Raw genomic sequence first — 115030 nt, forward strand, 5'->3', positions numbered from 1 at the left:
CTGTGCCCCTGAGGGTAGTACCGCGAACTGCGTTCCGATCGGCACATAGCCTTGGGCGACGTAGACCGGTTGCGGGGCCACGTAAGTCGGCTGCTGGACAACAACGGTAGCCGGTCGCGAAGCGTCAGCGATGGCGGCGCCGACCGCCAACCCGGCAACCGCACCGGCCGCTGCCCCGCATCCGTAGCAGCCCCCCCCATGGTAATAGCCGCCACCGTGATAGTAGGCGCCACCATGGAAGCCCCCAACCGCAACGGCCCCGCGTCCACCCCAGCCCCGGGCAGCGGCAACCCACGCGTTGGCATCGGCAAGGGGAACGAGGATCGCGGCGGTCGCGGCGATGCCGAGGATGAGTGTCTTGATCTGGTTCATCGCATTGTTCCTTTCGCTGCTTACTTCGATTGCTGAAGGACAGGCAGCTTGAACTCGATCTTCACTGCGCCCTTCGGGATGACGGCATTGAACGTCGCTGCCGGGATCGGTGCGCCGAGTTTCCAGTCCGAGAACGTCGCCATGAAGGTCGGCTGACGTTCGCCGCCACGGTAGTGCACGATCATCAGGCGCGGCAATTTGTCCTTGCTACCGATCCAGATCTCCCAATCGACGCCACTGCCGGAAAATGCCAGGTGATCCGTGACGACCGCCTCGATTGTCGATTGGCCAACCAAGAGGGCGCCCGAAAGACCCTCGGTGAGACGGGCGTAGGGATCGGCGACGAGCAAGTCGACAAAGGGCGCCAAGGCGTCGGAGCCCGGATGCTCCTTCTGGATCAGGGCTTCGATGGTGCTCGCCGCTGCCGGCTGCTGCGCATAGAACCGCTTATCGACCCCGATCGCCGTGACCGTCTTGCCGTTGAAGTAGAGGTTGTGCGGAAAGAGTTCGCCACGGGTCTCGACGAACAGCTGGTCGGGCCGCCGCATCGCTACGCGCGAGGTGCCGAAAAGGCTGATCTGCTGCCCGAAAGGTGTGGCAAAAGGAACCAGGCTACGCACCTGGAAGCCCAGCGTTTGCGCCTTCGCGAGCGTGTCGCTCATGCCTTTCAGCAGATCGAGCGCCCGCTCGTCCTTGATCTGCCCGGCAGGTGCTGCCTCAGCCACGGGTCTTTCCTGGGCCACGGCAGCGCTGCCGAAAAGCACGCTGGCAGCCAACAAAGCACTGCCGAACCAGTGCGCAACTGGATTTTGATTTCGCTTCATCATGTCTTCTCCTGTCGTCTTGAGGCAGCGATCACCTCTGTCAAGCATTCTCGCATAGTCCTTCACCTTTGCCTTTGTCCAAACGCTTCACGATGCGCAGAAGACCGGTTCAACCGTATCGCCGCCTCCTGCAAGGCCGTTGCCAACGCCTTGCTCTCCCAAAGTACGAAGACCTGCGGTAAGGGGCGAGACTCGCGAACCGGCAGTCCGAGCAGATCAGCCGGCGGTGGCTCTCCGCCGGGTCGATCGTAGCTGACCCGGCACCCACCATCAGGCCGGTGGGCCGCCACCGGTCTCGCCTGTGGTCGCCCCAGCGGACGCAGCCGACTGGTGCTCGTAGGCAGCGACAACCGCATGCACCGAGCCATAGATCGCATCCACGCCAAGGGCCTCGGTGATGCCGTAGCGATCGAACTGGTCGCGCACCAGCGGAGAAACGTTCGCCAACACCAGCCGGATTCCCTGTTGCTTGAGCAGCGTGCAGGTATCGCGCAGCATCGCCGCGGCCGAGAAGTCGACGTCGCCGATCGCTGCCGCCTCGACGCACAACCATGCCAGCGGCGGCTGCGCCTTGCCCTTTGCCAGGCGGAGAACCTCCTCGGCAAACTGCGCAGCGTTGGCGTAGTACAGGCTGTGACCAAAAAGGTAAATGAGCAGGCCCGGTGCGATGTGCTGTGGCTCGCCGAGCGGAACGGTCTGCCAGCCCTTCTTTCGCTTGTCCGCTGCGATGATGGCATTGGTTCCCCGGTAGCCACGCCGAACGTGGTCGAGTAGCGACAGCACCATGGCGAGAATGATTCCCTGCTCGACGCCGATCACAACCACCGTGGCGGCGGTCAGCAAGGCCACCCAGAACTCGGCGCGCGCCTCGCCGAAGATCCGGCGCATACCCTTGACATCGATCATTTTCACCGCCACGAGGAAAACGATGGCGGAAAGAACGGCGGTCGGCAAATGCGCCAGCGGCCCCGTCAGAAACAGCAGGACCACCAGCACAATGCCGCTGGCAGTGAGCTGCGACACCTGGCTGCGGCCACCGCCACTGTCCACCATTGCCGTGTTGGTCGGACTGCCATTGACGATGAAGGTACCGGACAAACCCGCACCCAGGTTGGCCATGCCAAGCCCGACCATGTCCACGTTCTCGTCAAAGCGGTCGTTGTACTTCGCCGCGTAGGCGCGCGACGTCGCGGCGCTCTGCGCGAGAATCACCACAAAGCAGGCAAAGGCGATCGGTAGCAGCTTCTGGATCAGCACCCAGCTCCACTCGACGTGCGGCAGGGCAAGCGTTGGCAGACCACTCGGTACCTCACCCAGCGTCTCGAGGTGAGCCCCGAGATCCATCGCCCAGCTGACGCCAATGGCGGCGACGACGGCGATCAATCCGCCCGGGATCTTGTCTGAAATCCGTTTGCCACCGAGGATCACCGCCAGCACGGCGAGCGAGACGCACACCGCATAGGGATTGGCTTCGCCGATCAGCCGCAGGTCGTGCACGATTTCAATGAGCGGCTCGTTACTGGTGCGCTGCAGGCCCAACAGGCCGGAAACCTCAAGCAGCGCCACCTGCACCCCGACCCCGGTGAGAAAGCCGGTAAGTACCGTGCGCGACAGAAAATCAGCGAGGAAGCCGAGGCGCAGCACGCGTGCGGCGAACATGAATACCGCCGCCAGGAGCGCCAGCAGGCTGCACAGCGCCAGCCACTCGTTCGACCCGCGCACCGCCATGCCGGCGAGACCGGCGGCAACCACCGCCGCTGTCGCCGAATCAGCGCCCACGGACAGATGCCGCGACGATCCGAAAATGGCAAACAGACTCATCGGAATCAGAATGGTATACAGACCGGTGATCACCGGCGTGCCGATGATCTTCGTGTAGCCCATCGTCCCCGGAATGGCGAGCGCTGCGAGGGTGAAGCCGGCCAGGACGTCCCGTCCGAGCCCTGACCGGTCGACCGGCAGGATGCCCTGGAAAACCGGCAGCCTGAAGGCCTGCCCTTGAGTGTCTTGTGCCATCGTGCCCCCTCAGTACCCTTGACAGCGACGGCTTACCGCCGCGCGTGATGTTCTGCCCACTGCTTCCTCATTGCAGAACACCCCCTGGTTTCTTTGGCCGTTGGTTGTTCTGGCCGCGTCACGTTCGCATTCGCACGAGCAAGCATACCGCCACGAAAACTCCCCGGCAAGAAGCTCGACCGCCGCGCGGCCCTTGCAGCGAGGCGCTTCAGTGCGCAACCGGCTTCGCATGCGTTGGACCCAGGCGCATCGAACGACTCATTGCCGATCCAGGCATCGTGGGCACCGAAAAGCGAGCGGGTGGCGCGTTGACCCTGCTCAGCGTCAGAGGAATACTCTGGCGCGACTCGGACTCGCCCTTCCTACCTGAGATCAGCAAAGGACGATCAAACGATGACCATCGCTGTACCACGACCTACTGGGGTTACCCCTGCTGTGGCTCGGCCAGCGCCAACGTCTATGGCCACAGAGGTAATGCCGTCTACGCCGGCACGCGGAGTTGGTACGCCAGCGCTGACGGCAATGCCTACCGCAATGCCGATGGCGGTTGGCAACAGCACAGCGCAAGCGGATGGCAGTCAGCCAGCGGCGACACCTCCTGGGCCGATCGCGAGCAGCAGCCCGCAGCAGCTTCCAGAACAGTGGCAGGGACGGCGGCGGCGGGGGCGGCGCAGGCGATGACGAGCCACCTGCGGTCAGGGCGAGAGTCTTCTGCCGGCAACCGTGCGTTGCCTTGCCGGTGTGCCAATCGAGTCGCCCCCCTCCGGACCTGACCTAGCCGCCGCTCCGTCAACCGTTTACAATCCTTGCGGCACACGGTCAGTCTGCAGTTCGGCGATCACCACGTTTCCCCACCCAACCCGCCTTTCCAGGAGGTCAGCATGTTCAAGCAAGTCTCATCGTACCTGTCAGCATTAGCGCTCGCCCTGTTCCTGACCGCGTGTGCTGTCCCTGGACAGCAGCCCGGAGAACTCGAAATCCGTAGCGGCACGATCGAACAGATCACGCTGGTGCAATTGCCAAGCAATCACCATGCGGGGGTTGGCGCTGTCGTCGGCGGTCTTGCCGGCCTCGGCATCGGCAGCCTGATCGGCGGTGGCACCGGACGTGATGTGGCAATGGTGCTGGGAACCGTCGGCGGCGCCATCGCCGGCAACGAAGTCCAGAAGAAGTACGACCAACCTGTTCCGGGCCAGCAGATCATCGTGCGGACGACCAACGGGGTGCTGGTATCGATCACCCAGCCGGTGAGTCAGAGCCTGTTCCAGGGTCAGCGGGTATTCATCGAGGGCAGCGGGGAAAACGCACGCGTCGTTCCGCGCTAGGCCACACTGTTTCAGGACTGCTCGTCAGGTATCGGGCAACCGGATGCGAGCCCGATACCTTTCACCCGAAGGGACAAAAATGCGAAACATTCCCCCCAACGCCAGCCTGAGCCATCCTCAAGCGCAGCTCCAGCAACTCCGATCATCTCGCCAGGCGCTTGTCGTCGCCCTGTTTCCCGTCGTGCTCGCCGCCTGCGCGCCCGATGCTTGGCGACCTGACGATCCGTTTGAAGCGTTTCTTGACCAGATTCAGAACAAATGCGGGGAAATGCGGATCGGCAGCCGAAGCATCGGTAGCGACCTGCTGCAGAATCCCGACCCCTATTTCCTCGACGTCACCTCGCGCTACTATCACCGGAAAATCTCAGGGCAGAATTACGCCGAGGCCTTGGCAGGATCATTCGGCACGACACCCGACTCGCCCGGCATTCTCTGCGTACTGAATCTGAAACGCGACAAGGACCCGCTGACGCCACAGGGGCTAGGGGGATAGCGGGCATTCCGGCGAGTTGGCAGTACCACGACCTGGGTTGGAGCGGGCGAAGGGAATCGAGGGCCGTCTCCACAACGCCGCTGCCGCGACTCCACGCGATGCCGCCATCTCGCACTGGCGCCACCGGCTGCACAAGACCAGGTCCTGGTTTCACTCCAGATCGATGACGGTACGAAACAGGCGATGATTCGACGCGAGATACTTGCGCTCAAAGGGTGTCAACGGCTGCTCCGGAAGATAGGGCTCGCACAGAGCGGCTCGCTGCGTCATTCGCTGCAGCGCGAAAGGACAGCTCCATCAGGTAGATCGGCCAGTTGCTGCGGCATTCGAAGACGCCGCCCAAGCTCGAAGCAGGGTGGGGAAAGACCGGGTGCCCATGCCAGCGCCGGCTCGAGGTGGCCGATCTTCGGCCACGGGTTGGGATAGAGCAGGTAATGGCGATCGAGCCTGACACCCGCGTCGTGCAGCAGGCGCCAGTAATCGACCAGGTCGGCGCGTACCAGATCGAGATTGGCTGGCCAGTCGGCAGCAGCGGCCTCTGCCGCGCGCCAGACGCGACGCCGACTGGTCCACCCCGATCACGTAGTGGTTCGGAAACGCCCTGGCCAGCAGGCGAGGCTGCTCTCCCCTACCCCGCAGCAGGCGTCGAGGATCAATGGCGCGCCTGCGGCGATGCGCTGAAAGCGCTCGAAACTGGTGGCGAAAGCGGCTGCGGTTGTAGTCGGCATAGGGTTTGCGAAAGGGCGCCTGCACGATGCCGATCGACCAGCATCGCGAGATGCGGGTGGACGATCGGTCTGCGCGCTGGCCGGCAGACGGGAGTTGCCGTACATCGACCGCCTACGCCGGCACTGGCGAGAGCATGCACGCCATGCCGTGCGAGCGCTGGCTGACCTCGTCGACGGCGCGCAACTCCCGGACGGCGAGAACAGGGCGTCGGCTTCGACGAAGGTTCCGCCGCAGCGCACCGAGCCAGAGCTTGAGCCGACCCGGTGCCTGGCGCGCCGAGACCCTGGCACACACCTGCAGCCAGTAAGACGGCGAGCATTGGCTGCAGCCGACGCCAGTCGGGCGAGCGATCGCCGGCGAGTTTCGCCGGCGGCCAGCGCGCGAATCCGCTCGGCAAGAAAAGGATCGGCCACCGCTCCGCGCCCGATCATCACGTCGGCACAGCCACTCAGGGCGCAGCAGCGGGAATGGTCGGTGGCCGTCCAGACCTCGCCGTTGGCAATCACCGGCTGCTGCACGACTTCGTCGATGCGGGCGACCCATTCCCAGTGCGCCGGCGGTCGATAGCCCTCGGCCCGGGTCCGTGCATGCACCACCAGTGCGTCGATGCCGCCGGCTTCGAGCGCCCGCGCACAGTCGAGCGTGCGCGAGGTATCGTGCACGCCCGAGCCGCATCTTGGCGGTGAACGGGATGGCCTCCGGGAACCGCGCGTCTGACCGCAGCGACGATGATGCGAACAGTCGCTCGGGATCGGCGAGCAGCGTCGCGCCGCCGCCGTGGCGATTGACCGTTGGCGCAGGACAGCCGAAGTTGAGATCGATCCCCGCCGGCGAGAGCGAAGCGAGGCGCGCCGCGTTGTCGGCGAGACAGGCCGGGTCGCTGCCGAGGAGTTGAACGACCACCGGCGTCCCGGCAGCGGTGCGACCCTCTCGGGCGAGTTCGGGACAGACTGCGAAGAAAAGCACGCGCCGGCAGCAGGCTGCCCGAGACGCGAATGAACTCGCTGACTGCCAGGTCATAGCCGCCGACGCGCGTCAGCACGTCGCGCAGCAGGTCGTCGACCAGGCCCTCCATCGGTGCCAGCAGCAGTTTTCCCATTGTTTCCCCGGAGCAATCGGCCTATTCTACCGGACTGGCTGCGCCCTTCGCCGCCGGAATGAGGACAGCTCCCGCGACTCGGCGAGCGACATTTGTCAACCTCAATACCACCAACACCAATGATCAATAAAGGTACAATCCGGCACCGCCAGCGCCATGGTCTTGCCAGCGCTTTCCCTGGCACTGACTGCTCTCTGATGATCGACACCAAAAATCCTCTCGAAATCGCCCGCGAAGCGCTCAGACAGCTCAACGCCCGCAAGCTGCTGCCGACGCCCGCCAACTACCAGGCGTGCTACAACGAGGTCGCCAACCTTCCCAACGTCGCCGGTTTTCCCGAGGCGCCGCTGCGCCAGATCGCCAAGGCGCTGCCGAGCAGCGACCCCAAGCCAGTTGCAGAGCCTCGAACTGCTCGGAGCCGCGATCGGCAACGCAGCTGGCAGGGCGTCCAGGCGGCGCTGCTCGCGCTGATCAATGGCGATCCGGCCGCTGTCGCCGCGCTGCCAGCGAGGCCTGAACCACCAGACGGCTACCAGAGCTGACCAGCGAACTCCTGGGCAAACTCACGCGCCTGATCGAGGATCTGCTGCCGGCCCTCGGCGAGGAAGACGAATGGTTGTCGAGGCAGGCCGTCCAGCTGCTGGAGACGCTCAGAAGCCCGGCGGTGGACCTGCCCGCGCTGCTTCCTCTGCTCTCCGGTTTCAGCCAGCGGGCCTCGCTGGCCGCCGAGGAGCAGGGCGAGATCAAGCAGACCCTGCTCAAGCTCCTGCAACTGATCATCGAGAACATCGGCGAACTGAGCCTCGATGAGCAATGCCTGCAGGGCCAGATCGACTCGCTCGTGCAGGCGGTCGCGCCACCGCTCACCCTGCGCCGTCTCGACGACGTCGAGCGCCGACTGCAGGATGTCCTCGGCCGGCAGCGCGAGGCAAAGATCCGCACCCTGGAAGCGCAGGATGCGATGCGCCAGATGCTGACGGCCTTCATCGGACACCTGTCGATGATGAATCAGTCGAGCACCGACTTCCAGTTCCACCTCGAACAAAGCGAGCGGCAGATGGCCGAGGTGAGGACGATCGAAGACCTGACGCCCTTGCTCAAGCGGGTGATCGATGCCACGCGCAGCATGGTTGAAGACACCGCCGGCTGCGCGTGATGAACTCGACGACCTGCAGGCGCGGGCCCTGCAGACCGACGCCGAACTGAGCCGGCTGTACAACGAACTCCAGCACGCGAGCGCTTCGGCTCGCCACGATCCCCTGACCGACGCGCTCAATCGCCGCGGGCTCGACGAGGCGCTGGCGCGCGAGATCGCCAGCGTTCGCCGCAAGGAAGTGCCGCTGTGTCTGTCGCTGCTCGACGTCGACAACTTCAAGCGGATCAATGACCGGCTGGGCCATGCGGGGGGTGACAAGGCCCTGATCCACCTGGTGCAGGTCGTGCGCGGCTACATGCGGCCGATCGACACGCTGGCGCGCTACGGCGGCGAGGAGTTCGTGATCCTGATGCCGGACACCCGGCTCGAAGAAGGGATTGCTGCGATGAAACGCCTGCAGCGGGAACTCACCCGGAACTTCTTCCTCGCCGGCAACGAAAAGATCCTGATCACCTTCAGCGCCGGCGTCGCACAACTGGCTGCCGACGAGTCGGGCGAAGACGCCGTCCGGCGTGCCGACCAGGCGATGTACCTCGCCAAACGAACCGGCAAGAACCGCGTCATCGGCGCTTAGCGCGCCGCCGAAAGTTTCATCAGCGACCGCCGCCGCGACCCTCCCCGCCGTTCAGCGGTCGAGGATGATCTGGCGCGGGCCGCGGCCGGCGTCCCAGGCGAGGACTTTGCCGTCGGCGGTCAGGGCGATGGTCGAGGTGCTGCCGGCGGCGACGGTGACCACCTGCTCGGCGATCTTTTTCGCTTCGCTCCCGAAACCACTGCCCCAGGCCCAGAGCGATCCATCCGGGCGAATCGCGGCCGAATGCGCGGCGCCGGTGGCAACGCCGCTGGCGCCGGTGAAGATGCTGCCCGCAGCGGTCGCCTTGATCGCCGGGCCCCTGCTTCGAGCGGGCCAGCGACGTTGCCGCCGATGGCGAACACTTCACCGCTCTTCGTGAGGTACAGCGAGCGGCCGCTGTGCGCCCTGACGGCGGCAACCCGGGCTGCGGTCCTGACAAATTCGCCGCTGGCGACGGGACGTCCGTTACCGGACTGGGACCACGATTGGCCTGGCTGCGGACGTAGAGGTCGCCCGCCTGGTCGATGTAATAATCGCTGCCGTCGCCGACGGCGGCGGCGATCACCCGTTCGGCAATCTTGCGTGGTGGCTCCCTGCCGCTCCCCTGCCACAGGCTGCGGGTGCGGTTGATCGCCAGCCAGCCGGAAGAACCGGCGGCAAAGCCCACCACCTCGCGCATCAGCAAGGCCGCGTTGGCCGGTGACGACGACCAGGTCAGCAGGGTGCCGTCCTTGCGCAGCGCATAGTAGCTGTCTTTTCCCACCCCGACCTGGATGACGTCGGAGATCATCGGCTGCGGCCGCTCGCTGCCGCTCCAGCCATAGGCAATGCCGTCGCGGATCACCATCTGCCGGTCGTAGTAGGCGGCGAGCTGAGCGCCCGAGCTGTCCGCGCGGGCTGGCGATCCGGACAGGAGAACCCCGGCCAGCGCGAGCAGCCAGCAACACATGTGTCTGACCGTGCGCGCCATCACCCAATGACCGCTGACCGGTTTCTTCCTCACGGCAAAACCTCCTTTTCTAGACGCTCGCGCACAGATCGAGAGCCACCCGTTCATGGCGTGGGAAAGGCAGTCGTTCCATCAGGTAGCACAGGCAATCCTGCCGCACCACGCGCGCATCCAGAGTCAACATAGCCGGCATGGTTGCGCGGCGCAAACGGATCTTGCCATCGCCGCAGGCGAAATACGCCGCCGCCACGTCACGCCCGCTCTCGTCCTGCACGTCGAGCGGCAAGGGCAGGCGCGTGCGTCCGAAGAGCGTGCCCGCAGCGAGTGGCCGGAAGTTCATGTGATCGAGCTCGGGATCGAAGTCGATATCCGCCCGCGCGTCGCCGAAGCCAAACGATGCGGCAGCCGGCACGCGCACCGTCGCCACCGTGTGATAGAGATCGATATCCTGCTCGCGGACGGCGTGCGAAGGAAACTGCGCGAGGTGCAGACAGGCGTCGATGAAGCGCGCCACGTGCTCCTCGTTGGCCGCCTTGCCGGGCTTGCCGCACTCGATGGTCAGCGACGGGCAGAGCGACGAGAAGGCGACCGTCTGCGTACCGAGCAGACCGCGGAAGCAGACGACGGTGCGCGCAAACAGCAAGGCGAGCTGGAGAACCGCCTGGTTCAGTCGACTGACCACGCAGTAGTGCGGATTGAGGCCGGTGTTGTTGTGAATGTCGATGCTGGCGAAAGACGCCGCGCGCCTCCATCAGGCTGGAACACCTCACGCATCGCGGCGTATTCGGGCGACGCCGTGTGCACCGTGCTCCCTGGCCAGACGCGGTTGTAGTCGGGTTGATCGTCGAGGCGACGCAAACCTTCGCGCGCGGCGGCGACGTTGCCGACCAGAATCGACAGGGCGCGCGGCAGCGGCCGCTTGCCGTAGGCCCGCAGGACGCTCTGCAGCGCGACGACGCCGGTGTCTTCGTTGCCGTGCAGGAGAACGGAGATGAAGAGCGGTGGCGTTCGTCGTCCCGGCAGGTGGATCAGCGTCGGGCCGGAGAGCAGACGGTGAAGTTCGCGTGCGGGGGTGTCGAGAAAGCGTTCGGGCAGGTGGTCGAGCACGGTCAGCATGGCAGAATGAGGCAACTCAGAGAGGCCACTCATGGACGGGCATGAGGTGGCGCTGATAATCGAGATAATCGGCGGTCAGGCGGAAAAAGTTCTGGTGCCGGGCGTAATGGGCGAGCTGCCAGGCGGCCCCGTTCTGACAGGTAGCGCAGGCGTTCGCTGATCACTTCCAGGTAACGCGCGATGTCGCTCGGCGGCAAGCTTCATTTCGATTCAGCCCTTCGCGCGCCAGCGGCAGCAGTTCGCGCTGCAGCAACTCGCTGGCCGGCGCGCACCGGCCATCGAGCCAGTGCAGGGGCGCCGCCAGACCGTAACGCGCGGCACGGTAGAAATTGTCACGCGCGGTGGCGAAAGGGATCTGTGTTTCAGGCGCCACGCGGCCGGCTCGCCAGCATGCGCACGGCGCCGTAGTAGAAAGCCGCGTTGGCGATCATGTCGATGATGCTGGGACCGGCGGGCATCACCCGCTGCTCGATGCGCAGGTGCGGCTCGCTGCCTTGGCGTCGAAACCGATCAGCATCGATTCCAGCGCCAGATGGTGCCGTTGTGCAGGCGCAGATGAGCATACGACGCACCGCTTCCTGCATCCGGAACGGCAGCAGAACGGCGTAGTTCGAGAGGTTCTCGGCAAACAGGGTGGTCGGATCGGCGCCCAGATAGCCCGACCCGAAAGTCACCCGCGGGTGCTCGGGATGCCTGGGGATCGCAGCAATCGACCGCCTGCTCGAACAAGCGGCACGCGCGTCTCGTGCCAGAGCGCGCGCCCGAAGAGGAAAGGCGAATTGGCGGCCAGGGCAATCAGCGGTGCGGCGAGGATCAGCGACGCGTTGTAGGTCCGCGCAGCCTCGCCGGCAGGCGTCTGCAGATGCACCTGAAACGATGTCGTTGCCGCCTCCAGCATGACGTCGGTGTGGGTCGTGCGCAACTGGTCGATGCCCGCGATGTCGAGCGCCAGCGGCCGGCCGCCACGCAGTTGCAGGATCTGTTCGTTGAGCAGCGCGTAACGCCGGCAAGGCGACATGCTGGCGAGCGACAGATCGCCTTCGCGGACGGTCGGCAGGGTGCCGATGGCGATCAAGCGCCGTCCCTTCGGCACCGGCGACCTTGAGGCATTGCTGCCAGGTTGCGGTGAGTTCGTCTTCCAGCCGAGACAGCGCGTTGCCGTGCAGGGGCTGTGGCGTGCCGTTGAGTTCGACGTTGAACTGCGACAACTCGGGCACCACCAGCGGGCTCGCCATGCGCGCCAGAAACGACACGTTGCCGGGCACCGGCAGCAGCTTCTCGTCGATCAGCCAGGCCTCGAGTTCGAAACCTGCCAACCAGCCCGTGGCTCGGCAAATTCGCCGTGCCTGAAGGCATCGTGTGCGTGCCGGGTCTCGAGAGCAAGGCTGTCCCTGAAACGGACGAAGTCGTCCGCAGTGAAGCCGTCGCCGCCAATCTCCTTCCCCATCGGGCCCTCTCCCCCGAGTCTGCTAGCCAAGCCCAGTGCGCGGGTAGAACCCGCGCACAATCTCACCGTGATCAGACCTTCGCGCCTCGGCGGATGCCCGACAGCCTGAAACGGCGACAGGCGGCGAGAGCCGGCAAGTCAATGCCTGGTCGCCCCGATGAACATAAAAGCGTACGGGTGCCGAACTGATTAGCGCCTTACCGGAGCCGTCCACCACGATGACCTCGAGTTGATGCTCGATGTTATCTGCTGCCGCCTGCTGCCACTCCGACGGGCTGATATCGAACCGCAGCGTTGTCCGCGTGGTCGGCAGCCATGCCTTGTCCAGCTTGACCGCGATGGCATCGCCCCGTTCGGTCTGCAAGGCCGGTTCAATGGCCACTGCCAGAGAGATCTGCCCGGTATTCGAATGTACGGTGCCACCGTTTTCGGGTTGAATGATCTGCAAGTCCGTGTAGGGTGATGCTGCCCCCGGTTCGGGACGGGGAATGACGACCGGCGCCACTTGAGGTGAATCCATCAGATTGGCCGGTGGCAGCTTCACCTCGCTGGCTCCCTGGCTCGGCAAATCAGAGAACACGGGACCAGCGCGGTCACGGGATTCGTACACCGGCTGTGCGCCCGCTAGCGATGCAAAAAGCATTGCGGCAAGAAAAAGATGATGGCTGGTCAAGTTCATGGTCTCTCGGCTGGTGAGGTCAGCTCGCTGACACAGGGTACTTCTCCGGTCTGCTTGAGCAAACGCTCAGTGACCGCCATGGCTCCCATGCCCGTGGTGACTGTTGTCGTCATGACGCCGGTGGTGCCCTTGCTCGCCACGACCTTCGCTGTTGTGGTTCAGTGCCAGCATGTGCGCCACGTCGGGTTCGTTCTCCTGCGAGATCAGCTGAGCAGTCCCGCATCCGAGAGGTCGAGCGGAGACGAATTCGCCCAGTCGTGGTGAACGATTTCCCGCACGCGCCGGATCGACCGCCTCGTCCTGCACCTCGATGGCCAGTTCGCGCCGGCTGTCGAAGCTTGCCGGGAGCGAGGTTGATCGAGCCGATGATGACTCCGCGTGCTGTCGGCCAGCATCAGCTTGGCGTGCAGCTTCAGCCCCTTCAGGCGGTGCACCTTGGCGCCCAAGATCCTGCGAGGATGCGCAGCCCCTCGACGCCTTCGACGAGCTTGCCCTTCTTGAGAAAGTGCGCCGGCCGGGCGAGCACGTGCAGCTTCACGCCGCGGCGCGTGGCGCGCACCAGACGCTCGATGATCACCTCGTCCTGGTAGCGCTCGTTCTGCAGGAAAAGGGACTCCTGGGCGGCGTCGATGAAGCGCGCGACGCGGTTGCGGCCGTTGATGTTGCACCAGATGAGATGCGCTTCCTGGCCCGGATCGAAGGGCTGGCGCTGCCAGTCGGCGTCGAAACACTGGACGACCTCGTCCACTTCGTGCCGGTGCGAGGTGACGACGGCGTAAGTCCCGGGTTTCGGTGAGATTTTTCGTCTCCCAGTTGAGCGACTGGATGAACGCCGTCTGGCCATCGATCACCAGCGACTTCTCGTGCGTGATGTCGAAGGCCGGGTTGCTGTCCTGTACCTCGACGCCGGCGGCCTCGAGCGCCATGCGCGTCGCCTCGTTTTCTCGGCCTCGCCGCTGCGCCGGGCCGGGTTCAACATGACCCGCACTTTGCACGCCGCGCCGCTGCGCATCGATGACCGCGGCGAGCAGACCCGGGTCGGAGAAAAGGAAAATCTTGATCCGCAGCGACTGCTTCGCCGCGGCGATGGCATCGACGAAGCGGCTGGCCGCCGTATCGTCAGGCAGGACAATCAGGGAACGGTGCATGCGAGTTGGAAGCTCCTGGTGGTCGGTTGGCGAGAGTTCAGCCCGGCGCGCCGATCGGCGACGCAGGCTGGACCTGGGCATCGGTAGAGCTCGGCATAGACGCCGCCGAGGCGCGAGCAATTCGTCGTGGGTGCCCTGTTCGGCGACGACGCCGCCTTTGAGGACGATGATCTTGTCGGCGTGGCGGATGGTCGACAGGCGATGAGCGATGGTGATCACCGTGCGCCCCTTCATCAGCTTTTCGAGCGCGTCGATGACGAGCTTCTCGGACTCGGTATCGAGCGCCGCGGTGGGTTCGTCGAGGATCAGGATCGGCGCGTTGCGGACGATCGGCCCGGGCAATGCCGATACGTTGACGCTGGCCGCCCGAGAGCGTCATGCCGCGCTCGCCGACCATCGTGTCGTAGCCATGCGCCATCCGGGCGATGAACTCGTCGGCGTTGGCCAGCCGCGCCGCTTCGCTGACCTCATCAAGGGTCGCCCCGGGTCGGCCATAGGCGATGTTGTCGCGGATCGTGCCGTGAAAGAGCGAGGTGTCCTGGAGCACGAAGCCGACCTGCCGGCGCAGCGCCTGCAGGTCGAAGTCGCGGACGTCGACGCCGTCGATGCGTACCGTGCCGGCACTCGGGTCGTAGAAGCGCGGGATCATGCTCACCACGGTCGACTTGCCGCCGCCGGTGGGGCCGACGACGCCGACGAGTCTGTCCCGGCGCGATGCTGGCAGACGACGTTGGTCAGGACCTTCGCCTCGGGGGTGTAGGCGAAGGCGACGTTCTCGAACGAGATCTCGCCGCGCAGCGTCCCCGGGATCGCGCGCGTCCGGCTTGACCGGCAGAATGTCGTCGGTGTCGAGAATGGTCTGGATGCGCTCGATCGCCACTGCCGTCTGGGCGATGGTGTTGCTCATCTTCGCCAGATCCTGCACGGGCTTGAAGAACTTGCTCAGGTAGGTGAGGAAGACGGTCAGTGCACCGAGCGTCATCACGTCCCTGAGCACCAGCCCGGTACCGCGCCAGAGGACATAGCCGGTACACAGGGCAACGGTGATCGATACCGCCGGCGAGAGCAGCGACTTCACCCGGCGCGCGGCCAGTGCCGCGTCGACTGTGGCGTGGCTGACCGTAGCGAGCTGATTCTCCTCGAGCTCCTGGCGGCCAAAGGCCTTGACGATGCGGATCGACTCCAGACCCTGCTGCACGACGGCGACGATATCGCTCTGATAGCGGCGCACCTCGTGCGTCGCGTCCTTCACCTCGCGGTTGAAGCGCGCGACGAACAGCAGCAGAAACGGTGTCACGCCGACAGCGACCAGCGCGAAATCCCAATCGAGCCAGAACATGATTCCCAGCATCCCGACGATGGTCAGCAGGTCGACCAGGATACCGAGCGTTCCCGACGAAGCGAAACCCTGGATGGTCTTGATGTCAGAGGTCAGCGTGGACAGGATTGGTCCAGTCTGGTGGGTGTCGTAGTAGCCCAGCGACAGGCGCTGCAGGTGGTCGTATACACGCATGCGCAGGTCGTGCGCGACCCACTGGCTGACACTCTCGGTATAGTAGTTGTCGATGTAGCTCGCCAGAGCCCCCACCAGTGCGATCACCAGCACGGCCGCCCCGGCGACGGCGGCGAGTTCCATCTTGTCACCGCCAAGGTCGATGAAGCGCAGCGCGTCTAGCCAACCGGGGGGCTTGTGGCTCCCGACCACGTTGTCAAGGATGATCTTGAGCGGCCACGGCCCGGCCAGCGACATCGCTGTCTCAACCAACATGGCCGCCAAGATGACCATTACCCAGCGGTGGTAGGGCCCCAGAAGATCCTTCACCAAGCGGAGCTTGTTGCTGGCGGCAGTTTGCCTGCCGGAAACCTGTCCGGTCATTGTCTCGGTTCTCGTTATGGGCAGGGCAGACTCTAGCGCCGCACTGGTGTATGGTCAAGGGAGCCCCATCGCTGGTACCTGCGGTGCCGAAAAAGACACCCGCGGCAGGCACTGCAGAGCCCGGGAACCGGCCGCTCCTGCCCGATTGACCGCCACAGGTCACGGACGGGGATCGCGGGTCACCTGCCGCCAGTGAAGTGTGAGCCTGCCAAGCAGCCAGTACGACAACAGGAACGCACCGATGTGATAGGCGGTGTTGAGCAGCACGCCAGAGCTCGTGTAGATCACGATGGTCAGCGCGAGGTAAGCCAACACAACGGCGAACACCAGCAAGCGGCGCGCGAGTACTGACGTGGCCGGCCTGAATACACGCAGCCAGCCACCTGCCGCGGCCAGGACCAACATCAGGAGGAACTGCGGTGTCGCCCCCAGACGGCGGACATGGACTCCCTGAAGCAGGTTGTTGACCACGTCGGCATGCAGCTCGACACCGTGGCGCAGTTCCGGGCGCAACCCCTGCAGGACCCGGAACTCGTCCTTTCCCGGTCGTGCATCCCCGACCAGGACGATCTTGCCATCCAGCTGGCCCGGCTTGACGCCGGCGCCCGGCCCAACGACTTGTTCGAAGTCATGGCGGCGCGACGGGTCGCGCCAGGCCGCCACCGGCGCCAGCCGAATCATCGCCTCGGCCACCTGGTCACCAGCCGTCAACAGCGGGCAATCACTGCTCGACTCGCCGGAAGCTTCGACCTGTGGTCTGACGGACTGCAGCGGCCCCTGCCACAATATCTGGCCACGGTCGCTGACGATCGTCAGCTGTCGCCGCCTTTCGTCAATGGCAAGCGTTGCCGCACCTGCCGCAAGCAGGCCCAGGGCGGGAAACCTGCCATTGTCACCCAGGGCACCCGAACCACTGCTCCCGGCGGTGGCAGCGATTTTCACCACGGCCAGGGGAGCGATCGAGGCATAGGCGATCCTGCCACCGATGCACAGCAGACCGGCACCGCTGGCCGTTTCGCTCAGCCCACCAGTGAGAGCCGGGCGGCCAGCCAGAAGTTGTCTGACGCCGACGAAAACCTGGCTGCCACGTTCCCTGGCGCGACGAATCGCTGCGAGCAGTTCGGCGTCAGCCGAACCGGGCTTCTCGAAGAACAGGTCGAAGGCAATGACCTTGGCGCCGCCATCGACGAGCCGATCGATCAGTCGCGCGTGTTCGTGGCGCCAGCCAGGCCCGGGACTTCCGAGCCGGGCCTCGGACCGCTGACCAAAACTGACGATCACGATCCGCTCGCTAAGCGGGACACTCGAGACCAGATCACCGAGCGCCATGGTGTAGCTCTCGATCCGGGCATCGATTCCGAATACGTCAAACAACTGCACCCAGCCGCCGAACAGCATCAGCAGAGCGATGCTCGCCGCGATTCCCTGCCGCCATCTGCGCAGCCGCTCGGTACTGGCGAGCTGCATGAACTGCCGCAGCAGCGATGGCCGCCGCTCGATCGATCGAATGAGTGCGTCGAGGTCATACTCGAAACGCGTGTCGTCGACCGGGTGTGCCTGACAGCGCGCCAAGGCGCCGATGGCCGCCGGCAGTTCCTTGGCATTAGGCATCCTCGCGCCACCCACCAGCACCGGAATCAGGCGCTTGCCCTGCGCTAGCGCGGCAGCAAGTTCGTAACGTACAAAATCGTCCGCCTGGTCGAGCCGGCGGCCCTGCTCGTTGCTGACGCTCAACCACGCCGGTCCGATCAGTGCAATGACCACCTCGCTGCTTCGGATCCTCGCCTCGAGAACCTCGACAAAATCCTCGCCAGGCGCAATCTGGCCAATATCCATGAAGACTTTGTCGGCACCAAAGTGATTGCCGAGGTGATCGTAGAGGCGCCCCGCGTAGGCGACGGTATCTTCGCGGCGATAACTGATGAAGAGACTGGGCATCCTCTTTCCTTAGTCGGGGAGCACTTGCCTGTAGTCTGGCATGTTCGACCATTCGAACCCGGGAGCACGGCGGTCGTTGACAACGCCCTTAGCGCAGTCTGTCGCTGTCCTGCGGTGTTGATGGAAGCTTTGGTCTCAAGCCTGGCGTCAACGTCTGGTCCTGCTCCACAGGAGCACGGCCGCGGCGGCGCAAGGAATCAGTAAGGCTGCGATCAGCGTCCTCCCTGTGCGGATCCCTGACCGGCGGCGACGTCTCGTCTTGCGGTACAGGAACGCGGCCACGGCCGCGTGGAGGATCGGTCGGGCTGCGCTCAGCGTCATCTCTGTGCTTGTCCTTCAACAACCACCCCAAGCCAATCCCTGCACCAACGGCCGCACCGCCACCCAATAGCGGCCCGAGTTCTGCAGGTTGCGGAACGAGCGCATCCAGCGCCTGAATGCGCCGGCGGATGTCTTCGATCTCGGAAGGAGTCGCCGGAGGAAAGCCGACGGGGGCGTCCAAGCCGACCAGCCAGGCACCTTGCCCGACGCCGAGGATGGCCTTGTTCCAACCCCGGGACCGGGAAACAAGTCCGACCCTGCCCTCGGCCACGACAACCCTGACCTGATCTCCGGGATCAACCCGAACCAGGTATTGGGTTCCCTCCGATCCGGCTGTTGCGTATCTGGTCTCTACCTGGAAGTAGCCCCTGACCTTCACCAGGACTTCACCGAAATAGACGAAGACCGAGCCGATCCGGATATGCGTCCCCGGCTGTACGAAGACCCTGGCACCGTCAATGAAACTGAGCACAGCTATCGTCTGCGGACCCGTGCGGATTTCGTCGCCTGGCTGCAAGCCCATGTTGTCCTGCACTGGCGAGCGAACGCCCTGACGAATGACCTCGACCCCCGGGATCGGCCCGCCAGCGACCAACCGACCCTCCACGACAGCGTTCAGGGTGATTGAAGAGCAACCGCTCAGGGCGAGACAAGACACGACCAGCCAGCCCACTCTGAGCCAGAGCGAAAGTGCCCCCCCGTGTTGGGTGAGGCTTCGATGTCCGGGCAATGTCATGCGCGCCTCCCTTGCGTTATGCGTCGCTGGCATCGGCTGTCGCGCCGGGACGATCAACGTTCGGATCGAGCGTGACCAGGCCAGCACAAACCACTGCGACATCCCCGCGAGCGGGTCACAAACTGGACGAAACGACGCTTGAATTATCTTCCTTCGCCATACGAAAGACAAACGGCCTGTTCTCCATACCGCCAAGCATGGCAAACCGTCTTCAGCCCGAAAGCGCCAACCAGCGGGATTCCTCGCCGATTCGCTGGACGTCGGAATCCCTTGCTTGCCATACTACGGCAACCATCTTCAAGAAAGCCTTCTCGTGCCCTCGCCCACCTGCCCCTTGACACGTTTCACCAGCGTCCGTCGCCGCCGCAGGGCCCCCATCCGGAAGCATTCTCCCGCCCGCATCTCCGGCTTTTCGGCGGCCGCGGCGCGCGCGCCTGTCCTGCCCGGGAGCCAGCATCGATGATCATCCGACTGCAGGCACTTGTCATCCTCTGGGTGGCGCTGTTCGCGCCGCTGGGCCACGCCCAGTTTGCGCTTCTCAAGCCAAAGGCCGAGGCGCCGAAGGCCGCCGCGGCAGCCGATAAGGTCGACCCGCGCGCCAAGGCCGAAGCCCAGTTGGCCGAAGCACGCCGGCAGCAGGAAGCGGGGCAAACCAGGCCGGATCCAGGCAGCGATGCGCCGGGTCTGCTGGTGAGCGACCGCCAGCGGATTCTGGATCGTCTGGTCATCGCCTTCATCGAGCAGCTCAGCCTCGCTCGATGAACTCGATGAGTTGGGGCGGTCGCCACCCGAAGACCCGAGAAAGCAAGCCTTGATCGCTGATTTCGCTGGTCCGCCGCCCTATTCGGCGTTGCGCGTTGATGCCGTGCGCGATGAACACGAGGCGGTAAAGCAGCGCTTGCAGCGGCTGATGGCGACCGAACGGGCGCTGGAAACGCTCAAGGCCGGCCAGGTCGAGGAGCAGCGGCGAGCCAGCGAAGCGATCCGCCTGGCAGAGGACAAGCTGACCCGAACCAAGGGCCAGGAAGAGGTCGAGAAAGGACGACAGACTCTGGAGATGGCTACTCTGCGCCGCCAATTGGCCGAGGCCAATCTGGCCAACATCGGCCTCGGCCAGGAACGGAGTGCTCTGGAGATGCAGGGCTTGAAGACCTTCCGCACGGAGATCGAGCATCTGCTGGCCAGGGTACTGCCAGAGCAACGCCTGAGCAAGGACGAACTCGAGCAGCAGCAGGCGATGCTGCGCAAGGAACTGAGCCGGCTGAACTCCGAGATCGATACGCTTGTCGCTGCCAATACCCGCCGTGCTGCCGAACGCGAAAGGCTGCGCAAAGTCGTGGCGCGGGCTGACGGCGCCGCTCCACAGGAAGCGCGCCAGCTACAACTTCTGGACGCGAAACTGGAAACCGAACGGATCCAGTTGATGACCCTGACCTGGCTTCAGATCCTGGTACAGGGAAGCAGCGACGCCTGGGCGCAACGCTACGTCGGCCTGCAGTCCGAGGACGCCGCCACCAGACAGGCGGTGATCACCGGGCTGAGCCAGGCCTGGTCTGAACTCGCAAGCCGGAAACAGGTCTTTGAGGAACTGCAGCAGGCAGCGCGCGTCGAGGTCAGGGACCAGGAGTTGCGTGTTGACGCCGGCACCTCCGACGCCGCATCCGCTGCCCAGCAGGCCGAGCTGCTCGCCACCATGAAGGAACGGCTGCTGGCCTACCAGCGCGTCGAGCGGATCAGCAGCCGGCTGCAGCAGCAGATCCAGCGCTGGCTGGACGACTTCGGCTTTCAGGGCAAGAGCGCCAGCTCTGAAGACTGGAAACTCGTCGCCCTGCAATTGGCGCAGACGATGAAGGGAATCTGGAACTTCGAAATGTTCGCCGTCGAGGACTCGACACTCATCGACGGCAAGACGGTCACCGTCAGCTACGGGGTGACCATCGGCAAGAGCATAGGCGCGCTGCTCCTGTTCCTGGTCGGCTACTGGCTGTTCGCACTGCTCGCGAGGCGGCTGCAGCGGCTGATGGTCACCCGCTTCAAAGTCAACGAACAGGTGGCGATTGTGGTGCGCCGTTGGGCGATGATTGCACTTGGTTTGGTGCTGCTGGTCTTCATCCTCAACCTGGCACGCATCCCGCTGACTGCCTTTGCCTTCATGGGTGGTGCGCTGGCTATCGGCATCGGCTTTGGTACGCAGACAATCATCAAGAACGTGATCAGCGGCATCATCATTCTCTTCGAACGCAAGATTCGGGTGGGCGACATCATCGCACTGGGCGGCATGACCGGCCGTGTCGTCGCCGTTGACCTGCGTGCCTCGACGGTACGCGGCTTCGATGGCGTCGAGGCGGTGGTCCCGAACTCCAGTTTTCTCGAGAATCAGGTGGTCAACTGGACCTACTCGGATACGCGCAGACGGCGGGAAATCCGCATCGGCATTGCCTACGGCTCACCGGTTCGGGAAGCTGCCGAAATAATCGCCGGATGTGCCGAGGATCACGGACAGGTACTGAAGAAACCGCCGCCAGAGGTCTATTTCGAGGACTTTGCTGACAGCGCGCTGCTGATGGTCCTGGTTTACTGGGGCGAGCTGGCGAACGACTCGCGCCGGATTGATAGCGACCTGCGCTTTGCCATCGAGAAACGCCTGGGCGCGGCGGGCATTGCCATTCCTTTTCCGCAGCGCGACATCCGTTTCGATGCCTCGCAACCGCTGGCGGTGCGCATCGCGCCGGCGGGCAAGGAGGTGGGTTCAGCGGCCTGACCGGCGACTGGCACAGCCGGAATGCGACCACCAGCCGGCTAACGACCGGCCATTGCCAGAAACCAGCGGCATCAGACGGCAACCTCAACCAGCTCGGGCTTGAGCAGTTCGACCAGCACCTATGGAACGATAGCCACCAGGTAGCCGCGCTTGTCCGAAGAGCGCTAGCTGAGCCGTTCAGCGTTATCCGTCACCTGACGCAGGATCGGCCGGAGGCCCTGCTCGGCAACCTCGGCGGCGCGACCGAAGACCTGATACCAGCTTAATGCGGCACCGATCATCGCCTCACCAAGCGCCAGCTGCCGGGCGCCAAACTCCTCGGTGCTGCGACTGGTGGCCAGGGCCATCATGCTGCCGGCGACCGTCAAGGTTGCCTGACCGATCTCGCTGACGAACTGCTGCGTCTCGCTCTGAAGCGCCGAGGTCATGGCGACCGCGGCCTCAATCGGCACCGCGATCTTCTCCTTCGCCATCAGGCCCATTTCTGGCCAGTCATGCTGCTCGCGAAGCGTAGCGCCGCGAAAGAGACGGCTGCTGCGGTAACTGATGACCTCCATCGACCCGACCATCAGCTTGTTGGCCTGCCGTCCCAGGCGGGTCCATTGCAGGACCGGGGCTAGCAACTGATCACGAACTTGCTCTCGTTTCATGTCTGATTCTCCTAGCGCCATGGCAAACGTGCGAAAACACGTTCCTGGCTTGTTGAGGGGAAGTCCCCTGGTGATCGCCGTGCCGGAAAGCTGCATTGACGATGGATCCCTCGCGCGCCGACGAGGCAAACCACGGTGAACCCATCAAAGATAACGTGCGGCATCGTCAAAATTGATCTTTTGCGGCAAAGGCAATTCGGCGCGCGCGACGCGCGCCAGCACGAATGCTCGCCGCACAGTCGGAGCGCCGGTCAGGTCGGCGATGTGGAAATCCACTTCGGCAGCCTCTTCGGCACTCCCTTGCTCGCTTACCACGTTCAGCGCGTTGACTCGCACCTGCCTGGGCTCCATGCGCAGATACCGCTCCGGATTCTCCAGCACCTCCTTCAGACAGCCAAGCTCCATTTCCAGCGAAGACTCACTGCTGCCGACCGCGGCCAACTGGCGCTCGTTTTCAAGCAACTCCTGCTCGAGTCTGGCCTGCTCACTGCGCGCCGACGGCGCCTGGCCGAACATCGAGCCAAGACCGGGCCCCTGTTGCCGCAGCAGGCGCAGGCGTGCCCTGATCAATGCTCGGTTGGCCTCCAGTTCCTGCCTTTCCGCGCGATCCTCGCCAATCTCGGCCAACGCCTGGGCAAGCAGGTACTCGTAAGCCTGGGTCCCGATGACACGCTGCAGCCTGCCCTCGTCCCGCCCGCAAAGATGCGTTCGATGGTCCGAGAAACTGACGCTGGTCTGAACCACATCACGCTGAACCATGTCGCCATGCAACGCCATCCCGAAGGTCTGCTGCTCGTTGAAGGCCATGCCGAGAACCAGACAGGCCTCATCGAGTTCGGGAAACTTGTCAAACAAGGTGCGCAGATTGTCTGATCGTCCAAGCACCGCCGGAATGTCGGTGGGGGCCACGAAGAATGCCCGCAACGCTGGATCAGTAGCCCAGATGGTCGACGAAAGCGGGCGTGCCTCCGGCAGCGCCTTGACCATTCCCCGCAGGAACTCGATCGTGGTAGCAACCGCCGGCGCCAGGCGCTGGTGGCATGACGAAAGCACGATCAGGCGCGGGTTGGTGACGGTGATGGCCTTATCGGTGGCACCGCGGATCAGTTCCTCGGAAACCCTGTCCGGATCGAATTGAGCCGGTCGGTTCTTGAACCAGTCGAGAATGCCCATGCCAACCTCCCGTACCAGCGAGCGATCGCTGCATCATTCCACCGCGGCCTGCACACGGGGACAAAACCAGCGCTGCCCACCGCCGCTTCCGTCCAACACTTCCCGACGGCGGCGGCAAGTCCACTCCGACCCGCAGGGTTTCAAGCAGCGCCCCGGCCCGCAATCTCGGTGATCACTTCAGAGGGTGCCGCCGGACGATGGTTTCCCGGCGCTCGGGACCGGTTGACACGATGTCCACCGGAATCCCGCACAGCTCCTCGATGCGCGCGAGGTAGGCACGCGCCGCGACCGGAAGGGCCTCCATCGCGTTGGCGCCGACGGTGGACTCGGACCAGCCCGGCAGGGTTTCTAGCACTGGCTGACAATCGGCCACCTCATCCGCCCCCATCGGCAGCAGATCGACGGTCCCCCCGTCGAGCCGGTAGGCGGTACAGATCTTTAGTTCCGGCAGGCCGTCGAGCACGTCGAGCTTGGTAATACACAGACCGGTCACGCCGTTGATCTGGATCGAACGTTTGAGCGCTGCCGCATCGAGCCAGCCACAGCGGCGCTTGCGTCCGGTGACGGTCCCGAACTCGCAGCCCTTTTGCGACATCTGATGGCCCGGCAGGCCCTCGTGTTCGATATCGAGCTCACTCGGGAAGGGGCCACCACCGACGCGCGTGCAATAGGCCTTGGTGATTCCCAGCACATAATGCAGCATCCCCGGACCAACTCCAGAACCAGCTGCCGCCTGGCCAGCAACGCAGTTCGATGATGTGACGAAAGGATAGGTTCCGTGATCGATGTCGAGCAGAGCGCCCTGTGCGCCTTCGAACAACAGGTTATGGCCCGCCTCGTTGAGCGCGTGCAACGCCGCCGAAACGTCGGTGACCAGCGGCTTGATCTCCTCCGCATCAGCCATCGCCTGCGCCAGAACGGTATCGAAATCGACCGCTTTCGATCCCAAATAGCGGGTCAGGACAAAGTTGTGATAGTCGAGGTTTTCCTTCAGCTTTTCGGCAAAACGGCCAGGATGGAACAGGTCATATACCCGCAGCGCCCGCCTCGCCACCTTGTCCTCGTAGGCCGGACCAATACCCTTGCCAGTGGTGCCGATCCGGACATCCGCGCACTTGAACGCTTCCCGCGCGTGATCGAGAGCCGAATGGTAGGCGAGGATGATCGGACAACCCGGGCTGATCCTGAGACGGGAGCGAACGTCGATGCCGCCGGACTCGAGTACCCGGACTTCGCTGATCAGGTGATGGATATCCAGTACGACGCCGTTGCCGATGAAGCAACCGACACCGTCACGCACAATCCCCGAGGGAACCAGATTGAGCTTGTAGACCTTGTCGCCGACAACCAGCGTGTGACCGGCGTTGTGACCACCCTGAAAACGTACCACACCTCTGGCATGATCGGTCAGCCAGTCAACAATCTTGCCCTTGCCCTCGTCGCCCCATTGGGTGCCCACGACCACGACATTTCTTGCCATTATGGTGATCCGTTCCTGTTGATTGGCTCAATCAGCCACTGCCCGTCGCGTTCGCGCAGTTGGCGGTCGCATAGCGGCCCTTCGCTGCTGGTCTCGCCCGGTAACATTTCGACGACGATCTGACCCTTCTGGCGCAGCACCGCAAGCAACGTCGCGAGTGCCTCATCGGCCGCGGAGCAGGGCGCCAGGATTGCCCCCGTCTCCGGTCCAGCCGCAGCCAGCCGCGCCAGTTCTCGCAGATCCAAAGAGAAACCGGTCGCTGGTCGCTCGCGGCCAAAGGCCTTGCCAACGCCGTCATAGCGGCCACCACGGGCAATGGCACTCGAAAACCCCGGACAATAGGCAGCAAACACGACACCGTTGTGATAATGGTAGCCGCGCAAGTCGGCCAGATCAAACGACAGCGGCAAATCGGGCAACGCCCTCTGCAACTGCCGCAAGGTCTCCAGAGCAGTCGAGATTTCAGGTAAGGCGGGCAGCACCCTGGTGGCCGCCGCGAGGATCTCGACGCCTCCATAAAGCTCGGGCAGGCCCAGCAGCGCCGAGCGTACTGGCTCGTCGAGTTTTCGGCAGCATTCGCGAAGGCTCGGCACGTCTTTCGCTTGCAGCAATGCCAGCAGCGTTCCTTCGACATCGGCATCGAGACCGGCCGCCGCCGCCAGCGCTCGAAAGACGCCGACATGGCCTACATCAACCCGCGCTGCGGGTAAGCCGGCTGCGGTCAGGACAGCCGCCATCAGCCGGATGACCTCGCGGTCTGCCGCCACCCCGGCATGGCCATACAGTTCGGCACCGATCTGGATGGGTTCGCGACTCGCCGCCAGCGACGCCGGCAGCGTGTGCAGCACGCTGCCGCAATAACACAGTCGCGCCACTCCCCAGCGATTAAGCAAATGGGCGTCGATGCGGGCGACCTGTGGCGTCATGTCGGCACGCACGCCGAGGGTGCGTCCGGACAGCTGATCGACGAGTTTGAACGTACGCAGTTTCAGATCCTGCCCGGATCCGGTGAGAAGGGAATCTAGGTGTTCGAGCAGGGGTGGCATGACCAACTCGTAACCATGCACCCGGAACAGATCCAGCAGCGTCCGCCGCAACCCTTCAATCCGGGCAGCTTCCGACGGCAGCGCGTCAGCAATGTGTTCGGGCAACAGCCAGTTCATCTGAAGATCATCAACAGCACGAGCCCGACCAGCATCGACGTCAGACCAACAAAACGTATCTGCCCGTCGGTAAAGCGTATCAGACGACGGAACGTTTCGCGCCAGGCGTTCGGCGCCACAAACGGCAGCAGGCCTTCCAGCACCAGCATCAGGGCCAGGGCAAGCAACAGGTTGTCAGTCATTTGACAGCTTTGTCGCCACCCCGGCCCATGCTCTTCATGTACTTGAAGAAGTCCGAATTCGGCTCGACCACGATCAGGTCGTTCTTGCCCTTGAAGCTGCCGCGATAGGCTTCAAGGCTGCGATAGAAGGCGTAGAACTCAGGGTTCTTTTCAAACGCTTCGGCGTAGGTGCTGGCGGCCTTGGCGTCGCCCTCACCCTTCATCTTCTGCGCGTCACGATAAGCCTCGGCAACAATCACCTCACGCTGCTTGTCGGCTTCCGCCCGGATTTTCTCAGCCTCTGCAGAACCCTGCGAACGGAGCTCGTTGGCCACACGCTTGCGCTCCGCATCCATGCGACGATAGACCGAATCGCTGACGTCAGTCGGCAGCTCCACCCGCTTGACGCGCACGTCGACGATCTGGACGCCGATCTTGCGTGCATCGAGATCAGCCTTCTCGCGCATCTGCTCCATGATCTTGTCGCGTTCGCCCGAGACGACATCATGCACGGTGCGCTTGCCGAACTCTTCGCGTAGACCGGCATTCACGGTTTGCGTCAAACGCGTCTTGGCCCGCGATTCATCACCGGCAACCGAAATGTAATACAGCTTTGGATCGATGATTCGCCACTTGGTGAAGGAATCGACCAGAACGTTCTTCTTCTCCGAGGTGATGAAACGTTCCGGCTCGGCACTGTCGAGGGTCAGAATGCGCTTGTCGAAATAGCGCACGTTCTGGATCAGGGGCCACTTCCAGTACAGACCCGGTTCCTCGATCACCTCACGCACCTCACCCAACTGGAAGACGATGGCGTGTTGACGCTGGTCAACAGTAAAGATGGTCGCACCCAGAACCACCAGCACGGCGACGAAGATGGCCGCAACGACATTCATTCCGGCTCTCATCAGCGGGCCTCCCGATCACGCTGCCGCAGGGTCTCACGCGAACGCGCTTCGGTCTTCTCGACGACCTGTGGCGGCACCTCGTTGGAAATCGCCGGCGACGTTCGGGCAGCGACCGGCAACTCCGGGCTACCACCGGCTGGTGACGCGGCAACCGCTCCGGCAGCCTGCATCAGCTTGTCGAGCGGCAGATAGAGCAGATTGCCCTGACCCTTGCTGTCGATAAACACCTTGCTGGTATTCGAATAGACCTGCTGCATCGTTTCGAGGTACATACGGCTGCGCGTCACCTCCGGCGCCTTGGCGTATTCGACATTGATCTGCCGGAAACGGCTCGCATCACCCTCGGCAGTGGCGATCACCCGCTGTTTGTAGCCCTCTGCCTCCTCGATCAGCCGCGCAGCGGTACCGCGGGCCTTCGGGATCACGTCGTTGGCGTAGGCCTGACCCTCGTTCTTCTGCCGCTCGCGATCCTGCGACGCCTTGACAGCATCATCAAACGCCGCCTGCACCTGCTCCGGTGGTTGTGCGTTCTGCATCGTGACCTTGGAAATCAGGATGCCGGTCTTGTAGCGATCAAGGATCTCCTGCATCAACTTCGAGGCATTGACCGCAATCTGCTCGCGACCTTCATAGAGGACAAAATCCATCCTGTTCTTGCCGACGATTTCTCGGATGGACGTTTCCGCCACCTGCATCACGGCATCGTCGGGATGCCGGTTGTTGAAGATGTACTCCACGGGATCCTTGAGAATGTACTGCACCGCAAACTGGATGTTGATGATGTTCTCATCATCCGTAAGCATCAGGGCTTCCTTGAGGACCTTGTTTTTTTCACTGCCGCGATAGCCAATTTCCAGCGTCCTGACGCCCGAGACGTTCACCAGTTCATGCGCCTGGATCGGGTACGGCAGTCGCCAGCGCAGGCCGGACTCGGTGCTCTCCTTATAGCGGCCGAACTGGAGAACGAGTCCCCGCTGCGAGGCGTCAACAATGTAGAAACCGCTCGCGAGCCAGACGACCACGACCAGAACCAGGAGCAATCCGATGCCTCCGCCAAGAAACTTCGGATTGAACTGGACCGGTGGCCGGCTCCCACCACCACCCTCACCGCGATCGCCCCCGCCGCCGGCACGCTTCCTGTCGAAGATGCCAGAGAGCCGGCGATTGAGGTCACGCCACAACTGCTCAAGGTCGGGTGGTCCCTGATTGGGGCGTCTGCCACCACCATCATCGCCGCCACGATTGCCCCACTGTGGGTCATTGAGCGACATAAACACTCCAAGGCTAGAAATCATGGGGAATCATCTGAGTCAAGAATCCTATCGGTATCATGCGAAGCAACGGCGCCAGACAACCGCTCACGCTGGTCCATTGTCTTCGCCAGAGCAATTTCGGCCAGAGCCCCGCGCAGCAGTGGCAGACCTTCACCGCATCTAGCGCTAATGCGAACACGCAGGATTCTACCATATTCGTCCCGCTCGACTGCCGGCGGCAAGCCCGTAAGATCGAGCTTGTTGAGCACCTTCAGCTGCGGCACATTGGCAGCACCAATCTCGGCCAGCACCTTGTTGACGTCAGCGATCTGGTCGTCGCGCGCCGGGCTCGCCGAATCGACCACGTGCAGCAGCAGGTCGGCCTCGGCCGTCGCTTCCAGCGTGGCATGGAAGGCGGCCACCAGCGAGTGCGGCAGATCGCGAATGAAGCCGACAGTATCGGAAAGCACGATGTGGCCTGCCTCCGGCAGCCACAGCTTGCGCGTCGTCGTGTCGAGCGTTGCGAATAACTGGTCGGCGGCGAAAACGCCGGCATGCGTCAGCGCATTGAACAGCGTCGACTTGCCGGCATTGGTATAGCCGACCAGCGAGACGTTCAACAGGTCACCGCGGCCGCGTGCCTTGCGCTGAACGCCCCGCTGGCGCTCCAACCTGGCCAGACGTCCCTTGAGCAGTCTGACTCGGATACCGAGGAGACGACGATCGGTTTCGAGCTGGGTCTCGCCTGGCCCACGCAGACCGATCCCTCCCTTCTGCCGTTCCAGATGTGTCCAACCTCGCACCAGGCGAGTCGCGAGATGTTCGAGCTGGGCCAGCTCGACCTGCAGCTTCCCTTCTGAACTCTGGGCGCGCTGAGCAAAGATGTCGAGGATCAGGCTGGTCCGGTCGATCACTCGACACTGCAGCGCGCGCTCCAGGTTGCGCTCCTGGCCAGCACTCAGCTCGTGATTGAAGATGACCAGATCGGCTCCGTGCGCCGCGACCTCGGCTGCGACCTCCTCCACCTTGCCCTTGCCGGCATAGGTCGCCGCATCCGGGCTGTGACGCCGTCCCTGCACCACGGCACAAATGGCCGCGCCCGCCGACCGTGTCAGCAAGCGGACCTCTTCAAGCTGCTCGGCAAGGTCTTCACGACCGAAGTCGAGCTGGACGATGACCGCACGCTCCTCGGCGGGCGCGCGCTCAGCCATGCCGATGATCTACGAGAAGCTGGCGCAAGCCGGAGTCGTCAGAGGGTGGCAGAAGAAGGTGCTTGACGCGGTTCGACGCGGCAGCGGCGGGCCGGCGAAAGACATCGCTGAAGGCATCATCCCTCGCTGTCGGCGTCCTGCACGATGGTAACCGGGCGAGACGGCACGACCGTCGAGATCGCATGCTTGTAAACCATCTGGGTGACCGAGTTCTTGAGCAGGACGACATACTGGTCGAAGGAGTCGATCTGGCCTTGTAGCTTGATGCCGTTGACCAGGTAGATCGAAACCGGCACGCGCTCGCGCCGCAGTGTGTTGAGAAACGGGTCTTGTAGAAGTTGCCCTTTGTTAGTCATCCTTCAAACTCCATATTTGTTTGCGTTCTGGGAGCTTGAGGATAATTGATTTTCCGGTCGTGTGCCATATCAAGGCAGAAGATGCGGTGCCCTTCGGCCTCAAGGTGACGAGTTTTGTTCGTTAAACCAGGCATTTCAGTTCTGAGGGCACTTGCTGCATCCGCTGGGGGCTGCACGCCGGCCAGCCGAGTACGACCTGATGCGCTGGGGCCGGCTCCTGGCGACCGCCAACGGCGCCTCGACAGCGCTGCCTTTTTGGGGCCCGTCTATTGGCCGCAAAGGACCCCTGTGGCCGCACTGCCGTGGTGCCCGGGCGTGACCGAGGCGCCTCGGAGTGGTGCGGCAAGCACGAGCAGACAACGAACCGTGCCGACTACAGGCTCCGGCCTGCGAGGGCTGTCGCTCTCCCGCCGACGGCATGTAAATTGCTTGGAATATCCTGCTGCTCCACTTCGTTAGCGAGGGTGAACATGACTGAAAGCAGGGTGCAGATGAACCTCTCGCCGACCGAACGGCGCTGGCTGCCGTGGTTCGGCGCGACCAGCAAGCTCCGCATGCGCTGGGCTACCTACCTCAATCGCCATAATCTGGCAGCGCTTGAGCAGGCCTTCGAGGGTTTTGCGCAAACCCGCGTCATGTTGCTCAACAACTGGGCCAATCAACAATGGGCCTACCTTGAGGGCTTTGCCCGCTCAGCGCGAGATCCGACGGCGATCACCACGGACTGGCTGCGCGCGCGCCTGCACATCTGCACGGACGCCTCCGAGCTGTTCGTTGCCGCGCCCGATGGCGCGATCCTGGCGTCGACCCATCAGACAAGAGAGCGCAGACTGCCACCCGTCGTAATGGCGGCCGCGCAAGCGACGCGATTTCTCTACGGACCCTATGTCGACCCGATCACCGTCGAGATCGGCCCCTCTTCCTCGACCTTCCATGACGAGGTCACGCTACTCTTTCTGCAACCGGTGCTGCGCGCTGGCAAACTGCTGGCAATCCTCGGCGCACGGGTGCCAAACGACGTGGTCGGCGACCTGATCCAGCGCGAAAATGGCCACGTCTTCCATGAGTCTGGCGACAACTACCTGTTCATGGCACGCGCCGTATTCGACCCGACGATCCAGGCTGGCGTAGCCCTGTCCCGCTCGCGTTTCGAGGATCGCTCCTTCTCGCTTGGCGAAAACCTCAAGGATGGCGTCAGGACACCCTACGGCACCGTGCGGGTGCAGCGCCACACCGAACTGGAACTGGTTTTCAACGATCCCTCTACCGGCCAGTTGCATCCCGGCGTACGTGAGACCATTCGCTGCGGCCAGAACCTTTACGTCGACTATCCCGGCTACTCGGACTACCGCCATATCCCGGTGATCGGCAAGGGGGTAAGCTTTCAGATGCCCGGCTCCCCCGACACTTGGGGCATGATGTGCGAGGCCGACCTCGAGGAGGTGTTCCGCAGCCGTCCGCTCAGCCATCGGCTGGCCAGGGCACTGGCCCTCGCCGGTGCCCTGGCCATCGGCGGCAGCGCCGTACTGACTGTCGGACTCGGTCTGAACGCACTGCAGACGCTGCTGGCACAGGCCGGCTTCCTGATCCTGGCCGGCGCCCTGTTCCATCGCCTGAGCCTGAAACCGACATCGGCACGGCTGGCCAAAACCAACCTGATGCTGCAGACGATAGCCGAAGGCGGCGGCAACCTGACCCTTCGCCTGGATCGCCCCGGTGCCTTGCGCGACGAGATCACCGAGATCGCGCAATGGCTCAACAGCCTGGTCGACAACCTGGGCGGCATTCTCGGTCAGGTGACGGCGATCAACAGCGAGATCAGCGACGCCAACGCGAGCTTGCTCGGCAACAGCCAAAGCACCCGCGAACGGGCCCGCGAGGTTTTCGATTCGATGCAACAGATCCTCGCATCGCTCGGGCAACAAATGGAGGAGATCCAGGCCGCTTCGCTGCAGGCTGATGGCATGCGTAGCGAACTGGCACGATCCGACACGCAGGCCAGCGAGCAGTTTGCCACGCTACAGCACATGACCGCCAGTATCCGCATCAGCGTCGGTCGCTCGGCCGACACCATCGTCGAACTGCAGGGCAGCACGCACGAGATCGGCCAGATCGTCGGCGTGATCCGCGAGATCGCCGACCAGACCAACCTCCTCGCGCTGAATGCCGCGATTGAAGCTGCGCGCGCCGGCGAGCAGGGACGCGGCTTTGCAGTGGTTGCCGACGAGGTGCGAAAACTCGCCGAGCGCACGCGCACCGCGACCGTGCACATCGGCCAGATGATCGACTCCGTGCAGGTTCACGCCGACAGCGCCGTGCAAGTGATGCGGCAGGGCATGGGTGAACTGGAAGCCGGGCTTGACCTGGCCGTGACTGCGGCCAAGGAGCGTAGCGGATCGGATCAGCTTGTGCAGGGGGTTCTCGACACCATCGACCATATCGCCCAGAGCAGTACCGCCCACAGCCGGCATGTCCGGAGCGTTGCAGGAACGGCCGAGAGCATGCGTGCGGCCTTGCGTCAATCCGAGGAAAGTCTTGAAGAGACCGAAGCGGCAGTAAAGAAACTGGCAGTCCTCGCCACGCAATTCGCCGGCTAACGCGGTTGAGCGACCGGGTTCCTCTCCTTGCGAGCAGCAGACTTCGGGATTTCGGGCGACGTGTCAGGGTCATTCACCGTTCCACGCGTGAACAGATCAGGACGGAGCGATTAACATAGGGGATCAATCCGCCGAGACCTTGACGACGAAGATTACGTCGCTCTTGAACCCGTTGATACCACCCCGAAGAGTACGCTCCGTGTTGCCCCCACCCCCACCGGTACTGTTGATTCTCGGCACCGACGCCGCCGGCAAGGATTATGTCGCGGACTTCCTGGTGCGCCGTTGGCAGGCCCGGGGCTACTCGCTGGAGAAGCGCGCGGGGGCCTTTGCCGGCGCTGCCGTCGACGCCCGCTCCAGCAGCGCGCGCAAGGGTCGCTGGGGACGGTTTCAGGAGCAGGTGTTTCTCACTCTGTTCCCGCTAGTCCGCCCGTTGACGCCCTACCTGGCCCAGAAGCTAGTGGCGCGCGATCAGCAGCGCTTCCGCCCTGCCGATCGCCCACTTGTGGTGGTCAGCCATACCGCCCTGCGACTACTGGCCTTCGCCTATGGGCCAATCATCCCGCCGCCGCCGGTAACGCCTGCCCTGGGCCAGGCGTTACACGCCCTGCAAGCGACGACCAGCGCCACGACAATCGTCCTGGACATCGACCCGGCCATCCGCCAGCAACGCATCGCCGCCCGGGTGCGACAGGGAACGGTCGATCCTTTTGACCACTACATGCAGGCCGACGTCGAACGGGCGGAACGGATTGAGCGATATCTGGTGACGTTGGCGATCGAGTACCTGCAAGCCGGAGTGATCGAAAACAATCACTTGACTGATGACGCCCTGGAGATGGCGCTGGCTGACGCCTTGCTGCAGCGCACCCTGCCCTCCCAACAGACTGAATGATGGCCCGAATCTGAACCGCTGGCCGAGACGACCTGACGTGGGTCGATCGCCGTGCGGAGGTAACCATGGGTGACGCTCGTCATCGACCAAGCAGGTGATCTTGCCGTTCAGTGCATCCATGTGATGCCGAAGGCCGCCAGTTTTTCCTGCGGGGGCGCGGGCTGCAGCGAGTTCAGCCCTTCCAGCGTGGCGATGCGGCGGTGGTCGGCAGCAAGGCTTTCAGTTCGCGGATTTCGTCGCGCAGACCGCGTATTTCAGCATGCAGGTCGGCTTCGATGTGTTGGCGCGCCATGTCCACGGCCTCTCTCGCATCGTGCTGCTCTGCGTCGTGGTAGCTTTGCATGGCGTTGACGATGATGGCGATGAACAGGTTGAGCATGGTGAAGGTCGCCACCAGGATGAAGGGGACGAAGAAAGCCCAGGCGTAGGGAAAGTCCACCATCACCGGTCGGGCGATGCCCATCGACCAGCTTTCCAGCGTCATGATCTGGAATAGCGTGTAGAGCGAACGACCGATGTCGCCGAACCATTCCGGGTGGGTCGTGGCGAACAGGTTGGTGGCGATCACGGCGAAGACGTAGTAAATGATCAGCAACACCAGGACGATCGAGCCCAGACCCGGAATCGCCGCGAGCAAGGCGCCGACCACGCGCCGCATCGACGGCACCATGGTCAGGAGACGCAGCACGCGCAGCACCCGCAGAGCCCGCAGCACTGCCAGCGGCCCGGTGGCGGGAAGCAGCGCGATGGCCACCACGGCGAAATCGAACACGCTCCACGGGTCGCGCCAGAAAGCCGCACGGTGGGCGTAAAGGCGCAAGGCGATTTCGACGACGAACACCGCCAGAATGGCGCGATCGAGCCCGACGATCATCCCGCCGGCCGCTGCCATCGCGCCGGCCGAGGTTTCCAGGCCGAGCAAGACGGCATTGAGCAGGATCAGCGCAATGATGAAGTTCTGCACGCGTGGCCGCTCGATCCAGGCGCGTACCCGCTGGCGTCCATCGTGGGCCGGGAGGTCGGTCATGTTGGCGTTCGGGCTCATTTCAGCGATACGCCAGCAGGCCCAGGTGCCAGGGCGCATGCGGAGGCCGGGACCAGACCATGGCGCGGGGATAGAGTGGAGAAAACAGCCTCATGGCCGAGCCCTCCGCCGTTTCGCCGAGACACGCCATATCCATGCCTGGGAGACCAGCAGGTAACTGGCGATGGCGGCGAAGCTCGCGGTCATCGCCAGGCCGGTTAACAGCGGCATGCCGATCGACCCGAGGCTTTCCCAGAATTCGCTGGGATCGGCCAGCGAGACCGCCGCCGTAACGGAAGTTCCCGTCGCCCAGGCGCCGAGGTGATAGGCAGCGTAGTAGATGGGCGGGACGGTCAGCGGGTTGGTCACGAGCGTGCCGGCGGCGGCAACCGGCACGTTGGCGCGCAGGAGGACCGCTGCCGCAGCGGCGAGCAGGATCTGGGCGACGGGGATCAGGAAGCCGATGAACAGCCCGATCGCCAAGCCCATCGCGACGCCCCGGCGAGACCAGTGCCACAGCTTCGGGTTGGCGAGATAAGGCGCCAGCCCGCGCAACCAGGGGTTGGCCTCGAGTTGCTCACGAGTGGGCGCCAGTGCCCGCAGGCGTTGGATCACGGCAGACATCGTCCTCAATCGTCGCCGCCCATGAAACCCAGCAATTGCAGCACGCTGGAGAAGAGATTGAAGATCGAGATGAACAGCGTCACGGTGGCCAGCACGTAGTTGGTCTCGCCGCCGTGGATGATGTTGCTCGTCTCATAGAGGATGAGGCCGGACATCAGCAACACGAAGGCGGCCGAGACGGTCAGCGACAGCGCGGGGATCTCGAAGAAGATCGCCGCCAGCCCGGCAAGGAAGGCGAGCAGGATGCCCACCATCAGGAAGCCACCCATGAAGCTGAAGTCCTTCTTCGTCGTCAGTGCGTAGGCCGACAGCCCGACGAAGATCGCTGCAGTGGCGCCCATCGCCTGCATGACGATCTCGCCGCCGTTGGGCAGCCCGAGATAGCGGCTGATGACCGGGCCAAGCGTGTAGCCCATGAAACCCGTCAGGGCAAACACGGCGAGAATGCCCCAGCCGCTGTCCTTGAGTTTATGCACGGCGAACAGCAGGCCGAAGAAGCCTACCAGCGTGACGATCAGTCCGGGATGCGGCAGTTTCAGCGCCAACGACGTCGCGGCGATGACGGCAGCGAACAACAGGGTCATCGACAGCAGCAGGTAGGTGTTGCGGACCACCCTGTTGGTGGTCAGGATGGACTCCGCGCCGCCGTTCGGCAGGGCGATGGCCCGGATTCTCGGATCATTCATTGCAGTCTCCCGTGGTTGAAGTAAAGGGTTCTCAAAAAATCCGTGCTGGCCGGGCGACGTCAGCCGGCGCCCCGCTCAACCTGAGGACGGCGATGTTCATGGCACCACCGCCAGGGGTGGCCCACCCAAGTGCATGAGTTTGCTCGTCACCGAGCCGAACAATAGGCTTCCCGTGAGGCCGAGGCCGCGACTGCCGATGACGATGCTGCGGCAATGAAGCTGTTCGGCCAGGTGCAAAATGCCCTTGCCAACGTCACCCATCACAACATGTAGCCGCCAGGGATGTCCTTCTGCGTCGAGCAGCGCCCGCGCCCGTTCAGTGGCAAGCCAGGCGCGGTGCGCCAGTTCCGCCTCTGCCGCTTCCTTGGAAAGCCACGGCTGCACATGCACCAGATGCAGGGCACAAGCGTTCATGTCATTGGCCTGCTGCACGGCATGTGCGACAGCGCGGAGGGCGTTGTCCGAGCCGTCGACCGCTACCAGCCAGGGATTCGTTTCGGGTGTCGGCAACGGTGGCACACTGTCGAAGGCGAGACCGACCAGGCGGCCGTCATTGTCGCGCTCGGAAGTGATGGCGACGGGAAGATCGGGTAATTGCCTCATGCGTCTTCTCCAGCGGCGGCAGATTGGGGTTTCGACAGGGCAAGACTGGCCACGACCGACACGGCGATGATGCTGCCGACGATCGACAGCGACCACTGGATCGGCATGTGGAACCAAGGCATGGCGAGCATCTTGCCGCCGATGAAGACCAACACGATCGCCAGGCCGTACTTGAGCAGATGGAAGCGATCCGCCATGTCAGCCAGCAGAAAGTACAGAGCCCGCAGGCCCATGATGGCGAAGATGTTCGAGGTGAACACGATGAAGGGGTCGGTGGTCACCGCGAAGATCGCCGGGATGCTGTCGACCGCGAACACCAGGTCGCTGGCCTCGATCAGCACCAGCACGAGGAACATCGGCGTCGCCCAGAGGAGACCGTTCTGCCGCACGAAGAAGCGCTCGCCGTGGAACGTGGGGGTGATGCGCAGGTGCCCGCGCAGCCAGCGCAGCAGCGGATTCTTTTCGAGGTCGGGTTCCGCCTCGGCGAAGATGATCATCTTGATGCCGGTGATGATCAGGAAGGCACCGAAGACATAGAGGATCCAGGCGAACTGCGTTACCAGCCAGACGCCGGCGAGGATCATCCCCGCGCGCATGACGATTGCCCCAAGCACGCCGTAGAGCAGCACGCGGCGCTGCAACTCGGGCGGCACGGCGAAGTAGCTGAAGATCATGACGAAGACGAACATGTTGTCGACCGACAGCGACTGTTCGATCAGGTAGCCGGCGAGGAATTCCAGCGTTTTCTTCTCCGCCACCTGAGCGCCCTGGGTGCCGTTGAGGTACCACCAGAGCAGGCCGGCGAAGGCGAGTGCCAGGCTGACCCAGACGGCCACCCAGGCGGCGGCTTCCCTGACATGCACGCGGTGCGCCTTGCGCCCGCCGAAGACGAACAGGTCCAGCGCCAGCATGGCCAGCACGAAAACGATGAAGCCGGCCCACATTGGGCCGGTGGCAAAGCTGTTGGCGGCCTCGGTCATGCAGGGCTCCCGTGCTGGCCGCGAAGTTCGAGGTATTGGGAGGTAAGGTCGAGCCCGGCAGCGGCGATGAATTCGTTGCTATGCCCTTGGTCGAGCTCGACCGCATGCGCCTCGCTGCTCCCGAAGACCATCCTGATCTGTAGCGGAATCATGTCAGTCGTTCTCGATGACGCTTACCGCCGCCTGCAGCGGCGACCCATCCGAGTCGGAACCCATGACAAAGCCTAACTGGGCAGTTTCCATGGCGGAGGGCTTCATTCCGATTCGGCCATGAGCGGTTGCTGGCGGGAAACCGGGAAAGCGGTCAGGGTAAAACCTTGGGCATGGATCGGGAAGTTCATGGAGTCTCCTTCGGGTGGACGAACCTGAATGAACAGGGAACCCAATTGTGGGTATCTTGACTGTTCGTAGCAAACAGATAATAGTCATCCCAACATTCCAAAAAACCGAATAATGAGTAATGCGCCCTGCTCAACTACAGGCACCTCATCAATTTCTCGCCGTCGTCCACTCGGGTGGCGTCATCCGCGTGGCGGAGCATCGGCATCTGACGGCCATGACAGTCTCGGGGCAGATCACCCAGCTGCCTGCGCGCCACCTGTGTCCGCCGACGGCGGCATGGTGTACCCCGGCACCTGCCGTACGGATCTGGCCTATGGACGGGCGGCCCGGGCCTGGCGACTGCGTCTGTCGGACCACGAGATCTGATTTGACGACCGCGTGCAGGGGCGTGTGCGGCAGAACCTCGAACGCGCTGTCGGGGACTTCATTCTGCTGCGTGCCGACGAGCATGCGAACATCGACGCCACGCCGGGTCGGTACGTGCGATCGCCGGCGCCGGCGTCACGCGCCCTGGCCACGTCGCCTGGGTCACCGCTGATCGCGCTGTGCCCGCTCGCTAGTCCTGGGTCGCGAGCAGTTCCTTGTCCGCATAGCTCAGGCGCATGGCCAGTACCTGGGCAATCGCTTCCATCAGGTTAAAGGCCAGGCGCCTGTGCTCCTCGCACAGTTTCTCGAAGCTCGCGCGACTCAACACGTAAAGCTCGGAGTCTTCCATGGCAGTGGCATCGGCACTGAAACTGGCTGCCCTTCTGATGAAGGACAGGCCGGCGACGAAGTCGCCACGTCCGTAGGTCAGCCGGTGGTGGCTGATGGACGTTCCGGGGACTGGGGTCGTGATGCGCACGGCACCCTTGCGAATCAGATACAGGCGGTCGGCAGCGTCGCCGACCGAGAACACCTTCTCATTCCTTGTCACCGAGCGCCGTTCGAGACATTCGACCAGCGCGACCAGTGCGTCCTCCTTGCAGTCCCTGAAGATCTGCATCTCGTAGACCTCGAGCGGCGGAAGTTCCGCCGCTTGCTCCAGTTGCTCACCCAGGATCTGGTCTTCAATCCATTCGAGTCCGTCGTCGACTTCGGTGAACACCTTGACCTGATCGCTGGTGGTCGTCAGTTCCATGCGCTCGAAAAGCTCGGCAAGGTTCCGTCCGTTTGGCAGGGTGTGCGTCAGGCCGCTGAAGACCAGGAAGGCCCCGCGCTCGGCCAGCGAGTCCCGGATCTGACTCAGGAGATGCACCGCCGTGACGTCGACCGACTGCACACGACGCATGTCCAGCACAATGTAATTCCGCTTGCCCAGTTCAGGCTCGAGCGCAGAGTACAACTGGTCCTTGGTTCCGAAGAAAAGGCTGCCCTGCAACTCCACGATCGCCGTCTGGCTACCGCGCTGCACGAGCAGATCCATTTCGGGTCCGAGGCGCACCCGTTTCGAGAACCGTTGACTCCCGTCGAGCTTGTTGCGAATGATGGTGCTCGTCAACTGCTCGCGAATGAACAGGAACATGGCCAGGGCAATGCCCACCGCGGACGCTGCGATCAGGCTGTAGACCAACGCCACGGCCACCACCGCCATGATCACCGCGAAGTCAAGCATCGTCCAGGAGGATTCCAGCAGGTGGAGACTCTTGAGGTCGATCATCCTTATGCCCACAACGATCAGGATGCCAGCCAGTGCGGCGACCGGGATCCAGGCAATGAAAGCGCCCAGGACAAGAAACGCGATCAGCGCCAACACGCCTTCAATGACCCCGGAGACGCGCGTCTGACCGCCGCTCGCCAAATTGACCAGGGTCGCACCCATTTGCCCCGCGCCTGGCATTCCGCCGGCACAGGCCGAGGCGACATTGCCCAGACCCTGCGCAACCAGTTCGCGGTTGGAATCGTGGCGACTGCGGGTGAGCGCGTCGAGAACGACGGCCGTCTTGAGTGTGTCAATGGACAGCAAGACGGCGAGAGTCAGTGCCGTTCCCATGAGGGCGCCGATCTGCCCGAGCTTGAGTTCACCGATGTCCCGCCAACGACCAGTGACCGCCTCCAGCATGCCCGCGGCGGAACCCCCGAGTGGCCCGATGATCAGCTTGTTTCCTTCGAGGATCAGCATCGACTGGTCCACGAAGTGGGCCAATCCGAAATACGTGAGCACCCCGGCCAGCAGCCCGAGGATAGCCGCCGGTACGGCGCGCGTGACCAGGGGCGCCCCAAGCATCACTGTCGCCGTCACGACACCAATGACTGCGCTCTGCCATTGCCACATTTCCGGTGAGATGAGCGTGCGCCACAAGGACTGATTCCCGAAAATGCCCAGGAGCTTGGGAATCTGACTGCCGATGATGATCAGGCCCACACCGGTCAGGTAGCCGCTGACCACCGGAAACGGGATGTACTTGATCAGGCTGCCAATGCGCATCAAGCCAAGGAACAGCTGAATCAGGCCGGCCACCAGGCCGAGGGCGGTCAGCCGCAGTACGATAAACACCGGGTCGACATCCTGCTGCACGAGTTCGATAGCAAACGCCGAGAGAACCGCGGCCGCCGGCGCGCACGGCGCCGTGATCAGCCGATTGGTACCCCCCAGGGTCGGTGCCACCAGGCCAAGCGCCGCGGCTCCGAGAATTCCCGCGAGCGCCCCCAAACCGGCATAAGCTGGACCGATCGAGGCATAGATGGTGACACCAAAAGCAATCGCCGACGGCAGCGCGACCAGCATCGCTGCAAGGCCTCCCCAGAAATCGCCGACCAGCTTGTCATTCTTGAAACCTATTGCCAGTTCCATAGCTCGGGCCCTCCCTCCAGACTGATGCAATCAACCAGCAAGCCTCCCTGCCCTGCCGTGTTCCGCTGAAACACCAGCGAAGATTCCCGAGCAAGCTGCTCGGGAATCTTCGATCGTAGCACGACGCAAATCGCTCGTGAGGGTTTCGGCAGCGCCGGGAGCAGTTCCAGGACGTTTCATGACAAACGCTTTATCACGGAAGCGCGGGGGGCGACAGAACGGCGTACACCTTAACGCGAAGGATATCGATTCGATGCGACGCAGGTATCGATGGCGGTTCAGCGTCTCAACCCGTTCCCGCAGCCCAGCGTGCTCGAAAATGTCACCGAGGGTCCGGCCTTCGTTCCTCAGGTCCGCTACAGAGAATGAACACAGGCGTCTTCAACAGATTGGCCTGGCGCAGAAGGCGGACGCTTACCCGGAACAGCTTTCCGGCGGACAGCGGCAATCCGGAACCATCGCCCAGGCACTGGCGATGAAGCCTCGCGCGATTCTGTTCGACGAGCTTCCACGATGTCGGGTACCAACAAGGCCGACCTGACGAAACGACTGACGAAGGAAGACCCGATGCTTGCCGTCTTGGCGATCTCGTTCAGACAGCCGTGGGTACCGTTCTCTCGGCGCGTGACGCCTCAACGATCCGATGATCTTGGTCACGGTGAATTTGTTCTAAAGCTAACCAATTGAATTATCGTAATTATTTGATTGCCCGCAAATCCAGCGTGGACATCAAGCAGGTTTCTCAACCTCCTGATCAAATGGACAAACCCGGCATCCGGGTTGCGCCGGGGCGATTGCAGATAGTTTGGGCAAATTTGCACTGTGATGTCGGTCACGCTGGCGGACTTTTTGGGCTACCATGTGGTGAGGTGGCGTTTTGCTCTCGGTTCGCGACACGTCAGCCATGGGTTTGTCGGGTGATGACTTGAAACGGAGACTTGCGATGCTAGGTAGATTGGCTGCGTTGTCCACAATCGCTCTCGTCGCATTTGTCGGTGTGGCTAGGGCGGCGCCATCGGGAACGCCTGCCGAAGCGAAAGCCATGCTCGAAAGGGTGGTGCTTGCAGTCAAGGCCGACAAGTCGAGAGCCTTGGTGATGTTTACCAAGGGTGAAGGGGGCTTCAAGGACCGTGACCTCTATCCCTACTGCGGGGGTCCGGACGGGAACTTCACCGCTCATCCGACACTGCTCGGGCGGAGTTTCAAGGATCTCAGGGACAAGTACGGCAAGCCCCTGGGCGCCGAGATATACGCCGCGGCACAGGAGGGATCGATCTCGGAGGTTTCCTATATGTGGCCGCGCCCGGGAGAGACTAACCCCGTAACCAAGGTTGCCTTCGTTACCAGGATTGGCGACCAGGTGTGTGCGGTTGGATACTACAAGGAGTGATCCAAGCGCAAGGCACTGCTGCCGCTTTGCCGAGCGGGTGTCAGCGGGGCACCGCTGGTCCGTGACAGCGCGCGGCGAAACCTGCGGCATGCGTGAAGGCCATGGCAAGAGCTTCCAGCGATCGACCGGCAGTTCGTGCGCGCCATCCTGCATCACCTGGCGGAGACTGTGCCGCAACTCCCTGGCGAAATTCTCGTCGCACACGACGATGCTGGCCTCCGGGGCAAGCAGCAGGCTGACCACGCCACGCTTGACCGCATCGTGCAGGGCGCGGCGAAAGCGGCGTCCAGGCAGGAAACAGGCGATATCCGGCCGGTAGATCATGGCGTGGACACCGGCTGCCACCAGTTCCGGCTGCAGGCGAACAGCAAACTCACGGGCACCGAAACCGTCAACGAGAATGCGCACCGTGACGCCACGCCGGGCGGCGCTGGCCATGGCTGCGGCGACGGCACGACCCGTCGCGTCATCCTCGAAGATGTAGCTTTCGAGATGGACTTAATGCCGGGCTTCGTTGATCGCCTTGATCAGTGCCGGGTGCACGCCGAACCGGTCTGTGGAACTGAATGAGCGTATGTAATCTACAGACTGTGGTTGCGCCCATTGTTGAACCGCTGGTAAGGTTGAGCTGTCCGGTTGCGCGGTCCAGTAGCGAGAAAAAAGTTGGAATAACTCCCTCAACGCCAGGCACAACAAGCCGTTTGGACTGTGTCCTGTGTTCGAGGTTGTCGAACGGCGACGGAACCAATGGGCATTCTTGACATCGACGACAGGTTGGGTCGCACCAGACGCGACGCGGACGCACAGTAAGCAACCCCGGATTTACCCCTCACACGGAGAAAGATGATGCAAGGAAGCAGTGGTAACTACCTTTTGGCGGCAATGGCCGCCATCGTTTTATTCGCCTCAGGTGGAGCCTTCGGGCAGGCGCCTGCGCAAGCGCCGGCGAAGCCTCAGTTCAAGTTTTCGACCCCCATCGCTCCGGGCGTCGCCGTGCCGGACAAGATCGAAAGCTCCATCGGCACCCTGAATCTGACCTACGGCTATCCCAAGGCCGACACCGTCGAGAAGATCTATGACAACCTCGATCGATCGCGCGCCCTGCAGGCTTACCTCATGGCAATCCCGATCGTGAATCAGGCTGGCATGCGCGACTCGCTCAACAAATTCGGGCCGGCCAACCAGACTGATGTCATTTGGGAAGACCTAGTCGATCCCCGGACGGTGGAACTCACAGCGAACGACAACACCATCTACAACTTCATCTGGCTCGACACGAAGAAAGGTCCGCTGGTCGTAGAGATTCCGCCCGAGGTTCTGGGCGCCGTGAACGATTTCTGGTATCGCTGGGTCGCCGATGTGGGCATCACCGGCGAGGACCGGGGCAAAGGTGGCAAGTACCTCTTTCTTCCGCCCGGGTACAAGGGTGAGATCCCCGCAGGCTATGTGGTCGTTCGGCCGAGCACGTTTGGCAACTGGCTTTTCTTCCGTGCCTTCCTCGTCGATGGCTCGACGAAGCCCGGCGTCGAGTCGGTCAAGAAACACCTGAAGATCTATCAACTCTCGGAGGCCGCGAATCCTCCGGCGATCAAGTTCGCCAATGCCTCCGGCGTTCCCGCAAACTTTGTCGCACCCGGCGACTACGCATTCTGGGAGCTTTTGAACAAGGTTATTCAGGAAGAGCCCTCGGAAGGTAGCGACCCGACGACGCTCGGTCTCTTTGCCTCCATCGGCATTGTCAAAGGCCAGCCTTTCGCGCCCGACCAACGGATGAAGAAGATCCTCACGGATGCGGCAAACATCGGCGCCGTAACGGCGCGTACCATCGCCTTCAAGGTGCGCTCGAAAGATGCCTACTTCTTCCCGGACAGCGCCTGGCGCCTGCCGTTCTTTGGCGGCTACAAGTTCGAGAGCGCGCCCGGCGTGACAAACATGGACGGCTACATCTTCTACTACTACTTTGCCACCGGCGTTACCCCGGCCATGGAAATGAAGATGGTCGGCAAGGGATCGCAGTATCCATGGGCCGTTCAGGACGCGAAAGGCAACCCGTTCTACGGCGGAAAGACCTACAAGATGCGCCTGCCGCCCAACGTGCCGGTGAAGGATTTCTGGTCGGTCATCGTCTATGACAACCAGACGCGCTCGATGGTCCAGACGGATCAGAAGTCCCCGAGTGTGAGCAGCCAGAACAAAGCACTCAAGACGAATGCAGACGGTTCGGTGGATGTCCACTTCGGCCCGCGCCCGCCGAAGGGGCTTGAGAGCAACTGGGTTCAGACGATTCCCGGCAAGGGGTGGTTCATGATCCTGCGACTCTACGGGCCGCTCGAGCCGTGGTTCGACAAGACCTGGAAGCCGGGAGAGATCGAGCTTCAGCCGTAACTCGCGAGGGGCGCGCAAGCGTGGCAGCGCTCAATGCGCTGCCCAACGCCCCGGTTCAGCGGATGGGTCTGGCGCCCTGCTGCTGAACCGGGGCGTTCAACGGCTGCTTTCTACAAGCGCCTGAGCGTCCGCAACGGAACGACAGCAGCCGAGCGTGTCTAGCCTGCACCGGCGCCCTGCCCGAACGGGCGATCACGGTCAGCGCAGTCAGCAGCGGCCATCTGGATATCGCGGCAGGCAACCTGATCGGCGGAGTGGCGATGCAGACACTGGTGCTCGTCATCGCCGACCGCTTCATGTGCGGTTCGCGCCCCCTATCGGCGGCATCGGCTTCGCTCGTTCCAGCCCTCGAGGGGACGCTCGTCATCTGCGTGGTCGGGATTACCGTCATGAGCGGCCTGCTTCCCGCCACCGCCGCGGTCGGTCCGCTCGGCGTCGGGAGCATCGCGATCTTCGTGTTCTGGCTGGTCGGCATGCGGGCCCTTGGTCGCTGCCGCGACCGGAAGGACATGCACCTCGCCGTGCCCGCCGACACCAGCGCACAGCCCGCATTATCCGCTGCGGACAGCCCCGAGAAGGGCGACGGCCTGCACAATGCCAGCACCGCCAGGAACGTGACGATCTTTCTCGCCGCGTCGGTGGTCACGCTGGTCGCCGGCGTCGTGCTCGAGCAGAGCGGCGACCGCCTTGCCGACCTGATGGGCATCAACGGCGTCTTGTTCGGCGCGACGGTCCTGGCACTGGCGTCGGCCCTGCCGGAGATCAGTACCGCCATCACCGGCGTGAAGATGAAGGCCTACACGCTAGTCTTCGGCGACATCTTCGGCGGCAACGCCTTCCAGCTCATCCTGTTCGTGCTCGCCGACCTGCTCGCGGGGCAACCGGTCCTGACGCACGAGGGGCGCGCCAACGCATGGATCGGCATGATCGGGCTGGTGATGACCGCGGTGTACGTGGCCGGCATCCTGCTGCGCAAACCGCGGCGCTACTGGGGGCTAGGCGCGGATTCCTGGGCGGCGCTGCTGATCTACATCCTGGGAACCTGGGGGTTCATGCTGGTATCGGCTAGGCTCGCCGGCTCCGCAGCGTCACCTCCGCCGCGATCACGCCGGGATACTGCGCCTCCTAGAACAGCGAGAAGCCGGACAAATCGGCGTGCGCCAGTGCAATGCGCGGGTGGCGGAAACCGGCAAGCTTTTCGCGGGGACCGTACCAGCGGATGCCCGGCACCGGACGGCGCAGGGACGGGCATCAGCCGTGGCGGCTGTCGCAGGAGAGTTCGAGCCGGGTGATCAGCGCTGTAGTCCCGCTTCACTGCCTTCGTCACGCGGGAGAAGCGGATCGGCGCCCCCGGATGCGATAATCAGCCCCTGCCCTCCGACCCGCTTGCTCACCATGCTTCGGCTGACCCTGTCCAACCGCTTCGAATTCCTGCTCGAAAGCCTGCTCGAACGTCTGGCCGCGGAAGCCTGTTCGCCGTTGACGGCGCAACAGGTGATCATTCCGAGCACTGCCTTGCGCCGCCGCGTCGAACTCGCCTGCGCCGATCGCCAGGGAATCTGCGCCAACATCGACTTCTCCTACCTCGCGCAGTGGCTATGGAAGCAGATCGGCCAACTGGTGGACATCCAGGACCAATCGCCCTTCTCGCCGGGGCTGCTGGTGTGGCGAGTGTTCGAGCGACTGGGCGATCGCAGCTTCACCGACGATCATCCGCGGCTGGCGGGCTACCTGTGCGACGCCGACCCGGTGATGCGCCTCGAACTGGCACAGCGATGCGCGACCTTGATCGAACACTACATCACCTACCGCCCGCAGTGGCTGGCGGCCTGGTCGGACGGCAAGCGCGCCGGCATTCCTGGGCTCGATGGCGGACGCGCCGAAGACGAGGTCTGGCAGTCGGCGCTCTGGCGGCGCATCACGGCCGAACTTGGCACGCGGCGCCAGCACCCGGCCGTCGCGTTTTTCCAGCGGATCGAACAACTCGGTGCCGATGCGCCGGCGCAGGCCGGCCTGCCCGCCAATGCCAGCGTCTTCTGCCTGACCAGCCTGCCGCCGCTCTACCTCGACATCCTGCGTCAGTTGTCGCGCTGGATTGACATCCGCGTCTATACCCTCAACCCATGCCGCGAGTACTGGTTCGACGTCGTCGACCAGAAGCGCCTGAGCTACCTGGTGGCACGCAAGCAGGACGGTCATCACGAGGTTGGCAACGCTCTCCTCGCCGCCTGGGGGAAACAGACGCAGGCGCATATCGATCTCCTGTTCGCCGACGAAGGCAGCATCACCGAGGAAGACAGCGTCTTCCTGCCGGCCAGCGGCGAGCACCTGCTGGCGCGGGTACAGAACGCGATCCTCGACCTCGGGGAACTCGCACCCGGCGGCATCGAACTGGCGAGCGACGATCGCAGCATCGAAGTGCATGTCTGCCATTCGCTGACACGTGAGCTGGAGGTGCTGCACGACCAGTTGCTGGCGCAGTTCGCCGCCGGCGACCCGCCGACGCCCTCGCAGATCGTCGTGCTGCTGCCCGACCTGCCCGCTGCGGCGCCGCTGATCAACGCGGTGTTCGGCACGGCACCGGCGCCGCGCCGGATTCCGTACACCATCACCGGCCTGCCGCAGACCCGCGTCAATCCGATCGCCCGCGTCCTGGATAGCCTGCTCTCGCTGTGCGGCAGCCGCTTCGCGGCCAGCGTCGTCTTCGACCTGCTGCAACAGCCGCCGGTGGCAGCGAGGTTCGGTATGGAAGCCGATGACCTGGACCGCATCCACGACTGGATTCGCGATGCCGGCATCCGCTGGGGCCTCGACGCGAGCAGCCGCAGCCGCCTCGATCTGCCGGCCACCGACCGGCACAGCTTTGCCGATGGGCTGCACCGGCTGTTCCTCGCCTACGCCCTTGGCGATGACGCGGCTGCGCGCAATACCGTTGTCGCCGCACGGATCGCCGCCGCCAATCCCGAAGGCGACGATGCGGCAACGCTCGGCCGCTGGTGGCGTTTCCTGCACGCGCTCGCAGCCCTGCGCGACGACTGGTCGCAAGCGCGCGACGCCAGCGCCTGGCAGCACTCGTTGAGCGAGGCGCTGGGCCGCTTCACGCGCGCCGACAACGACCTCGTCGACGATCTGCGCAGCATGCAGGCGACGATCAACGAACTGCACGCCAACATGCTGCGCGGCGGCGCCCGCTCGCCACTGCCGCTGGCGGTGGTGCACAGCGCGCTGCGCACGCTGCTCGACGATCCGGGGCGTGGCGGCGTTCCCGGCGGCGTACTCACCTTCTCTTCGCTGGCCAGCCTGCGCGCCCTGCCCTACCGCGTCGTCTGCCTGCTCGGCATGACTGATGGTGCGTTCCCGAGCGCCAACCGGCCAGCCGAGTTCGACCTGATGGCACTGCGGCCGCAGCCGGGCGATCGGCAGCGGCGCCTGGACGAGCGCAACCTGTTCCTCGACCTCGTCCTCGCTGCCCGGCAGCGCCTCTATCTGAGCTATAGCGGCCGCAGCATCCGCGACAACAGCGTTGTGCCACCGTCGGTCCTCCTCGCTGAACTGATCGACTACGTCGCCGCTGCTTGCGCAAGAAACCCGGCCGACCCCGCGAGCGTCGACGCCGTTCGCCGACGGCTGACCGTCGAACACCCGCTGCAGGCTTTCTCCACCGAGTATTTCGTCAGCGGCGGCGATCATCGCCGGCGCAGCTTCAACGCCGAGTACTGCGAGGCGCTCCGCCAGGGACTCGGCGGCAGCGCCGTGCTCGCCGCTGCACCAGAGTGCGCGGACGACGAGGACGGCGATGAGCTTGATGCACCGAAGAGCGAAGCCACCCTCCCCTTCTTTCCCGGCAGGCTTGAACCGCCATCGCTGGAATGGCGACAGGTCAGCCTCGAACAGTTACTGGGGTTCTTCGGCAACCCCTGCCGGACGCTGCTCGTCAAGCGGCTCAACGTGGCGCTGGCGGTTGCCGAAGAGGAGTTGGCGGACGAGGAACCGTTTCTTCCCGACTATCCGGGCCTGCAGGCACTCGCCCGGCGTCTGCTGCCGGCCGTGCTGGCCGGCCGTGAAGACGACCAGGTGCTGGCACTGGCACTGGCCGGCAGCGAGTTTCCACCCGGGCCGCTTGGCGAGCGACTGATCACTGGGGAAGTTGCGCGCATGCGCCGCTTCGCGACGGGACTCGCGCCGCAACTCGCGGCAGCACCGTTGCCGGCGGTGCACGCGCATTTCGACTTTCCGCTCGAGGGTGAGAGGTGGCAGCTCGCCGGAGCGCTCGGCGACCTGCGCCCGGCAGGACTGGTGCGCTATCGCTACGACGAGGTGCGCCCGACCGACTACCTGGCCGGCTGGATCAGCCATCTGTTCCTCTGTGCCGCGGCGCCGACGGATGTCAGTCTGCAGACCACCTGGCACTCGCGCGACGGCAGCTACCGCCTGCGGCCCTGCGATGAGAGCACCGCCCGCGCCCACCTCGGCGAGCTGATCGGCCTTTATCGCCAAGGTCTGTCGACGCCGCTGCATTTCTTCCCGAAGAGCGCGTGGGCCTACATCAGCGGCGGCATGGCGGCCGCACGCCGGTGCTGGACACACAACCGCAACGCGGACTGGGGAGAGAGCGCTGATCCCGCCTACCGCCTGGCGCTCAGAGGGGTCGCCGAGCCACTTGACTGGAACTTCGAGCAGTGCACGCAGACCGTCTTCGCCCCGCTGCTCGACTATCTCGAGGATTCCCGCCGATGAGCCTGGCCTCTGCGCCGGACGCTGCCGGTACGATCGACCTCGACGTCTTCACCTGCCCACTCGACGGACTACGCCTGATCGAGGCGTCGGCGGGCACCGGCAAGACCTGGAACCTCTGCGGACTCTACCTGCGCCTGCTGCTCGAGAGGGGTCTCGACGCGCCACAGATCCTGGTGGTCACCTTCACCAACGCGGCCACCGCCGAGCTGCGCGAGCGCATCCGTAGCCGCCTGGTCGATGTCCTTGCGTATCTGCAGCGCGGCGCGAGCACTGCCGACCCCTTCGTCGCCCGTCTGGTCGCCGCCGTCGAGAACAACGCCGGCGTCGACCAGCCGCAGATGCGCTTGCGCCTCGAAGCGGCGCTGCATACCTTCGACGAAGCCGCCGTGTTCACGATTCACGGCTTCTGCCAGCGTGCGCTGTCGGACACTCCGTTTGCTGCCGGTTTGCCGTTCAGCCTCGAACTGCTGCGCGACGACCAGCCGCTGCGCCTCGAGGCAGTCAGCGACTTCTGGCGACGCCACGTCGCCAGCGGCGCGATGCCGGCGGCTCTGGCCGACCACCTGGCGCAACGCGGGGATTCGCCCGCAAGCTGGGCCGGTCTGCTCGGCCGTCAGATGGCCAGGTCCCGCGCGCGCGTCATCTGGCCGGACGAACTGGCGAGCGAAACGGCGATCGACACGCCTGGCCTAGCCGCTGCCTTCGAGCGCGCCGGCCAGCTATGGGGGAGCGATGGCACCGGACCGACCGACGTACTGCTCGCCGGGCTCGCCGCGCTCAACGCTGGTTCGTACAGGGAGGACAGCGTCCGCGCCGGGGCCCGCGCCTGGACCGTGTGGTTCACCGGCGGCGACCTGTGCCGCGCTGCCGTTCCGGAAGCCAGCAAGGCGCGTCTCTTCACGGCGGACATGATCGCCGCCCGGACGAAGAAGAACCAGACGCCTCCCGCGCATCCCTTCTTCGCCGCCGCCGACGATCTGCTGGCGCGGCACGCGTCGGTGACGCAGGCACTGCACCTCGCCCGCCTGCACCTGCTGCGCTGGATGCTCGGCGAGTCCGCCGCCGCGCTGCGCCAGCAGAAGCGCCGGCTGCGCGTGCAAACCTTCGACGACATGCTCCTGAACGTCGATGCAGCGCTCACTTCCGGCGATTTCCCGTGGCTCGCCGAATCCTTGCGCAGCCGCTATCCGGTGGCACTGATCGACGAGTTCCAGGACACGGATCCCCTGCAGTACGCGATCTTCAGCCGTATCTACGCCGCCGGCGATGCGCAGGCAGCGGGCCCACTGTTCCTCGTTGGTGATCCCAAGCAGGCGATCTACAGCTTTCGCAATGCTGACCTGCACACCTACCTGACCGCCCGCCGGCAGGCCGGCGCACCGTACACGCTGCGCCACAACCAGCGCTCGACGCCTGGGCTGATCGCCGCCAGCAACGCACTCTTCGCGGCCAATCCCGCCAGCTTCATTCTCGCCGGCCTGAACTACGAACCGGTGACCGTCGGCGACAAACCGCGTCCGCCGTTGACCGACCTAAGCGGGAAAGCGCCAGCGGCGCTGCACGTCTGGCGACTGCCCGCTCCCGGCGGCCAGTATCTGTTGCGCGCCGAAGCGAAGCGGCAGGTGCTGCACGCCACCGCCGGCGAAGTGGCGCGCCTGCTGCGCGCGGCGCAGGCCGGCCGGATCACGCTCGGGGAACGCGCCCTGGCGCCTGGCGACATCGCCATCCTGGTCAGGAGCCATGCCCAGGGGCGCCTGCTCAGGGACGCGCTGCTGCAGCTTGGTATCGGCAGCGTCGAGCTCTCGCAGCAAAGCATCTTCCACACTGCCGACGCCGAGGATCTGGAGAGGGTGCTACTGGCGATCCTCGAACCGGCGCGCCCCTCGCTCCTCTACAGCGCGCTGGCGACCGAACTGATGGGTGTCGATGCCGCCGCCGTCGCTGCGCTGGCTGCCGACGAGATGGGGCTTCTGCAAACCATGGCGCGCTTCAGCGGCTATCGGGAGACCTGGCTTCGCCGCGGCTTCGGCGTCATGCTGCGCGCCTGGATGGCGAGCGAAGCGGTCGCCCTGCGTCTGCTCGCGCGCAACGACGGCGAACGGCGGCTGACCAACCTGCTGCACCTCGGCGAACTGCTGCAACAGACCAGTGCCGACCAGCCGGCACCGGACGCGCTGCTGCGCTGGCTCGCCAGCCAGCGCAGCAACCTGGGGGCCGACGAGGTCGCCCAGTTGCGCCTCGAATCCGACCGCAACCTGGTGCAGATCGTCACCATCCACAAATCGAAAGGCCTCGAATACGGCATCGTCTTCTGCCCCTTCCTCTGGGATGGACACCAGTCGAGCTTTGCCGAGTTCGAGGGCAAGGAGTACCACGACGATGACGGGCTGCCGGTAATCGACTTCCGGTCCGACCTGGATCCGGTCGAAGCGGACGCGATCACGAGACGGCGACGCGAGGAGAAGGACGCCGAGTTCATGCGCCTGCTCTACGTCGCGCTGACGCGAGCGGCGTACCGCTGCTACCTGGTTGCCGGCTGCTACGCGACCCTGTCCTTCGGTCGGCCATCGATGGCCCAGGGCAATCGCAGCCTGCTCAACTGGCTGGTCGCCGGCAAGGACATGCGCTATGCGGACTGGCTGACGCACCAGCGACCGCCGGAGGAAATCGAAGAAGCCTGGCAGACGTTGGCAAGGACGGCGGCGACGTCGTTGTCGCTGCGCGACCTCCCGAGCGAGACGCCGACACCACTCGCCGGCGTCGGCCTGTCGCCAGCGAGCCTGACCGCGCTGACCGCACCCGCGAACATCGCCGGCGGCTGGCGAATCGGCAGTTTCAGCAGCCTGCAGCATGGCGCCGAGAGCGAAGCTTCGGCCAGCGACCACGACGGTCGCTCGCTCACCGGCCTGCCCGCCGTCGGCGTCGGCGCCGCCGCGCCGGCGGAAGTCGCGCCGGACGACATCCTCTACTTCCCGCGCGGACCGGCCGCCGGCGATTGCGTGCATGCGCTCTTCGAGCGCATCGACTTCACCGATCCGGGCCGCTGGCCAGAGATCATCGACGAGGTGCTGGCCAGCCATCCCCTCTCGCTACCGGGACTGCCGGATGGCGAATCCGGCCGCCGCCTGGCACACATGCTGCGCCGACTGCTCGACGACGTCCTTGCGACCCGGCTGCCCGGCGACATCGTCCTGTCCTCGGTGGCGCGCCGGCAACGTCTGGTCGAACTGGGCTTCAACCTGCCCGCCGCAGGGCTCACCGCACCGGCACTCAACGGCTGGCTGACAGCACACGGCTACAACCAGCCGAGACTTGGCTTTGCCCCGCTCGACGGTTACCTCAAGGGCTTCATTGATCTGGTGTTCTGCCAGGCAGATCGCTTCCATGTCCTCGACTGGAAGTCGAACCATCTCGGCTTCACCCCCGCTGACTACGGCCAGCAGCGACTGTCGGCGGCGATGGCGGCACACGGCTACCACCTGCAGCACCTGATCTATAGCGTCGCGCTGCACCGCTACCTGCGGCATCGGATCACCGACTACGATTACGAAAGTCATTTCGGCGGCGTCCACTACCTGTTTGTGCGTGGTGTCCGCCCGGGCTGGCACGAGGTGACCCCGGCAGGTGAGCGACTCGCCTGCGGCGTCTACCACCATCGCCCACAAAAAGGGACCATCGACTCTCTCGACGCTCTGCTGTGGGGTGCTTCGCTGGTGACCAGCGCATGAGTTCCCGCACCCCGCATTCGTCGGAACCGCCTGCCCGCAACGATCTCGCAGAGGGTTTCGCTAGCCACCTGCGGCAATGGGCCGAACAGGCGGGTGCGCCACCCGAGGCCCTGGCCGTACTCGCCGCGGCCGGCCGTCAAGTCAGTCTGGCAACGCAGGCCGGGCATGTCTGTGCACCACTGGAGGATCTCGTCGAGTTCTTCCCCGATCATTCGGCTGACCAGCTGTCGCAGTGCCTGCTGGCCAGCCAGATGGTCGTCGCGGCGGGCAAGACGCCAACCTTGCCGTCCGTCCTGCCACTGGTCCTTGACCGCGACGGACGTCTCTACCTGCACCGCTACTTTGCTTACGAGCGCCGCCTGGCGGCGAGCCTTCGGCAGCGCGCTGTGCGTCGCGGATCGCCACCGAGCGACGAGCTGCGCCATCGACTCGACCGGATGTTCTTCGACAATCGACAGCGGCTCGGCAATCAGCCGGACTGGCAGAAACTGGCCGCCGCCCTCGCCTGGCGGGGCAGGCTGACGATCATCAGCGGCGGCCCGGGCACCGGCAAGACGACCACCGTCGTCGCCTTGCTGGCCTGTCTGCTGGCCGAGAATCCCAAGTTGCGAGTCGCCCTGGCGGCACCGACAGGCAAAGCGGCTGTGCGCATGCTGGATGCACTGCGCCAACGCGCTGGCGACCTGCCACCCGAACTGCAGGCGCTGCTGCCGCGCGAGGCGCATACGCTGCATCGCCTGCTCGGCGTCACGCCGGAACCTGGCCGCTTCCGGCACCACGCCAGCAACCCGTTGCCGATCGATGCGCTGTTCGTCGATGAAGCGTCGATGCTCGACCTCGCACTCGCCTGCCACCTGTGTGAAGCCGTGCCACCCGACGCCCGCCTGGTCCTCCTCGGCGACAAGGACCAGCTCTCGGCAGTCGAGGCCGGCGCGGTGTTTTCCGAGATCTCAGCCGACCCGACGCTGACAGCAGCGTGTATTGCCGAACTCGCCGCGCTCACCGCGACGCCGGCGGCGCGCATCCAGCCACCGCCAGCGATCACTCCGACCCCGCTCGCCGACTGCGTCGTCTGGTTCTCGGAAAGCCACCGTTTCGCCAGCACCTCCGGCATTGGCCGTCTGGCTGCCGACATCAATGCTGGCCGCGGCACCGAGGCCTGCGACTGGCTGGCCAGCACCACGGATCTGTCGGTCGGCTGGCTACCCGACGGCAGCGCCGACCTCGAAGCCGCGACACGGCAGGCGATTCGCGACGGCTATCAGCCCTATCGAGAAGCCCTCACGCACGCGCACGCCGACCCGGCGACGCGCCGCCGCCAGGTGTTTGCCGCCTTTGATCGCTTTCGCGTCCTGTGCGCGCAGCGCGAGACGGCGCGTGGCGTCCATGCCATCAACGCGCTCGTCAGCCGGCACCTGCAGCAATCGGTCGGCGACACCCACGCCACCGTCACCGGTTCGCCGTGGTATCTCGGACGCCCGGTTATGGTGCTCAGGAATGACTACGTTCTGAAGTTGTTCAACGGCGACATCGGCCTCTGCCTGCCGGACGATGCCGGTGAGCTGATGGTCTGGTTCCCCGGGCAGGACGCCGGTTTCCGGCCGGTCGCGCCGATCCGTCTACCGGAACACGACACCGCCTTTGCCATGACCGTACACAAGGCGCAGGGCTCCGAATTTGAGTCGGTACTCTTGCTGCTTCCCGAGCAGACCAACCGGGTGGTGACGCGCGAGCTGCTCTACACCGGCGTCACGCGGGCGTCAAAGCGAGTCTGCCTGGTCGCTGGCCAGGAGGTTCTGGTCAATGCCTGCGTCAACCGAACCCGCCGCCATTCCGGCCTGATCGCCCGGCTGGGTGAGACCGGACCGTAATCGGACCCGCGCAAGCGTGCTGTCCATTCACTGCGCCATCACTCTGCCCGGGTTCCCGATTCCTGCGACGCCACAGGCTGTTCCGTCAGTCAAGGTTGAAATGCATTGGTCGGCGCTGCGGGTGGCATAATGGGCCCGGGCATACTGAGGAAAAGCCGATGGACGCTGGATCGCTGGCCAACCTGGACTGGGGCGCTGTCGCACTGGTCGCCATCATCGGTGGCGGCTTGGTGTGGGGCCTTTTTTTCTTTCTGCGGCAAAACCGCGAGGACCTGGACAGCCTGCAGGAGACGCTGGCGTCTGATCGTGACGACGAGGAAGCCCGATGAACTCGTGACCAGGAGTCGGCGGCAGACCCGCGGCGCGAGGCGATTGCCTCATTACGCGGGAAAGCCGTGGTCAATGCCGCCGGAGAAACAGGTTGAAGTCAGCCAAAGGTAGCGGCCGGCTGAAGAGGTAGCCCTGGTAGGTGTAGCAGCCCTGTGCCGCCAGAACGTTGCGTTGTTCTACACTTTCCACACCCTCGGCGATGACCGACAGGCCGAGGCTGCTGGCCAGGGCGACGATCGTGCGTGCAATTGCCTCGTCATTGGGGTCCGTCAGCAGGTCCCTGACGAACGACTGGTCGATCTTCAACTGATCGAGCGGGAGCCGCTTAAGATATGACAGCGACGAGTAGCCGGTGCCAAAATCGTCGAGCGAGAAGCCGACGCCCCGCTCTTTCAGAGCGGTCATCTTGGCGATAATCTCCTGGTTTTTGTCGAGCAACATGCTCTCAGTCAGTTCAAGCTTGAGGTTGTGCGGGTTGGTACCGGTGTTGCCAAGGACCCCCAGCACCTGTTCGACGAAGTTGGGCTGCAGGAGCTGGCGGGCACTGACATTGACGGAAACCGTGAAGTCCTCTCGGCCGGCCTCGGCCGCCCAGACGGCCGCCTGCGCACTGGCGGTTTCCAGCACCCACAGGCCCAGAGGAAGGATGAGCCCGGTTTCCTCGGCGAGAGGAATGAATTCGGCGGGCGAGACGAAGCCACGCTGCCGATGTTGCCAGCGGAGTAGGGCCTCGGCACCGACGATGCGGCCAGCGCTGTCGACCTGCGGTTGGTAGCACAGGAAGAACTCCTGTTTTTGCAGCGCCTCGCGCAGATCCCGCTCGAGAGCAACCCTCGCGGTGACCACGGCCTGCATCTGCGGATCGAAGAAACGGAAGGTATTGCGACCGGTCGCCTTGGCCTCGTACATGGCCAGATCGGCCCGCTTCATCAGTTCCTCGATATCCTCCTGCTGGCCACCGAACAGGGTGATGCCGACGCTCGGCGTATTGTGGTACTCGGACCCGGCCAGATCATAGGGGCGATTGAGAACACCGAGAATCTTCTCACCGACGATCCGGCTCTGCTTGGCGGCCTCCTGCGATTGCGTGCCGAGATCCTCAAGCATGACCACGAACTCGTCACCGCCGAGACGGGCGACGGTATCCCGGTCCCGGACGCAGCCCGACAAGCGCTTGGCCACCTGTTGCAGGAGCAGATCACCCATGGCATGACCGAGCGTATCGTTGAGCGTCTTGAAATTGTCGAGATCGATGAACAGCAGTGCACCCTGCCGGTCACGACGGGCGCTGGCGGCCATGGCCACCCGCAGGCGGTCATGCAGCAGGCGGCGATTCGGCAGCCCGGTCAGGGGGTCGTAAAAGGCCAGATGCCGGATCTCTTCCTGAGCCGCCTTGCGCAGGGTGATGTCCATCAGCGTCGATACGTAGTGGGTGACACAGCCCTCGCTGTCCCTGACGGCGGAGATCGTCAGCCACTCCGGGAAGACTTCGTCGTTCTTGCGCCGGTTCCAGATCTCGCCTTGCCAGGTCCCTGTGCGCGCAAGACTCTCATGCATCGCCTGATAGAAAGCAGCGTCGTGGCGACCCGAGCTGAGCAGCTTCGGCGTGCGTCCGACGCATTCCTCGGCGCTGTAGCCGGTGATCTCGGTGAATGCCTGGTTGACGCGCAGAATGACCCCCTTGGCGTCGGTAATGAACATGCCCTGCTGCGACTCGAACGTAGTCGCCGCAATGCGCTCCCACTGTTCCGCCTGCTTGCGGTCGCTGATGTCGTGCGATACGACGACGATGCGGACCGCCTGACCCTGCTTGTCCTTGATCACCTTTCCCGCCGAGGACATGTAGCGGACGCTGCCATCCTGCCGAACGAGGCGATACTCGATGTCCTGGCCAACACCGGTTTCGGCCGTCTCTCTGAATACCCGCTGCACCCGTTCGCGGTCATCGGGGTGCACATCGCCAAACGAATCGGTGCCGCGCAGATCCCTCGTATCGCCAAAGAACTGCCGATACGAGGGGCTGTTGTATACCCGCCGTCCTTCCAGGTCGAGAACCGCGATGTGCTCGCCAATACTCTCGGAAATCAGCCGAAAGAACTCCCGCTGTTCGCGCAAGGTGGCTTCCAGTTCCTTTCTCTCGGTGATGTCCTGGGTGGTACCGACGCTGCGCAAAGGCCTGCCGCCCTTGTCGAACTCGACCTCCGCTCTCTGCGCAATCCAGCGAACCGTGTTGCCGATCACGATCCGCAATTCCTTGTCGAACGGCTCGCCCTTGAGTGCCGCCTCACCGCCTTGCTGCAAGGCGCTGCGATCTTCCGGATGAACCAGCGCCATGAACATGGCCATGCTGCCCGTGGTGCCCTCGGGAAGACCGAAGATCCGACAGCTCTCCGCTGACAGCTCTATCTTGCCGGTCGCCAGGTCGAGCACCCCACTGCCGACATGAGCAACCGCCTGCGCTCGATTCAGATCGGCTTCACGCGCCTGTAGATCGGCGGTGCGCTGGGCGAGGTTGGCGCTCAAGCGCTCGACCTCATCGATCCTGCTGCGATACGAGCGAATGAGATGGGTGATCAGCAGCATGGCGACCACAATCCCGGCCGTCTGGACCACGGCGTACATCACAATGGGAGTTGGCGGGTGTGGCAGAAAGCCCCACCAGTCGGCGACCAGGAAACCGAAAATTGCCGCCACCGTCAGCAGGCCGAGAAGCACAGCGGTCGCCGTCCCAAGCAGCCAGCCCCCGGTCAGTATCAGCAAGGGATAGACAATCACCAGCAGCCCGCGCAGACCCCCGAAGAAGGTCGAAATGCCGACCACCGTGAGCCACGTTCCCCAGACCAGGACAGCGAGCGACGCGCGTACCCGGCCCGTCGACATCAGCCCCAGTGCGCTTATGGCCACCAGCATCAGTACCGCCGGACCGGCGGCTCGCCATGGCTGTTCCGGTATGGTCAGCAGGATGGTCAGCAGGGTCCCCGCCGCAGCGACGACGATCGACCAGCCGGTATATCTCAGAAAGGCGAGCGAGGGTGCCCAGAACATTGGCTGATCGTCACGACCCCTCGCAACCGGCGAGTTCTCCGCACTTGCCGGCGGTTCCCGTGTCGTTGCTGTCTGATCCGCCATCAAGCCAGCCCCCCCGCCGTTTCGGTGATCTGCCGGAAGAATCGGTAACAGTTGCGCCCTGTCTTCTTGGCCAGGTACATCGCCGTGTCGGCGTTCTTCAACAACTGGTTCACGTCCTCGCCGTGCTGCGGATAAACAGCGATGCCGATGCTGGCCGAGATACCGATGACATGGGGCCCGATGCAAAACGGCCGCTCGATCGCGGCGAGGATCTTTCCGGCCACCAGCACGGCGTCGCTTGCCTTGTCGATCTGTGCCAGGAGAATAACGAACTCGTCGCCCCCGAGGCGCGAAACGGTGTCCGCGTCGCGCGGCACGCAAGCCTGCAGACGGAGCGCGACTTCCTTGAGCAAAAGATCACCGATATCATGACCCAGCGTATCGTTGACTGGCTTGAATTGGTCAAGATCGAGAAACATCAGCGCCAGCGTGCTGCGGTCCCGACGCGCCTGCGCCAAAGACTGGAACAAACGGTCGCTCAACAGCACGCGATTCGGCAAATCGGTCAACTGGTCGTGGTGGGCAAGGTGCTGCACCCGTTCTTCGGTCGCCTTGCGGGCCGAGATGTCCTGCTTGATGGCAACAAAATGCTGAATGCTGCCATTGCTGTTGGTGACCGGTGAAATGGTCAGCGCCTCGTCGTAAAGACTGCCATCCCGCCGTCGGTTGATGAGTTCGCCGCTCCATATCCGGCCATCGAGAATGGTTTCCCACATGCGCCGGTAAAACTCGGCGTCCTGCTTGCCAGAGTTGAGCACCTCGTTGGCCTTGCGACCGACGGCTTCGGCCAGCGCAATTCCGGTCATTTTCGTAAATGCCGGATTGGCCCATTCGATCGTTGCGTTGACGTCGGTGATCATGATTCCGTTGGCCGCGGAATTGAGCGCCGCCTCGAATAGACGCAAACGCGATTCGAGCCTCTGACGGACCAGCGCATGCCGGATGGCCCGACCCAGTGCATCGTGCTCAAACTGCCCCTTGACCAGATAGTCCTGCGCGCCCGCCTGCAAGGCAGCCTCGGCAAGCTGATGATCGTCCTGGCCGGTGAGCACGATGATCGGCACATCGGGCACCACGCCGCGCATCACCTGCACCGTGGCGAGTCCGGCCGAATCAGGCAGAGACAGGTCAAGCAGCACGACATCTGGCCGGTTGGCGACCGCCAGCGCCACCCCCTCGACCAGGGTCGCCGTCCAGACCACCGGATCCCGATCGCCGACGCGCCGCAGACCGGCACGGCTGACGTAAGCCCGGATCAGTCCGAGATCGCCGGGATCGTCTTCAACCACCAGGATTGATATCTGCTGCTGGAGCGACCTGTTCATGTGCAACTCTCCATCTCGCCCTATCGCTTCATGCTTTACCGACTATTGCTATTGTGACGCAAGCGCACCCGCTTTGAACCAGTGCTCTACAGTGAAGCGATTGCCATGGATCGGCAGTTCCCCCTGGCGCGTATCGCCGGCTGCTGCCTGGACGATCAGGACGAACAGGGATTGGCCGAACCGATTCATATCTGTTCTTCCTCAATGCTGTTCCGGCAAACGCTCAGGGCAAGCCCAGTAGGCAGTCAACTGACGTATCTCTTCGGTGAACTCAGTCACATCAGGCGACTTGGCGAGGTAGCCAGCGGCACCGAGACGGTAGGCAGCGACCACGTCGCGCTCGACTTCCGACGTACTCAGTACCACCACCGGGATATCGCAAAGCGCACCATCCGCCTTGACAGCCGCGAGGAACTCCCTGCCATCCATGCGCGGCATGTTGAGATCAAGCAGGATCAGGTCCGGACGCCTCGCATGCGCGAAGCGATGACCTTGCTGGCGCAGATACTCAAGCGCCTCGCGGCCGTCGGCGACATGCTCCAGGTCGGCCTCGACACGGCCTTCAATCAGCGCCAGCCGCAGCAGGTGGGCATCGGCCGGCTCGTCCTCGGCCAGCAGGATCAGGAAGTGGGACGATGGGGGCTTCATTTCTCTCGGTTCACTGCTCATTGAGACTGGTTGGAACGATCATGAGCGACGGCTTGCTGGCGGCTGATGTCCGGCCGGCAATTCCAGCACCAATCGGCAGCCTCCGCCAGGGGTTTCTTCGAGCCAGGCATGGCCACCGGTACTTTCGGCAATGCGGCGGAGAATCGCCAGTCCGACGCCGGTCCCTTCACCACCCGACGACAAACGCTCAAAAACCCGGAACACTCGTGCACGGTACGCTTCCTCGACGCCGGGACCGTTGTCGCTGATCTGATAGCGAACCGACGCACCGGATTGCTCGCCACTGATGTCGATCCGCAACGCCTGATCGCCGCGGCCATGCCGCAGCGCGTTCTCGATCGCAACTCGAAAGATGTCCTTCAGACGTGGCGCGTCGATCACGGCGTCCGGCAGGGGGCCGACGTTGACCCTGGCGCCCGCCCGGGCGATGGGCTCGGCAAGCTGGGTCAGCAGGTCGGCAAGAGTCTGCTCGACAGAGCAACACTCAACCTTGCCGCGCGGCTGGTCCGCTGCCAGATAAAGTTCCACGTCCCGCAGCAACTCCTGCAAACGACCTGCCTGCTGGCCAAGGAAATCAAGCGACACCTGCACTTCCTCATCGTCAATGCGGCCAGCCAGTTGCGACCGCAAGCGGCCCGCGTAGCTGGCAACGCGGCGCGCCGGCTCCTGCAAGTGGTGCGCGGTCACTTCGGCCAAGCGCTGCAGATCAGCCGTACGCTGCGCAACGCGCAACTCGAGGGTCCGTTCATGGGCCTTTGCCGCGGCGACCAGTTTCGCCTGCCAAGCCGCCTGCCAGGCCAACAGCAGGCAGAAGAACAAGCCCAAGGCCGACTTCCACAGCAGCCCCGAGGTGTCGCTCCAGCCCTCGACTGGCGCCACGCGCAGGGTCCAGGTGGCGTTCTGTATCGACAGCACTTCTTCAACCGGGTCCACCAGTGACCGCGATGACGAGGCGCTGATCACCTCCTTCTCGCGGCTGTCCGGATGCAGGCGGATTAGTTCATAGGCGTAACCACGCTCCTCCAATTCAGCCAGCTGGGCCGAAGCCAGCACATCCGGAAAGGCGACCAGCCCACGATCGGCGCTGAGGTGAATGGCGTAAGCACGCTCGGCGGCCACGGCGGTGGCCAGGCTGCGAGCTTCGCGCACGCCATACTGTTCCTGACGCCAGATCAACCCGGCTGTCAATGCCGCAGCCAGCACAAAAACCACGACGGCCAGGGATACCGGCCGCCAGATTAGGCGGCCACCGGCCGTCGTCGGCCCACCCGGGCGCTCGAGTGACGGCAGATCACTGGGCGCCGGCATCAGCATTCCCGCGGCAGAGGCAGTGATACGCAGAAGCGGCTGCCCTGACCCTCGCCTGCCGACTCGGCCCAGATTCGCCCGCCATGATGCTCGGCAATCTTGCGACAGAGTGCCAGACCCACGCCGCTGCCCTCAAAGCGGGCGCGGCTTTGCAGGCGCTGGAACACCTGAAACAGGCGACCAAGCTGACCCGGGTCGAGACCCACCCCGTTGTCCGCAACGGCCAGGCACCAGTCGCCACCCGCCACCTGACTGGAAACGGTGATCATCGGTGTCCGCCCGGCAACGCGAAACTTGGCCGCGTTGCCGATCAGGTTCTGCAACAGGCGCAGCATCTCGTCCGGGCGAACGAAGACGCGTGGCCACTTGCCGCGGATACTGATGATCGCCTGCGCCTCGGCAATCGACGGCTGCAGGAACAGCAGCGCCTCATCGAGTATCGCCCGACTTTCGAGCCACGCCGGCGGTTCACCGAGGCGACCAACCCGAGAGTACTCGAGCAGTGCAACCAGCATTCGGTCCAGACGCTTGGCGCCGTCGATGGCAAAATTGAAATATTCGCGCTGCTCGGTGGCCAATTGGTTCCCAAGGCTGATGCCGAGCAATTGGAGATAGCTGGAGATCATTCTCAAGGGTTGCCGGAGATCATGTGAAATGGCGTAACTGAACTGCTCCAGCTCGCCATTCGACCGCCTAAGCTCCTCCTCTACTTGCCTGCGCTCGGTGATGTCCTGCGTTGTACCCAGGCTGCGCAGCGGCCTGCCGTCGGCGCCCGAAGTCAGGTCGGCGCGGTGGCGGACGTAGCGAATGGCCTTGCCAACCATGATCCGGTGCTCGTGTTCGAAGGAGCCACCCCGCTCGAGAAACGATTGCCATGCCTGCTCGACCGCCTCGCGATCGTCGGCAAAGACGCGCGCCAAGTACGCCTGGTAACTGCCGATGGTCCCTTCCGGCACACCAAAAATACGGCAGGTTTCCGCCGACAGATGCATCCGGTCGCTCGCCAGTTCGTAGTTCCAGCTCCCGACGTGGGCAACCGACTGAGCCCGGATGAAGTTGGCCTCGCTTTCGCGGAGCGCCTGCAAGGCCTCATCCAGTTCCGTCACCTTCTGCTCAAGATGCCGTTGCAGGGTCTCCTGTTCGCGCATCAGCCGATAGCTACGAATCGCCGAACAGACCTGAACGAAGATCTGGTTGGCACTCAGTTCCGACTTGAGCCGGTAGCCATCGATCGCGTAGTCGGAGATCACTTCCCGCTGCGGTGCGTAGCCCGGCTGGCCAGTAATCAGGACGATCTGTACGCTGCGGTTACCCAGTTCATCCCGGATGTAGTGCACGAGATCAAGGCCCGCCTGATCGGATTCCATCACCACGTCGAGCAGGATCAAGGCAATGTCAGGGTTGGCAGCAAGCACCGCCCTCGCCTCTGTGGCAGATAAAGCATCCAACAGCAGCAGTCCACCCCCTTCGATGACCACATCCTGCAAGGCCAGGCGAAGAACGGTGTGGACGTCGGTCTCGTCGTCCACCAGCAGTACCTTCCACAGGATGCTGGCAGGCGAAGGCGCGACTTCAACCGTGTCCGGGGAAAACAAGACCGAAAGCAGATCGCTGTCTTCGATCCTGCTACTGCTCATCGTGAACCTCCATATGGAAATACGTCCCCTGCTGGGGAGACTGCCATTCTCCTCGCCAGGAGAAGTTGGCCCCTTCGTTCGGCAAGTTAGCGCAAGCCCTCCAATGCTTCGTGTTGACAGTTACGGCACCAATGCGGCTTGACTTGAGGGTCGGCAAGGGGTCCACGCTCATCGGGCCCTGGGTTACGGAGCAACTCCTCGGTCTACCCTGGCCAAGCTCAGGCCAGACAGCACAGGCCACCCTGTCCCTGGCCCCTCGGGACAGCCGTATAGCGCCGGCACTGCCAAACCCCGCGCAATCAGCTCTGCTCCACCGGTGGTGCGACCTTGAACACCTCTGCCAGAGTCGTGATGCCCGCCGCAACTTTCATCGCTCCCGAGATCCGCAAGGGTTTCATGCCTTCCCGAAAAGCCATATCGCGAATCCGGGCGATGTCCCTGTTTTCGCTGATTGCCAACTTGACGTCCGGCGACAGCATCAGAATCTCGTACAGTCCGACGCGCCCGAGGTAGCCTGTCATGCGACAATCGAGGCAACCTACCGGACGGTAGAAGCGAGACGGGCGGTTCGATTTCCAGGGCGCCACCAGTTGATCCCACATGGTCTCCTCGACCGGGCTGGCCGGCTGCGCCTGCTTGCAGTGCGGGCAGAGAATGCGCACCAAGCGCTGCGCCATCACGCCGAGCATCGTCGCACTGAGCAGATACGGGGGAACACCGAGATCAAGCATGCGCGTGATCGCCGAAGGCGCATCGTTGGTATGTAGTGTCGACAGCACGAGGTGACCGGTCAGGGCTGCCTGAATGGCCACCTCGGCGGTTTCCAGGTCACGAATTTCACCAATCATGATGATGTCCGGATCCTGCCGCATCAGCGCGCGCACCCCTTGCGCGAAACCAAGATCGATGACGTTCTGGACCTGCATCTGGTTGAACGCCGGCTCGACCATCTCGATTGGATCCTCGATCGTGCACACGTTGACTGCGGGTGTCGCGAGCTGTTTCAGCGTCGAATAGAGCGTCGTGGTCTTTCCTGAACCGGTGGGGCCGGTGACCAGGATGATGCCGTTGGGTCTTTCCGACATCGTCTTCCAGCGTGCCTGGTCGTCGTCGCTGAAGCCGAGGTCGGAGAAACCACGGACCAGCACTTCCGGGTCGAAAATCCGCATCACCAGCTTCTCGCCGAAAGCGGTGGGAAGCGTTGACAGACGCAGTTCAGCTTCCTGACCGTCGGCCGTTCGCGTCTTGATCCGCCCATCCTGCGGGCGGCGCTTCTCGACCACGTCCATGCGGCCGAGTATTTTGACACGGCTGACCATCGCTGCCAGAACACTCATGGGAATCTGGTAGACCTGATGCAGGACACCGTCAATCCGGAAACGAACGATCCCGACATCCCGCCGGGGTTCGATATGAATGTCGCTGGCACGCTGCTCGAAAGCGTACTGCCAGAGCCAGTCGACAATATTGACAATGTGCTGGTCATTGGCGTCGAACTGGCGGTTGGCCCGGCCGAGTTCAACCAGTTGCTCGAAAGACGACAGGTTGCCGGTCGGGCCACGCAATTGTGCGGCTTTCTTGACCGAACGCGCCAGATTGTAGAACTCAACCAGATAGCGCGCCACGTCGACCGGATTGGCAATCACCCGCCGAATTTCTTTCTTGATGATCGCCTTGATCTCCCTTTCCCAGTCGCGCAGGTAGGGCTCAGTGGTCGCCACCACGAGTTCGCGCGCCGCGACCTCAATCGGCAGGATGCCAAACCGTGTGGCGTAGGCACTCGACATCACTTCGGTGATGGCAGTGAAGTCGACCTTCAGGGGATCGATGTGGTGATACTCGAGTCCCACCCTGCCACCCAGCCACTCGCCGAGATCGTCGAGGGTCAATGGTCGATGAGGCTCCTGCTGCGACTTCCATTTCTGGTCGGCGATGAGCACCAACGGATGCGCCGTCAGGCGCTTGAGACGACTCTCCTTGAGCAGGAGATCGGCGTCGGTCACCGCCACCAGGCCATCGGCAACCAGCCAGTCGAGGACTTCCGCGAGTGTCAGACGATGTTCATGGACGGCGTTGACCGCGGCTTGGGGCATATGCAGTCTTCCAGGGGGATCTGCGGTCACTATACCGGAGACTGCCCAACCTGCTCAATGCCGATTGCCAGACCGGACACAGCGCGTCGATCAGTCAGGAGCCATTTCCCCGAGCCCGGCCGCGCGCCAGAATTCGACCTTGCGTTCGAAGGCCAGCGTGTAGGCGGGGCTGGTCGACGGCAGGACGATCGTCTGGTAGCCTGCCTTCTGGAACCAGACGGCAAACTTGCCGGCAGTCCGGCCGTTGAAGCAGATGCGCTGCAACTGCGGAGCTTCCTCGCGCAAGCGCAGGAAATCATTGACCTCGGCTGACTGGATCGCTGCGTCGAGCGCGCCCTGCCGGCGACACTGGCGATAGGCATCCCAGATACCGATGTGGTGCTTGAGCAAGCTGCGCTGCTTGTCAGCATAGTCGAGAACGGGCAGCGGTTCGCAGAGGAGTACCCCAAGCAGGCGCCAGAACTGGTTCTGCCGGTGCGCGTAGTAGTGCTCCGCAGCAAGTGAGGCCGGCGAAGGAAAGCTGCCCAGAATCAGGATCCTGACGCCGACATCGAGGATCGGCGGCAGACCGTGCAGTAGCGCCGGCCCGCCGCCGACAGTCATCGCGGAAGTCGCTTCAGCGCCCGCCACCCAGCGAGAGCGCCAGCATCAGGTCGTTGATTCGCTTGACGAAACCGGCCGGATCGTCGAGCGACCCCCCCTCGGCCAGCGTTGCCTGCTCGAGCAGCAGGTTGGCCCAATCGTCGAAGCGCGCTTCTTCGTACTTGAGACGTTGTACCGCCGGGTGCTTGGGGTTGATTTCGAGGATCGGCTTGCTCGCCGGCGCCTGCTGCCCGGCAGCCTTGAGGATTCGCTGCAGATTGCCACCGAGATCGTACTGATCGGCCACAAGACACGAGGGCGAGTCGGTCAGTCGATGAGTGACGCGTACGTCCTTGACCTTGTCACCCAGCGTCGTCTTGACCTTATCGAGCAGTTCCTTGTACTCGTCGGCAGCCTTCTCCGCCTCTTCCTTTTCGGCCACATCCTCGAGTTTGCCCAAATCCAGCCCGCCCTTGGCAACTGACTGCAACGGCTTGCCGTCGAACTCGGTCAGGTGACCGGCCACCCATTCGTCGACGCGGTCGGAAAGCAGGAGCACTTCGATACCCTTCTTGCGGAAGATCTCGAGGTGCGGGCTGTTCCTGGCGGCAGTGAAGGTTTCCGCCGTAACGTAGTAGATCTTCTCCTGGCCATCCTTCATCCGCGTGACGTAGTCGGCCAGAGAGACGTTCTCGTCCGGCGTATCGGCATGCGTCGAAGCATAGCGCAGCAGCCTTGCGATGCGCTCCTTGTTGGCGAAATCCTCGCCAATGCCTTCCTTGAGAACACGACCGAATTCCTGCCAGAACTTGACGTACTTTTCCTTCTCGCTCGCTTCCTCGCTGTCAGCCAGGCCTTCGAGCAGGCCCAGCACCTTCTTCACACAGCCCGCACGAATCGCTTCGATATCGCGCGACTGCTGCAGGATTTCACGCGAAACATTGAGCGGCAGGTCGTTGGAGTCGACCACTCCGCGTACGAAGCGTAGATAGAGCGGCATCAGCTGCTCGGCGTCATCCATGATGAAGACCCGGCGAACATACAGCTTGATGCCATGCCGGGCAGTGCGCTCAAAAAGGTCGAACGGCGCGCGCGACGGGATATAGAGCAACTGCGTATACTCTTGCTTGCCCTCGACACGGGCATGGACATGCGCCAGTGGATCCTCGAAATCATGCGCCACATGCTTGTAGAACTCGCTGTACTGCTCGTCGGTGATCTCCGATTTTGGACGGCTCCACAGCGCCGACGCCTGGTTGACGGTCTCGTCCTCATCAGTGACGACCTGCGTTTTCTTTTCCTCGTCCCATTGCTCCTTCTTCATCAGGATCGGCAGCGTGATATGGTCAGAATACTTGCGGACGATCTCGCGCACCTTCCAGCTTGAGAGGAACTCGTCCTCGCCTGCGCGCAGGTGGAGGGTCACTTCGGTACCGCGCTGCGCCCGCTCGATGACCTCGATGGTGAAATCGCCCTCTCCGGACGATTCCCATCTGATCGCCTGACCGGCTTCGACGCCGGCACGGCGGGAAACCACCGTCACCTTGTCGGCAACGATATACGAGGAATAGAAGCCGACGCCGAACTGGCCGATCAGATGCGCATCCTTGGCCTGATCACCAGTCAGCGCCGAAAAGAACTCACGGGTTCCCGACTTGGCGATCGTTCCCAGGTGCTCGACCGCCTCGTCGCGCGAAAGCCCGATGCCGTTGTCTGAAATACTCAACGTCCGTGCTTCCTTGTCGAAAGAAATGCGAATCTTCAATTCGGCATCGTCGCCGTACAGGGCAGCATTGTTCAGTGCCTCGAAGCGCAGCCTGTCACAGGCGTCCGACGCGTTGGAGATCAGTTCGCGCAGGAAAATCTCCTTGTTGCTGTACAGCGAATGTATCATCAGGTTCAGCAGTTGCTTGACTTCTGCCTGAAAACCGAGGGTTTCCTTCTGTGCACCCATGCAAGACTCCGTGGAAAGCGTTGACGAAAAAGCTGACGAAAAACAGCCCCGAAGCGGCGGCGCTACGGACTGCGAGCAATGACTCCGCAGTTGGGGACGGTCGCTGCCATTTCAAGCCCTGACGGCAACGCGCGGCGGCCCGGGCAGCAGCAGCGCATCAGGTATTCAAGGTTCGATGCTCAGGTACGCAACGTTCAATACTTCGACTTCACGCCAGCCAGCCGGGCTCTGAAAACGCACACTGTCGCCGGCGTGCGACTTGAGCAGCGCTCGCGCCAGCGGCGACACCCAACTGATACGTCCACGGGCAGAATCCGTCTCGTCCACGCCGACAATCTGGTAGGTATTCTCAAGTCCCTGCTCGTCGCAGATGGTCACCGTCGCCCCGAAAAACACCTGCTTGGTATTCGCGCGCCGTGCTGGATCGACGATCTCCGCCTGATCGAGGCGCTTGGTCAGGAAACGTATGCGCCGGTCAATCTCTCGTAGCCGCCGCTTGCCATAGATGTAGTCGGCATTCTCTGAACGGTCGCCATTCGATGCTGCCCACTGTACGACGCTGACCACCTGCGGCCGTTCAACGCGCAGCAATTGCTCGAGCTCGGCCCGAATGCGCGCGTGCCCGCCCGGCGTGATGTAGTTGCGAGTGCCCTGTGGCAGGCGAAGCGCGGGCTCCGCTCCCTCCTCCTCGTCTTCGTCGTTGGCCGTCTCTCTGGTGAAAGCCCTACTCATCGCCTATGCCTGCACATCGCCAACTCTCCGTCTCGGCTTGAGGGCACCAAAAGGGCAAGGATCACAACACATCTTCAGCCCTGATGGTCCAAAAAGAAACGGCACAGGCCGCCAAACCTGCGCCGCTGCGCGCACTGCCCGATGGGTCAGTAGCCGATATTGAAAGCGGCAACGTCGATGCGAACGGTATCCCGCCCGAGTGCCAACGCCGTGTAACGGGCAAAGCGCGTCGCCCAGTCCTTGCCTTCGATGAAGCGCTGCTCGCCACCGTAGCGGGCGACGTTGAGAATCTTGTCTATGATCAGGACCTTGCCCATCGGATTACTGGGTTCGCACTCGAGGTCGGCGAACTCCTTGTCAAACCAGCGGCGTGCTTCTTCGGGAGAGCCGGCAGCCAGTTCGGTGTGGGAGAACTTGTACTCGTACTGTCTCTCCCGCCCAAACGAAACGATAATGTGATAAACCATCTGCCTCCTCCCGGCGCTTTCTCAGGGTTACAATTTCACCCTCTATTCTATTCGCAAAAGTGGCCCATGCCGCAAGTCCCGAGCACGCGCGTCGAGTTTATTGCCGGCGTTCGCGCCTTGGCTCCAATGAGCATGAGCATCATCCTTTTCGGCATCGTTTGCGGCGCCGCCGCCAGCAGCGCGGGGATGACACCAGCGCAGGCCCTGCGTTGCGTGCCGCCGGCGGTGATGGCGGCAATCATCGCGCCACCGTTGTTTTTTGCCGTTGGCGCGCCTACCATAGTGCCCGACCTGCCGCAAATTGCAGCCGCTACTTTGGCAGCCCTGATTGCCTGGCGCACGCGCAGCATCTTGCTGACCGTCGTTCTCGGCATGCTCGCCTTTTGGGGGGCTGCAAGCCCTGCGCGGCTAGCCGAATCACAACCTGGGAATATCGCCGACCATGCTGACCGAAGAACAGATCACTGAAACGCGCACCACCCTGCATGAACTGCAGATAGAGCATCATGACCTCAATCAGGTGATCGACCACCTGATGCTCAACCCGCCGCCCGACGACCTCCTGGTCCGGCGCCTCAAGAAACGCAAGCTGCTGCTCAAGGACCGCATCGTCCTGCTCGAGCACATGCTGGAGCCGGATGTCCTGGCCTGACCCGGCAACCCGTGCAAACCCGCTGACCACTCGCCAGTTGGAACTGACCGTCGCCGGGTACCGCTGCCGCCTGGCCTCTGGCGGCCAGCCCTTCAACCCTGATCGCTCGCCCTGGCCCCCGCTCCTGCTGCTGCACGGCGCCGCCAATGACCGCGACGCATGGCAGCAGGTCGCCAGCGGCCTCACCGCCGCCGGCTGCGCCGTGCTGGTCCCTGACCTGCCGGGACACGGCCTGTCCAGCGGACCCGCGCTGCCCAGCATCGAAGCGCTCGCCGACTGGGTACCGACCCTGCTCGATGCGGCTGGCGTCGGCCAGGCTATCCTGGTCGGACACTCGATGGGCTCGCTGGTTGCCCTCGAGTGCGCCGCCGGCCACCCACAACGCGCCAGCGGACTGGCACTGCTCGGCACCTCTACGCCCATGCCGGTGGCCGACGCCCTGATCGCGGGCGCCAAAGCCAATCCGGACAACACGATCAGGATGATGAACGAGTATTCGCTGACGCCGAAGTTCCGGTTGACGGGCGGCCATGGCTACGGCATCTGGGGACCGGGCGTGACGTTGGCGATCATGCGCCGCAGCCCACCCGGCGTGCTGGCGATCGACCTCGCCAACTGCAACAACTATCAGCATGGCCTTGAAGCGGCTGCGCAGGTCGCTTGCCCGGCGCTGCTGCTGGTCGCGCGCCGCGACCGGATGACCCCGCGCCGCAACCTGCCACCGCTCGAAGCGGCGCTGCGTCAGGTGCTTCGGGCGGAGATTCCCGAATGCGGCCACGCAATGATGAGCGAGCAACCACAGGCAGTCGTCAAGCGGCTCCTCGAGTTCCTGCCCCAGGCACTACGCCGTCGCCTCGCCTGAACGCGCCAGTACAATGACCGCGGCGAGAATGATGGCGCCGCCGGCCAGTTGCCAGCCACCCACTGCCTCGCCAAGAAACAGTGCCGCCAGAACCACGGTCACCACCGGCTCCAGCGTCGACAGCGTTGCCGCATCGGCAGCACCCAGGCGCGCCATGCCGGCAAAGAAGGCGATGATCGCCACCACGGTCGAGAACAGCGCGATGCCCCCGACCGCCGCCCACGCCGTGGACGAGTAAGGAAAAGCCGGGCCCTGCCAGAACACTATCAGGCCGTAGACCATCGCCGCTGACAGCATGATCACGGTCGCCGATGGCATCGCCCCGGTCACGGGCGTGACGCGCTCACCGACCAGGATATACAGCGAGTAGATCAGCGCTGCACCCACACCCAGCAAAATGCCGAGAACGCTGCCGTCAAGGCTGCCACCAACTGCCAGCCCGGTCCCCAGCAGCGCCGTGGCCACCGCCAGCATGCGCGGCAGTGAAAGCCGCCGCCGCGCCAGCAATGCCGAGAGCACGGTGACGATTGCCGGATAGAGGTAGAGCAGCAGCGCTGTCAGCCCGGCAGAGGCATGCTGGAGCGCCGCGAAATAGCAGAATGATTGCCCGACATAGCCCAGGCCGCCCATCGCGATCAAGAGCAACAGATTGCTGCCGCGCGGCCAGGGCAGCGCCCGCATCTGCATCACGACCGCCAGAAGTCCGCCGGCCAGCGCGAAACGCAGGAACAGCAGGCTTGGCAAATCGACACCTTCGGCATAGGCCAGCTTGCCGAAGATTGGCATCGCCCCGAACCCCGCCGCCGACGCAACGATACAGATGGAGCCAGCCAGGCGCGCGCGCCCGGCCGGATCAACGGCCAAGGTCCGGCACTCGGTCGTGGCGATGGTACCCGTCGGCGGCTCGCTCGGGCTGCGTCACCCGCCGAACTGCCGGGTCAAGGCAGTGACGCTGGCCGCGAGTTGATCGAGGTCCGGCGCCTTGCCCTCCGGCGTGAAGCGATCCACGACTTCGGGCAGGAGTTGCGACAGACCTTCGGCCGCCTCAGCCTCGGTAACGCCCACCTGCTGGGCGATCTGCGCCAGGGTATCGCTGCCGAAGACCTGACCGATCGCGCCAGGCGGGAGGGGAAGGTTCTGCCCCGTTCCGACCCACGAGTTGGCCTGCTCGGCAAAACCCGCGCGCTGAAACTGCTCCAGCAGGGAACCGAGCCCACCGGCGCCGCTCGCGCCACTCGCTCCACCACCAAGGACGCTGCCCAAAACAGCACCCAAAGCACCGCCAGTACCGCCAGCACCGCCAAGCATGCCACCGAGAACGTCGCCAAGGCCACCGCCCTGACTGCCGCGCGCACCGCCGAGCATGCCCCCAAGGACATCGCTGAGGCCACCACCGCCTTCGGCACCGGTCGCTGCTCCACCCTGCCGGTTCACCAGCATCCCCAGCACGATGGGCAAGAGTGCCATCAGCACGCTGTTGCCACCATCCGTGCCACCTGCTCCAGGTGCCTGTCGGGCTGCGCCCGGCAAGTTCCCCAACAGGTCACCCACTATGCCGTCCAACAATCCCATTGCTGCTCTCCTCTGCTGTCATTGCTGTCATCAATGTTCAATCAAGTGGCACGCGGCAGCCATCGCCACCCTGCCGGCTGACCTCCTTCAATCGGCGAGAACGATTTCGACGCGCCGGTTGTGCTTCCCTTCGTTGCGCACTCGGACCACCCGGATAGCGCCGATTTCACCTATGTTCCGAACGTGTGTTCCGCCACATGGTTGCAGGTCCACGCCGGCGATGCGCAGCAGACGCACTCTTCCGGCACCGCGCGGTGGCTGTACGCTCATGGTCTTGACCAGTTCCGGTCTCGCCTCCAGTTCATCGTCGGTAATCCAGACGGTCTCGGTCTCGATACAGCGGCTGATCAACTCGTTCATCTGGCTTTCGATCCGTTGGCCATCGAGCAGGCTCATGTCGATATCGAAGTCGAGACGCGCCCTGTCGGCGCCAATGTTGCCTCCAGAAACCGGCGCGATCACGACACAGGACATCAGGTGCAGCGCGGTGTGCAGGCGCATCAGGCGATAGCGGCGCGGCCAGTCGATTTCCAGCGTCAGTGTCTCACCGGCTTCTGGTCGCGCCGCAGCGGCGGCGGTCTGGTGCAGCACGACATCAAGAGCGTGGTCCTTGCGCGTGTCCTCGATTGGAATGCGTTCACCGTTGGCTCGCACTAGGACGCCGGTGTCGCCAATCTGGCCACCACCAAGTGGATAGAAGATCGTCCGGTCCAACTCGATCCCCTTGGGGTGCAACGCAACAACCCGCGCGCTCGCGACTTTCAGGTAAGCGTCATCACGAAAGAGCAACTCCGTAGCCATAGTCCCTTGCTAACGTGACTGCGACAGTTCGCTGATCCTGTCCAACAGCGGTCTCTTCTGCTCCTCAAGTTCCCGATAGCGCGCGTAGAGACGATCCAGTTCGACGCTGTAGCGTCGCAGTTGCTCCTCCAGTTGCTTGCGCTGCCGCACCTGCTCATCATAGTCGGGAACGTCGCCATCGATGCCGCTGACCGCCGGCAGGGGTAGCGGTGTGGTCTGCTGTATCAGCGAACGGCGCAATTCCTGAACCATGCCGAACTGCTGGTACGCTGACTGCTGCTCCTGCTGGAGTCGACTGACGGCACCCTCCAGGCGCCGTAACTGGTCATCCCGATCAGCGTCGCTGGCTGCGGCAACCGCCGCAGCCAGCAGCAAAATGCATGTCAACAAGGTCCTAAACTGGGGCATCGCTTCCTCCTGTCGCGTCTGCCGCGGCTTGCCGTCGGCCTGGTGTTCGCATCACGCCGCACGAGATGCGGCTATTTTTCCTGCTGATCGTGATTACGCGCTGGCGCAGGTCCACGAATCATGCTTGCCCGCCTGCCCTCTTTGCGAAGTTATCTGCAGTATCCGGCCGTAGCGATCCGCGTCCTGCTCGATTGCGGAATTCAGGCCAGCAAACCTGGCGTACGATGACCGTCAATCACCTGCAGCAACTGCGCGAAGACCTTTGGTGTACCGGCCACCACATTGCCCGTCTGGAGGTAGCTCTCGTTGCCGGCGAGATCACTGACCAGGCCGCCGGCTTCCGAGATCAGCAGCGCACCGCCGGCCATATCCCACGGCGACAGGCCGAATTCCCAGAAACCGTCGAAGCGACCACAGGCGACGTAGGCAAGATCGAGCGCGGCGGCACCGGGCCGGCGGATGCCGGCGGTCCTCCGGGCCAGCTCCTTGAAAATCGCCAGGTAGGCATCGATGTGATCGTAGATCCGGTAAGGAAAACCGGTACCGATCAGTGCATCTTCAAGCCGGATGCACTTGCTGACCCGAATCCTCCGCTCGTTGAGAAAAGCACCACCGCCCTTGCTGGCGGTGAACATCTCGTTGCGCACTGTGTCGTAGACCACCGATTGGGTTACCTGCCCGCGATGTGCAAGCGCGATCGAGATGGCGTATTGGGGAAATCCGTGGATGAAGTTGGTGGTGCCATCAAGCGGATCGATGATCCACTGGTACTCGCTGCCACCCGCACTGCCGGCGGTCTGGCCGGACTCTTCTGCTAGAATGCCGTACTCCGGATAAGCCTCGCGCAACACGTCGATGATCGCCGCCTCGGCAGCCTTGTCCACTTCGGTGACGAAGTCGCTCTGGCGCTTGGTGGTGACCTGCAGATGCTCGAGATCGAGTGAGGCGCGATTGATGATTTGGCTGGCGCGGCGCGCTGCCTTGATGATGATGTTGAGCGCTGGATGCATGGCTTTTGGGAGACCCGACGAGCGGCCGTTGCCGCCCGATTGGTGTGAAGGAGTCCCGATTCTAATATGAACCGACCTGCAGGGTCTCATCGTTCGAATTCCCCACTCGAACGAATCCGGGTCGTCCTGTCGCAGACCAGCCATCCGGGCAATATCGGCGCGGCCGCACGGGCGATGAAGACCATGGGTCTTTCGCGTCTGCTGCTGGTCAATCCCAAGCGCTTTCCGGACGACGAGGCGGTGGCGCGGGCGGCTGGTGCCGATGAAATTCTCGCGCAGGCGCAAGTCTGCACGAGTCTCGATGTGGCCCTCGCCGATACCGTCTTTGCCTGCGCGATTTCGGCACGGCAGCGCAATCTTGGGCCACCGGCAGTACAGGCACGGGCAGCGGCCAGCGAAATTCTGGCCAAAGCCGGCGACGGTGACGTGGCCCTGCTGTTTGGCAACGAAACATCCGGTCTGTCGAACGCCGAGGTACAGCGCTGCCAGCGTACTGTCTACATCCCGGCCAATCCTGCCTACAGCTCGCTGAATTTGGCTTCAGCAGTGCAACTGCTGTGTTATGAGTTGCGCCTGACCGCCTTCGACAACGCGCCACCGGTTGTCACCAAGGCGATTCCCTTCGCCTCGCCACCGGCAACCAATCAGGACATCGAGCGCTTCTACGACCATCTTGGGCGGGTGATGGTGAGCAGCGGCTTCCTCGATCCGCAGCGCCCGCGACGACTGCTCCCCAAGCTGCGCCGACTGTTCGGACGTGCTGAACTCGAACGCGATGAGATCAATATCCTGCGCGGCCTGCTGGACGCTGTCGAGAAACAGCTTGCCGGCCGAGGCGGCAGGCCCGGCCCTGCCGGCAATAGTGGACCATAACAGTCGGATATTGTAGAATTACCCCAGGACTCAGGCACTTTCGCTCAAGGATTTCCCCCTCATGTTCAGCCACCTGCGCGAAGATATTCAATCGGTATTCGACCGGGACCCGGCCGCGCGCACCTTCTGGGAGGTGCTGACCTGTTACCCCGGCGTTCACGCGCTGGCCTCGCATCGCCTCGCTCATTGGTTGTGGATGCACCGCCTGCGCTGGCTGGGCCGCCTCGTTTCGCACCTGGGACGCTTTCTTACCGGCATTGAAATCCATCCTGGAGCAACCGTTGGGCGCCGCCTGTTCATCGATCACGGGATGGGTGTGGTGATCGGCGAGACGGCGGTGATCGGCGATGATGTCACGCTCTACCACGGCGTCACCCTGGGCGGAACTTCGTGGAGCAAGGGCCGGCGCCATCCGACGCTGGAAAATGGGGTCGTCATCGGTGCCGGGGCGAAAGTGCTGGGACCGATCACCGTCGGCGCGCTGGCCAAAGTCGGCTCGAATGCCGTGGTCGTCAAGAACGTACCGGCGAGAGCGACGGCAGTGGGCAATCCGGCACGGATCATCGACGGTGAAATGGCGCAGAAGCGCGAGCAGATGGCAGGGCAACTGGGCTTCTCTGCCTACGCCCTGGGTGGCGATCAGGATGACCCCCTGGCCAAGGCGATTCATGGCCTGCTTGATCATGCCGTGGAGCTTGACCGGCGCTTTGACCGGTTGCTGAGAAAACTCGAGGCGGCTGGCGTCGACGTCGACAGCGAACGGATAACCGCCGACCCATTCGACCCACAATACCTGAGTAAAATAGTTGACTAATTTCTGAACCTTCGATTAGTATACTAATCTGATCAACTACTACTGATGGAGGAACCATGCGCCTGACCACCAAAGGACGCTTCGCAGTCACTGCGATGATCGACCTGGCACTGCGCTGTGCCGACGGCCCCGTATCTCTCGCCGGCATCAGCGATCGCCAGAAAATTTCTTTGTCTTACCTGGAGCAACTGTTTGGCAAGTTGCGCCGCTACGGCCTCGTCGAGAGTGTGCGCGGCCCAGGAGGTGGCTACTGCCTGGCACGCCCGACCAGCGAAATGACGGTGACCGACATCATTCGTGCTGTCGATGAACCGCTTGATGCGACCCAGTGCGGTGGGCGCGAAAACTGCCGCGATGACGAACGCTGCATGACCCATGAGCTTTGGTCAACGCTGAACGACAAGATGTACGACTTCCTGAGTTCGGTGACGCTGGCCGAGCTGGTCGACCAGCAGCTGCAGAAAAGAGGCGGCCACGTTGCCGTGATGCAGGATGCGCGGCGCACCCGGCCGCGGACCCGCGCCAAAACGGTCGCCGTTGGCGGCTGAAATCTCGTCGGCTCGTAGTCATGTTTGCACCCGTCTATCTCGACCATAACGCCAGTACCCCAGCCGATCCGGCGGTGGTCGAAGCGATGCTGCCCTACCTTGCGCTGCAGTTCGGCAACGCCTCGAGCCGACACGAGTACGGCCGAGCAGCGCGGCGGGCGATTGACGAGGCACGCGGCCAGGTGGCGGCAGCAGTCGGTGCTCACGCCAGTGAGGTGGTTTTTACCAGTGGGGGCTCGGAGGCCAACAATCTGCTGATCAAGGGCGCTGCCGGGCGTCTCAAGCCTGGTCTGCTGGCCGTCAGCGCGGTTGAACATCCCTGCGTGATCAAGCCGGCCGAGCAGCTATGCAAACACGGCTGGACGCTTGCAAGACTGGCGGTCGACGCCGACGGACGGATCGATCCCGAAAACTTCGAAGCGGTGATGAGCGCCAGGCCGAAGATCGTTTCGGTGATGCTGGCCAACAACGAAACAGGCGTGCTGCAGGATGTCGAGTCGCTTGCCGAACGTGGACGGTCAGTCGGCGCCTGGTTCCACACCGATGCGGTCCAGGCTATCGGCAAACTGCCGGTTGATTTTCGTCGCCTGAATACGGCCGGGGTTCATGCCTTGACGCTGTCGGCGCACAAAATCGGTGGTCCCAAGGGCGCTGCGGCGCTGGTACTCGACAAGCGGCTTGATCTCGAGCCGTTGATAGCAGGTGGTGGACATGAACGCGGCTTGCGTTCTGGCACCGAGAACGTGGCGGCGATCGTCGGCTTCGGCGTTGCCTGTGAGCTGGCGGTACAGCGCCGCGACGCACTGGCTCAGCATGTGCTCAAGCTGCGCCAGCAGGTCGAGTGCGGTTTGCTCGGGCTGGGCGCGGTACTTTTTGGCCAAGGCCCCGAACGTTTGCCAAACACCGTTTATTTTGCGATCCCCGCAATCGACGGTGAAACGCTGGTGGGGTACCTCGATCGTGCCGGCTATGCCGTGGCCAGCGGCGCGGCGTGTTCAAGTGCCAACCCTGAGCCCTCGCATGTGCTGCGGGCGATGGGCGTTGCGCCCGACCTGGCTCGCGGCGCCGTACGCATCAGCTTCGGTCGCGGCAACAGTGAGGAACAGGTTGCCGCCTTTCTGGGCAGCCTGCAGGCGATGGTCACCCGGCTGCAACGTTTGACCGCAATGGCTGTCTGACCGCCGAGAATTCCCGAGACCACAATGAATATCTGCCAGAACATGGACAACCCGGAGCAAGAGCAATGCTGAAGCTGCCTATCTATCTCGATTATTCGGCGACGACGCCGGTTGATCCCCGCGTGGCGACGAAGATGATCCCCTATCTGGTCGAGAAATTCGGCAATCCCGCCTCGCGCTCGCATTCTTTCGGCTGGGAAGCAGAAGCGGCGGTCGAAGAAGCGCGCGAAGAAGTGGCCAGACTGGTCAATGCCGACCCGAAGGAAATCGTCTGGACCTCAGGGGCAACCGAGTCCAACAACCTGGCGATCAAGGGAGCGGCACAGTTCTACGCGGGCAAGGGCAAGCACGTGGTGACGGTCCGGATCGAGCACAAGGCCGTGCTTGACACCTGCCGGGAACTCGAGCGCCAGGGTTTTGAAGTCAGCTACCTCGATGTCCAGAACAATGGTCTGCTCGACCTCGAAGTGTTCAAGGCGGCGCTGCGCCCGGATACGATCGTTGTCTCGGTGATGTTGGTCAATAACGAGATCGGCGTCATTCAGCCGATCGCTGAGATCGGCGAGATCTGCCGCGCGAGGGGAATCATCTTCCACGTCGACGCAGCACAGGCAACGGGTAAGGTCGAAATCGATCTCGCGGCACTGAAGGTCGACTTGATGAGCTTTTGCGCGCACAAGACCTACGGCCCGAAAGGAATCGGTGCATTGTACGTGCGGCGCAAGCCGCGGGTTCGCCTGACCGCGCAGATGCATGGCGGCGGTCATGAACGTGGTTTTCGTTCCGGCACCCTGGCAACCCATCAGATCGTCGGCATGGGGGAAGCATTTCGGCTGGCTCGACTGGAAATGGGCGCCGAGAAAGAGCGTATCCGCATGCTGCGCGACCGCTTGCTCAAGGGGCTGTCGGATATTGATCAGGTGTTTGTCAATGGCGACCTCGAACAGCGTGTGCCGCACAATCTGAACATCAGCTTCGCCTATGTCGAGGGTGAATCGCTGCTGATGGCGATCAAGGACCTGGCCGTCTCATCCGGGTCGGCGTGCACCTCGGCCTCGCTCGAACCCTCGTATGTGCTGCGAGCCCTCGGGCGGGAAGACGAACTGGCACACAGCTCGATCCGCTTCACGCTCGGTCGTTTCACCACCGAAGAAGAGATTGATTACGCCATCAGGCTCTTGCACGACAAGATTGGCAGACTACGCGAGCTCTCGCCACTCTGGGAGATGGTTCAAGAAGGCGTTGACCTGAGTACGGTCCAATGGGCCGCACATTGATGAAGTACTGAAGGAGAAGCATCATGGCATACAGCATCAAGGTTCTGGATCACTACGAAAATCCGCGCAACGTCGGTTCCTTCGGCAAGGAAGAAGAGGGCATAGCCACCGGTATGGTCGGTGCGCCCGCTTGTGGCGACGTAATGAAGCTGCAGATCAAGGTCGGCAAGGGCGGCGTAATTGAAGACGCCAAGTTCAAGACCTACGGTTGCGGCTCGGCCATCGCTTCGTCTTCACTGGTCACCGAATGGGTCAAGGGCAGAACCATCGACCAGGCGCTGGACATCAAGAACACACAAATCGCCGAAGAGTTGGCACTGCCGCCAGTCAAGATTCACTGCTCGATTCTCGCCGAGGATGCAATCAAGGCGGCAGTCGCGGACTACAGGAAAAAACACGGCGAACAGGTTTCAGCGTAAGGCAACAAGTACAGCAGGAGGTTTTTTGCATGGCAGTGACGCTTTCTCAACGGGCCGCCAACCATGTTGCCAATTACATGGTCAAGCGCGGCAAGGGCATCGGACTACGCCTCGGCGTACGCACCAGCGGCTGCTCGGGAATGGCTTACAAGCTCGAGTTCGCCGACGTCGCGCATCCGGACGACATCGAGTTTGAATCGCACGGCGTGAAGGTGCTGATCGACCCGAAGAGTTTGCCCTACCTCGATGGGACCGAACTGGACTACGCGCGAGAGGGTCTCAATGAGGGTTTCCGCTTCAACAACCCGAACGTCAAGGACGCCTGCGGCTGTGGCGAGAGCTTCAACGTCTGATCGGCGGCCAACCGAGGCGTGCGCTGGGCTTGATGGGCTGTGACGGGACAAGATGGAATTCAACGCCGAACACTTCAACGCTGACCATTTCTCGCTGTTCGACCTGCCCCCGGCCTTCCGGCTCGACGCTGCCCTGCTCGACCGGCGCTATCTGGAACTGCAGTCACAGATCCATCCGGATCGGTTTGCGAGTGCCAGCGAGGCCGAACGACGGCACTCGCTGCAATGGGCAACGCGGGTCAACGAGGCCTATCAGACGCTGAAGAAGCCGCTGTCGCGGGCGAAATACCTGCTGCACCTGGCAGCACACGACATTGGCAGTGAGAGCAACACCTTGATGCCGGTCGACTTCCTGATCGAACAGATGGAGTGGCGCGAGGCCGTAGCCGAAGTACGCGCCGCCGGTGAACACCATGAACTCGAACACCTGCATCATCGGCTGAAGCGTGACCTCCTGGAACGGTATGAGGAAATCGCCATGCTGCTTGACGATCAGCCTGATCTGGAGCAGGCAGCTGATCGCGTGCGACGATTGATGTTCCTCGAAAAACTGCTCGTCGAAATTGACGAGGCCATGGCGGCACTTGAAGAGTAGGCAGGGAACCCTGACACGGAACGCAGTCGCAGCATCAGAAACCCCACCAGCAACAACAGCTTCTGGACCCCATTTTCCATGGCACTCTTACAGATTGCGGAACCCGGCGAATCGGCTGCGCCGCACCAACACCGCTTGGCGGTCGGCATCGATCTCGGGACCACCAATTCACTGGTCGCTACGGTGCGCAGCGGTCTGGCCGTGGTCATCAGCGACGAACTCGGGCGTCCCTTGCTGCCATCGGTCGTCCGTTACCTGCCAGATGGAAACTGCGACGTCGGCTATGAGGCGCAGGCCAGGCAGGCCATCGATCCGCGCAATACCATCGCTTCGGTCAAGCGCTTCATGGGCCGCGGCCCGCAGGACATCATCCATCGCGAGGCCCTGCCCTACCTTTTCGACGATGGTCCGGGAATGCTTCGGCTGAACACAGTGGCTGGGCGCAAGAGTCCGGTCGAGGTGTCGGCCGAGATCCTGCGCGTCCTGCGCCTGCGTGCCGAGGCCTCGCTGGGTGGGCCGCTGGTAGGCGCGGTGATCACTGTTCCCGCCTACTTCGACGACGCCCAGCGCCAGGCGACCAAGGACGCTGCCCGACTGGCCGGTCTGCCGGTTCTGCGTCTGCTCAACGAGCCCACCGCGGCCGCGGTAGCCTACGGCCTCGACAACGCATCGGAGGGAACCTACGCGGTCTATGACCTTGGTGGCGGCACCTTCGATATTTCGATACTCAGGCTTTCTCGCGGCATCTTCGAAGTGCTGGCGACGGGTGGCGACTCCGCGCTCGGTGGCGATGATTTTGACCATCGCATCTTCTGCTGGCTGCTCGAAGCCGCCCAGCTCAAACCCTTGTCGGTCGAGGATGCGCGCATGCTGCTGACCCGCGCCCGTGAAGCCAAGGAATATCTGACCTTTCACGGCGTTGCACCGATCAACGCCCGGCTCAACAGTGGCGAGGTCGTCGATCTGACTTTGACGACCGAAATCTTTGCCGAGATTACGCAGACCCTGGTCGCCAAGACCATCCAGCCGGTCAAGAAAGCATTGCGCGATGCTGGACTGTCGGTCGCCGAAGTCAAGGGCGTGGTAATGGTAGGGGGTGCGACGCGCATGCCACAGATACAGCGCGCCGTCGGTGATTTTTTCAGGCAGGAGCCGCTGAACAACCTCGATCCGGACAAGGTCGTCGCCATCGGCGCGGCAACCCAGGCCAACCTCCTTGCCGGCAACGGCTTGGGCGGTGACAACTGGCTGCTGCTCGACGTCATCCCGTTGTCACTGGGCCTGGAAACGATGGGCGGCTTGGTCGAGAAAATCATTCCGCGCAATTCGACCATCCCGACCGCCAGGGCGCAGGAATTCACCACTTTCCGCGACGGCCAGACGGCGCTGGCCGTCCATGTCGTCCAGGGGGAGCGCGAACTGGTCAGTGATTGCCGTTCGCTGGCCCGCTTCGAACTGCGCGGCATTCCACCGATGGTCGCCGGCGCCGCACGCATTCGCGTCACTTTTCAGGTCGATGCCGACGGTCTGCTCGCCGTCACTGCCCGCGAGCAGACCGTCGGCGTGGAAGCGAGTATCGTCGTCAAGCCCTCCTACGGCCTCTCGGATGACGAGATCGCCGGCATGCTCAAGGACTCGATGCTACATGTCAGGGATGATGCCCTCCGGCGCGCACTCAAGGAGTCGCAGACAGACGCGCAACGGCTGATCGAGGCCGTGCGTTCGGCAATCGACATCGATGGGGAATTGCTCTCGGTCGAAGAACGGTCGCGGATCGAGCATGACGTGAGTAATCTCCAGGCTGCGCTGCTCGGTGATAACCGCCGCCAGATCATGCTGGCGATGGATGATCTCGAAGCCGACACCAAGGACTTCGCCGCACGCCGCATGGACAAGTCGATCCGCCGGGCCTTTTCCGGCCGTCACATCAACGAACTGGACAGCGAAGTCGCCGCAGCAAGGACGGGAGAACACGCATGACCCAGATCATCGTTTTGCCGCACCTCGAACTGTGTCAGGACGGTGCCCTCTTCGAAGCAAGGGCTGGTGAATCGATCTGTCAGAACCTGCTCGAGAATGGCATTGCCATCGAGCATGCCTGCGAGATGTCCTGCGCCTGTACCACCTGCCACGTCATCGTCCGGGAAGGTTTCGACCTGCTCGAGCCCTCGGACGAGGTCGAGGACGACTTGCTCGACAAGGCCTGGGGGCTAGAACCGCACTCCCGACTGTCGTGTCAGGCAATGGTCAATGAGAGCCCATTGGTGATTGAGATTCCACGCTACTCCATCAACATGATCAAGGAGGTTAAACGATGAGATGGACCGACATCAGCGAACTCGCGGTCGAACTCGCCGAAACGCACCCCGAGGTCGACCCGCTGACGATCAACTTCGTTGACCTGATGAACTGGGTACTGGCCCTGCCGGGCTTCGACGACGACGCAAAACACTGTGGCGAAAAAATCCTCGAGGCGATCCAGCAAGCCTGGATCGACGAGCTGGCATGAAGCCGGACGATTCTGGCGGCAGCCAGCGCAACGTACTCGGCGGCCTGCTTGGCTCCTGCAGCGAGAAGCCGATGACAGGCTTTTTTCGTGACGGCTGCTGCAATACGGGCAGCGAAGATTTCGGCAGTCACACCGTTTGCGTCCTGCTCACCGACGACTTCCTCGAATTCTCGAAGGCGCGTGGCAACGATCTGTCCACACCGCGGCCGGAGTTTGGATTTCCCGGCCTCAACGCTGGAGATCGCTGGTGCCTCTGCGCGGCACGCTGGCGCGAAGCCTTCCAAGCCGGCAAGGCCCCTCGGGTTGTTCTCAATTCCACCAACGAAGCCTGTCTGTTGATCGTCAGCCTGGACGACCTCAAACGACATGCCATTGACCTCAACTGATAGAACTCCAGCGGTGCGGCGACGCCTGGTGTTCATTGGCGCAATGCGGCAAATCCTTCCAGGGTGGCCAGACGCGCCAGGTCGCCCGGCCGGTCAAGATCCCAGTGGGGCGGCAGTTCGGCCCCGCGCAAGCGCAGCTCGGAAGGCCGCTGTCGCGTCTGCGCCATCACCCGCTCGGTACCCCCACCAATCAATGCCCTCGAACAGCCCCGGCTGCGGGCGACGCCGGCCAATGAGCACGTAGCCGCCGTCCTCGGCCGGAATGAACACCGCGTCGTTGCCGCCCTCGCGGTGGTCAAGCAGTGACTCGGCAGCCGCCCGGAGATACGCCGGCTGCAGCGCCGATCAACTGAGTGGTGCGCAGGAGGCCATGCTTCCCCCAGCGGCGCCCGGAGCAGGACTTCGGCAGGAGAGCGCATCGCGAGCAATGGCGGGCCAGCCGTGATGAAAGCCTCACCCTGAAAGCTGTCCTTCGCGGTATATTCTATTCTCGCGATTCGACCAGCCGTCCGGCGAGTTCGTGCCGCCACCGATCATGTGCTGATCAACGACCATGCCCGCAAACCTGCCCCCCGAGAGAATCCAGCCCGGCTCCGCCGGCCCCTTCCCGGTGCCCTGCGCCGGCGGCTTCGTTGAAGACTCGTTTGGCGTGTCGGTCGTGCTCAATGTCGGCAGTGTGCACCAGGTGTTTCGCTGGATTGCGCCGGGGCGTTTCCGGATGGGATCAACAGCCGATGAAGTTGAGCGGGGCAATGCCGAAGTGCCGCATGAAGTGACGCTGAGTCAGGGCTATTGGATCGCCGACACCGCCTGCACGCAGGCTTTCTGGCTGGCGGTGTGGCCGGTCAACCCGAGCCATTTCCAGGAGAACGGCCGCAATCCGGTGGAGAACGTCGCCTGGCATGATGCGCAGCGTTTCATCGCCGAGTTGAACCGGCGGCTGCCCGGGCTGTACGCCCGCCTGCCAACTGAGGCCGAATGGGAATACGCCTGCCGTGCCGGCACCACAACGCCGTTCTCGTTTGGCAGGCAGATTACCCCCGAACAGGTCAACTATCACGGCGACTATCCGTGCTTTGGTGGCGAGAAGGGCCTTTATCGCCAGCGGACAGCTCCGGTCGGCACGCTGCCACCGAACCCGTGGGGATTGTACGAGATGCACGGCAACGTCTGGGAATGGTGCGCCGACTGGTATGCCGAGTACCCGCCAGAGCCACAGGTCGACCCGAGTGGCCCGGCTTTTGGCAGGATGCGGGTTTTGCGCGGTGGCACCTGGAGCGACCCCGCCCGCTATGCGCGCTCGGCCACCCGCAGCCGGATAGAACCCGCCTACCGGCCACGCAGCACCGGTTTCCGCATTGTGCTGGGGCAGCGCTGAGCGCCATCGCGTGACCTAACGCACCGGGATGCAGGATATTTCCCCGGCTCATCGGTCGACGAAGATCCCTTGGGCGCGACCTGTTGCCAGGGCGACGTCAGCGGGCTTTTTTGCTCACGGGTGCGCTGCAAGTCGCTTGATCGGAATACAATTCGCGGCCATCGGGCCTCAACTGGCCGGGTTCCTGCGGTGCGTTCGGCGCAATGGCCGGGGAACCGGACGTCAAAGACGGAGGTCAATCAACGTGTTTCGGATGGTCGTCGTCGACGGCCCCACACCCGCATTGGACAGGACGCGATGAGCATCATCAGCGAAGAAGCACCAAGAAAAAAACGCTCCTACTCGAGAAAGCTGCCAGTCGCGTTGAAGCCGGGCAGCGAGGAGGCGCACGCGGTCCGAATCGACGAGCGGCCCTTCATTGTCGGCATCGGCGCTTCGGCCGGCGGACTGGAGGCGCTCAGCCTGCTATTGCGGAGCCTGCCGAAAAACCTCGGGCTGAGTTACGTCGTCGTGCAGCACCTTTCGCCCACTTACCGCAGCATGATGTCGCAGTTGCTCGGTCGCGAGACGACGATGCCAGTCAGGGACATTGAAGACAGCATGTCGCCGGAACCGAATACGGTCTACATCACGCCACCGAATCGCAATCTGACGTTGCTGGATGGCCATTTCCGGCTGGTCGAACCAGCCAAGGAATCGCTGCCCAAGCCGTCGGTGAATCGCTTCTTCGCCTCGCTCGCCGAAGAGATCGGCGAATCGACGATCGGCATCATTCTCTCCGGCACCGGTTCCGATGGCGCGGCGGGCATCCACGCGATCAAGGCCGCTGGCGGCTTCACCTTTTCCCAGGACCCGGAAACCGCCAAATACAGCGGCATGCCGCAGTCGGCAATCGACACCGGCAGCGTGGACTGGATTCTGCCGCCCGAGAACATGGGCGCCGAGATCAGCTTGATTGTCCTTAACCGTGGCCTGATTCCGGTAGCGACGCAGGCGGCAAGCGCGCCGGCAACGCTGAAAACGCTGCTCGGCAAGGTGCGCAGCCGCACCAAGGTCGATTTCTCGCAGTACAAGGAGCCTACGCTGTGGCGGCGGATCGAGCGACGCATGGCGGCAAACCACGTCAGTACCTTGCACGACTACCTACAGGTGGTCGACCAGACGCCGGTCGAGCTCGACAAGCTGTGCAAGGATATCCTGATCTCGGTCACCGCGTTCTTTCGCGATACCGATGCCTTTGTCCGGCTCGACAAGGTGGTCGCCGACATTCTCGCCAGCAAGCAGCCCGGCGATGACATCCGCGTCTGGGTTGCCGGTTGTGCGACCGGCGAGGAGGCGTATTCGCTGGCCATCCTTTTTTCAGAACGTCTGGGCGCCGCCTTCGACCAGTACCGCCTCCAGATCTTCGCTACCGACATCGACCTCGATGCGATGTCGCTCGCACGACGTGGCGTCTTTGCCGCCTCAAGTCTGGCGCATATGGACCGCGGCCGCCTGCGCGCCAACTTCACGCCGCACGGCGACCGCTACGAGATAAACAAGAACCTGCGCGACGTGGTCATCTTCGCTCGCCAGGATCTGGTACAGGATCCGCCGTTCCTGCGCCTGGACCTAGTCAGCTGCCGTAACGTACTGATCTATTTCCAGAGTGAATTGCAGGCGCGACTGCTTTCGGTCTTCCATTGCGCACTCAATCCGGGCGCCTACCTGTTCCTTGGCAAGTCGGAAGGCATCTTCCAGCAGGAGGCGCTGTTCGGTGTGGTTGACAAGGATGGCCGCCTCTATCGTCGCCACGGGGTAAGCGCCCGCTTGCCGCTGCTGCGCTCGGAGATGCAGATCCCGGCTGCGGGTCTCAACCAGCATCAGCGGCCAAGCAAGCCGACCACCCCGCTGGGTTTCGAGAACATCCTGCTCGAGGCCGCAGGACGCCATTTCATCCCGACCAGCCTGCTGATCAACGGCAAGTTCGAGATCCGCCACATTCACGGTGACGCCAGCCGGCTGCTCAATGTTTCGCCAGGCAGGCCGGCCTTCGACCTGATCTCGCTTATCCGTCGCGAGCTGCGCACCGAGGTTCAGGTTCTGATGCGGCAGGCGCAGGTCAAGCAGGCCGTCGCGCACGGGCGGCCACGGCACATCAAGGCGCTCGATCCGACGCGCGGCGTCCGCCTGTCGGTCCATCCGGTATCGTCCACCGGTGGCGAGGCGCTGTTCATGGTCTGTATTGAATGGATCCTGCCGCCAGCCGGCAAGAATTCCGTCGAGGACAACGGTAACGTTACTGACAAGGAACTCGAAGACGAACTCGCGGCAACGCGCGAGCACCTGCAGACGCTGGTCGAAGAGCTGGAAACCTCGAACGAGGAAATGCAGGCGCTGAATGAGGAGATTCAGGCCTCGAACGAGGAGATGCAGGCCTCGAATGAGGAACTTGAAGCCTCCAACGAGGAACTGCAGTCGACCAATGAAGAACTGGCGACGGTGAACGAGGAATTGCAGATCAAGACGGCCGAGACGCAGGAACTCAACGTCGAGCTGGAATGCATCCAGAACAGCGTCGACTACCCGTTGCTGGTGCTCGATCGAAATGCCTGCCTGCAGCGCTTCAACAGCGCTGCTGCCCGGCTGTTCAAGCTGGGCGCGGCCCAGGTTGGACGCCACCTGCGCGACCTGCCATTGCCACCGGACATGCCCGATCTGGTGGCCGACAGCCAGCAGGTGATCGACACACAGAACGCGCTCGACCGCCAGATCGTGAACGCCAACCGCCGCCATTATTCGCTGCATATCGCGCCGCTGCTGCGCGACCCGCAGCGCACGGCCGGCGTCATCCTGCTGTTTGCCGACAACACCAGCCTTTACGAGACCGAGCGCTCGGCGCGCGAGACCCAGGTCAGGCTGCTGGCGGTGATGAACAATTCGGTCTCGCTGATGGCGGTGAAGGATGCTTCCGGCCGCTACCAGTTCGCCAACCCGAAGTTCGAGCAGAGCTTCGGCTTTGAATCCGGGCAGGCGATCGGCAAGACGGACCTGCAGTTGTTCCCCGAGGCCGTGTGCGATCTGTTTCGCGAGAGCGAACTCGAAGCAATGCGTCTGCGCAAGGGGATCGAGCGTGAGGAAGCCCTCCCCCTCGCCAGCGGCGCGCGCCATTTCCTGGTGGTCCGCTTTCCCCTCTTCGACGACGACGGAGCGATTACCGGCACCTGCTTCCAGGCTACCGACATCACTGCCCGCAAGCGCGCAGAAGAGCGCTTGCGGCTGGCGGCGATGGTCTTCGATCGTCCTTCCGAAGGCGTCATGGTGACCGATACCGAGCAACGGATCCTGACTGTCAATGATGCCTTTACCACCCTGACCGGCTTTACCCGACAGGAAGTCGTCGGCAAGAAACCCAGCATCCTGCGCTCGGAGAAAACGCCAGCCGAGCTTTACGTTGACATGTGGAACAAGGTCAACCGGGTCGGCGTCTGGCAGGGTGAAATCTGGAATCGCCGCAAGAACGGCGAGCCCTTCCTCGAATGGCTATCGATCAACACCGTCAAGGACAAGAGCGGCAAGGTGGTCAACTACGTCGGCATGTTCAGCGACATTACCAAGGCGCGCGAGTCACAGCAGCGCATCGAGTACCTGGCGACGCACGATGAACTCACCGGACTACCTAACCGGGCACTGTTCAACGATCGCCTGCACCTGGCGCTGGCGCGTGTCGAGCGCTCGCGGGAGAGCATTGGCGTGGTGTTCATCGATCTCGACAACTTTAAGGTGGTCAACGACACCCTTGGCCACGTAACCGGCGACAAGCTGCTCAAGCAGGCAGCGCTGCGGCTGCTCGACTGCGTTCGTTCCGAGGATACAGTGGCGCGCCTGGGCGGCGACGAGTTCGTGGTCCTGCTTGAAACCGCCGATCGGCGCGAGGCCACACTGACAGCCGAACGTCTGCTGAGCGCCCTGAGCGCCAGCTATCATTTCGACGAGCACGAATGCTTCATCAGCGCCAGCATCGGCCTGAGCATGTTCCCCGAGGATGCTGCCGATGCCAATGCGCTGATGCGGAATGCCGATTCGGCGATGTATCGAGCCAAGGACCACGGCAAGAACGCTTTTCGCTTCTTCACTGCCGACCTCGCGCTTCAGTCGACACGCCGGCTGGCACTGGAGACGGGCTTGCGCCGCGCGATCGACAACGGTGAGTTCTTTCTCCACTACCAGCCACAGATCAACCTTGAGAACCATCAGGCGGTCGGCGCCGAGGCACTGGTGCGCTGGCAGGCAAACGGCGAGGTGGTGGAACCGGTGGTTTTCATCCCGGTTGCCGAGCAGAGCAACCTGATCGTGGCGATCGACGAGTGGGTGCTCGGCGAAGTCTGCCGTCAGATCGTCGAGTGGGACAAGAGCGGACTGCCGCCTGTCAGGATCAGTGTCAACATCTCGGCGCGACATTTTCGCAAGGAAGGCATGGCCGCCGACCTGATGCAGATCGTCAGCCAGCATGGTGTTTCGCCACAGCGGCTGTGCATCGAGATTACCGAAGGCGTGTTGATGGACTTCGAACGTGCCCAGCGCATGCTGGCCGAACTCGTGGCCTTCGGTCTGATGATCAGTATTGATGACTTCGGCACCGGGTTTTCGTCCCTGTCGTACCTCAAGCGTTTTCCGATCCACGAACTCAAGATCGCGCGCAGCTTCGTTGACGGCATCTCGACCAACTCCGACGACCGCGCCATCGGTTCGGCGATCATTTCGCTCGCCCGCCACCTCGGCATGAGCGTCGTCGCCGAAGGGGTTGAAATGGCCGACCAGCACGCCGAACTCGACGCCTCCGGCTGCCACAATGGCCAGGGCTATCTGTATGCCAGACCGCTCGCACCGGACGTCTTTGCCGAGTGGTTACGTGCCCGCACCTTGTCGTCCCTTTCGTAAAAACTGGCGAACAAATGGTAGACGCGCGCGCCGGATTGATCACGGAGTCGCCAGGCGATGTCGCAGCGATATCTGCGCCAGCCAGACCGTCGAACGAGGCAGCCCGTGCTGCGAGCCAACTGAGCTACACACTTGATCCAGACGATACCATCACTGCCGTCACCGGCGATTGGGACCGCTTCGCGCTCGACAACGGCGGCGACGAGAGCCTTTCGACGAAGGTCATCGGTCGACGGCTCGATCATTTCATCTCAGGCGACGTCACGCTGATGTTCGTACGCACCCTTTTGATGTCGGCGCGAACGCTCAAGCGTACGGTCCAGCGACCCTATCGCTGCGACTCACCCCAACTCAAGCGCTTCATGGAAATGACCATCGTGCCACGTGGCAATGGCGTTCTCGAGGTCTGTCACCGCCAGGTCCGTTCCGAACCGTACCGCTATTCGCTACCGGTCACCGCGGCCATGCCGGGGGCCGGGTCGAACTTCGTCAAGCGGTGCAGCGTCTGTCAACGCATCCGGGTCGGGCAGATGTGGAGCGAGGTCGATGATGCCGTCCTCGAAGGGCGACTGCAGCAAGGCGCAGCGGCGAAACTCGTTGTGGTGTACGGGGTATGCCCCGACTGCATGTCCCGGCGTGGCGTCAAACCCTAAACCGCACCCGCCGCGAAGCCAGCCGCTCAGGTCATGCTGTCGACCTGGTTCGCCGCAGGCGCCACGGCATCGGCGTCGCCCTCGTCGATAAGGCGCTGCTCAAGGCTCTCGATCAAGCCGTTTGCCGCGTCCTCGATCATATCGAGAACCAGGTCGAAGCCATGGCCAAGTCCGTAGTACGGATCAGGAACCTCGTCGTCGTCGAAATTTTTCGAGTAGCTCATCAACAACCCCAGACGGTCGTGCTTGTCCGGGGGACAAATGCGTTTCAGCACCCCGAGGTTGTTGTGGTCCATCGCCAGGATCAGGTCAAAGTAATCCAGATCCTGGGCTGCCACCTTGCGCGCCCGCATGTTCGACAGATCGTAGTGGCGAACGGCGGCCGCACGCTTGGTCCGTTGGTCCGGTGCCTCGCCTGCGTGATAGCCGTGGGTACCGGCGGAATCCACCTCCACTTTATCGTCGAGGTTTTTCTGGCGCAGAATATGGCGGAAAACACCCTCGGCCGTTGGCGAGCGGCAGATATTCCCCATGCAGACGAATAAAACCTTGATCACCTTCCGTTTTTCCACACGCTTAATGGGACTGATTCAGTTCAACCCTGCCTCATCCGGCACCCTCCAGGCAGTCGCGCCAGCCCCTGCTGGCAGCCGAAGCTGGCGAAGGCTTCATCATCCGTGGAAAAGGGAGCCAGTGCAACATTGCAGCTCAGGTTCGGGGCTCCTATCGGCAAAAAAACGCCTCCCAGGGACAGCCCGGACCCGCTTTTCAGCCTCAACCCGGCACCTTGGACCTGGCCCTGCTTTGCCCGCCAGACCCCGGTCTGGCGCCGCGCCCGGCCGCAGGTTTCGCCTTCTCTACCGGCTTGGGCTTGCGCCGATTCTGCTCGGGCGCTTTCTTGTCGGCAAAGGGATTGCTGCTGACGTTGAACTGGATTTGCAGCGGCGTCCCCTGCAGCTTGAACACCTCCCGGAAGGTATGCTCGAGGTAGCGGCGATACGAATCCGGGATCTTGTCGAGCGCATTGCCATGAATGACGATCAGCGGCGGATTCCTGCCACCCTGATGGGCGTAGCGCAGCTTCGGCCGGAACAGCCCGCTGCGCGGCGGCGCCTGCCTCGCCACCGCGTCGATCAGGGCACGGGTCAGCTTGGGCGTTGGCAGATCGGCGATGGCCGCCTTGTAAGCCGCGTCCACCGAACGGAAAAGCTGTTCCAGCCCCTGCCCCTTGAGCGCCGAGACGTAGTGAAAGCGGGCAAAATCGATGAACGACATCTGCCCCTCGAGAGCCCCCTTGATCTGCTCACGGACGTAGGCATCGAGGCCATCCCACTTGTTCACCGCAACCACCAGCGCGCGACCCGATTCCCGAATGAAACCGCCGATGTGCGCATCCTGATCGGAGATGTCCTGGCGCGCATCGAGGACCAGAATCACCACCTGTGCGTCCTCGATTGCTTGCAGGGTCTTGATCACCGAGAATTTCTCCAGGGTCTCGAAAACCTTGCCGCGACGGCGCAAGCCGGCGGTGTCGATCAGCGTGTACTGGCGGCCGGCGCGCTCGAAATCGACTTCGATGGCATCACGGGTCGTTCCTGGCTGGTCAAAAGCGATCACCCGATCTTCGCCGAGCAGCGCGTTGATCATCGTGCTCTTGCCGACGTTCGGGCGGCCGACGATGGCCACCTTGACGACGTCGCTTGTCGTCTCGCCTTCCGCCAACTCTGGGTACGGCTCCAGCGCCAGTTCGATCAGGGCACGCACCCCCTCGCCGTGCGCCGCCGAGATCGGCAGCGGCTGGCCAAGGCCGAGTTCATGAAAATCGGCGACGACGATACCGTGGTTCATGCCTTCGGACTTGTTGACGGCGAGCAGGACGTTGCGCCCGGACTTGCGCAGCCGGTTGGCAATTTCCTTGTCCAGGGCCGTCACCCCGCTACGGCCGTCGACCACGAAAACCACCACATCGGCCTCGTCAATCGCCTGTTCGGTCTGGCGCGCCATCTGGTGCATGATGCCGTCTTTGGCGAGCGGTTCGAAACCACCGGTATCGATCACCAGATAGGGTTTGCTGCCGAGTCTTCCGTGGCCGTAATGACGGTCACGCGTCAGCCCCGGAATATCGGCCACCAGAGCATCGCGCGTCCTGGTCAGCCGGTTGAAGAGCGTCGATTTACCGACATTCGGACGCCCGACGAGAACGATGCTGGGCTTCACTGGGCCTCGATCGCGAGCACGCGTCCGCTGCTCGTCTGTAGCACCAGACTGCTGCCGAGGCGCTGTAAAGGTGCCTGAATCGCGCTGCCATCGGTCGCCAGGCGGGCGACGAAACCGCCATCGTCACGACTCAGAAAGTGCACGATTCCCTTGGCATCAGCGACGACGACCAGATTGCGCAGCGACTGCGGCGCCGTGAGCCGGCGCAGGAACAGCTTGTCCTGCTTCCAGAGCCCGGCGCCACTGGCCTTGTCGAGGGCATGCACGGCGCCTTTGTCGTCGGCGACGTAAACGTAGCGGCTATCGATCGCCAGGCCGGCAGCGCTCGAGATGTCGCGCGACCACATCAGGTTGCCGTTGCCGAGGTCGAAACAGGCGACGCGCCCCTGGAAGGCGGCCGCACAGATCATGCGGCCATCGATGACCGGGGCACTGGTGACGTCGGCGACGCGATCGAGTTCGGTGGCGCCCTTCGGCAGGGCGACCGTCCCCTCCCAGAGCGGCGCGCCGTTTTCTGCACTCACCGCAATCAGCTTGCCACCCGGGAAGCCGGCAAAGACATACTTCTCGATCACCACCGGGCTGGCCGTCACGCGCAGGGACAGGGGTGTGCTCGGACGCTGATAGAGCCACTTGCGCTTGCCGTTGGCCGAGTCATAGGCGGCCAGCCGGTGATCGACACTACGGACAATCACCAGGCCAGCACTCACCACCGGCGGGGCAACGATCTCGCTGCTCGCCTTGGCTTTCCACAACAGGCTGCCGTCGGCCGTGGACAAAGCCAGAACATCGCCCTTCGCCGTGCCCACGACGAGCATCCGCGGATCGGCCCCGACGCCACCCGAGAGCGGCTGTTCCACCTGGATTCTCCAGACCTGCTTGCCATCGTCGAGACGGGCGACCGTACCATCCCTGGCTGCGACGTACACCGACGACGCCACAACGGCTGGAACAAAGGTATAGTCGCCGCCCTTGCCGACCCCTTCCTCCCAGAGCACACGCACGTCGGCCCGGGTCTCGATCGGCTGCAGCTCAGCCATCTTCGGCCCACTGCTGGAAAATGGATTCAGTGCGTCGAGTGTCGAGCAGCCAGCCAGCACCACCGCCAGCATCGCCCCGGCAAGCAGGTGGCGCGTCATCAACCGGACTCCCCGAGTGCATCAAGTTTCAGTTGCAGCGACTCCCGATAAGCGGCATTCACCTGTCTGTTCGGCGGCGCGTTCCCGCCCGCCGACGGGCCTGCCTTGTCGAGACTGGCCAGTGCAGCCTGATACGCTGCCCGCGCCTCGGCGGTCTTGCCCTGGGCAGCAAGAATGTCGCCGCGGCCATCCGAGAAACGACCAGCGAAGCCGGCGCTGGGCGTCCCATCGAGTTGCTTCAGCGCTTCATCGTAGGCCTTTTCGTCCAGTAGCAGGGTGGCCAGACGCAGGCGCGCCAGGTCGCGCAGTTGATCCTTGCCATGTTCCACCACCCAGGCCAGCTGCAGCTTGGCCGTCTTGACATCACCGGCATCAGACATCACCCGGGCAGCGGTGAGCGCGGCCAGGGGAGCGTAGGCGGTCGAGCCGAACTTCTCGATCAGTTCGCCACTCGCCGTCTTGATGCGCTGCGCGTCGTTCTCGAGAACGGCGTTCTGCAGCACCCCATAGACCATCGAGGCTTGCGCCGTCTGATTGCGCTGATACCAGTTCCAGCCCTGCCAGGCGACCACAGCGATCGAGACAGCCGTCACGATACCGGCCAGCAGGTTTCCGTACTGTTTCCACCACGCCTTGATTTCGGCGATCTGTTCCTGTTCTTCGAGGTCGTAAGTAGCCATTACGATTCTTCCCAATCCAAAATGGAGCTCATGATTTCGTCGGCAACGCTGTCGACACTGACCCGCTTCTGTTCGTTCGGTTGCTCGCCGGCAAGCCGCAGCGGCTTGAGGGTGACCTCGCCGGCATTCGCCTCGTCGTCCCCGATGATCACGGCAAAACTCGCACCCGAGGCATCCGCCTTCTTCATCTGCGACTTGAAGCTGCCGCCGCCACAATGAAAAAGGACGTCGATGCCCTGGTCGCGCAGGCCTTCGGCAACCCGCGCCGCCAGGCGCGAAGCGGCTTGCCCCTGGTGCACGACATAGACATCGACCGGCTCCGCTCCGACCTCGCCGCCAGCCTCGCGCATGAGCGCAATCAGCCGTTCGACGCCCATCGCAAAACCACAGGCCGGTGCCGGCTTGCCCCCCAGTTGCTGCACCAGGCCGTCGTAACGACCCCCTGCACAGACCGTCCCCTGCGCCCCGAGGCGATCGCTGACCCACTCGAAAACCGTCAGGTTGTAGTAGTCGAGACCGCGCACCAAGCGGGGATTGATCGCGAAAGGCTGGCCGGCGTCGCGCAGCACCTGCTGCACCCCCTCGAAATGCGCCAGCGATTCGGCGCCCAGTTGATCGATCAGTTGCGGCGCGCCGAGGATCACTTCCTGCAAGGCCGAGTTTTTGCTGTCGAGGATGCGCAGCGGGTTGCTGTGCAGGCGCCGCCGGCCGTCGTCGTCAAGCAGTTCGCTGTGCTGCTCGAAATAGCTGATCAGCTCGGCACGATGGCGCGCACGCTCGCCCGGCTGGCCAAGCGTGTTGAGCTGCAGGGCTATGCCGTCGAGGCCGAGGTCATCCCACAGGCGGGCACCCATCAGGATCTGTTCGGCATCGATGTCCGGGCCGGGGAAACCGAGTGCTTCGACGCCCACCTGGTAAAACTGCCGATAACGCCCTTTCTGTGGCCGCTCGTGCCGGAACATCTGGCCCGTGTAGTACAGCCGTTGTGGCTGCTGCGCGATCAGATTGTGCTGAATCACCGCGCGCACGCAGCCGGCGGTGCCCTCCGGACGCAGTGTCAGCGGCTCGCCGTTGAGACTGTCGATGAAGGAGTACATCTCCTTCTCGACGATGTCGGTCACTTCGCCGATGGCGCGCTTGAACAGCGGCGTCGGCTCGACAATCGGCAGGCGAATCGGGCGATAAGCGTAGCTCTTGAGCCACGAGCGGATGATTTCCTCGAACCGCTCCCAGAATTCGGCCTCGTCCGGCAGGATGTCGTTCATTCCGCGAACCGACTGGATTTTCGGAGTCATCATCCGCCCGGAGACTTTCTTTGGTAGGTGCGCGCGACGTAGGAATCGACGATGGCGATAAACTCCTGCGCTATATGTTCGCCGCGCAAGGTGACGGTCTTGGCGCCATCCTCGAACACCGGCGCCGCCGGCGCCTCGCCGGTGCCCGGCAGGCTGATGCCGATATTGGCATGCTTGCTCTCACCCGGCCCATTGACGACGCAGCCCATCACGGCCAGGGTCATGTTCTCGACGCCATCATGGTCAATGCGCCACTGCGGCATCCGCTGGCGCACGTGGTCCTGGATCGATCGGGCCAGTTCCTGAAAAAAGGTGCTGGTCGTCCGGCCGCAACCCGGACAGGCGACGACCATTGGCGTGAAGGCGCGCAAACCCATGGTCTGCAGCATCTCCTGCGCGACAATGACCTCCTGGGTGCGTTGGCCGCCGGGTTCCGGGGTCAGCGAAACGCGTATGGTATCGCCGATACCTTCCTGCAAGAGGACCGCCATCGCCGCCGTCGACGCCACGATGCCTTTGGAGCCCATGCCGGCTTCGGTCAGGCCAAGGTGCAAGGGATAGTCACAGCGGCGCGACAACTCACGATAGACGGCGATCAGATCCTGCACGCCGGACACCTTGCACGACAGAATGATCCGGTTCCCCGGCATGCCGAGTCCCTCGGCACGAGCGGCTGATTCGAGCGCCGAGACTACCATCGCTTCGCGCATCACCGCAATGGCATCGCGCGGCTCCGGGCAACGGGCATTCTCGTCCATGATCCGCGCCAGCAGATCCTGGTCGAGGCTTCCCCAGTTCACGCCGATGCGCACCGGCTTCTCGTACCGGCAGGCAATCTCGATCATCTGTGCAAACTGTTCGTCGCGCTTGCGGCCGTGGCCGACATTGCCCGGATTGATGCGGTACTTGGCCAGCCCCTGCGCGCAGTCGGGGTGCTCGGCGAGCAGGCGATGACCGTTGTAATGAAAGTCGCCAATCAGCGGCACGTCGACCCCCATCCGGCCAAGGTGCTCGCGAATCGGCGCCACGGCAGCCGCGGCCTCGGGCGTATTGACGGTGATCCGTACCAGCTCCGATCCAGCGCGCGCCAGCTCTGCACATTGAATCGCCGTCCTGACCACGTCGACGGTATCGGTATTGGTCATCGACTGGACGACCACCGGCGCATCACCACCGACCGCCACCTGGCCAACCATGACCGGACGCGTTCGCCGACGGAGTGTGCCCGGCCCCGGTTTGCTCACGGCTTGCATACCCCTCGCGATGGTCTCATTCCACGGTCAGCCGCGCGACTTCACCACTGCTGTGCGGCGCCAGTTCGATGACCCTGCCGCGGTACTGCACGGTGACCTGCGTCGAGTTGCCCACCACCAGTGAAAATGGCGGCTGCCCGTCGACCTCGCGCTGGCTGCCCGCCGGGCTCAGCCCGGACAGGAGAACCTGACCCCGGGCATCACGGATCTCGACCCAGGCAGGCTGAGCAAAGGAAAGCTTCAGTCCGCCGCCGGCCACCCGCGCATCCGACAACACGGTTGCATGCGGTGCCGAGAGCACGGTCACCGACTCGCCGGGTCCTGCCTTTGGCGCAGCCAGCGCGGTTGACGCTGGCTCTGGCGGAGGCGCTGGCGCAGTGTTCTCAAGGGGTGCCGGCGCCGCCTTGCGATCGATCAGCGCCGCCAGTTGTGACTGCCAGAGGTCGGCGGGGACGAAAAAGTAGGCCAGCACAGCCAGGCCCAGCAATACCAATCCGGAAAGAACGGCAAGGTAGTCCCGGCGCTCGGCCCGCCGCCGCCCTGAATGCGGCAGGCTGGCAGTGGTTCCGGCCGACGCTTCGAGTTGCGCCCTCTGCTGCAGCTGTGCCGCATCCAGCCCGCGCATCAGGGACTCTGGGTCGATATTGAGCAGGCGCGCATAGTTGCGGACGAAGCCCCGGATCATCGTGTTTCCGGGCAAGGACTTCCAGTCTTCTGCCTCCAGTGCTTCGACCTGCCGAGGACCCAGCTTGAGCGCCTGCGCAGCGTCCGCCAGACTCATGTTGCGACCCTCCCGCGCGGCACGCAGCTGTTGACCGACGCCACCTGTAACGGGGGTCACCGCGGCACTGGCCGCTGCTTCGGCCTGGGTTTGCCCCCCTGCTGGCAGCCCTTGTTGCTCTCCCGGAAAGGGGAATACGGATTGCTCACTCATTCTTCACTCATTCGACGTTGCCTCGCAGCAGTTCCTGAGCCTCCCGCGAGAGCGGGAATCTGTTCCGCAGCTGATTGCCGTAACGCGCCTCGGCTGGCCGGTTACCGAGCCGGCGCTCGATTCGTACGCCCAGCCAGAGCGCCTCGGCACTCGGCTCGGTCTTGCGCAACAGTTCTGCGAGCTGCTGCTTTGCCAGTTCCAGATGCCCGCGCTGGTAATTGATGTTTGCCAGCTGAAGCAATGCCTGCGGGTTGCCCGGCGCAATGCGCAGACTGTGCTGAACATAATCGTCGGCGGCAGCGAAGTCGCCAAGCTTGGCGTAACAGGTGCCGGCATTCAGATAGGCCATGTCGGGGGTCTCGTACAAGGGATTCCTGATCGCTTTCTGAAAGAAGGCGATGGCTTCCTTCTCTCTACCGATCTGGCAGAGAAACCAGCCGTAGTTGTTGTTGATCTCGGGGTCGTTGGCGTCGAGACGCAAGGCCCGCTGAAAGTCCTGGTCGGCAAATGGGATTTCGCGCGCCTGGAAACCCGCCAGGCCACGCGTGCTGTAGGCTTTGGCATAGCTGGGATCAATGTCGATGGCGATGGTCAGCTCTTCGAGCGCCGTCGCCAGCTGGTTGGCCTGCAGATACAGCGCCCCCAGTTCGGTGTGCAATTTGGCACGCGTACGCGCGTCGCGGGGCTTCGACGGCCTGCGCGAGTCGGCTGCTTCCTCTGGGTCCTGTTGCTTGCTGGGCAAGGAAAGCGGCACCGACGAGCAGGCACCGAGGCAGAGACACACCAGCAGGGCGAGTACTGCGTTCCTCATGTGCAGGCCTCCTGACGGTCGAGCTGAAGGAAGAGCGTTCGCCGGCCAGTCCGCTGCGTTCTGTCGAGCACCTGTCCAGCCAGTTGACCACAGGCGGCATCGATGTCGTCGCCGCGCGTCTTGCGGGTTGTGGTCACCACCCCCGCCTCGAGCAGGACTTCGGCAAAACGGCGAATGCGGTAAGTCGGTGAGCGGCGGTACGGCGAACCGGGAAAGGGGTTGAAAGGGATGAGGTTGAACTTGCATGGCACCTCGCGCGTCAGAGCCAGCAACTCGCGCGCCTGCACATCGGCGTCATTGACCCCGTCAAGCATCACGTACTCGAAGGTGACGAAGTCCCTCGGCGCCTTCTCGAGGTAGCGCCGGCAGGCGGCCAGCAGCTCGCGCAGGGGGTATTTCCGGTTGATCGGCACCAGTTGATCGCGCAAGCCATCATTGGGCGCGTGCAGGGAAACCGCCAGCGCCACCGCGCACTCGTCGCGCAGACGATCCATCGCCGGTACCAGACCCGAGGTCGACACGGTGACCCGGCGGCGCGACAGACCATAGGCGTTATCGTCGAGCATCAGGCGCAGTGCAGTCACCGTATTGTCGAGGTTGGCGAGCGGCTCACCCATGCCCATCAGGACCACATTGCTGATCAGGCGCTCACCGTTCGATTCCCGCTCGTGCCAGGCACCCAGTGCGTGCCTGGCCTGCCATAACTGCCCGATGATCTCGGCGACGCTCAGATTGCGGTTGAAACCCTGCTTGCCCGTCGAGCAGAAGGAACAGTCCAGCGCACAGCCAGCCTGCGTCGAAATGCACAGCGTGCCGCGCCCCTCTTCGGGGATGAAGACCGACTCCACTGCATTGCCGCCGCCGACATCGAACAGGAACTTGCGCGTGCCGTCGTCGGCGATCCGATCCGAAATCACCGTCGGCGGCAGCACCGCCGCCAGGCTTCCGAGTCTGTCCCGCAGGCTCCTGGCGATGTCGGTCATGGCCGCGAAGTCGGCCTGCCCGAAGCGATGCAGCCAGCGCAGTACCTGCCGGGCACGAAACGGCTTTTCGCCGTGCCCGGCGAAGAAGGCTGTCAGCCCGGCGGCATCGAGATCAAGCAGGTTGACCGTCATCTGTGTGTGCTGGCCCGACCTAACGCCCGGAATAGACGTTCATTGCCGGAAAGAAGAAGGCAATTTCGACCTTCGCGGTATCCTCGCCGTCCGAACCATGGACGGCGTTGGCGTCGATCGACTCGGCAAAGTCGGCACGGATCGTTCCCGGCTCGGCCTTCCTGGGATCGGTGGCACCCATCAGTTCGCGGTTCCTGGCGATCGCGCTCTCGCCTTCGAGAACCTGGATCATCACCGGCCCGGAAATCATGAAGGAGACCAGATCCTTGAAAAACGGGCGCTCCTTGTGCACGGCGTAAAAGGCGCCGGCTTCCTGCGGTGACAACCAGGCCAGCTTGGCCGCGATCACCTTGAGGCCATTGGTCTCAAAGCGGGAGTAGATCTTGCCGATGACGTTTTTGGCAACCGCGTCGGGCTTGATGATGGAAAGGGTGCGTTCGATGGCCATGAGTGATTCTCCAAAAGGCGGTAGATCAAGAAAAACAACAACAAATCATATCGCTAGATACACAATCGCAGAATTATACCAAGACACGGCGAGGAATGCCGGCCTCGACGCAAAATGCAGAGCGCGCGTACGGGTCGCCCCGCACGCGCGCTCTGCGCGAACTGCAACTGCGTGCCGCTGGCTACATCATACCCAGTGTCCTCGGCAACCAGGTTGACATGATCGGCACGTAGGTGACGACCACCAGAAAGACCAGCATCGACAGCAACCACGGCCAGACAGCCACCGTCAATTCGGTGATCCCCATCTTGGTAATCCCCGAGGCGACGTAGAGGTTGAGTCCGACCGGCGGATGGCACATGCCGACCTCCATGTTCACCACCATCAGGATACCGAAGTGCACCGGGTCAATTCCCAGCTTCATCGCCACCGGAAACAGGATCGGGGCAAAGATCAGCACGATCGACGACGGCTCCATGAAGTTGCCGGCCAGCAGCAGGATGATGTTCACCGCCAGCAGGAAGGCAATCATCCCCAGCCCGTGACCCAGCATCCAGTCGGCCAACGCCTGCGGGATGTTCTCGTTCGTCATGATGAACGAGAAGAGCACGGCGTTGGTGATGATATACAGCAGCATTGCCGACATGTTGGCCGAGTTCAGCAGTACCCGCGCCACGTCTTTCATCGACAGGTCCTTGTACACGAAGACTGCGACAAAGAAGGCATAGACCGCGCTCATCGCGGCGGCCTCCGTTGGCGTGAACATGCCGCTGTAGATACCGCCCATGACCACCACGATCAGCAGGAGACCCCAGACCGATTCGCGGAAAGCGGTCCATCGCTCGCCGAAAGTCGCCTTCTTCATGCGGGGATAATTGAACTTCTTGGCCCGGAACCAGGTGACGCCGCCCAGGACCATTGCCAGGCCAATACCCGGAATCACCCCGGCCATGAACAGTGCACCGACCGAAGTGTTGGTCGCCACCGAGTACATGACCATGACGATCGACGGTGGGATCAGGATGCCGAGCGCGCCGGAAGTGGTGATCACGCCGGCCCCGAACTTGTTCGGAAAGCCGGCCTTGAGCATCGCCGGCATGAGGATCGACCCGATCGCCACCACGGTCGCCGGTGACGAACCGGAAACGGCGGCAAACAAGGCGCAGGCGACCACTCCGGCGAGGCCAAGGCCACCGTACCAGTGCCCGACCATGCTGGTGGCAAACTTGATCATTCGTCGAGCCACCCCGCCATGCGTCAGGAAATTCCCCGCAAGAATGAAGAAGGGGATGGCCATGATCTCGAACTTCTCGATGCCGGTAAATAGTTTCAGGGCAACCGATTCCAGCGGCACCTGGGTAAACATGAACAGGAAGCTAAGCACCGTCAAGCCAAGCGAGATCGAGATTGGCATGCCGGTCAGCATCAGGACCAGCAATATCACGAAAATGATAGTGGCATTCATTGTTGCTTACCTCCCTTGCCCGAATGGTCGCCTGACTGCTCTTCGGGGTGGCGCTTCTTGTAGGTCAGGTCATGCGGATGCAGGTTGTCCTCCATATTCAAGACATTGAGCTCTTCCGCGATCGTCGCCTCGTCGATTCCGTCAACATGACCGTGATCGTGATGCGGCAACTCCCCAGTCCTCAGGAAGCTGACAGTCACCTGCAGGAAGCGGAAGCACATCAGGCTCGAACCTAGCGGAATGGCGCTGTAGACGACCCATGTCGGCCACTCGAGATCGGGCGTGGTCGGCCCTTCAGGTACATCACCCACGTCCCAGCCCAGTCCGGTATAGAGAGCGTAGTGAAAGCCGTTTTCCCACACGAAGTGAGCGCCCAGCGACCCGACAATGCCGGTGAACAAAGCACCAGCGAGCAGACCAAAAACAACGAACTTGGCGCGCGTGCGGCCAGTCATACGGTTGATCAGCACGTCGACGCCGACGTGGATACCGGTCCGTACCCCGTAGGCAGCACCGAACTTCGCCATCCAGACGAACATGATGATGCACAATTCCTGCGCCCACGAGAAGTTAAGCCCCAAAAGCCAGTCCTGCAGGCCCGGAATCGACACTCCGGCCAGGTAGCGATGGGCAACGGAAGCAAAGATGATCGTCGTTGCCGCTGCCATGAGGAAGGTGATCAACCATTCCTCGAGATGATCAAGTATCTTCATTTTCAATACTCCCCCGACTGCCTGAAAAAAAGCCCGCTGGGTCAGGCGTCCCAACGGGCCATTCTTGTCTCCTCCCTGGTGCTCAGAGTTTGGTCGGATCGAAACCGGTTTCCTTGTACACCGACTGCAGCAGATCCTTGCCGATGCGCGATTCCATCTTCGCATGCACCGGCGCCAGCGCTTTCTTGAACGCCGTACGCTCTTCAGCCGTCAGCGCATGGACCTGCGTCTTGCCGCTCTTCTTGACACCTTCGAGATCCTTGTCGTTCTGCTCCTTGGCAATCTTGTTGGCGTACACGGTAGCCTCTTTCATCGCCGTTTCGAGTTGACCGCGCACGTCCGCCGGCAGGCCATCCCAGAACTTCTTGTTCACGATCACCGCATAGCCCAGGTAACCATGCTCGGTCAGCGCCAGGTGCTTCTGCACCTCATACATCTTCTGCGTGTAGAGATTGGAAATCGGGTTCTCGGTGCCATCGACGACGCCGGTCTGCAGCGCCTGATAGACCTCGGAGAAAGCCATCACCTGCGGCAGGGCGCTGAGCGCGCGGATCTCCTCTTCGAGCACCTTCGACGACTGAATTCGCATCTTCTTGCCCTTCAGGTCGGCGGGCATCTTGATCGGCGTGTTGGCCGAAAACGACTTGAAACCATTGTCCCAGAACGCCAGGCCGGTGATCCCCTTCGGCTCAAGCTTCTTGAGCAGGGTCTGCCCAAGCGGACCCTGCGTCACCCTGTGCAACTCCTCGTAGTTGTCGAAGATGTAGGGCAAGTCAAAGAGTTCGAACTCCTTGACGCCCAGCGGACCGAACTTGGCGAGTGACGGAGCGAGCATCTGCACGGCACCGAGTTGCAGCGCTTCCATCTCTTCCTTGTCCTTGTACAGCGTCGAGTTGGCGTATACCTCGACTTTGACCTTGCCCTTGGTCAATTCGGCGGCGCGCTTGGCAAAGAACTCGGCGGCCATGCCCTTCGGCGTGTCGAGAGCCACGACATGGCTGAACTTGATGACGATCGGCTGCTGCGCCATGGCCCCGAGAGGCATGGCCGACAGCGCCCCGGCAACCAGACCGAAAAGCAGGGTGGAAATCTTCATGTGTTGTCTCCTCCATAAACTACCAGTTGTGAAATTGAGCGGTGCCCGACTTGCGGACGCCAATATCACAAAAAAAAGTGTAGGTGCATATTGTGGAAATCCGCAATGTCGGCAACAGGCGTCGCAGCTTGCCGTCGCGTGCCGAGCGCGCAGCCGCTGGCAAGGTCCGTCCGGACGACGTCGACAGCCCGAGCTCACCCGCTGGCCATGGAACTTCGGTAAGATGAGGCAGGATGAAAGAAGCCTCCCTCCCCTACCCCTATGAACGGCGGCGCAGCCGCCGGCGCCCCGCTGCGCTGAAGTGGTCCAATTGGTACCTGTCGATCCTCAAGCTGGCGGTCGGCCTGCTGCTGGTGCTGCTGGTCTCGCTGTTGTGGCTGCTACACCGGAACGAGATCGACGAACAGCGTTCGACGCTGATTGCCGATGTCCTGTGGCTCGAACAGAGCGTCCGCTTCCACCTCGATGGCAACTCGGAGCAATTGCAGCAACTCGCGCTCGACCTGACCCGTGCCAGAAACCAGGGCGAACTCTTTGATTTGCGCGCCCGCCACATTCTCAAGAACAACCCGGAGCTACGGCAGTTGTTGTGGCTCGACGCCGCAGCCAGGACGGTGCATGGCATGCCAACCCAGACCCTGCCACGTCCTGAACACGAGGGTTCCGGCGAGAACCCCGTCAGCCGCTCGGTTGAGCTGGCACGACTGGGGAAGCCCGTTTACAGCGATGCCTATCGCACCGCAGAAACAGCCCAGTTCGAGGTCTACGTGCCGATCTTCGACGACGGCCAGTATCGCGGCACCCTGCTCGGTGTCTATTCGCTCACTGGCCTGCTCAAGCATCAGGTCCCCTGGTGGTTCGCCGAGAAATACCAGGTCCGCGTGATCGACGGCAACGGCAGCCTGCTGGCCAGCAAGTCGAAGATCGATGCCTCGGCAACCACGCTCAGCTACCCGGTCAGCTTTGACCCGCCGGGGTACGGCATGGTGCTGCAGGTCACGGCCTACCGCGGTGCCGACAATCTGGCCCAGACGCTGATTGCGACGCTGATCATCATCCTTGCCGGGGCGGTCTTCTGGAGCCTGTGGGCGGTACGCGGACTGATCCAGCGCCGCCTCTCGGCGGAACAGGCATTACGCTCGGAATACGCCTTCCGCAAGGCGATGGAAGACTCGCTGATGGTCGGCATGCGCGCGCGCGACCTCGAAGGCCGAGTGACCTACGTCAACCCGGCCTTCCTGCAGATGGTCGGTTTCAGCGCCGAAGAACTGATCGGCCGGGAACCGCCGATGCCCTATTGGGCGCCGGAAGAAATGGACAGGACCCTGCTTCTGCACAACAAGGTGCTCGAGGGCAAGGCGCCGCACGAGGGCTTTGAGATCCGTCTGATGCGCAAGGACGGCAGCCGCTTCGATGCCCTGATCTACGAGGCGCCGCTGATTGACGCCGATGGCAGGCAGACGGGCTGGATGGGGTCGATCATCGACGTCACTGCACGCAAGCACGCCGAGGAGCTCGCCCGCCAGCAGCAGGAGAAGCTCCAGGTCACCGCCCGGCTGGTGACCATGGGCGAGATGGCTTCAACGCTGGCACACGAGCTGAACCAACCGCTGGCGGCGATCACGAGCTACAACGCCGGCTGCCTGAACAAGCTCGAGTCGGGCAATTTCAGCGCCGTGCAGCTCAAGGAGGCGCTCGGAAAACTCGGCGTGCAGGCGCAGCGTGCCGGCCACATCATCCGTCGCGTGCATGATTTCGTGCGCAAGAGCGAACCCAAGCTCGCTCCCTGCGATCTCGCCGAGGTCATCGATGACAGCATCGGCTTCATCGAAGGCGCTGCCAAGAACCGCGGCGTGCGCATCGTGCGCGAGATCCAGGGCATGCGCCCTGAACTGCTGGCCGACCCGGTGATGCTCGAACAGGTGCTGCTGAATCTAATGCGCAACGGCATCGAGGCGATGAGCGAGGCGCCGATCAGTCAGCGACGCCTGACCATCAAGCTCGGCCAGGTGGACAATCAGATGGAAATTCGGGTCATCGATCGTGGCCCGGGGGTGCCGCCCGAACTGGTCGAAAAGCTGTTCACCCCGTTGTTTTCAACCAAGGCCGACGGCATGGGCATGGGACTCAACATCTGCCGTTCGATCATCGAATTTCACCATGGCCGCCTGTGGGTCGAGAACAACCCGGAGGGCGGCTCGATCTTCGTCATCACGCTGCCGATCGGCCGCCAATGAGCGCACGCGCCTACCTGGTCGACGACGACGAGGCGATCCGCGATTCACTCGGCTGGCTGCTCGAATCGCGTGGCGTTGCCTGCCAGAGCTACCCTTCGGCCGAAGATTTCCTGGCCGCCTGGGAGCCGTCATTGGCCGGTTGCCTGCTGCTCGACATCCGCATGGACGGCATGAGCGGTCCCGAGCTGTTCGATATTCTGTGCGAGCGCAACAGCAGGCTGCCGGTCATCTTCCTGACCGGCCACGGTGACGTGCCGATGGCCGTCTCGGCGCTGAAGAAGGGCGCTTTCGATTTCGTCGAGAAGCCGTGCAACGACAACGAACTCGTCAATCGCGTCATCGAAGCGCTGAAACTCGACGAGAACCGGCGCGCTGCGGCTTCGGGTGCCGATTCGGTCAATGCCCTGGTCAGCCGGCTGACGACGCGCGAGCAACAGGTCATGGAACTGATTCTGGCCGGCAAGCTGAACAAGGTGATTGCCGACGAACTGCAGATCAGCATGCGCACGGTTGAAGTCCACCGCGCCAATCTGTTCGAAAAAATGGGCGTCCGTACAGCGGTCGAACTGGCACAGCTACTGGCAGGCAAGCGCTGAGCGCGACGATCTTTTCGGCGCCTCAATCGGCGAGACATCGGGAGGCAGCGGGCGGCCAGCACCCATCGGATGCCCGCCAGAAGACGGCCAGGCCTTGCTCGCCCGGCGGGCAGACAAAGGACGCATCGCTGCCGATCGCGCCCACCCAGACCAGCCGTTCACCGCACCACAACAGTGGCAGGCGAGACCGTTCCCAGGGCGGCACGCCGGCCTCCTGCAACAGCTTGCGCAGCGTTCGTACGGGGCGCCGCGGATCCGGCTGCAACCGCTCGCCACCCTGCCTGGACCGAAGGTAGACCGGATCGCTGGCCAGCAGGCGACGCTGGATCCCCTCACCGACGGTCGCTCTGAACGACACGCGATCAACCCCCCAGGGCAGTTCCGACTCGCCACACCAGGGTATTGCACCTGCAGCCAAGACCGGCCGCTGGCGGACGACATGCAATTCGCCCCGGTACACGTGGAGTTCGCCATCGGCCGTTGCGACACAGGTCTCCGACCCGGCGCCGGTGGTCGCCAACTGGCGCAGCGCCTCGTCAAGCCAGCGCGCCTCGGGCGCCCGAAAGCCGGCGGCAAGCAACTCGGAACGTAACAGGTTGCGCGCCCTCGGTGCGCTCAGTGCATTGAAGCGGGCGAGATCGATGCGTCCCTGTTCCCCGACCACAGCCCGCCGATCCGCCTGCGCCAGTTCGTCGAGCAACAGCGCGGCCTCGGCAAAGTGCCCCCCGGCACGCGCCAGGGCCTGGGCAGCACCGGGAAACTGCTGCTCGATTCGCGGCATCACCTCCCGCCGCAAATGGTTGCGGCGGTAGCGCAAATCGGCGTTGCTCTCGTCTTCAATCCAGGCCAGCGAATGCGCCTCGCCGTAGCCGGCAATGACCGACCGCGGCAGTTCAAGCAGCGGCCGGATCAGGCGCGCGCCGCCGGACTGCGGCCGTTCGGCGAGCATCCCCGACGCACCCTTGACCCCGGCCCCGCGCAACAGCCTGAAGAGCACGGTTTCCGCCTGATCGTCGCGATGATGAGCGAGCGCCAGCCAGTCCGCAGGGCAAGCGGCAAACACCGCATGGCGCAGGCGGCGCGCCGCCGCCTCAAGCCCCTCACGGCTGACACGCGGCACATCGACGCGAATGATCTCGAGTGGTACGCCAAGGCGCCGGCAGAAGTCGGTGCAGAAGTCGGCCCAGGCGTTGGCGCTGGCACTCAGACCGTGATGGACATGCAGCGCAGACAGTTCGCAGGCCAGGCCAGACGAACGCAGGCAGGCCAGCGCGTGCAGCAGGACAACCGAATCGCGGCCACCGGAAAGGCCGACGCACAGGTGCCCACCATGACGCAATCGCGCTTCAAGAAACGCCGAGAGAGTCTGCTCGATCTGTTGCGTCGCGGCCGCTGCGGCAGGCTCAGCGCAGCGCCCGCTCTTTGACCCGGCCATAGGCCATCAGACGCTCAAGACGGATCCTGAGCAGATCGGCAACCGGCACCGTCCCCAGCTTCTGCAGCCCCTCCTGCAATGCCTTCTTGAGGGTCTGGGCCATTGCCACAGGGGCCCGATGGGCGCCACCGGTCGGCTCGCTGACGATCCGGTCGATCAAACCGAGCGCTTTGAGACGTTGTGCGGTGATACCCATGATCTCGGCCGCTTCGCTCGCCTTTTCGGCACTCTTCCAGAGAATCGACGCACAGCCCTCTGGCGAGATCACCGAGTAGGTCGAGTACTGGAGCATCTGCACCTCGTCGCCAATGCCGATCGCCAGCGCACCGCCCGACCCGCCTTCACCAATGACGGTGACGATGATCGGCACCTGCAGTTCCGCCATCACGTAGAGGTTGCGCCCGATCGCTTCCGATTGCCCGCGCTCTTCGGCATCGATTCCTGGATAGGCGCCCGGAGTGTCGATGAAGGTCAGCACCGGAATGCCGAATTTCTCCGCCAGTCGCATCAGGCGCAGCGCTTTGCGGTAACCCTCCGGGCGCGGCATGCCGAAGTTGCGGAAGATCTTCCCTTTGGTGTCACGGCCCTTCTGGTGGCCGATGACCATCACCGATTCGCCGTTGAGTCGCGCCAGACCGCCAACGATGGCGTGGTCGTCGGCAAAGGCCCGGTCGCCGTGCAATTCCTCGAAATCGGTAAAGATCAGGCGCAGGTAATCAAGCGTGTAGGGCCGCTGCGGATGACGCGCCACCTGGCAGACCTGCCACGGAGAAAGCCTGGCATAGATCTCCCGGGTCAGGATTTCGCCCTTTTTCTCCAGGCGTCCGATTTCTTCGGAGATGTCGACGGCAGAATCATCCTGCGCCAGGCGCAACGCCTCGATCTTCCCTTCGAGGTCGGCGACCGGCTGTTCAAAGTCGAGGAAACTGGTTTTCATCAAGCTCAACCGTAATGGCATGCGTGCGGATTCTGAAGTCGGCAATTGTAACCCGAAAGACTGGCCGCTCGCCTCGCCTGGCGCTGCGACCGGGAGATTCTGTCAGTCCACTCGAACCGCAGACTGCGGGCGTTTCACGATAACGCACGATACTGGCAGCGCGCCCCGAGCGGGCTCCTCCGCCGCGTCGGCAGATCCTCGTCAGCCGGTCGCGCCGGTGCTGGTATCGCTCTCGATGTTGCCGTCGACCAGTTCGATCACGCGGTCGCAGCGGGCCGCCAGTCGGGGGTCGTGGGTAACGATGAGGAACGAGGTGTCCAGCTCGGCGTGCATGCGCCGCATCAGGACGAAGACCTCGTCGGACGAGGCGCGGTCGAGGTTGCCGGTCGGTTCGTCGGCAAGCACCAGCGGCGGTTCGAGGACCAGCGCGCGGGCGATCGCCACCCGCTGCTGCATGCCGCCCGAGAGCTCACCCGGGCGCTTCTGCATGTCGTTCCCGAGACCGACGGCGGCCAACATCGCGCGCGCCCGCTCTTGCTGCGCTGACGTCACGCGGCCTTCGCGCATCAGCGCCGGCAGGGTGACGTTCTCGAGCGCCGAAAAGGCCGGCAGCAGGTGGTGGAACTGGAAAACGAAGCCGAGCACCGCGCGCCGGCGCAGGGTGAGACCTGCATCGTCAAGCCCGCTCGTCTCTTCGCCCTCGATCCGGTAGCTACCGGCGGTCGGGCGTTCGAGCAGGCCGACAATGTTGAGCAGCGTACTCTTGCCAGAGCCCGACGGGCCGATAAGCGCGACGAACTCGCCGCGGTCGATCGCAAAGGAAACGCCGTGCAGCACTTCAGCCTCGTTGGGCAGGCCCAGGTTGTAGCTCTTGTGGATGCCGACGAGCTCGATCAGCCGCGTCATGACGGATAGCCGGGCATGCTGCGCCCTCCCCCCGCTCGGCTGACCGCACCCCGGGCCACCTCTGCCTGTCTCATTTCCCGAGCCTCACAGGCGGATGGCCTGCGCCGGATCCAGCGCTGCGGCGCGCCGCGCGGGCGCCACGGCAGCCAGCACGCCACAGACCGTGGCGATGCCGGCAATGCTCAGCGCCAGGCTCGGCGCCAGCGTGATGGCGAACAGCGGCAGGCCGTCGCTGCCACGGACAAAGGTCGTAAAGGCCTTGATCAGCCCCACCGCGAGCAGGACGCCGAGCGTCGAACCGACCGCGCCGACGATCGCCCCCTGTAGCAGGAAGACGCGCAGCATCTGCCCCTGCGTCGCACCGATCGCGCGCAGAATGCCGATCTCGCGCTGTTTCTGCACCACCGAGACGACGAGGACGCTGGCAATGCCGAGCACGACGACCACCATCACGACACCGCGGATCAGCGCCGTGCTGACCGATTGCGCATTGAGTGCCGAGACCAGTTGCGAATTCGCCTCCTGCCAGCTCTCGACCTTGTAGGGAAAGCGTTGCGACAGGTCGGCCGCCAGTGCCTTGGCGGCCCAGACATCGACCAGCGCCAGATCGATCCCGGTGGCACCGCCGGGCAGGCCGACCAGGCTCTGCGCGGCGCGCAGCGGCACAATGACGGTCCGCCGGTTGAGTTCGCGCACACCCAGATCGACCAGCGCCGTGACACGCAGCGAATCGGTGATGGTGCCGGTGACCAGGCTGATGCGGTCGCCGACCCGCACCCCCAGGTCATCGGCAAGTTCGCGGCCAATGATGCCCTCCCCCGGCCCCAGGCGCGGCTCGCCCTGCACGACCTTGGAGCGCAGGTGCACGATGCGGTCGTAGCGGTCGAGGTCTACGCCCATCAGCGCTATCGATTTCGAAGCCTCGCCGCGCTGCGCCAGGCCGGCACCGGCGACCATCGGCGACACCGCCGCCACCGCCGGCATTGCCTCGAGCACGGGGACCAGTGACTGCCAGTTGACGATGGTGCGCGGTCGCTGCACGCGCGGCTGCGTCTGCACCAGCACGGTGGTATCCGCAGCCGGTTCACGCGCCGGGATGACCACGTCGTCGCGGGCACTGACCGTGACGTGCGCCTGCGCGCCCAGCGTCTTCTCCAGGGTATTGCGCTGCAGGCCGGTGATCAGCGCCGAGATGTAGGCGACGACCGCCACACCGGCGGCGACGCCGACGATGATCAGCACCGTCTGCATGCGCCCTTCGCGCAGGAAGCGGACCGCCACGCAGCGTTCGAAGCCGAGCCAGTTGACCATCGGCGGCAGCTTCAGCGGCCCATGGCGCTGGTCATCGCCGAGCCGGCATCTTCACGCGTGCCGTTGCGCCGGCCGGGCAAGGCGGCAGCCGGGATCGTCGAGTCTGCAATCGCGGCGCGCACACGGCTGCCCGGCCGGAGCGTGCTGCCGCGCAGGACCGTCTCGCCGGCGCTCAGCCCTTCGAGGACCTCGGCCGCTTCGAGCGTGCGCAGGCCGACGCGCACCGGCCGCTCTTCGACCCGGCCGTCGCGCGCCACCAGGACGACGGCGTCAGCCACCGCCTGGTCACCGCGCAGGGAATCCACCGGCACCACCAGCGCCGCCGGGCGATAGGCCGTCTCGACCTCCACCGATAGCGTCATGTCTTCGCGCAGGAACGCCGGCGGGGCCTCCGGCAGCGAGAACTTGACCTCGATCGCGCCGCGCTGCGCGTCAACCAGCGGCGAGATCGACAGGACGCGCGCGCTGAAGCGCTGGCCAGGGAAGGCGTCGGCCAGCACGCTGGCCGTCTGGCCGACCTGCAGTTGCTCGAGATAGCGCTCGTCGACCTGCGCCACCAGTTGCAGCGGACCGGCGAGCGCCAGACTGAGCAGCGCGTGTCCGGGCTGCACGATCTGGCCGGGCTCGACCAGACGCGCCAGCACCCGGGCGTCGGCCGGTGCCGTCAGCACCGCCTGCGCCAGGCGTGCCTGCGCGGCGGCGGTGGCAGACCCCGCCAGAGCAACTTGCGCCTGCGCCTGCACGACCTCGGTGCCCTGCTCGGCGTTGGCCGCAAGCTGGGCACGCGCGCTGGCCTGCTGCGCCCGTGCGACGTCGGCGGCACGGCGAGCCTCGTCGAGGCGCGCCGTGCTGAGGAAACCCCTGGCCACCAGCGACTGCGTCCGCTGCAGATCGGCCAGTGCAGCCGCCAGCACCGAATCGGCCTGCGCCACCGCGGCTTGCGCCGAACTCCGCCCGGTGCTGCGCAGCCCCGCCAGTCGGGCAGCGGCCTGGCGCTCGCTGGCCTGCGCCTGCGCCAGCGCGGCCCGCAGTTCGTCGGTTTCCAGGCGGACCAAGACTTCACCCTGCCTCACTTGCGCCCCTTCGTCCACCGCCACCACCAGTACGCGACCGGTCAGCGTACTGCCGACGTCCACTCGCGAGAGCGTGGCCACCCGCGCCGAGAATTGCAGCGTACGTACCAGTGGGGCGATCTGCACGGTCACCGCGGGCACAGTCGGCGCGCGGGTCAACCACCAGGTGAGCAAGGCAGCGGCGAGGATGGCGACAGCGGCAAGGACAAGGAGTGAACGGCGAGGCATGGGTCAGATTGTGGCGTTTCGGTGTATTGGGGCACCGCGGTCGGCAATCAGCTTGCGCGGCGCAACGCGTTGACAGCGCGCGTCGCCGCGCATCATCCCATACTCAGCTCACCGCATGCGCAAGGAATTACCTGAGAAGCCTCTTCCGCCGGCAGTGCCCGTCAGGCGGCGTGCTGCTTGACCCAGGCAACGTAGTGGTCCATCCAGTTCTGCAGGAACTCCCGAGTGCTTTCACCAAAGTTGTCGGCGTCATCGAACACCCCCGCGCTGGCATGGATGAACGCTTCGGGCTGAGCGAGCGTCCGCACGTCCAGATAAGCGAGGATGTTGCGCAGATGCTGTTGCGCCAGGGCCGTGCCGATGGCTCCGACCGAAGCGCCCAACACCCCGGCCGGCTTGCCCGCCCAGACGCTCTGCCCATACGGGCGCGATGCGTGGTCAATCGCGTTCTTGAGCACGCCGGGGATCGAGCGATTGTACTCCGGGGTAACGAACAGCAGGCCGTGAGCAGCTGCGATTGCGGCCTTCAGCCGGAGGACCGGGTCAGCCTGGTTCTCGTCGTTGTCCTGGTTATAGAGTGGCAGGTCGCCGATTTCCACTGGCTCGAACACGAAGTCCGACGGCGCCAGCTTGGCCATGGCGCGGGCAAGCTTGCGGTTCAACGAATCGCGGCGAAGACTGCCGACGATCACTGCGATCTGGTATTCGCTCATGATGATCTCCCATGAAGGTGAAAGGAACTGTTGACGAACCCACGGATCTCCCGCGCGGGCAGCGGGTAGCGCGCGGGCAGCGGGTAGTGAAGTCACATCAGCGCGAGTGCACGACTGCTCTGACGTAAGCGCCAGGCACGCAAGCACGGCTGTCGTGCCCAGATGCAATTCGATCGGCCAGGATAGGCTTCTTCCCGTGCGCAGTCTGTGCGCTGACCAACTTAGCCTGATCCGGTCCAGGTCGCCTGAGTGTTCGCTGGCGCACAGAACAGCGTGCAGACAATCGGCTAGTCTGGCTCGAGAGCAATTCCGTGAACGAAGGACCGGGTGTGACTGTCCGTTGGCAACACGCCCGCAATCGACTGCTCGCATCGGAGAAAAAATGCGCCATGGACTGACTGTGCTGTGGATGGTGGTTTGGTCGGTGACTTCGGCCGTGGCTCAGGTGAGCATCGGCATCGGGCTTCCCGGCGTAAGCATTGGGATCAACCTGCCGTACTACCCTGACCTTGTCCGGGTTCCTGGTTACCCCGTTTACTATGCTCCACGACTGGATTCGAACTTCTTCTTCTACGATGGCATGTACTGGGTCTATCAGGGAGATGACTGGTACGCCAGCTCCTGGTACAGCGGGCCTTGGGCGCGCGTAGCGCCGGCGGTGGTGCCGCTGTTCATCCTGCGCGTCCCGGTAAGCTACTACCGCAATCCGCCGGGGTATTTTCGCGGCTGGCGGCCGGATGCGCCACCGCGCTGGGGTGAGCACTGGGGCCAGGGATGGGAGCAGCAGCGAAGCGGCTGGAACCAATGGAATCGCCGTTCCACGCCAGCGCCCGCCCCGCTACCGGCTTACCAGCGGCGGTACGCGGGCGATCGCTATCCCCCGGTCGAGCAGCAACAGGCACTGCACAACCGGAACTACCGCTATCAGCCCCGTGACGCCGTGGTGCGACAGCATTACCAGGAACAACGCCTGCAAGGAACCCCGTCGCCACCGTCTCAGCGCGGGCAGCAGCAACCGCAGGGGGAGAGAGATCGGGAGCCGAATGTTCAGCGTTTGAACTCACCGCGGCCTCACCAGCCGGCTGCGCCAGGGGCGCAAGGCTCAGCGCCGGAGCAGAGACACAGCCAGGAGGGTCAGAGGTCGGGCCCACCCCCCGCGTCTTCCGGGCAACGAAGCCAGCCAGACCAGGACCACCAGAGGCAAGCTCAGCAATCCCGCCAGCCTCAGCCGCCCCAGCAGCGATCGGTCCCGCATCAACAGACGGCGCCAACGGCAAGCCGCGAAAACGCGCCGCATGGTGCCTCGCAGGAGCTGCGGCGTGGGCACGGACAGGACAAGGAGCGGGTGAAAGGCGAGGAGCGCGGTCCGGATCGCAATCGGTAAGCGGCCCGACGATGAGTGGTCGCTGTTGAAAGTGGTCGCCGCCGGCCGTGCAATCCTTCACCCGACTTCAGTTACCGAACAGGCCCTTTATCGACTTGATGATGGCACCGCCGCCGGGGACAACCGAGTCCGCTGCAGCGTCGCCGGCCGCCTCCTTGGCCATGCTCTCCATGCCAAGCATCACGCTGTCAAAGCCGCTCACGCGTACCGTGGCTGCCCAGATCAGGGGCTGTTTCTGCCCAGGCTTCTGTGGTGGGTAGGCAAAACCCCTGGTCGGGCCAACCGCCTCCGCCATCGCCATGGCACCCTGCGCCTTCTGAAAAATGCCGGCGGGGATGGTGCAGCTGTTCTGACTCTTGGGCAGCATCGGGTTCTTGTTCCTGGCCGCCATCCAGATGACCATTTCCTTCTCTCCCACCGCGCCGACAGCGTGCAGATTGTAGCCTCTGGCACGGCTGAGGGCATCCCACTGCAGCGGAACCGCGGCATTCAGGGCGGTGCTCGTGGCCTTGAAGTTGATCGGCTCGAGAAAGTCCATCTCCTTGTCCAGCGTGTAGCGGATTTCCTGCGGCATGAAACTCGCTTTGACCACATGCTCACCGACTGCCGATGAGTCACCGGGAATGGCAGTGGCGCCGGAATCCCCATGCGGCCACCACAGGGTACGCGGCGGCAGGGTTTCACCTCCGGCGCCCTCTTTGCCTTGCCGGCTCTGGCGGGCCATGGCCGCCACTTCAGGCGACACGCGGCTACCGATAGCCTTGATGTCGATCACTTCGGGTTGGCCTGCCGACACCGTGGCGCTGCAGCCCCAGTAGATCAGCACCTTGCCATCAGGATCCTCGCCGCTCCCCACGCCCTTGCCGCGCCCCTCGCCCTTGAGCGGCAGGACAGGCCCGAAACGCATCGTTTCCGGAACGATGTGTTCGGCGGTGTAGCCGCCCGGAATATCGCCGGGATTGGTCAGGCGTAGATCCATCATCTTGTTCGTCCTGCTGCCTTGACCCATCATCATGCCGAGCATACCGCCGGCTCCGCCCGCGCCCATGCCGGAGTGGGTG

The 115030-nt window shown here is 63.5% G+C and carries 107 protein-coding genes and 5 pseudogenes (2 of these 112 cut by a window edge); 39 read left to right on the forward strand and 73 right to left on the reverse strand.

Features of this window, described 5'->3' with window-relative positions; translation table 11 throughout:
• The 3 genes from V5B44_RS13035 to V5B44_RS13045 form a co-directional block, all read right to left on the reverse strand.
• Window positions 1-372, reverse strand: partial view of a hypothetical protein gene (locus V5B44_RS13035; protein ID WP_332359440.1) — the 5' portion only. It extends 105 nt beyond the left edge of the window; only the first 372 of its 477 coding nucleotides appear in the window; its start codon is at window positions 370-372; the stop codon falls past the left edge of the window.
• Between the two features lie 20 nt (window positions 373-392).
• Window positions 393-1199 carry a DUF2092 domain-containing protein gene (locus V5B44_RS13040; RefSeq protein ID WP_332359441.1) on the reverse strand — a complete coding sequence of 269 codons (807 nt, stop codon included), beginning with the start codon at window positions 1197-1199 and terminating at the stop codon, window positions 393-395.
• Window positions 1200-1466: 267 nt separating this feature from the next.
• A complete protein-coding gene (locus V5B44_RS13045; RefSeq protein WP_332359442.1) occupies window positions 1467-3212 on the reverse strand; it encodes a SulP family inorganic anion transporter in 1746 nt (581 codons plus the stop codon).
• Between the two features lie 881 nt (window positions 3213-4093).
• Here V5B44_RS13045 and V5B44_RS13050 point away from each other — a divergent pair.
• A complete protein-coding gene (locus tag V5B44_RS13050) occupies window positions 4094-4537 on the forward strand; it encodes a glycine zipper 2TM domain-containing protein (RefSeq protein ID WP_332359443.1) in 444 nt (147 codons plus the stop codon).
• 79 nt (window positions 4538-4616) lie between these two features.
• Window positions 4617-5030, forward strand: coding sequence for a hypothetical protein (locus V5B44_RS13055; RefSeq protein WP_332359444.1), 414 nt, complete (start codon window positions 4617-4619; stop codon window positions 5028-5030).
• Between the two features lie 150 nt (window positions 5031-5180).
• On the opposite strand, the pseudogene trmB reads toward V5B44_RS13055, so the two are convergent.
• The 3 pseudogenes from trmB to V5B44_RS26695 form a co-directional block, all read right to left on the reverse strand.
• Window positions 5181-5863 (reverse strand): annotated as a pseudogene (trmB, locus tag V5B44_RS26685) (tRNA (guanine(46)-N(7))-methyltransferase TrmB).
• A 300-nt stretch (window positions 5864-6163) separates the two neighbouring features.
• A pseudogene (locus tag V5B44_RS26690) lies at window positions 6164-6421 on the reverse strand (tRNA-dihydrouridine synthase family protein); the annotation flags it as partial.
• 58 nt (window positions 6422-6479) lie between these two features.
• A pseudogene (locus V5B44_RS26695) lies at window positions 6480-6779 on the reverse strand (tRNA-dihydrouridine synthase); the annotation flags it as partial.
• A 276-nt stretch (window positions 6780-7055) separates the two neighbouring features.
• Here V5B44_RS26695 and V5B44_RS13065 point away from each other — a divergent pair.
• From V5B44_RS13065 to V5B44_RS13075, 3 genes are all read left to right on the forward strand, one after another.
• Window positions 7056-7400, forward strand: a complete 345-nt coding sequence (locus V5B44_RS13065) for a hypothetical protein (protein ID WP_332359445.1) — start codon at window positions 7056-7058, stop codon at window positions 7398-7400.
• 74 nt (window positions 7401-7474) lie between these two features.
• On the forward strand, window positions 7475-8014 hold the full coding sequence (locus V5B44_RS13070; protein WP_332359446.1) for a hypothetical protein: 540 nt from the start codon (window positions 7475-7477) through the stop codon (window positions 8012-8014).
• The gene (locus V5B44_RS13075; protein WP_332359447.1) at window positions 7989-8588 is read left to right on the forward strand and encodes a GGDEF domain-containing protein; all 600 of its coding nucleotides are present in this window, start codon (window positions 7989-7991) and stop codon (window positions 8586-8588) included. Before V5B44_RS13070 ends, V5B44_RS13075 begins: the two co-directional genes overlap by 26 nt.
• Window positions 8589-8607: 19 nt before the next feature.
• Here V5B44_RS13075 and V5B44_RS13080 read toward each other — a convergent pair whose 3' ends face one another.
• The 13 genes and pseudogenes from V5B44_RS13080 to V5B44_RS13140 all read right to left on the reverse strand — a co-directional run bounded on the left by V5B44_RS13080 (window position 8608) and on the right by V5B44_RS13140 (window position 18798).
• A complete protein-coding gene (locus tag V5B44_RS13080; RefSeq protein WP_332359448.1) occupies window positions 8608-9591 on the reverse strand; it encodes a hypothetical protein in 984 nt (327 codons plus the stop codon).
• Window positions 9592-9607: 16 nt separating this feature from the next.
• Window positions 9608-10219, reverse strand: coding sequence for a hypothetical protein (locus tag V5B44_RS13085; RefSeq protein ID WP_332359449.1), 612 nt, complete (start codon window positions 10217-10219; stop codon window positions 9608-9610).
• Window positions 10204-10668 carry a succinylglutamate desuccinylase/aspartoacylase domain-containing protein gene (locus V5B44_RS13090; RefSeq protein WP_332359450.1) on the reverse strand — a complete coding sequence of 155 codons (465 nt, stop codon included), beginning with the start codon at window positions 10666-10668 and terminating at the stop codon, window positions 10204-10206. Before V5B44_RS13090 ends, V5B44_RS13085 begins: the two co-directional genes overlap by 16 nt.
• Window positions 10669-10813: 145 nt before the next feature.
• Entirely contained in the window at window positions 10814-11026 is a 213-nt protein-coding gene (locus V5B44_RS13095) for a hypothetical protein (RefSeq protein WP_332359451.1), read from the reverse strand.
• The gene (locus V5B44_RS13100; protein WP_332359452.1) at window positions 11016-11327 is read right to left on the reverse strand and encodes a hypothetical protein; all 312 of its coding nucleotides are present in this window, start codon (window positions 11325-11327) and stop codon (window positions 11016-11018) included. Before V5B44_RS13100 ends, V5B44_RS13095 begins: the two co-directional genes overlap by 11 nt.
• Entirely contained in the window at window positions 11324-11728 is a 405-nt protein-coding gene (locus tag V5B44_RS13105) for a glutamate-cysteine ligase family protein (RefSeq protein ID WP_332359453.1), read from the reverse strand. The genes V5B44_RS13100 and V5B44_RS13105 overlap by 4 nt, the downstream gene beginning before the upstream one ends.
• Window positions 11729-11938: 210 nt before the next feature.
• Complete coding sequence (locus V5B44_RS13110; protein WP_332359454.1) at window positions 11939-12100, reverse strand: hypothetical protein; 162 nt, start codon at window positions 12098-12100, stop codon at window positions 11939-11941.
• A 22-nt stretch (window positions 12101-12122) separates the two neighbouring features.
• The gene (locus V5B44_RS13115) at window positions 12123-12605 is read right to left on the reverse strand and encodes a hypothetical protein (protein WP_332359455.1); all 483 of its coding nucleotides are present in this window, start codon (window positions 12603-12605) and stop codon (window positions 12123-12125) included.
• Window positions 12606-13200: 595 nt separating this feature from the next.
• On the reverse strand, window positions 13201-13527 hold the full coding sequence (locus tag V5B44_RS13120) for a hypothetical protein (protein WP_332359456.1): 327 nt from the start codon (window positions 13525-13527) through the stop codon (window positions 13201-13203).
• Between the two features lie 94 nt (window positions 13528-13621).
• A pseudogene (locus tag V5B44_RS26700) lies at window positions 13622-14008 on the reverse strand (phospholipase D-like domain-containing protein); the annotation flags it as partial.
• Entirely contained in the window at window positions 13965-15803 is a 1839-nt protein-coding gene (locus V5B44_RS13130) for an ABC transporter ATP-binding protein (RefSeq protein WP_332359458.1), read from the reverse strand. The gene V5B44_RS13130 and the pseudogene V5B44_RS26700, both read right to left, overlap by 44 nt.
• Before the next feature lie 159 nt (window positions 15804-15962).
• Window positions 15963-17741, reverse strand: coding sequence for a CHASE2 domain-containing protein (locus V5B44_RS13135; RefSeq protein WP_332359459.1), 1779 nt, complete (start codon window positions 17739-17741; stop codon window positions 15963-15965).
• A gap of 88 nt (window positions 17742-17829) precedes the next feature.
• The gene (locus V5B44_RS13140) at window positions 17830-18798 is read right to left on the reverse strand and encodes a FecR family protein (protein ID WP_332359460.1); all 969 of its coding nucleotides are present in this window, start codon (window positions 18796-18798) and stop codon (window positions 17830-17832) included.
• A 459-nt stretch (window positions 18799-19257) separates the two neighbouring features.
• Between V5B44_RS13140 and V5B44_RS13145 the strand changes: the two genes are divergently transcribed.
• Together V5B44_RS13145 and V5B44_RS13150 are read left to right on the forward strand one after the other, a co-directional pair.
• A complete protein-coding gene (locus V5B44_RS13145; protein ID WP_332359461.1) occupies window positions 19258-19560 on the forward strand; it encodes a hypothetical protein in 303 nt (100 codons plus the stop codon).
• Between the two features lie 49 nt (window positions 19561-19609).
• Entirely contained in the window at window positions 19610-21559 is a 1950-nt protein-coding gene (locus V5B44_RS13150) for a mechanosensitive ion channel domain-containing protein (protein ID WP_332359462.1), read from the forward strand.
• A 164-nt stretch (window positions 21560-21723) separates the two neighbouring features.
• Here V5B44_RS13150 and V5B44_RS13155 read toward each other — a convergent pair whose 3' ends face one another.
• From V5B44_RS13155 to hfq, 9 genes are all read right to left on the reverse strand, one after another.
• The gene (locus V5B44_RS13155; protein WP_332359463.1) at window positions 21724-22209 is read right to left on the reverse strand and encodes a hypothetical protein; all 486 of its coding nucleotides are present in this window, start codon (window positions 22207-22209) and stop codon (window positions 21724-21726) included.
• Between the two features lie 144 nt (window positions 22210-22353).
• The gene (locus tag V5B44_RS13160) at window positions 22354-23382 is read right to left on the reverse strand and encodes a hypothetical protein (protein ID WP_332359464.1); all 1029 of its coding nucleotides are present in this window, start codon (window positions 23380-23382) and stop codon (window positions 22354-22356) included.
• 172 nt (window positions 23383-23554) lie between these two features.
• Window positions 23555-24862 (reverse strand): adenylosuccinate synthase, encoded by a 1308-nt coding sequence (locus tag V5B44_RS13165; RefSeq protein ID WP_332359465.1) that lies wholly within the window; start codon window positions 24860-24862, stop codon window positions 23555-23557.
• Window positions 24862-26025: an ATP phosphoribosyltransferase regulatory subunit gene (locus V5B44_RS13170; protein WP_332359466.1), complete on the reverse strand. Its 1164-nt coding sequence runs from the start codon at window positions 26023-26025 to the stop codon at window positions 24862-24864. Before V5B44_RS13170 ends, V5B44_RS13165 begins: the two co-directional genes overlap by 1 nt.
• Window positions 26022-26207, reverse strand: a complete 186-nt coding sequence (locus V5B44_RS13175) for a DUF2065 domain-containing protein (RefSeq protein ID WP_332359467.1) — start codon at window positions 26205-26207, stop codon at window positions 26022-26024. The genes V5B44_RS13170 and V5B44_RS13175 overlap by 4 nt, the downstream gene beginning before the upstream one ends.
• A complete protein-coding gene (gene hflC, locus V5B44_RS13180) occupies window positions 26204-27082 on the reverse strand; it encodes a protease modulator HflC (RefSeq protein ID WP_434735445.1) in 879 nt (292 codons plus the stop codon). The genes V5B44_RS13175 and hflC overlap by 4 nt, the downstream gene beginning before the upstream one ends.
• Window positions 27083-27093: 11 nt before the next feature.
• Complete coding sequence (hflK, locus tag V5B44_RS13185; RefSeq protein WP_332359469.1) at window positions 27094-28365, reverse strand: FtsH protease activity modulator HflK; 1272 nt, start codon at window positions 28363-28365, stop codon at window positions 27094-27096.
• A gap of 20 nt (window positions 28366-28385) precedes the next feature.
• Complete coding sequence (gene hflX, locus V5B44_RS13190; RefSeq protein ID WP_332359470.1) at window positions 28386-29558, reverse strand: GTPase HflX; 1173 nt, start codon at window positions 29556-29558, stop codon at window positions 28386-28388.
• A gap of 116 nt (window positions 29559-29674) precedes the next feature.
• Window positions 29675-29914, reverse strand: coding sequence for an RNA chaperone Hfq (gene hfq / locus V5B44_RS13195; protein ID WP_287631354.1), 240 nt, complete (start codon window positions 29912-29914; stop codon window positions 29675-29677).
• Between the two features lie 470 nt (window positions 29915-30384).
• Between hfq and V5B44_RS13200 the strand changes: the two genes are divergently transcribed.
• Together V5B44_RS13200 and V5B44_RS13205 are read left to right on the forward strand one after the other, a co-directional pair.
• Window positions 30385-32511 (forward strand): methyl-accepting chemotaxis protein, encoded by a 2127-nt coding sequence (locus tag V5B44_RS13200; protein WP_332359471.1) that lies wholly within the window; start codon window positions 30385-30387, stop codon window positions 32509-32511.
• Window positions 32512-32710: 199 nt separating this feature from the next.
• Entirely contained in the window at window positions 32711-33406 is a 696-nt protein-coding gene (locus V5B44_RS13205; protein ID WP_332359472.1) for a hypothetical protein, read from the forward strand.
• A gap of 172 nt (window positions 33407-33578) precedes the next feature.
• On the opposite strand, the gene V5B44_RS13210 is transcribed toward V5B44_RS13205, so the two are convergent.
• The 7 genes from V5B44_RS13210 to V5B44_RS13245 form a co-directional block, all read right to left on the reverse strand.
• Complete coding sequence (locus V5B44_RS13210; protein WP_332359473.1) at window positions 33579-34451, reverse strand: ion transporter; 873 nt, start codon at window positions 34449-34451, stop codon at window positions 33579-33581.
• 90 nt (window positions 34452-34541) lie between these two features.
• A complete protein-coding gene (locus V5B44_RS13215; protein ID WP_332359474.1) occupies window positions 34542-35054 on the reverse strand; it encodes a DUF2062 domain-containing protein in 513 nt (170 codons plus the stop codon).
• 5 nt (window positions 35055-35059) lie between these two features.
• Entirely contained in the window at window positions 35060-35740 is a 681-nt protein-coding gene (locus V5B44_RS13220) for a Bax inhibitor-1/YccA family protein (protein ID WP_332359475.1), read from the reverse strand.
• 96 nt (window positions 35741-35836) lie between these two features.
• Window positions 35837-36343, reverse strand: a complete 507-nt coding sequence (locus tag V5B44_RS13225; RefSeq protein ID WP_332359476.1) for a universal stress protein — start codon at window positions 36341-36343, stop codon at window positions 35837-35839.
• The gene (locus tag V5B44_RS13230) at window positions 36340-37323 is read right to left on the reverse strand and encodes a TerC family protein (protein ID WP_332359477.1); all 984 of its coding nucleotides are present in this window, start codon (window positions 37321-37323) and stop codon (window positions 36340-36342) included. Before V5B44_RS13230 ends, V5B44_RS13225 begins: the two co-directional genes overlap by 4 nt.
• Window positions 37320-37475, reverse strand: coding sequence for a hypothetical protein (locus V5B44_RS13235; protein ID WP_332359478.1), 156 nt, complete (start codon window positions 37473-37475; stop codon window positions 37320-37322). Before V5B44_RS13235 ends, V5B44_RS13230 begins: the two co-directional genes overlap by 4 nt.
• Before the next feature lie 746 nt (window positions 37476-38221).
• The gene (locus V5B44_RS13245) at window positions 38222-40438 is read right to left on the reverse strand and encodes a SulP family inorganic anion transporter (RefSeq protein WP_332359479.1); all 2217 of its coding nucleotides are present in this window, start codon (window positions 40436-40438) and stop codon (window positions 38222-38224) included.
• Between the two features lie 253 nt (window positions 40439-40691).
• Here V5B44_RS13245 and V5B44_RS13250 point away from each other — a divergent pair, with 253 nt between their 5' ends.
• The 9 genes from V5B44_RS13250 to V5B44_RS13290 all read left to right on the forward strand — a co-directional run bounded on the left by V5B44_RS13250 (window position 40692) and on the right by V5B44_RS13290 (window position 54878).
• A complete protein-coding gene (locus tag V5B44_RS13250; RefSeq protein WP_434735446.1) occupies window positions 40692-40979 on the forward strand; it encodes an ATP-binding cassette domain-containing protein in 288 nt (95 codons plus the stop codon).
• Window positions 40980-41381: 402 nt separating this feature from the next.
• Window positions 41382-41828, forward strand: a complete 447-nt coding sequence (locus tag V5B44_RS13255; RefSeq protein WP_332359482.1) for a cache domain-containing protein — start codon at window positions 41382-41384, stop codon at window positions 41826-41828.
• A gap of 135 nt (window positions 41829-41963) precedes the next feature.
• Window positions 41964-42398 carry a hypothetical protein gene (locus V5B44_RS13260; protein ID WP_332359483.1) on the forward strand — a complete coding sequence of 145 codons (435 nt, stop codon included), beginning with the start codon at window positions 41964-41966 and terminating at the stop codon, window positions 42396-42398.
• Window positions 42399-42671: 273 nt separating this feature from the next.
• Complete coding sequence (locus tag V5B44_RS13265; protein WP_332359484.1) at window positions 42672-44213, forward strand: DUF1254 domain-containing protein; 1542 nt, start codon at window positions 42672-42674, stop codon at window positions 44211-44213.
• Window positions 44214-44473: 260 nt separating this feature from the next.
• Window positions 44474-45505 carry a sodium:calcium antiporter gene (locus tag V5B44_RS13270; protein WP_332359485.1) on the forward strand — a complete coding sequence of 344 codons (1032 nt, stop codon included), beginning with the start codon at window positions 44474-44476 and terminating at the stop codon, window positions 45503-45505.
• 103 nt (window positions 45506-45608) lie between these two features.
• Complete coding sequence (gene recC, locus V5B44_RS13275; RefSeq protein ID WP_332359616.1) at window positions 45609-48950, forward strand: exodeoxyribonuclease V subunit gamma; 3342 nt, start codon at window positions 45609-45611, stop codon at window positions 48948-48950.
• Window positions 48947-52678 carry an exodeoxyribonuclease V subunit beta gene (gene recB, locus V5B44_RS13280; protein WP_332359486.1) on the forward strand — a complete coding sequence of 1244 codons (3732 nt, stop codon included), beginning with the start codon at window positions 48947-48949 and terminating at the stop codon, window positions 52676-52678. Before recC ends, recB begins: the two co-directional genes overlap by 4 nt.
• On the forward strand, window positions 52675-54549 hold the full coding sequence (gene recD, locus V5B44_RS13285; protein WP_332359487.1) for an exodeoxyribonuclease V subunit alpha: 1875 nt from the start codon (window positions 52675-52677) through the stop codon (window positions 54547-54549). The genes recB and recD overlap by 4 nt, the downstream gene beginning before the upstream one ends.
• 158 nt (window positions 54550-54707) lie before the next feature.
• Entirely contained in the window at window positions 54708-54878 is a 171-nt protein-coding gene (locus V5B44_RS13290) for a hypothetical protein (protein WP_332359488.1), read from the forward strand.
• Window positions 54879-54948: 70 nt separating this feature from the next.
• On the opposite strand, the gene V5B44_RS13295 is transcribed toward V5B44_RS13290, so the two are convergent.
• The 11 genes from V5B44_RS13295 to V5B44_RS13345 form a co-directional block, all read right to left on the reverse strand.
• Window positions 54949-57924, reverse strand: coding sequence for an EAL domain-containing protein (locus V5B44_RS13295; protein WP_332359489.1), 2976 nt, complete (start codon window positions 57922-57924; stop codon window positions 54949-54951).
• A gap of 83 nt (window positions 57925-58007) precedes the next feature.
• Window positions 58008-59333: a diguanylate cyclase domain-containing protein gene (locus V5B44_RS13300; RefSeq protein WP_332359490.1), complete on the reverse strand. Its 1326-nt coding sequence runs from the start codon at window positions 59331-59333 to the stop codon at window positions 58008-58010.
• Window positions 59334-59381: 48 nt separating this feature from the next.
• Window positions 59382-59522: a hypothetical protein gene (locus V5B44_RS13305; RefSeq protein ID WP_332359491.1), complete on the reverse strand. Its 141-nt coding sequence runs from the start codon at window positions 59520-59522 to the stop codon at window positions 59382-59384.
• 12 nt (window positions 59523-59534) lie between these two features.
• A complete protein-coding gene (locus V5B44_RS13310) occupies window positions 59535-59981 on the reverse strand; it encodes a response regulator (RefSeq protein WP_332359492.1) in 447 nt (148 codons plus the stop codon).
• Window positions 59982-60020: 39 nt separating this feature from the next.
• Window positions 60021-61310, reverse strand: a complete 1290-nt coding sequence (locus tag V5B44_RS13315) for a sensor histidine kinase (protein ID WP_332359493.1) — start codon at window positions 61308-61310, stop codon at window positions 60021-60023.
• Window positions 61310-62947 carry a sensor histidine kinase gene (locus V5B44_RS13320; RefSeq protein WP_332359494.1) on the reverse strand — a complete coding sequence of 546 codons (1638 nt, stop codon included), beginning with the start codon at window positions 62945-62947 and terminating at the stop codon, window positions 61310-61312. Before V5B44_RS13320 ends, V5B44_RS13315 begins: the two co-directional genes overlap by 1 nt.
• Window positions 62948-63246: 299 nt before the next feature.
• Window positions 63247-65040, reverse strand: a complete 1794-nt coding sequence (locus V5B44_RS13325) for a GspE/PulE family protein (RefSeq protein WP_332359495.1) — start codon at window positions 65038-65040, stop codon at window positions 63247-63249.
• 90 nt (window positions 65041-65130) lie between these two features.
• Window positions 65131-65643, reverse strand: a complete 513-nt coding sequence (locus V5B44_RS13330) for a DNA-deoxyinosine glycosylase (RefSeq protein ID WP_332359496.1) — start codon at window positions 65641-65643, stop codon at window positions 65131-65133.
• 13 nt (window positions 65644-65656) lie between these two features.
• A complete protein-coding gene (gene htpG, locus V5B44_RS13335) occupies window positions 65657-67576 on the reverse strand; it encodes a molecular chaperone HtpG (RefSeq protein WP_332359497.1) in 1920 nt (639 codons plus the stop codon).
• Window positions 67577-67741: 165 nt separating this feature from the next.
• On the reverse strand, window positions 67742-68308 hold the full coding sequence (gene greB / locus V5B44_RS13340; protein WP_332359498.1) for a transcription elongation factor GreB: 567 nt from the start codon (window positions 68306-68308) through the stop codon (window positions 67742-67744).
• A 146-nt stretch (window positions 68309-68454) separates the two neighbouring features.
• Window positions 68455-68775, reverse strand: a complete 321-nt coding sequence (locus tag V5B44_RS13345) for a hypothetical protein (RefSeq protein ID WP_332359499.1) — start codon at window positions 68773-68775, stop codon at window positions 68455-68457.
• Window positions 68776-68841: 66 nt separating this feature from the next.
• On the opposite strand from V5B44_RS13345, the gene V5B44_RS13350 reads away from it, so the two are divergent.
• The 3 genes from V5B44_RS13350 to V5B44_RS13360 are packed head-to-tail and all read left to right on the forward strand — an operon-like array spanning window position 68842 to window position 70289.
• A complete protein-coding gene (locus V5B44_RS13350; RefSeq protein ID WP_332359500.1) occupies window positions 68842-69243 on the forward strand; it encodes an AzlD domain-containing protein in 402 nt (133 codons plus the stop codon).
• Entirely contained in the window at window positions 69218-69427 is a 210-nt protein-coding gene (locus tag V5B44_RS13355; protein WP_332359501.1) for a DUF465 domain-containing protein, read from the forward strand. Before V5B44_RS13350 ends, V5B44_RS13355 begins: the two co-directional genes overlap by 26 nt.
• Window positions 69414-70289: an alpha/beta fold hydrolase gene (locus V5B44_RS13360; protein ID WP_332359502.1), complete on the forward strand. Its 876-nt coding sequence runs from the start codon at window positions 69414-69416 to the stop codon at window positions 70287-70289. Before V5B44_RS13355 ends, V5B44_RS13360 begins: the two co-directional genes overlap by 14 nt.
• On the opposite strand, the gene V5B44_RS13365 is transcribed toward V5B44_RS13360, so the two are convergent.
• From V5B44_RS13365 to V5B44_RS13385, 5 genes are all read right to left on the reverse strand, one after another.
• A complete protein-coding gene (locus V5B44_RS13365) occupies window positions 70269-71153 on the reverse strand; it encodes a DMT family transporter (protein ID WP_332359503.1) in 885 nt (294 codons plus the stop codon). The genes V5B44_RS13360 and V5B44_RS13365 overlap by 21 nt on opposite strands.
• A 54-nt stretch (window positions 71154-71207) precedes the next feature.
• Complete coding sequence (locus V5B44_RS13370) at window positions 71208-71861, reverse strand: YidB family protein (protein ID WP_332359504.1); 654 nt, start codon at window positions 71859-71861, stop codon at window positions 71208-71210.
• A gap of 87 nt (window positions 71862-71948) precedes the next feature.
• Complete coding sequence (locus V5B44_RS13375; protein ID WP_332359505.1) at window positions 71949-72662, reverse strand: alanyl-tRNA editing protein; 714 nt, start codon at window positions 72660-72662, stop codon at window positions 71949-71951.
• Between the two features lie 9 nt (window positions 72663-72671).
• Window positions 72672-73070, reverse strand: coding sequence for a hypothetical protein (locus tag V5B44_RS13380; protein WP_332359506.1), 399 nt, complete (start codon window positions 73068-73070; stop codon window positions 72672-72674).
• Between the two features lie 200 nt (window positions 73071-73270).
• A complete protein-coding gene (locus V5B44_RS13385; protein ID WP_332359507.1) occupies window positions 73271-74080 on the reverse strand; it encodes an inositol monophosphatase family protein in 810 nt (269 codons plus the stop codon).
• Window positions 74081-74146: 66 nt separating this feature from the next.
• Between V5B44_RS13385 and V5B44_RS13390 the strand changes: the two genes are divergently transcribed.
• The 12 genes from V5B44_RS13390 to V5B44_RS13445 all read left to right on the forward strand — a co-directional run bounded on the left by V5B44_RS13390 (window position 74147) and on the right by V5B44_RS13445 (window position 83032).
• Window positions 74147-74953: an RNA methyltransferase gene (locus tag V5B44_RS13390; protein ID WP_332359508.1), complete on the forward strand. Its 807-nt coding sequence runs from the start codon at window positions 74147-74149 to the stop codon at window positions 74951-74953.
• Between the two features lie 61 nt (window positions 74954-75014).
• Window positions 75015-75767: a serine O-acetyltransferase gene (cysE, locus tag V5B44_RS13395; protein ID WP_332359509.1), complete on the forward strand. Its 753-nt coding sequence runs from the start codon at window positions 75015-75017 to the stop codon at window positions 75765-75767.
• A 56-nt stretch (window positions 75768-75823) separates the two neighbouring features.
• A complete protein-coding gene (gene iscR / locus V5B44_RS13400; protein ID WP_332359510.1) occupies window positions 75824-76315 on the forward strand; it encodes a Fe-S cluster assembly transcriptional regulator IscR in 492 nt (163 codons plus the stop codon).
• Window positions 76316-76335: 20 nt separating this feature from the next.
• Complete coding sequence (locus V5B44_RS13405) at window positions 76336-77493, forward strand: cysteine desulfurase family protein (RefSeq protein WP_332359511.1); 1158 nt, start codon at window positions 76336-76338, stop codon at window positions 77491-77493.
• 65 nt (window positions 77494-77558) lie between these two features.
• Window positions 77559-78770 carry an IscS subfamily cysteine desulfurase gene (locus V5B44_RS13410; protein ID WP_332359512.1) on the forward strand — a complete coding sequence of 404 codons (1212 nt, stop codon included), beginning with the start codon at window positions 77559-77561 and terminating at the stop codon, window positions 78768-78770.
• A 23-nt stretch (window positions 78771-78793) separates the two neighbouring features.
• Entirely contained in the window at window positions 78794-79189 is a 396-nt protein-coding gene (gene iscU / locus V5B44_RS13415) for a Fe-S cluster assembly scaffold IscU (RefSeq protein ID WP_332359513.1), read from the forward strand.
• A gap of 29 nt (window positions 79190-79218) precedes the next feature.
• Window positions 79219-79542 (forward strand): iron-sulfur cluster assembly protein IscA, encoded by a 324-nt coding sequence (gene iscA / locus V5B44_RS13420; RefSeq protein WP_332359514.1) that lies wholly within the window; start codon window positions 79219-79221, stop codon window positions 79540-79542.
• A 52-nt stretch (window positions 79543-79594) separates the two neighbouring features.
• Window positions 79595-80137 (forward strand): Fe-S protein assembly co-chaperone HscB, encoded by a 543-nt coding sequence (gene hscB, locus V5B44_RS13425; RefSeq protein ID WP_332359515.1) that lies wholly within the window; start codon window positions 79595-79597, stop codon window positions 80135-80137.
• Between the two features lie 78 nt (window positions 80138-80215).
• Complete coding sequence (gene hscA / locus V5B44_RS13430) at window positions 80216-82117, forward strand: Fe-S protein assembly chaperone HscA (protein ID WP_332359516.1); 1902 nt, start codon at window positions 80216-80218, stop codon at window positions 82115-82117.
• On the forward strand, window positions 82114-82455 hold the full coding sequence (fdx, locus tag V5B44_RS13435; RefSeq protein ID WP_332359517.1) for an ISC system 2Fe-2S type ferredoxin: 342 nt from the start codon (window positions 82114-82116) through the stop codon (window positions 82453-82455). The genes hscA and fdx overlap by 4 nt, the downstream gene beginning before the upstream one ends.
• Window positions 82452-82646, forward strand: coding sequence for a Fe-S cluster assembly protein IscX (iscX, locus tag V5B44_RS13440; protein WP_332359518.1), 195 nt, complete (start codon window positions 82452-82454; stop codon window positions 82644-82646). Before fdx ends, iscX begins: the two co-directional genes overlap by 4 nt.
• Window positions 82643-83032, forward strand: a complete 390-nt coding sequence (locus tag V5B44_RS13445) for a DUF2237 family protein (protein ID WP_332359519.1) — start codon at window positions 82643-82645, stop codon at window positions 83030-83032. The genes iscX and V5B44_RS13445 overlap by 4 nt, the downstream gene beginning before the upstream one ends.
• Window positions 83033-83064: 32 nt before the next feature.
• Here V5B44_RS13445 and V5B44_RS13450 read toward each other — a convergent pair whose 3' ends face one another.
• Window positions 83065-83199 (reverse strand): hypothetical protein, encoded by a 135-nt coding sequence (locus tag V5B44_RS13450; RefSeq protein ID WP_332359520.1) that lies wholly within the window; start codon window positions 83197-83199, stop codon window positions 83065-83067.
• A gap of 79 nt (window positions 83200-83278) precedes the next feature.
• Window positions 83279-83371: pseudogene (locus tag V5B44_RS13455) on the reverse strand (hypothetical protein); the annotation flags it as partial.
• 214 nt (window positions 83372-83585) lie between these two features.
• Here V5B44_RS13455 and V5B44_RS13460 point away from each other — a divergent pair.
• The 3 genes from V5B44_RS13460 (at window position 83586) to V5B44_RS13470 (ending at window position 89983) form a co-directional block, all read left to right on the forward strand.
• Window positions 83586-84410, forward strand: coding sequence for a formylglycine-generating enzyme family protein (locus V5B44_RS13460; RefSeq protein WP_332359521.1), 825 nt, complete (start codon window positions 83586-83588; stop codon window positions 84408-84410).
• Window positions 84411-84707: 297 nt separating this feature from the next.
• Window positions 84708-89330: an EAL domain-containing protein gene (locus V5B44_RS13465; RefSeq protein ID WP_332359522.1), complete on the forward strand. Its 4623-nt coding sequence runs from the start codon at window positions 84708-84710 to the stop codon at window positions 89328-89330.
• 14 nt (window positions 89331-89344) lie between these two features.
• Window positions 89345-89983, forward strand: coding sequence for a hypothetical protein (locus tag V5B44_RS13470; protein ID WP_332359523.1), 639 nt, complete (start codon window positions 89345-89347; stop codon window positions 89981-89983).
• Window positions 89984-90009: 26 nt separating this feature from the next.
• On the opposite strand, the gene V5B44_RS13475 is transcribed toward V5B44_RS13470, so the two are convergent.
• From V5B44_RS13475 to V5B44_RS13535, 13 genes are all read right to left on the reverse strand, one after another.
• On the reverse strand, window positions 90010-90540 hold the full coding sequence (locus V5B44_RS13475) for a low molecular weight protein-tyrosine-phosphatase (protein WP_332359524.1): 531 nt from the start codon (window positions 90538-90540) through the stop codon (window positions 90010-90012).
• Window positions 90541-90757: 217 nt separating this feature from the next.
• Entirely contained in the window at window positions 90758-92200 is a 1443-nt protein-coding gene (gene der / locus V5B44_RS13480) for a ribosome biogenesis GTPase Der (RefSeq protein ID WP_332359525.1), read from the reverse strand.
• On the reverse strand, window positions 92197-93339 hold the full coding sequence (gene bamB, locus V5B44_RS13485; protein WP_332359526.1) for an outer membrane protein assembly factor BamB: 1143 nt from the start codon (window positions 93337-93339) through the stop codon (window positions 92197-92199). Before bamB ends, der begins: the two co-directional genes overlap by 4 nt.
• Window positions 93339-94019: a YfgM family protein gene (locus tag V5B44_RS13490; protein ID WP_332359527.1), complete on the reverse strand. Its 681-nt coding sequence runs from the start codon at window positions 94017-94019 to the stop codon at window positions 93339-93341. The genes bamB and V5B44_RS13490 overlap by 1 nt, the downstream gene beginning before the upstream one ends.
• Entirely contained in the window at window positions 94019-95314 is a 1296-nt protein-coding gene (gene hisS / locus V5B44_RS13495) for a histidine--tRNA ligase (protein ID WP_332359617.1), read from the reverse strand. The genes V5B44_RS13490 and hisS overlap by 1 nt, the downstream gene beginning before the upstream one ends.
• On the reverse strand, window positions 95314-96567 hold the full coding sequence (gene ispG / locus V5B44_RS13500; RefSeq protein WP_332359528.1) for a flavodoxin-dependent (E)-4-hydroxy-3-methylbut-2-enyl-diphosphate synthase: 1254 nt from the start codon (window positions 96565-96567) through the stop codon (window positions 95314-95316). Before ispG ends, hisS begins: the two co-directional genes overlap by 1 nt.
• Before the next feature lie 16 nt (window positions 96568-96583).
• Window positions 96584-97501, reverse strand: coding sequence for a helix-turn-helix domain-containing protein (locus V5B44_RS13505; RefSeq protein ID WP_332359529.1), 918 nt, complete (start codon window positions 97499-97501; stop codon window positions 96584-96586).
• 7 nt (window positions 97502-97508) lie between these two features.
• A complete protein-coding gene (gene pilW / locus V5B44_RS13510; RefSeq protein ID WP_332359530.1) occupies window positions 97509-98312 on the reverse strand; it encodes a type IV pilus biogenesis/stability protein PilW in 804 nt (267 codons plus the stop codon).
• Window positions 98309-99427 carry a 23S rRNA (adenine(2503)-C(2))-methyltransferase RlmN gene (gene rlmN, locus V5B44_RS13515; protein WP_332359531.1) on the reverse strand — a complete coding sequence of 373 codons (1119 nt, stop codon included), beginning with the start codon at window positions 99425-99427 and terminating at the stop codon, window positions 98309-98311. Before rlmN ends, pilW begins: the two co-directional genes overlap by 4 nt.
• Window positions 99428-99446: 19 nt before the next feature.
• Window positions 99447-99875 (reverse strand): nucleoside-diphosphate kinase, encoded by a 429-nt coding sequence (ndk, locus tag V5B44_RS13520; RefSeq protein WP_332359532.1) that lies wholly within the window; start codon window positions 99873-99875, stop codon window positions 99447-99449.
• A 181-nt stretch (window positions 99876-100056) separates the two neighbouring features.
• Window positions 100057-101340 (reverse strand): TRAP transporter large permease, encoded by a 1284-nt coding sequence (locus V5B44_RS13525; RefSeq protein ID WP_332359533.1) that lies wholly within the window; start codon window positions 101338-101340, stop codon window positions 100057-100059.
• Window positions 101337-102053 (reverse strand): TRAP transporter small permease, encoded by a 717-nt coding sequence (locus V5B44_RS13530; RefSeq protein WP_332359534.1) that lies wholly within the window; start codon window positions 102051-102053, stop codon window positions 101337-101339. Before V5B44_RS13530 ends, V5B44_RS13525 begins: the two co-directional genes overlap by 4 nt.
• 82 nt (window positions 102054-102135) lie before the next feature.
• Entirely contained in the window at window positions 102136-103149 is a 1014-nt protein-coding gene (locus tag V5B44_RS13535) for a TRAP transporter substrate-binding protein (RefSeq protein WP_332359536.1), read from the reverse strand.
• 233 nt (window positions 103150-103382) lie between these two features.
• On the opposite strand from V5B44_RS13535, the gene V5B44_RS13540 reads away from it, so the two are divergent.
• Both V5B44_RS13540 and V5B44_RS13545 read left to right on the forward strand, forming a co-directional pair.
• Window positions 103383-105386: a sensor histidine kinase gene (locus V5B44_RS13540; RefSeq protein ID WP_332359537.1), complete on the forward strand. Its 2004-nt coding sequence runs from the start codon at window positions 103383-103385 to the stop codon at window positions 105384-105386.
• Window positions 105383-105982, forward strand: coding sequence for a response regulator transcription factor (locus tag V5B44_RS13545; RefSeq protein WP_332359538.1), 600 nt, complete (start codon window positions 105383-105385; stop codon window positions 105980-105982). The genes V5B44_RS13540 and V5B44_RS13545 overlap by 4 nt, the downstream gene beginning before the upstream one ends.
• Window positions 105983-106004: 22 nt before the next feature.
• Here V5B44_RS13545 and tilS read toward each other — a convergent pair whose 3' ends face one another.
• The 6 genes from tilS to V5B44_RS13575 form a co-directional block, all read right to left on the reverse strand.
• Window positions 106005-107417 (reverse strand): tRNA lysidine(34) synthetase TilS, encoded by a 1413-nt coding sequence (gene tilS, locus V5B44_RS13550; RefSeq protein ID WP_332359539.1) that lies wholly within the window; start codon window positions 107415-107417, stop codon window positions 106005-106007.
• Window positions 107386-108354, reverse strand: a complete 969-nt coding sequence (locus V5B44_RS13555) for an acetyl-CoA carboxylase carboxyltransferase subunit alpha (protein ID WP_332359540.1) — start codon at window positions 108352-108354, stop codon at window positions 107386-107388. Before V5B44_RS13555 ends, tilS begins: the two co-directional genes overlap by 32 nt.
• 201 nt (window positions 108355-108555) lie before the next feature.
• The gene (locus tag V5B44_RS13560; RefSeq protein WP_332359541.1) at window positions 108556-109260 is read right to left on the reverse strand and encodes an ABC transporter ATP-binding protein; all 705 of its coding nucleotides are present in this window, start codon (window positions 109258-109260) and stop codon (window positions 108556-108558) included.
• An 84-nt stretch (window positions 109261-109344) separates the two neighbouring features.
• Entirely contained in the window at window positions 109345-110571 is a 1227-nt protein-coding gene (locus tag V5B44_RS13565; RefSeq protein WP_332359542.1) for an ABC transporter permease, read from the reverse strand.
• A gap of 11 nt (window positions 110572-110582) precedes the next feature.
• Complete coding sequence (locus V5B44_RS13570; protein WP_332359543.1) at window positions 110583-111872, reverse strand: efflux RND transporter periplasmic adaptor subunit; 1290 nt, start codon at window positions 111870-111872, stop codon at window positions 110583-110585.
• A 161-nt stretch (window positions 111873-112033) separates the two neighbouring features.
• On the reverse strand, window positions 112034-112585 hold the full coding sequence (locus V5B44_RS13575) for an NADPH-dependent FMN reductase (protein ID WP_332359544.1): 552 nt from the start codon (window positions 112583-112585) through the stop codon (window positions 112034-112036).
• Between the two features lie 382 nt (window positions 112586-112967).
• On the opposite strand from V5B44_RS13575, the gene V5B44_RS13580 reads away from it, so the two are divergent.
• Window positions 112968-113969, forward strand: coding sequence for a hypothetical protein (locus tag V5B44_RS13580; protein ID WP_332359545.1), 1002 nt, complete (start codon window positions 112968-112970; stop codon window positions 113967-113969).
• 67 nt (window positions 113970-114036) lie between these two features.
• Here V5B44_RS13580 and V5B44_RS13585 read toward each other — a convergent pair whose 3' ends face one another.
• Window positions 114037-115030 carry the 3' portion of a hypothetical protein gene (locus V5B44_RS13585; protein WP_332359546.1) on the reverse strand. The gene runs 98 nt beyond the window's last position, so the window shows 994 of its 1092 coding nt (coding positions 99-1092); its start codon lies off the right edge, out of view — the gene reads right to left on this strand; its stop codon occupies window positions 114037-114039.

This window comes from Candidatus Accumulibacter necessarius, from assembly GCF_036625085.1.

Bases quoted from the DNA above. Each gene is read 5' to 3' on its own strand.
- hscA (WP_332359516.1), top strand. From the start codon at position 80,216: ATGGCACTCTTACAGATTGCGGAACCCGGCGAATCGGCTGCGCCGCAC.
- V5B44_RS13175 (WP_332359467.1), bottom strand. From the start codon at position 26,207: ATGACTGACAACCTGTTGCTTGCCCTGGCCCTGATGCTGGTGCTGGAA.
- V5B44_RS13045 (WP_332359442.1), bottom strand. From the start codon at position 3,212: ATGGCACAAGACACTCAAGGGCAGGCCTTCAGGCTGCCGGTTTTCCAG.
- V5B44_RS13575 (WP_332359544.1), bottom strand. From the start codon at position 112,585: ATGAGCGAATACCAGATCGCAGTGATCGTCGGCAGTCTTCGCCGCGAT.
- V5B44_RS13230 (WP_332359477.1), bottom strand. From the start codon at position 37,323: ATGACCGAGGCCGCCAACAGCTTTGCCACCGGCCCAATGTGGGCCGGC.
- hfq (WP_287631354.1), bottom strand. From the start codon at position 29,914: ATGACTAACAAAGGGCAACTTCTACAAGACCCGTTTCTCAACACACTG.
- V5B44_RS13110 (WP_332359454.1), bottom strand. From the start codon at position 12,100: ATGGGGAAGGAGATTGGCGGCGACGGCTTCACTGCGGACGACTTCGTC.
- iscR (WP_332359510.1), top strand. From the start codon at position 75,824: ATGCGCCTGACCACCAAAGGACGCTTCGCAGTCACTGCGATGATCGAC.
- V5B44_RS13470 (WP_332359523.1), top strand. From the start codon at position 89,345: ATGGTAGACGCGCGCGCCGGATTGATCACGGAGTCGCCAGGCGATGTC.
- V5B44_RS13490 (WP_332359527.1), bottom strand. From the start codon at position 94,019: ATGGCTACTTACGACCTCGAAGAACAGGAACAGATCGCCGAAATCAAG.
- V5B44_RS13410 (WP_332359512.1), top strand. From the start codon at position 77,559: ATGCTGAAGCTGCCTATCTATCTCGATTATTCGGCGACGACGCCGGTT.
- V5B44_RS13225 (WP_332359476.1), bottom strand. From the start codon at position 36,343: ATGAGGCAATTACCCGATCTTCCCGTCGCCATCACTTCCGAGCGCGAC.
- V5B44_RS13325 (WP_332359495.1), bottom strand. From the start codon at position 65,040: ATGCCCCAAGCCGCGGTCAACGCCGTCCATGAACATCGTCTGACACTC.
- V5B44_RS13385 (WP_332359507.1), bottom strand. From the start codon at position 74,080: ATGCATCCAGCGCTCAACATCATCATCAAGGCAGCGCGCCGCGCCAGC.
- greB (WP_332359498.1), bottom strand. From the start codon at position 68,308: ATGAGTAGGGCTTTCACCAGAGAGACGGCCAACGACGAAGACGAGGAG.
- V5B44_RS13445 (WP_332359519.1), top strand. From the start codon at position 82,643: ATGAAGCCGGACGATTCTGGCGGCAGCCAGCGCAACGTACTCGGCGGC.
- hscB (WP_332359515.1), top strand. From the start codon at position 79,595: ATGGAATTCAACGCCGAACACTTCAACGCTGACCATTTCTCGCTGTTC.
- V5B44_RS13200 (WP_332359471.1), top strand. From the start codon at position 30,385: ATGACTGAAAGCAGGGTGCAGATGAACCTCTCGCCGACCGAACGGCGC.
- recC (WP_332359616.1), top strand. From the start codon at position 45,609: ATGCTTCGGCTGACCCTGTCCAACCGCTTCGAATTCCTGCTCGAAAGC.
- V5B44_RS13540 (WP_332359537.1), top strand. From the start codon at position 103,383: ATGAAAGAAGCCTCCCTCCCCTACCCCTATGAACGGCGGCGCAGCCGC.
- bamB (WP_332359526.1), bottom strand. From the start codon at position 93,339: ATGACGCGCCACCTGCTTGCCGGGGCGATGCTGGCGGTGGTGCTGGCT.
- V5B44_RS13220 (WP_332359475.1), bottom strand. From the start codon at position 35,740: ATGAATGATCCGAGAATCCGGGCCATCGCCCTGCCGAACGGCGGCGCG.
- tilS (WP_332359539.1), bottom strand. From the start codon at position 107,417: ATGGCCGGGTCAAAGAGCGGGCGCTGCGCTGAGCCTGCCGCAGCGGCC.
- V5B44_RS13245 (WP_332359479.1), bottom strand. From the start codon at position 40,438: ATGGAACTGGCAATAGGTTTCAAGAATGACAAGCTGGTCGGCGATTTC.
- V5B44_RS13380 (WP_332359506.1), bottom strand. From the start codon at position 73,070: ATGCCCCAGTTTAGGACCTTGTTGACATGCATTTTGCTGCTGGCTGCG.
- iscU (WP_332359513.1), top strand. From the start codon at position 78,794: ATGGCATACAGCATCAAGGTTCTGGATCACTACGAAAATCCGCGCAAC.
- V5B44_RS13545 (WP_332359538.1), top strand. From the start codon at position 105,383: ATGAGCGCACGCGCCTACCTGGTCGACGACGACGAGGCGATCCGCGAT.
- V5B44_RS13290 (WP_332359488.1), top strand. From the start codon at position 54,708: ATGGACGCTGGATCGCTGGCCAACCTGGACTGGGGCGCTGTCGCACTG.
- V5B44_RS13345 (WP_332359499.1), bottom strand. From the start codon at position 68,775: ATGGTTTATCACATTATCGTTTCGTTTGGGCGGGAGAGACAGTACGAG.
- recB (WP_332359486.1), top strand. From the start codon at position 48,947: ATGAGCCTGGCCTCTGCGCCGGACGCTGCCGGTACGATCGACCTCGAC.
- V5B44_RS13315 (WP_332359493.1), bottom strand. From the start codon at position 61,310: ATGCCGGCGCCCAGTGATCTGCCGTCACTCGAGCGCCCGGGTGGGCCG.
- V5B44_RS13350 (WP_332359500.1), top strand. From the start codon at position 68,842: ATGCCGCAAGTCCCGAGCACGCGCGTCGAGTTTATTGCCGGCGTTCGC.
- hflC (WP_434735445.1), bottom strand. From the start codon at position 27,082: ATGAATGTCGTTGCGGCCATCTTCGTCGCCGTGCTGGTGGTTCTGGGT.
- V5B44_RS13310 (WP_332359492.1), bottom strand. From the start codon at position 59,981: ATGAAGCCCCCATCGTCCCACTTCCTGATCCTGCTGGCCGAGGACGAG.
- fdx (WP_332359517.1), top strand. From the start codon at position 82,114: ATGACCCAGATCATCGTTTTGCCGCACCTCGAACTGTGTCAGGACGGT.
- V5B44_RS13405 (WP_332359511.1), top strand. From the start codon at position 76,336: ATGTTTGCACCCGTCTATCTCGACCATAACGCCAGTACCCCAGCCGAT.
- V5B44_RS13505 (WP_332359529.1), bottom strand. From the start codon at position 97,501: ATGAGTGAGCAATCCGTATTCCCCTTTCCGGGAGAGCAACAAGGGCTG.
- V5B44_RS13055 (WP_332359444.1), top strand. From the start codon at position 4,617: ATGCGAAACATTCCCCCCAACGCCAGCCTGAGCCATCCTCAAGCGCAG.
- V5B44_RS13375 (WP_332359505.1), bottom strand. From the start codon at position 72,662: ATGGCTACGGAGTTGCTCTTTCGTGATGACGCTTACCTGAAAGTCGCG.
- V5B44_RS13320 (WP_332359494.1), bottom strand. From the start codon at position 62,947: ATGAGCAGTAGCAGGATCGAAGACAGCGATCTGCTTTCGGTCTTGTTT.
- pilW (WP_332359530.1), bottom strand. From the start codon at position 98,312: ATGAGGAACGCAGTACTCGCCCTGCTGGTGTGTCTCTGCCTCGGTGCC.
- V5B44_RS13465 (WP_332359522.1), top strand. From the start codon at position 84,708: ATGAGCATCATCAGCGAAGAAGCACCAAGAAAAAAACGCTCCTACTCG.
- V5B44_RS13390 (WP_332359508.1), top strand. From the start codon at position 74,147: ATGAACCGACCTGCAGGGTCTCATCGTTCGAATTCCCCACTCGAACGA.
- V5B44_RS13565 (WP_332359542.1), bottom strand. From the start codon at position 110,571: ATGGTCAACTGGCTCGGCTTCGAACGCTGCGTGGCGGTCCGCTTCCTG.
- recD (WP_332359487.1), top strand. From the start codon at position 52,675: ATGAGTTCCCGCACCCCGCATTCGTCGGAACCGCCTGCCCGCAACGAT.
- V5B44_RS13130 (WP_332359458.1), bottom strand. From the start codon at position 15,803: ATGACCGGACAGGTTTCCGGCAGGCAAACTGCCGCCAGCAACAAGCTC.
- V5B44_RS13370 (WP_332359504.1), bottom strand. From the start codon at position 71,861: ATGGGATTGTTGGACGGCATAGTGGGTGACCTGTTGGGGAACTTGCCG.
- V5B44_RS13155 (WP_332359463.1), bottom strand. From the start codon at position 22,209: ATGAAACGAGAGCAAGTTCGTGATCAGTTGCTAGCCCCGGTCCTGCAA.
- V5B44_RS13250 (WP_434735446.1), top strand. From the start codon at position 40,692: ATGCGACGCAGGTATCGATGGCGGTTCAGCGTCTCAACCCGTTCCCGC.
- hflX (WP_332359470.1), bottom strand. From the start codon at position 29,558: ATGGCTGAGCGCGCGCCCGCCGAGGAGCGTGCGGTCATCGTCCAGCTC.
- hflK (WP_332359469.1), bottom strand. From the start codon at position 28,365: ATGTCGCTCAATGACCCACAGTGGGGCAATCGTGGCGGCGATGATGGT.
- cysE (WP_332359509.1), top strand. From the start codon at position 75,015: ATGTTCAGCCACCTGCGCGAAGATATTCAATCGGTATTCGACCGGGAC.
- ndk (WP_332359532.1), bottom strand. From the start codon at position 99,875: ATGGCCATCGAACGCACCCTTTCCATCATCAAGCCCGACGCGGTTGCC.
- V5B44_RS13135 (WP_332359459.1), bottom strand. From the start codon at position 17,741: ATGCCCAGTCTCTTCATCAGTTATCGCCGCGAAGATACCGTCGCCTAC.
- V5B44_RS13265 (WP_332359484.1), top strand. From the start codon at position 42,672: ATGATGCAAGGAAGCAGTGGTAACTACCTTTTGGCGGCAATGGCCGCC.
- hisS (WP_332359617.1), bottom strand. From the start codon at position 95,314: ATGACTCCGAAAATCCAGTCGGTTCGCGGAATGAACGACATCCTGCCG.
- ispG (WP_332359528.1), bottom strand. From the start codon at position 96,567: ATGCAAGCCGTGAGCAAACCGGGGCCGGGCACACTCCGTCGGCGAACG.
- V5B44_RS13170 (WP_332359466.1), bottom strand. From the start codon at position 26,025: ATGAACTGGCTGTTGCCCGAACACATTGCTGACGCGCTGCCGTCGGAA.
- V5B44_RS13040 (WP_332359441.1), bottom strand. From the start codon at position 1,199: ATGATGAAGCGAAATCAAAATCCAGTTGCGCACTGGTTCGGCAGTGCT.
- V5B44_RS13360 (WP_332359502.1), top strand. From the start codon at position 69,414: ATGTCCTGGCCTGACCCGGCAACCCGTGCAAACCCGCTGACCACTCGC.
- V5B44_RS13570 (WP_332359543.1), bottom strand. From the start codon at position 111,872: ATGCCTCGCCGTTCACTCCTTGTCCTTGCCGCTGTCGCCATCCTCGCC.
- V5B44_RS13355 (WP_332359501.1), top strand. From the start codon at position 69,218: ATGCTGACCGAAGAACAGATCACTGAAACGCGCACCACCCTGCATGAA.
- V5B44_RS13300 (WP_332359490.1), bottom strand. From the start codon at position 59,333: ATGAACAGGTCGCTCCAGCAGCAGATATCAATCCTGGTGGTTGAAGAC.
- V5B44_RS13050 (WP_332359443.1), top strand. From the start codon at position 4,094: ATGTTCAAGCAAGTCTCATCGTACCTGTCAGCATTAGCGCTCGCCCTG.
- V5B44_RS13165 (WP_332359465.1), bottom strand. From the start codon at position 24,862: ATGGCAAGAAATGTCGTGGTCGTGGGCACCCAATGGGGCGACGAGGGC.
- V5B44_RS13330 (WP_332359496.1), bottom strand. From the start codon at position 65,643: ATGACTGTCGGCGGCGGGCCGGCGCTACTGCACGGTCTGCCGCCGATC.
- V5B44_RS13145 (WP_332359461.1), top strand. From the start codon at position 19,258: ATGATCATCCGACTGCAGGCACTTGTCATCCTCTGGGTGGCGCTGTTC.
- htpG (WP_332359497.1), bottom strand. From the start codon at position 67,576: ATGGGTGCACAGAAGGAAACCCTCGGTTTTCAGGCAGAAGTCAAGCAA.
- iscA (WP_332359514.1), top strand. From the start codon at position 79,219: ATGGCAGTGACGCTTTCTCAACGGGCCGCCAACCATGTTGCCAATTAC.
- V5B44_RS13210 (WP_332359473.1), bottom strand. From the start codon at position 34,451: ATGAGCCCGAACGCCAACATGACCGACCTCCCGGCCCACGATGGACGC.
- V5B44_RS13065 (WP_332359445.1), top strand. From the start codon at position 7,056: ATGATCGACACCAAAAATCCTCTCGAAATCGCCCGCGAAGCGCTCAGA.
- V5B44_RS13215 (WP_332359474.1), bottom strand. From the start codon at position 35,054: ATGTCTGCCGTGATCCAACGCCTGCGGGCACTGGCGCCCACTCGTGAG.
- rlmN (WP_332359531.1), bottom strand. From the start codon at position 99,427: ATGACGGTCAACCTGCTTGATCTCGATGCCGCCGGGCTGACAGCCTTC.
- V5B44_RS13255 (WP_332359482.1), top strand. From the start codon at position 41,382: ATGCTAGGTAGATTGGCTGCGTTGTCCACAATCGCTCTCGTCGCATTT.
- V5B44_RS13525 (WP_332359533.1), bottom strand. From the start codon at position 101,340: ATGAATGCCACTATCATTTTCGTGATATTGCTGGTCCTGATGCTGACC.
- V5B44_RS13140 (WP_332359460.1), bottom strand. From the start codon at position 18,798: ATGACATTGCCCGGACATCGAAGCCTCACCCAACACGGGGGGGCACTT.
- V5B44_RS13295 (WP_332359489.1), bottom strand. From the start codon at position 57,924: ATGTTCTGGGCACCCTCGCTCGCCTTTCTGAGATATACCGGCTGGTCG.
- V5B44_RS13580 (WP_332359545.1), top strand. From the start codon at position 112,968: ATGCGCCATGGACTGACTGTGCTGTGGATGGTGGTTTGGTCGGTGACT.
- V5B44_RS13160 (WP_332359464.1), bottom strand. From the start codon at position 23,382: ATGGGCATTCTCGACTGGTTCAAGAACCGACCGGCTCAATTCGATCCG.
- V5B44_RS13460 (WP_332359521.1), top strand. From the start codon at position 83,586: ATGCCCGCAAACCTGCCCCCCGAGAGAATCCAGCCCGGCTCCGCCGGC.
- V5B44_RS13305 (WP_332359491.1), bottom strand. From the start codon at position 59,522: ATGAATCGGTTCGGCCAATCCCTGTTCGTCCTGATCGTCCAGGCAGCA.
- V5B44_RS13450 (WP_332359520.1), bottom strand. From the start codon at position 83,199: ATGGCGCAGACGCGACAGCGGCCTTCCGAGCTGCGCTTGCGCGGGGCC.
- V5B44_RS13535 (WP_332359536.1), bottom strand. From the start codon at position 103,149: ATGAAGATTTCCACCCTGCTTTTCGGTCTGGTTGCCGGGGCGCTGTCG.
- V5B44_RS13560 (WP_332359541.1), bottom strand. From the start codon at position 109,260: ATGACGCGGCTGATCGAGCTCGTCGGCATCCACAAGAGCTACAACCTG.
- V5B44_RS13235 (WP_332359478.1), bottom strand. From the start codon at position 37,475: ATGATTCCGCTACAGATCAGGATGGTCTTCGGGAGCAGCGAGGCGCAT.
- V5B44_RS13555 (WP_332359540.1), bottom strand. From the start codon at position 108,354: ATGAAAACCAGTTTCCTCGACTTTGAACAGCCGGTCGCCGACCTCGAA.
- V5B44_RS13530 (WP_332359534.1), bottom strand. From the start codon at position 102,053: ATGAAGATACTTGATCATCTCGAGGAATGGTTGATCACCTTCCTCATG.
- iscX (WP_332359518.1), top strand. From the start codon at position 82,452: ATGAGATGGACCGACATCAGCGAACTCGCGGTCGAACTCGCCGAAACG.
- V5B44_RS13270 (WP_332359485.1), top strand. From the start codon at position 44,474: ATGCAGACACTGGTGCTCGTCATCGCCGACCGCTTCATGTGCGGTTCG.